Consider the following 115,343-nt stretch of genomic DNA (forward strand, 5'->3'; position numbering starts at 1 on the left):
TGCGATCGCCGTCGTGTTCACCCGGAATGTCAGGACGCGACGACCGCCGACGGTGGCCGCGGAGCGCACGTAGCTGCCGGAGATGCGCCCGTTGTGCCCCCATACGACGGTGCCGCACGGCAACTTCACGGGAAAGAGACCCAAGCCGTACGAGCCATGTGCGGCACGGGTGTCGAGCATCTCGCGCAGCCAGTGCGGGGGCAGCAGCCGGCCGCCGAGCAGCGCCGAGTAGAAGCGGTCGAGGTCGGCGAGCGTGGACACCAGCTCACCCGCGGCGCCGGCCACCCGCGGGTCGAGTTCGGTGACGTCGGTCCCGTCGGTGGCGTAGGCGCGGCCGTGCGGGAAGGGGAGAGAGGTGCGGGATCCAGGGAAGGAGGTGCCGGTCAGACCCAGCGGAGCGATGATGCGGCGCTCGGCCTCGGCGGCGTAGGAGCGGCCGGTGACGTGCTCGATGACCAGGCCGAGCAGGACGTAGTTGGTGTTCGAGTAGGAGTAGCTGCCGCGTTCGGCAGGGGGGTGGGTGAGTGCGATGCGTACGGCCTGAAGCGGTGTGACGGGGACGGTGCCCCCGGTCTCGGCGGTGAAGTCGTACAGGCCGCTGGTGTGGGTCAGCAGGGAACGAAGGGGCAGCGCGCGCCCGTCGTTGCCCGACCCGCGCACCAGACCCGGCAGATACCGCTCAACCGTGTCGGAGAGGGCCAACTGTCCTTCGGCGGCGAGTTGCAGGACGACGGTCGCGATGAAGCTCTTCGTGATGCTGCCGGCACGGAAGCGGTCGGTGGGTCCGATGCCCGGGCCGGCCTGGGCGTAGCGGGCGCCGGCCGCGTCGTGGGCCAGCAGGGCCGCGGCGGGGGCCTCGCCACGGGTGACGAGCTGCGGGAGGAGGGCGCCCGTCGGCCGTGTCGAGGGCGCCGACGAGGCGTTCGGGGCCAGGCCGAGGAGCGCCGCGGACACGAGGCCGAGGAGGGACACGGACACACAAGCGCCCAGAAGTGTCCGAAACAGGGGTGTCGCCGGTCGTGCCATGCGGATTCCTTCCCTTGCCGCGGCCCATCATGCCGGTAGGCGGAATGTGCGATTCAGTGGGTCCCGGGTGTGTCGGGGCCGGGAGGTTCGGGCCGCGCGGCGGCGTTGTGGTACGAGGGGCACCCTCGTCGTAGGGCACTTGTCGGGTGAGAGACAATGGAGGCTCTGTCAGGGCGGGTTGTATGAGGGGACGCATGTCGGAGGCGGAGCGGGCGGGGACATCTCGTCAGGACACTCGTCAGGACGATCACGAGCGTCTCCTCGCGGGGCGATACAGGCTGGGAGGAGTGCTCGGCCGGGGCGGCATGGGCACGGTGTGGCGTGCCGAGGACGAGACTCTGGGGCGGACGGTCGCCGTCAAGGAACTGCGGTTCCCGTCGAACATCGACGAGGAGGAGAAGCGGCGGCTGATCACGCGCACGTTGCGTGAGGCCAAGGCGATCGCGCGGATCCGCAACAACAGTGCGGTGACGGTGTTCGACGTCGTCGAGGAGGACGACCGGCCGTGGATCGTGATGGAGCTCGTCGAGGGCAAGTCGCTCGCCGAGGTCATCCGTGAGGACGGCCTGCTGGAGCCCAAGCGTGCGGCCGAGGTCGGCCTGGCCATCCTCGACGTGCTGCGTTCCGCGCACCGCGAGGGCATCCTGCACCGTGACGTGAAGCCGTCGAACGTCCTGCTGGAGTCCGACACCGACCGGGTCGTGCTCACCGACTTCGGCATCGCCCAGGTCGAGGGCGACCCGTCCATCACCTCGACCGGCATGCTCGTCGGCGCGCCCTCCTACATCTCCCCGGAGCGGGCCCGCGGCCACAAGCCGGGCCCGGCGGCCGACCTCTGGTCGCTGGGCGGGCTGTTGTACGCGTCGGTCGAGGGTGTGCCGCCGTACGACAAGGGCTCCGCCATCGCCACGCTCACGGCCGTGATGACCGAGCCGATGGAAGAGCCGAAGAACGCGGGTCCGCTGAGGGACGTCATCTACGGCCTGCTCACCAAGGACCCCGTCAAGCGGCTCGACGACGCCGGTGCGCGGGCGATGCTCAACGCCGTCATCCATGCGCCCGAGCCGAAGGACGAGCCGGAGCCGCTGGACGCGACGAAGGTCGTGCCGCTGCCGCCGCAGCCCGGTGCGCCTGCGGAGAAGGGGCGTTCGGGTGCCGGCTCCGGGTCCGGTGGCAAGCGGGGCGAGGAGGCCGGGGAGCGGTTGCGCGGGGCGCTGCGGTCCGTGCGGAAGGCCGCCGTGAGTGCTGGGGCGGCCGGGGCGGCTGCGGCTCGTGCCAAGTCCGGGAGTGACACGGCTGTTTCGGGAGCCGACGCGCAGGGTCGCGAGAGTGCGGCCGCTGGGGCCTCCGCCGGAGTGGGCGGGGCGAAGGCGCCGTCGGGGGCGGGGACTTCGGGTCGGTCGTCCGGTTCCGGGTCCGATTCGGCTGCTGGTGCCGGTGCCGGTGCCAGCGGCAGTGCCAGTGCCGGTGCCGGTGCTGGTGTCGGTGTCGGTGCGCAGGACAGTAAGGCGGCGAACGGGGCCGGTGAGGGGCGCAGTTCGGGGTGGCCCGTGATGACGCCGCCGGATCTGCCGCCGCGGCCCGTGCCGAGGGCGCCGCTGACCGATGTGGTGCCGAAGCGGACGCTGGTGATCATCGCGTTGGTCGTGGTGCTCGCGGTGATCGGAGTGGTGCTGGCCGTTGTCCTCAACGGCGATGACGGCTCGAAGGGGTCGGCGAGCGGGGGCGGGGCCGCCAAGGCCTCGGCGAGTGAAAGTGCCGACACCAAGCAGGACAAGAGCGGCAGTACGCACACGGACGGTGCTGCGTCCGCGTCCGCGAGCACGGGGAAGGGATCCGGTTCCGGGGCGGAGGCCGGGAGTACGCCGAGTGCCGGGGCGAGCGCGACCGGCGGGAGCGGGGCCGAGGCGGGATCCGGGAGCGACAGCGGGGTCGCGTCGACCCACGAGGGGAACCAGGGGTACTCGATCGGGCTGCCCAAGGGATGGAAGTTCCAGAGCACGGGTTCGGCGGGGGACCGGTTCACCGGGCCCGACGGGCAGAAGCTGCTCGTCGCCTGGACCACCACGCCGCAGGACGACCCGGTGGCGGACTGGAAGAACCAGGAGCAGTACATGACGCGCTCCCAGTACAAGAAGATCCGCATAGAGAAGGTGGACTACCGCAGCTGGAACACGGCCGACTGGGAGTTCACCTATGTCGAGAACGGGACGAAGTACCGGACGATCGACCGGGGGTTCGTCGTGAACGACCAACTCGGATATGCGCTGATGTACACCGCGAAGAGCGCGAAGTGGGACAGCGAGCTGCGCAAGGACACATGGGGGACGCTGACGGATTCGTTCCGGCCGAAGTCGTGAAGTGAGCGGGTCCCGGTCCGGGGAGGCCGCGACCGGGTTTGAGCCGTGAGATACAGCAACCCCTCTTTGTGGGTTGCCTGCGGCACGTATCGTGAATGATTGCGGACCGTACGCATCCAGTCATGCGCCCGGAATACGGCGCAACGCGAACGGGAATGACCAACCGGGCGGCCGGGGGAGGCAACGTGGACGACTATGCGGGTCGGGTGCTCGCCGACCGCTACCGCCTGCCGCTGCCGCCTTCCGACGAGTACGAACTCACCGAGTCCCGGGCCTTCGACACCTACAGCGGGCAGGAAGTGCTCGTCCGGCAGGTGCCGTTGCCGGAGGTCGTCGAGGCGGAGGTGCTCGACGCCGAGGGGCTGCCCGACGGGTTCACCGCACGGGAATCGCGGGACCGCGGGGCCGGGCGACGGTCCACGGGGCGCTCGAGCGCGCGCCGGCCGAGCGATCCCGCCGTGCGGCGGGCCGTGGAGGCGGCGCAGGCCGCGGCCCGTATCCCCGACCATCCCCGGCTGGACCAGGTCTTCGACGTGTTCGCCGACGGCGGGTCGCTGTGGATAGTGAGCGAGTTGGTGGCCGCGCGTCCGCTGGCCGCTTTGCTCGCCGAGAAGCCGTTGACCCCCTACCGGGCGGCCGAGGTCGCCTCCGACGTCCTCATGGCACTCCGGGTGCTGCACGCCCATGGCTGGGTCCACCGGAACATCACCGCGCGCACGGTGCTCGTCTGCGACGACGGCCGGGTGATGCTGACCGGGCTGGCGGTCGGGGCCGCCGAGGAGGCGCTGTGCGGGTATGACCCGGTGCCGGTCGAGGACGGTGACGGCGGGGGCGGAGCCGGGGCGGGGGCCGGAGCCGGGGGTGCAGGGACGTTCGGTGGCGGGCCGGTTCCGAGTAGCGGGCCTGGTGCCGGTGGCACGGATACGGACCCCGAGGCTGCCCGGAGGGCCGCGATCGAGGCGCGGGCTGCCGGAGGGTTGCCGGTGCCGGGGGCCGACGCGGGCAACGGGACCGGGGGGTCCGGTGCGGCACCGCGCGGCGCCCTGGAGACCGGTGGGGACATCAGGGCCGCGCGGGCCGGGGCGATCGCCGCGTATCGGGCGGGAGCCCGGGCGGCGGCCCGGGTGCAGGACTCGCAGCAGGGCGGCCGGCCGGCGTTGCCCGGGGCCCGTTCGGCGCCCGAAGGCGGCCCCGCCCCCCTGGCCAACGGATCGGCGCAGCAGCCGTACCCCTCCGGCAACGGCGTCGCCACGCCCCCGGGCCGGATCGCCGACCCGTACGGAGTGCAGGCCACGTCCTGGCATGGCGCCGCGCCTCGCAGCGGGGCGGTCGGCGGTGCGGCGACGGAGGAGGGCCGTGACCGTACGGCACTTCCGCCGGCGGGCCCGGGTGCCCGGTCCGGCCTCGGTGGCTTCCCCACGCAGGGTGCCGCACCCGGCGTTACCGGCTCCTCCACGAGGGGCGTGCCGGCCCCAGGTGACGGCGGCTTTCCTCGCTCGGGCACCCCCGGTTCCGCCACCTCAGGGAACCCCGCCCCCACCACCCCCTCCACTCCCGGCGCACCCACCCCACCCGCCCTCGACTCCCCCCACCCCCCGACCCGCTGGGACGACCTCGTCTCCCGCACCCCCGCCCACCGCGGCCCCACCACCGCGCTCGCCGCGGAGCGGGCCCGGCAGGCGCGGATGGCCGTCGTCGGGCCCGTGACGGAGCGGTGGGCGCCGGAGCAGGCCGGACCCGTGCACGAGAACTGGCAGTTGGCCGCGCCCATCGGGCCCGCGACCGATCTGTGGGCGCTGGGGGCGCTGCTGTTCCGGGCCGTGCAGGGACACGCGCCGTATCCGGAGGAGTCGACGGCCGAGCTGGTGCAGCTGGTGTGCGCGGAGCCGCCCGCCTTCGCCGAGGAGTGCGGGCCGCTCAGGCCGGTCGTGGAGTCGCTGCTGCGTCAGGACTCCACCGAGCGTCTCGACTTCGAGGAGCTGCGGGGCTGGCTGCGGTCCCTCGTGCGGTCCGCGCCCGAACCGGAAGCCGGTGCGCATGTCGTCGCCGTCCCGCCGGCCGACCCGAACCGGCTGCCGATCGTGCGCCGGCGCGGCGAGCTGGTGCGCCGGCGGCGGGCCGGGCTGCCCGCGCATCACGGACGGCACAAGCGGGCCAGACAGGAGGCACGTTCGCCGAGGCGGCTGGGCCGTACGCTGCTGCTGCTCGTCCTGCTGGGCATGGCCGCGGCGATCGCGTACGCCGTGCTGTTCATGCCGAAGGCCGACCAGGGCAACGGCGCCACCGCCGACGCCGATCGCACCGGCGCCGCGGGCCAGGCCGATCCGGCGGCGACCGAGCAGGCCGCCGAGGCGAGCAGTGAGCCACGGCCCGACCAGACCTCCCCCGAGTCCGGCAACAGCACTTCGGAGTCGGCCGGTTCCACCGAGCCGCAGACCAACGGCCCCGAGGTCCCGGACGGTTTCGCCCTGCGCAAGGACGCGGCCGGGTTCCAGATCGCCGTGGCCAACGGGTGGAACCGCACGCCGGAGAACGGGCGCGGACAGGTCGTTTACGCGCACGGCGACTTCGACCTCATCGTCGTACCGGGACGGGACACCGCGGACGAGTACGGCAGCGATCCGATGGTCTACCAGCGGGAGCACGAGCGGGAGTTGCAGCCGTACCGCGAGTCCAGCTGGGCCGCCTCCAGTGGGCTGAAGTCGATCCAGGTCGGTGAGCGGACCATGGCCGAGGGGCAGTTCACCTGGACCGACGACCAGGGCCGCGAGCTCTTCGTGCGTAATCTCGCGATCCTGATCGACGGGCGGTACCACGTGGTGCAGCTGCGCGGACCGGAGGCCGAGCGGGACGAGGTGACGCGGCTGTTCGAGCAGGCCTCGGCGACGTACCAGGTGACCGGCTGACTCCGTTCACCAACCCTGTGTGACGGTTGCTCGAATCCATCGAAAGCGACAACCATCACAGTGCGGTCTCCTTGGCACCCCCGTGGTTCCGGTCACGTCGGCCGGTCCTTAGTCTGACCCTGTCAAGAGCATTGCGGGGCAACGTGAATCAGATGCAGGGCCAGCTCGTTTCGGGGCGCTACCGGCTCGCCGACGCGATCGGCAGCGGCGGTATGGGCCGGGTCTGGCGTGCGCACGACGAGGTGCTGCATCGGGCCGTCGCGATCAAGGAGCTGACCGCCGCGCTCTACGTCTCCGAGAGCGAGCTGGAGCGGCTGCTCGCCCGCACCCGCGCCGAGGCGCGCGCCGCCGCGCGCATCAACCACTCCGCCGTGGTCACCGTGCACGACGTGCTGGAGCACGACGGGCGGCCGTGGATCGTGATGGAGCTGGTCGAGGGGTACTCGCTGGCCGACGCGGTCAAGGAGCGCGGGCGGGTCGAGCCGACCGAGGCCGCGCGCATCGGCCTGTGGGTGCTGCGGGCGCTGCGCGCCGCCCACACCGCCGGTGTCCTGCACCGTGACGTCAAGCCCGGCAACGTCCTGATCTCCGCCGAGGACGGCCGTGTTCTGCTGACCGACTTCGGTATCGCCCAGATCGAGGGCGACACCACCATCACCCGCACCGGAGAGGTCGTCGGCTCGGTCGACTACCTCGCCCCGGAGCGGGTCCGCGGCCACGACCCGGGCCCCTCCTCCGACCTGTGGGCGCTCGCCGCCACGCTGTACACGGCCGTGGAGGGCCGTTCGCCGTTCCGCCGCACCTCGCCGCTGAGCACCATGCAGGCGGTGGTCGAGGAGGACGCCACCGAGCCGCAGCACGCCGGCCCGCTCACGCCCGTGATCACCGCCCTGCTGCGCAAGGATCCGGCCACCCGGCCCAGCCCGGCCGAGGCCGAGCAGATGCTCGCCGAGGCGGCGGAGGGGCGCAGGCCGAGCGAGGCGCAGGCGTTCGTGCCGACGCAGCACACCCGGTACGAGCCGGAGACCCGCACCGGGCCGGAGTACATCGGGGGGACGGCGCACACCGGTGCGACGGCGCACACCGGGCAGCCGACGCCGACGGGTACGCCGTATCCCCCGGTCAGCGGTCTGGCGACGATCGGGCCGCCGTACGACACGACAGGCACCGGCACCGGCGCAGGTGCTGCCCCTGCCCGGACGTCCAGGCGCCGTCGGCTGCGCACGCTCGCCCTCGTCGTCGCGCTCGCCGCGATCGTCGGCGGGGGCACCGCGGTGCTGCTGCAGAAGTGGGGGCCGGGCAGCCTCGGCGCGTCCGCTTCGACGACCACGACCACGCCCCCGCCGAGCCCCTCGGCCACGGACGACCAGGGCCCGGAGGGCGGCGTGCCCGCCTCCTGGGTCCGCGTCGAAGACCCGCTCGGCTTCAGCCTCTACCTGCCCAAGGGCTGGAAGCGGGAGGTGTTCGGCAAGGAGGTCGACGGCCTCCAGCAGATCGACTACACGCCCGACGGCGGCGAGCACTTCGTCCGTATCGCCGTCGACACCTCGCCCGACTTCGCGAACGCCTACGACCACCAGGTCGACCTGGAACAGCAGGTGGGGCGGCGGCTGGTCGACTACGAGACGGTGTACCTGAAGAAGAACCTCTACCGCGACCGCGAGGGCTCCCTGTGGGAGTACACGTGGAACGCGCAGGCCAAGGACACGGCCTTCCCCGGGCCGCGCCGCGCCGTCGACCAGGCGTACATCGACCGGGACGGCACGGAGTACGCGATCTACATGTCCGCGCCGGAGTCGGACTGGACGGCCACGAGCGAGCAGTTCACCGCGGTGCTGAAGGGCTGGCAGCCGAAGGGTTCCTGACGTCCTTTGCCACGTTGAGGGCCCTTTGCGGCTTTGCATAGTTGGCCGATCGGCGCCCCGGAGTCGATCAGTCCGGTGCGGCATGATGGGGCGCATGGGGACCGAGGGCGCCAACTTCCGTGTGATCGCGGGGCGTTACCGCCTCGAGGTGAGGCTCGGTCGCGGCGGCATGGGCGTCGTATGGCGGGCGACCGACCAACTGCTGGGGCGGGGGGTGGCCGTCAAGGAGCTCCCCCTCGACGAGACGCTCTCCGCCGCCGAGGCCCGGCGCCAGCGCGAGCGCACCCTGCGCGAGGCCCAGGCGGTCGCGCAGCTCAGTCACCCGAACGTCATGGTCGTCCATGACGTGGTCGAGGACGACGAACGCCCGTACATCGTCATGGAGCTGATCGACGGCGACTCCCTCGCCGACCGGATCGCGACGCGCGGGCCCGTCGACGCGCCGGAGGCCGCCCGGATCGGCGTCGACCTGCTGAGCGCGCTGCGCACGGCCCACGCGGCCGGGGTCCTGCACCGGGACATCAAACCGGACAACGTGCTCATCGAGAACGGCACTGACCGCGTCGTCCTCACCGACTTCGGGATAGCCCAGGTGGCGGGATCGAGCACGCTCACCGAGTCCGGGTCCTTCGTGGGCTCGCCCGAGTACACCGCGCCCGAGCGGATGTCCGGGGCCAGGACCGGGCCCGCCTCCGACCTGTGGTCGTTGGGCGCGTTGCTGTGTGAGGCCCTGAGCGGTGAATCGCCGTTCCGGCGGGACTCGTTGAGCGGCATCGTGCATGCCGTCGTGTCCGACGAGATACGTCCGCCCGCGCAGGCGGCGCCGATCCTGCCCGTCGTACAGGGGCTGTTGGAGCGCGATCCTGGGCGGCGGCTGGATGCGGCGAGGGCCGAGCGGATGCTGCGGGAGTTTCTGGAGACGGGGGGTGTGGCCGCTCCGGGGCCTGGTCCCGCGCCTGTGCTGAAACGGTTCGGCAAGGGGGAGCGGCAGTACTCGACGCGCAGCATGCTGGCCACCGCGATGCTGGTCGCGGCGATGGCGGTGGCGGGGGTGTCGGCGGCGGCGCTGCTGGTGAACGGGGGTGGGGACGGGGGCGTCGTGCCGACCAGTTCACCGAGTTCGGTCGGCCCCTCCAGTAGACCGAGTTCGGTCGGCCCTTCCGGCAACCCCAGTACGGCCCGCCCTTCCGGCAACCCCAGTACGGCCCGCCCTTCCAGCTCCAGCAAACCCAGCACGTCCAGCGCGTCCCCCTCACCCAGCCGTACCCCGACGCTCCCCCCGACCCCCACGCCCACCAACCCCGGATAAAGCGGAGATAAGTTGCGACCTCGGTCACGGCTCTGTGACCGGAAAGCGTTCCCGCTGGATGCCGAAGCGCTTGCCGCGATATGGATGGACGCATGAGCAGCAACGGGGGAGCCCCTTACCGGCCCGACGAGCCGACGAGTTTCGGCCTGCAACCACCGCAGCCGAACCCGCCGGCGTCCGTGCCGCACCCGGACAATCCGTACGCGGCACCCACGCAGGTCGTACCGCAGCAGGGCGTGCCGGCCCAGCCCGCCGCGCCGTCGCAGCCCCCGGTTCCGTCCCAGGCTGCCGCGCCCTCCCAGCCCCCTGCGTCCTCTCAGCCCCCTGTGCCCTCTCAGCCTGCCGCGCACGCTCAGCCTCCGGTGCCGGACCCCGGCACCGGACGTCTGATCGCGGACCGCTACCGGCTGCTCGCCAAGCTCGGGCACGGCGGCATGGGTACGGTCTGGCGGGCCAAGGACGAGACGGTGGACCGCGAGGTCGCCGTCAAGGAGCCCCGCGTACCTGATCATCTTCCCGAACGCGAACGTGCCAAAGCCTACGAGCGGATGCGCCGCGAGGCACGCGCCGCGGCCAGACTCGACCACCCGGCGGTCGTGAACGTGCATGACGTCGCCGTCGTGGACGGCCGGCCGTGGATCGTGATGGAGCTGGTCCAGGGCCGTTCGCTGGGCAGCGCGCTGCAGGAGGGCACGCTCGACGCCCGGGACGCGGCGAGAATCGGCCTCCAGGTGCTCGGCGCGCTGGAGGCCGCGCACGCGGCGGGCATCCTGCACCGGGACGTGAAGCCGGACAACGTCCTGCTCGGCCGCCATGACCGCGTCGTCCTCACCGACTTCGGCATCGCCCAGATCGAGGGCGAGACCAACCTCACCGACACCGGCGGCTTCGTCGGCTCGCCCGAGTACATCGCGCCCGAGCGGGTGCTGGGCCAGCGGCCCGGCCCGTCGAGCGACCTGTGGTCGCTGGGCGTCGTCCTGTACGCGACGACGGAGGGCGTCTCGCCGTTCCGCCGCAGCAACACCCCCGCGACCCTCCAGTCGGTCCTCAACGCCACGCCCGCGCCGCCCGCTTCGGCCCATGGGCCGCTCGCCGAGGTCATCAACGGCCTGCTCCAGAAGGACCCGGCACGCCGCCCGAACGCCGCGCAGACGCGTGCGCTGCTGGAACAGGCGGCCAACCCGCCGACGCCGGCCACCACGCAGGTGGTGCGGGTCGCCGAGGGCGGCAAGGGCGGGGTCCGGCTGGGGCGCAAGGCGTTGCTCGGCATCGGCGCGGCGGTCGTCGCGGGCGCGGTGGCGGCGTATCTGGTGATCGCGGATCCGTTCGCGGGGCCGTTGCCGGACGGCTGGACGGAACGGGCGCACCCGCGGCTGGGTGTGACACTGCAAGTGCCCGCGACTTACCAGGTCGGCAAGCCGGACGCCGACGACACGGACAAGAACTGGGTCACCTACTCCGACTGGAGCGGCGGCATCTGGATCGGCGTGAACCTGGCCAGGAAGTCCGAGGACACCACGAACGAGATCAAGAACTCCGCTGCGGCCGAAATGTACGCCGACAACGAGGAGTTCAAGGAACAGGGCAGCTACGACCTCGCCATGCCGGAAGGCGCCGAGACCGCCCCGAAGCAGACCACGTACCAGGGCAAACAGTCGGCCGAGAACACGGTCGAGTACACCACCACCGACACCCAGAACCCGCGCCCCCGCGAGCTGAAGATCTTCTACTACAAGACCTCGGGCGGCGACATGTACAAGGTGACGATCAGCTATCCGGGCAAGGGCGACTTCACAGAACGAGGACGTGAGGTGGCGAAGACGGTGATCGACAACGTGGACATCAACAAGCTCTGAACTGGCCAACGCCCCGCCCCGCAAGGTAGTCATGGGACATGACCAACGACGGGGGCGCCACCGGCCACAAGGAGCGTCTGATCGGCGGGCGTTACCGCCTGGTCGAGCGCATCGGCTCCGGCGGCATGGGTACCGTCTGGCGGGCGCTCGACGAGTTGGTGGAGCGCGAAGTCGCCGTCAAGCAGCCGAGGTTGCCGGGCGATCCGGAGGACGCGGCCCATCAGCGGGCCGCCCACCGGCTCTACCGTGAGGCCCGTGCCGCCGCCCGCGTCGACCACCCGGCCGCCGTCGCCATCCACGACGTCGTCGTCGAGGACGGACTGCCCTGGATCGTCATGGAGCTGGTCCGCGGCGAGTCCCTGCACGAGGTCCTCCAGCGCGGCCCGCTCCCGCCCGCCGAGACCGCCCGCATCGGCCTCGCCGTCCTCGGCGCCCTGCGCGCCGCGCACGACGTCGGCATCGTGCACCGCGACGTCAAGCCCGCCAACGTCCTGCTCGGCGCGCACCGCCGCGTCGTCCTCACCGACTTCGGCATCGCGCACATCCAGGGCGAGGAATCCCTCACCGTCAGCGGCGAGTTCATCGGCTCCCTGGAGTTCATCGCTCCCGAGCGCATGTCCGGCCGGGGCGCCGGGCCGGCCTCCGACCTGTGGTCGCTGGGCGTGCTGCTGTACGCCGCCGTGGAGGGCTGGTCGCCCTTCCGCCGTACGACCCTGGAGTCCACGCTCGCCGCGATCCTCGCCGCCGATCCGCCCGAGCCGAAACAGGCGGGGCCGCTGGGGTCGCTGATCGTGCGGCTGCTGGAGAAGGACCCCGACCGGCGGCCCGACGCGGAGGAGGTCGGCGCGGTTCTGGAGGCCGTGGCGGAGGGATGGCCGGTGCCGGAGCCCTCCCCGGGTTCGGCGGGGGCGGGGCCGCAGGACGCCTCGGAGCTGCGGGAGTTCGCCGAGGACTCGGGGACGGTACGGCTGCGAGGTGCGGCGGCGGGTGGACCGGCGGGTGACTCGGCAGGTGAACCGGACCGTGAACCGACCACCGGGTCGACGTCCGGATCGTCATCGGACCCCACGTCCCCGAACCCCACCTCCACCCCCACCCCCGCCCCGACCCCGAAACGCCGAGGCGGCCTCCTCCTCCGCCCGATCCCCGTAGCGGCCCTCGGCGTCCTCCTCGTCGCCGGCACCTGGTTCACCGCCTCCGCCCTCCTCGTCGACAAGGGCGACGACGTCAAGGAGATGAACCCCACCTACACCTCGGCCCCCCTGACCCCGGCCAAGACCCGTACCCCCACCCCCAGCCCCACCATCACCCCCACTCCCACCGGCGGCACCTGGATCGTGCACGAGGAGAAGGACATGGACGCCGTCCTCTCCCTCCCCGCCGAGTACAAGGAGATGGCGCGGGAGGGCAGCGCCACCGACCAGCCCCGGCTCGTCGTCTACGACATCGGCCTCGTCCAGGTCCGCCTCACCAAGTGGGACAAGTCCCCCGGCCCGTTGCTGGACCAGGCCGAGGAGGCGCAGAAGACCTGGGACAGCTACAACCATGACGCGAGCAGCCAGTCCACCCGCACGAGCTTCAAGGGCGACGACGCCGTCCTCGTCGACACCACCTACGACATGGAGGAGTCCCCGAGCCGCGTCATGCAGCTGTTGATCGTCACCGCGGACGACCGGATGTACGAGCTGCGCGTCGACATGCCCAAGGGCACGCCCTCGGAGAAGAAGGGCACCGCGGTCTTCAAGGGCGCCCGTGACCGACTCGAGATCGAGTGACGCGGCACCGAGTCGGCAACGCCCTGATCAGCGTGTTTGTTGCCAGTGGACACTGGCGGCATGTGAGCACTCGGTGAATCCGCGTTACCGACGGGTACACAAAGGCTCCGCTCCGGCATACCCTGCGCCTCATGACGGACGCGCAGGCCCCGGCCAAGACCGGCACGAACCCCCTCGCCCCCGCCCCGGAGGGCGCCCGCACCGCCGCCGACGTGGTCACCCCCGAGCTGGTCGCCCAGCTCACCAAGGGCGTGGTCGGCTCCGGTCGTACGGCCAACCACACGCCGTTCACCGGCGAGAAGCTGGCCGACCTGCCCGAATCCACGCCCGAGGACGTGCAGAAGGCCTACGAGGCGGCCCGCGCCGCCCAGGCCGTCTGGGCCCAGGTCCCCGTGCGGCAGCGTGCCGCCGTCCTGCTCCGCTTCCACGACCTGGTGCTCGAACGCCAGGCCGAGGTCCTCGACCTCATCCAGCTGGAGACCGGCAAGGCCCGTCTGCACGCCCACGAGGAGGTGCAGGCCGTAGCCGTCGCCGCCCGCCACTACGGCCGTAAGGCCCCCGCCTACCTCAGGCCGAAGCGGCACGCGGGCGCCATGCCCACGCTCACGAAGGTCACCGAACTGCGCCACCCGCGCGGCGTCATCGGTCAGATAGCCCCCTGGAACTACCCCCTGGAGCTGTCCGTCGGCGACGCGCTCCCGGCGTTCGTCGCGGGCAACGCGGTCGTCATGAAGCCCGACACGGAGACCTGCCTCACCGCCCTGTGGGCCCGTGACCTGCTCGTCGAGGCGGGGCTCCCCGCCGACGTCTTCCAGGTCGTCCTCGGCGAGGGCCCGGTCGTCGGCCCCGAGGTCGTCAAGCACGCCGACTACGTCTCCTTCACCGGCTCCACCCGCACCGGCCGCGAGGTCGCCCAGGGCGCCGCCGCCCGTCTGGTCGGCGTCTCCCTCGAACTCGGCGGCAAGAACGCCATGCTGGTCCTGGAGGACGCCGACATCGAGAAGGCCGCCGCGGGCGCCGTCCGCGCCTGCTTCTCCTCCGCAGGCCAACTGTGCATCTCCATCGAGCGGTTGTACGTCCATGAGTCGATCGCCGACGCCTTCGTGGAGCGCTTCGCCGCCCGCACCAGGGCGATGCGGCTCGGCAAGTCCCTCGCGTACGGCGCCGACATGGGCTCCCTGGTCGGCGAGCGCCAGCTGGAGACGGTCACCCGGCATGTGGAGGAGGCCGTCGCCAAGGGCGCGAAGGTAGTCGCCGGCGGCACGGCCCGACCCGACATCGGCCCGTACTTCTTCGAGCCGACCATCCTCGACGGCGTCGAGGCGCCGATGGCCGTCTGCGCCGAGGAGACCTTCGGCCCGGTCGTCTCGATCTACCGCTTCACGTCCGAGGACGATGCGATCGAGCAGGCCAACTCCACGGCGTACGGCCTGAACTCCTCGGTCTGGACGAAGGACGGCAGCCGTGGCCGCGCGGTCGCCGCCCGCCTGCGCACCGGCACGGTCAACGTCAACGAGGGCTACGCCCCCGCGTACGGCAGCGTCCAGTCGCCCATGGGCGGCATGAAGGACTCCGGCCTCGGCCGCCGCCACGGCTCCGAGGGCATCCTCAAGTACACGGAGGCCCAGACGGTCGCCCAGCAGCGGCTGCTGCCGATGGCGCCGTCGCTGGGCATGGACGACGAGAAGTACGCGCAGTTCATGAGCCGGAGCCTGCGGTTGATGAAGGCGTTCCGTTTCCGCTAGTCCGGCTGGATCGGCTGGACCGCACTGCCTCGGTCGGAGGCCGCACCGCCGCTTTGCCGCTTTCAATGAGGAGAGCACGTGTCACAGGAGAACTCTGCCCAGAAGCAGGACGACGGTTCCGGATACGACTATGACGTCATCGTCGTCGGGTCGGGGTTCGGCGGGTCCGTCACGGCGCTGCGCCTGACCGAGAAGGGCTACCGCGTAGGCGTTCTGGAGGCCGGCCGCCGCTGGACCCGCGAGACCCTCCCCAAGAACTCCTGGGACCTGAAGAACTACCTCTGGGCCCCCAAGCTCGGCATGTACGGCATCCAGCGCATCCACCTGCTCGGAAACGTCATGGTGCTGGCGGGCGCGGGTGTCGGCGGCGGCTCCCTCAACTACGCCAACACCCTCTACGTACCGCCGAAGGCCTTCTTCGACGACCCCCAGTGGCGTGACATCACCGACTGGCAGGAGGAGCTGAAGCCGTACTACGACCAGGCCCAGCGCATGCTCGGCGTACGGCTCAACCCGACGATGACCCCCTCCGACGTCCACCTGAAGGCGGCGGCCCAGCGGATGGGCGTCGGCGACACCTTCCACATGGCGCCGGTCGGCGTCTTCTACGGCGACGGCAAGGACGCCGAGGGGGAGTCCCGGGCCAAGCCGGGCCAGGAGGTCGCCGACCCGTACTTCGGCGGGGCGGGCCCGGCGCGCAAGGCGTGCACGGAGTGCGGTGAGTGCATGACGGGCTGCCGGCACGGGGCGAAGAACACCCTGAACGAGAACTACCTCTACCTGGCCGAGAAGGCGGGCGCGGTCGTCCACCCCATGACGACGGTCGTGTCGATCACGGACGACTCGCAGGGCGGCTACGCGGTCGCGACGCTGCCGACCGACCGCAAGGGGAAGGCCCAGGCCAAGGGCGAGGGCCGCCTGTTCAAGGCCCGCCGGGTCGTGGTGGCGGCGGGGACGTACGGCACCCAGACCCTCCTGCACCGTATGAAGGCCGGCGGTCAACTGCCGTACCTCTCACCGAAGCTGGGCGAGCTGACCCGTACCAACTCGGAGGCCCTGGTCGGCGCGCAGACCGTCAACCGGCGCTACCGCAAGGCGACGGGCGAGGCGAAGGTCGACTTCACCCGCGGAGTCGCCATCACGTCCTCGATCCACCCGGACGAGAACACCCACATCGAACCGGTCCGCTACGGCAAGGGCTCCAACTCGATGGGCGGCCTGTCGATCCTGCAGGTCCCGTACGCGGAGGGCTCGTCGCGGGTGGCGGCCTGGCTGGCGAACGCGGCCAAGCACCCCCTCCTGGTCCTGCGCTCCCTCTCCAACCGCCGCTGGTCGGAACGGACCATCATCGGCCTGGTGATGCAGTCGCTGGACAACTCGCTGACGACGTACCTGAAGCCGGACGGCGTCGGCAAGGGCCTGCTGACCGCCCGCCAGGGCCACGGCGCCCCCAACCCCAAGCAGATCAAGGCCGCTTCGGAGGCCGCGTCGGCCATCGCGGCCGACATCAACGGCTTCGCCGGCTCCAACATCGGCGAGCTGATGGGCACCCCGCTCACCGCCCACTTCCTCGGCGGCTGCCCGATCGGCGACTCGCCCGAGACCGGTGTGATCGACCCGTACCACCGTCTGTACGGCCACCCCGGCATCTCGGTCGTCGACGGGGCGGCGGTCTCGGCCAACCTGGGCGTGAACCCGTCCCTGACGATCACCGCGCAGGCCGAGCGGGCGATGTCGTACTGGCCCAACAAGGGCGAGGCCGACCCGCGTCCGGCGCAGGGCGCCGCGTACGAACGCCTGAAGGCGGTCGAGCCGCAGTCCCCGGCGGTTCCGGCGGAGGCGTTCGGCGCGCTCAGGCTGCCGTTCCTGGGGATGCCGGCGGTGCCGCCGAAGAAGTAGGCCATTGGGCCATACGGCCTCATGACCAACAGAGAAGGACCTGCACCCCCCTCCGAGCGCAGGTCCTTCTCTGTCTTGCGTAGAGCTATTGGTGAGGCTCAGGCCTCGGTGAGGCTCAGGCCTCCGCACCGACCTTGCGGCGCTTCATGGCGAACACGACGCCCGCACCGGCGAGGATCGCGACGCCACCGACGGTCGCGATGACCGGCAGCTGGGAGCTGGAGCCGGTCTCGGCGAGGTTGCCGGTGATCTCCGGCGTGCCGCTGCCCGGCTTCTCGTCCGTGACGGGGGCCTTGCCGCCTTCCTGCGGCTTGGTGCCGTCCGTGTTCGTTCCGGCGGCCACGATCTGGAACTTGTACGAGATCTCGCCGTAGCCGAAGCACTCGTCGTCGGCGTCACCGTAAATGGTCGCGCCGAGCGTGAAGCCGGCGCCGGCCGGGGCGCTGGACTTCACGTTGATCCGCATCGGGATGTTGACCTCGTAATCGGGCTTGAGCTCGTCGGTGTAGCCGACGTAGCCGACCGCCCAGCCCTCCTCGTCGAGGGTCACCCAGACCTTGCCGTCAGGGTCCCAGGCCTGCAGCTCGACCTGCTTGCTCTGGAACAGTTCCATGCCCTCGGCGTCGGGGGAGGCCCCGGCGAAGAAGTCGAGGTCCTCGAGGGTCGAGTCGGAGTTGTTGAGCACGTTCAGCGAGAACTTGTGCCAGCCACTGCCCGCGGCGATCTTGCCGGGCAGGCCGGTGAAGGTGACGTCGACCTTGGAGTCCTCGCACGCCGACGGGTCGGGGTCCGGGGTCTCCGACTCCTCGGGAGCGGAGGTGCTGGGGGCCGGGGCCGTCTCGGTGGCGGTCTCGGTCGGGGAGGTGCTGGGGGCCGGGGCCGTCTCGGTGGCGGTCTCGGTCGCGGACGTGCTCGGGGCCGGGGCCGTCTCCGTGGCGGTCTCGGTCGGCGCGTCGCTCGTCGGCGTGTCGGACGGCGTCTCGGTCACGGTCTCGGTGGGCGGCGGCGTCGGGGTCTCGTCCGTGGCGAACGCGACCGGCGCGGACAGCAGCGCGATCGGCGCGATGACAGCCGTCGTGGCTGCGGCGGCCAGGGCGCGGCGAAGCTTCATGAAGACCTCGAAAGTCCGGAGTGCTGCGACCTCGCAACACGCGAATGGCAGGGAGGCCTCCGCGTGTGGGGCGCGGGTGTGGCCGTTGGTTCGCAGGGTTTGATCCGTGACAGCTGTGAATGGTTGTGCCTGCACTAACGGATTTCTTATGTGGCCTACCTCACACCTGCGTTACTTCCGGAGAGGTCCCGCCGCGGGTCCGGAGCTGACGTACGCTCAGCCGGCCGACAGCCCAGCCCAGTGAGAGGAAGCGCACACCGCCGTGACCGACAAGCCGTCCGAGGGCTCGTCCATATCGGACGAGGAATGGGAGAAGTTCGTCCGGGACGCCGAGCGCGACGGGGCCTCCGCCGCCCCGAAGGAACCCTCCGCCCGCGCCCGCATGGTCACCGAACGCCTGCGCCGGCAGGAGGCCCGCGGGGAACTGCCCGCCGGATGGCGTACCGGCCCCGCCTGGCAGGAGACGAACGGCCGGTCCGCGCGCCGCCGGAAGGTGTGGAGCGTGCTCGGTGTGCTGCTCGCCGTCGCGGTGGCCGTGATCGCCCTCAAGCCGTCCGCCGCGCTGTCCTGGCTGCCCGGCGGCTCGGGCGCCGACCCGGACACGCCGTCGGCGTCACCGCTGGAGGGGGAGACGACCCGGCCCAGCGGTGCGCCTGCCGACGTGGCAGGTCAGCCCACACGCAAGCAGCCGTTCGCCGGATCCCCGGCCGAGCGCTGGGCCACCGGCGCGGACGCCATCGAGCTGCCGAAGGCCAAGGCCGTCAGCGGGGTCTCCGCCGCGCGCATCGAGAACGCGCTGCGGCTCACGAAGAAGTTCCTCGTCGCCGCCAACCTCGACCGCGACGTGCTGTACGGCGCCGAGCCTAAGGAGGCGCTGGCGCTCCTCGACCCGCTGTCGAAGAAGTACGTCGACCGTCTGCGCGCGGGCCTGCGCCGACCCACCGTCGAGAACGACCCCAAGTGGAACTTCACCCGCTTCGACCCGGACGAGATCGAGCTCGTCGGCACCGAGGTGAGGGTGCGCGGCCGAATGACGGTCGAACCCGGCGAGGGCAAGGGCGGAAGGGCGCTGATCCGGGCCGACTACACCTTCGTGTACCCGGTGGCGAAGGCAGGAGGCGGCGAGGAGGTCACGCGCACGATCGTCCGCCGCGCCGTTCAGGTGGACGTCGTCGACCCCGTCAAGTACCAGGCGACCGAGGGGCGCATCTGGCTGCTCGACCTCAGCAGCGAAATCGGCAACGACGCCTGCCGACAGGGTGACGGCTTCATCCATCCGAGGTTCCAGGCCGACCTGTACGCCAGCCCCGAGCCGTCCGGTGAGGTGGTGGATCCGTACGACCGCAGCAGGGGGCTGGACGGCGCCGGGACGGACTCGGAGTGCGGCACGCTCTCGCGTACATGAGTGGGCGGACGGCATGAGAAGGGCCCCGCAGGCAGTGGCCGCGGGGCCCTTCTTTCGTCAGCACCGACGTCAGGGCAGCGTCGGTGCCTGGGGAGCGGCGCCGGGGGGTTGCGCCGCTGGTCCTGTTGCGCAGAGCGGTCTCGGCCTCTGGCAATGAAGTTGTCTGTGCCGGGACTTACGGTCCGGATCAGGCGGTTTCTACGCATCGTGCTGGACGCGCGCGGCCACCGCAACCGCTCGACCCAGCCCTGTACGCCGTCCGTGTTTCGTACGGTCTTCCCGCACTTCCGCCGGTCGGCCCCGGGCGTCCCCGGAGCCGACCCTCTTGGGTGACCGGGCTGCTGTCCCCTGCCGTCCGGTCACTTACCTGGAGCGAGGTCCCACGGCGTACGGAGTGATCCGTACGCCTCATCGCTCCAGTGAGCCACGCGTGGTTCTTTCGGGCCCGCCCCTGGCTGGCACGGACACCGGTACCAACGAAGGGGTGCGGGAGGCGTCACGCGCCGTACGAGTGAGGAGGGCCCCGAACTCAGATGCGACCGCGACACAGTTCGAGCAGCGTCATGGCGAGGGACGTGCCCGGCTTGCCCAGTGCCTCGCTGTAGTGGCTGAGGACCTCCATCTCGCGGGAGAGGTTCACCCGCCGGCCGCCGGAGGTGATCCGCGCCTCCTGGATCACGGCCGAGACGGCCATGCGTTCCTGGATCAGCCCGATGATCCGGTCGTCCAGGGCGTCGATGCGTTCACGGGCACCGGTGATCACGTCCGCGGCCTCGGTGGTGCGGGCGCCGGTCACGTCGATGGCGGTCATTTCGGGGCTCCTCGTAGACGGGGGGGTGGTGCCCCGGAGCGACAGGACCCGGAAACGCCAGACGCCCCGGACCTTGTCGGCCCGGGGCGCCTGGGAAGTCGCTTGTCAGTTGCTCAAGCAGCACGACCATGGCAGCCGGCGGGCCGGGTGCCATAGGTAAAGAGGAAGGTCGGGTGCGTGAGCATGGGGTCAGTATGCCGGGCCGGTCGGGGACGTCCAACCCGGTTCGCATCCTGAGACGGCACGTGACCGCTCGGCCGGTCCGGCTCATCTCGGTGCCGGCCGGCCTCTTTCAGCCCGTCCGGCGCTTGAGGGCGAGGCCCTTTCGGGGCCGAGGCGGGGGCCTGGGGCGGCAGCCCCCAGCGGGCGGGACCGTCCCCACGGCCACCCCGGTAGAATCGGCAGCACAGACCCCCGCCCAGCCGCCGGAAGGCAACCCGTGTCACCAGCGACCCCCGCTGCCACCGCCGCCCCCGACACCGTCCTGGTCGTCGACTTCGGTGCGCAGTACGCCCAGCTCATCGCCCGTCGCGTCCGCGAGGCCCGGGTCTACAGCGAGATCGTGCCGAGCACCATGCCCGTCGAGGAGATGCTCGCCAAGAACCCGGCGGCGATCATCCTCTCCGGCGGCCCGTCGTCCGTGTACGAGGAGGGCGCCCCCCGCCTCGACCGCGCGATCTTCGAGGCCGGCGTCCCCGTCTTCGGTATGTGCTACGGCTTCCAGCTCATGGCGCAGAGCCTGGGCGGGACGGTCGACAACACCGGTTCGCGCGAGTACGGCCGTACCGATCTCCATGTGTCGAAGTCGTCCTCCACCCTCTTCGAGGGCACCCCGGCCGAGCAGCACGTGTGGATGTCGCACGGCGACGCCTGCTCCGCCGCCCCCGAGGGCTTCACGGTCACGGCCTCCACGGACGTCGTCCCGGTCGCCGCCTTCGAGGACGACGAGAAGAAGCTGTACGGCGTCCAGTACCACCCCGAGGTCATGCACTCCACGCACGGCCAGCAGGTGCTGGAGCACTTCCTGTACCGGGGCGCCGGCCTGAAGCCGGACTGGACCACCGGCAACGTCATCGAGGAGCAGGTCGCGGCCATCCGCGAGCAGGTCGGCGACAAGCGCGCCATCTGCGGGCTGTCCGGCGGCGTGGACTCCGCCGTCGCCGCCGCCCTCGTCCAGAAGGCCATCGGCGCCCAGCTGACCTGCGTGTACGTCGACCACGGCCTGATGCGCAAGGGCGAGACCGAGCAGGTCGAGAAGGACTTCGTGGCCGCGACCGGCGTACAGCTGAAGGTCGTGGACGCCGAGGAGCGGTTCCTCAAGGCGCTCGCCGGGGTCTCCGACCCCGAGGAGAAGCGGAAGATCATCGGCCGCGAATTCATCCGGGTCTTCGAGCAGGCGCAGGCCGAGATCATCGCGGACGAGGGTCCGGCGGTGGAGTTCCTCGTCCAGGGCACCCTGTACCCCGACGTGGTCGAGTCCGGTGGCGGCACCGGCACCGCCAACATCAAGTCCCACCACAACGTCGGCGGCCTGCCGGAGGACCTCGAGTTCAAGCTGATCGAGCCGCTCCGCAAGCTGTTCAAGGACGAGGTGCGGATGGTCGGCCAGGAGCTCGGGCTCCCGGACGAGATCGTCCAGCGCCAGCCCTTCCCGGGGCCCGGCCTGGGCATCCGGATCGTCGGCGAGGTGACGAAGGAGCGGCTCGACCTGCTCCGCGAGGCCGACGCCATCGCCCGCGAGGAGCTCACTGCGGCCGGTCTCGACCGTGAGATCTGGCAGTGCCCGGTGGTGCTGCTCGCGGACGTCCGCAGTGTGGGCGTGCAGGGTGACGGGCGGACGTACGGCCACCCGATCGTCCTGCGGCCGGTGTCGAGCGAGGACGCGATGACCGCCGACTGGTCGAGGCTGCCGTACGACGTCCTGGCGCGGATCTCGACCCGGATCACCAACGAGGTGCGGGACGTCAACCGCGTCGTCGTCGACGTGACGTCGAAGCCGCCGGGGACGATCGAGTGGGAGTGAGCCCGATGGGCTGCACGGGCCCTATGTGCGCTTGATCGTGCGCAGGGGCTCGCCGGGCTGCCAGATCTGGACGACGAGGTACTTCTCGTCCTCGACGTAGGTCCTCACGACCTCCGTCAGCTCGGTACGGAAGAGGTGGAACGGCTCCGGCGGTTCCACCTCTTCGGTGTACACGGCCTTCAGCGCCGGGTCCTCCACCTCGATCGCCCGCCCGGCGATCCGTACGTCACCGCCGCCCATGGACTGCCCCTCCCCGGGGTTCGCCTGGAGTGCGAAACGCGGGTCGCGGCGCAGGTCGAGTGCCTTGACCGAGTCCGGCATCATGCCGAGCCACAGTTCGCCGTTCAGGAAACGGACCTCCAGACCGGTGGTGCGCGGGGAGCCGTCCTTGCGGAGCGTGGCGAGGACGTGGTGGGTGAAGGCGCCGAAGCGATCCTCCGCGAGGCGGGCGAGTTCCGGTTCCGCCTCGGTGAAAGCTGCCCAGTTCGCTGTCATACGGCGAGTGTGGCGCCGATATCCGACATCCGCTGTCTGGTTTTCCGGGGGCCGGGCGACGCGATAAGGGCGGGATCTTTACAGAACATCTCTGTTCTCCTGCGCTGACCGACGGTAACTTCCGCCCCGTAAGCAACCCAGTGCTGGAGGACACATGCACGGGACGCCCCTCGGGCCCCTTCCGCCCTCGCCGCTGCCGACCGACCAGTTGCAGTTCGCGATGCCGCCGATGCACGAGTCCGTCGCGGACGAGCGCCGGCACCGCAAGGAACGGCTCGCGGGCGCGTTGCGGATCTTCGGACGGCTCGGGTTCGAGGACGGGGTCTCGGGGCACATCACCGCGCGCGATCCCGAGTACACCGACTGCTTCTGGGTGAACCCGTTCGGGATACCGTTCAAGCACGTCACCGTCAGCGACCTGGTCCTCGCCAACTCCGAGGGGCAGGTGATCGACGGCCGCTACCACGTGAACCAGGCCGCCTTCACCGTGCACTCCCAGGTCCACGCCGCCCGCCCCGACGTCGTCGCGGTCGCCCACTGCCACTCGGTGCACGGGCGCGCGCTCGCGGCGCTCGGGGAACTGCTGGACCCGATCACCCAGGAGAGCTGTGCCTTCTACGAGGACCACGCGCTCTACGACACGTACTCGGGGGTGGCCGTCGACGCCGTGGAGGGCCGCCGCATCGCCGCCGCGCTCGGCTCCCGCAAGGCGCTCGTCCTGCGCAACCACGGGCTGCTGACCGTCGGCGACTCGGTGGACGCGGCTGCCTGGTGGTTCCTGTCGATGGAACGGTCCTGTCAGGTCCAGCTGACGGCGAAGGCGGCGGGGCGTCCGGTGCTGATCGAGCATCGGCTGGCGGTGGCCACGTGGGAGCAGTTGGGTGGGGATCTGGTGGCGTGGATCAACTATCAGCCGTTGTGGCAGGACGTGAGCCGGAGCGAGCCGGATTTGCTGAGCTGAGTGGGCCCGGATTTGTTGAGCTGAGTGGGCCGGATTTGCTGAGCTGCGCGAGCCCGCTTGGGGGGTGTTTGTGGTCAAAAGCCTCGGAGGACGACCGCCTTCGTCATCGCGAACTCCTCGTCCGTGAGCACGCCGTCCCGGTGCAGTTCCCCCAGCTCCCGCAGCCTGCGCAGCAGTACGTCGTGGTGGTCGGCCGGGGGCTGACCCTGGGGCGGGACGGACGCCGTCGGCTGAGGCGGGTCGGCGTATTCGACGCCGGTGCGGGTGGACGGGTGCGGCAGGCGGGCGGTGACCGCGGTGGCGACCAGGGCGGTGAGCAGGTCGCGGCGGGTGTTGCCCCACATGTCCAGGGCGTACGGGTCCTTCTCCGGCGGCAGTTTGGAGAACGCCGTCTCGCGGGTCACGAAGCGCAGGAAGCCGTCCTCGTAGCCGGAGTTGGGCAGCCACTCGACCTGGACGAGGTCGCCGACGTCGATGATCCGCGGGCCGGTCGCCCGTTTCACCCGGTCTGAGGTGTCGGACCAGTCGATCCGCACCTGGGTGCCGTCGAAGGAGACCGTGCCGTCGGAGGAGCGGACGGAGACCGGGACCGGTGGGCCGGGGAGGAGGTAGGTCTTGGTCGGCTCCTTGGGGATCTGGTCCAGGAGCAGTGCGTGGCGGATCTCCTCGGCGACGTACTCGGCGACCCCGGCGCGGTCGACGTCCACCGCCAGCCGGTACGGATCCGCCGTGTCGGGCAGTCTGCCGCCGGTCGCGTGGAGCAGCGGGTCGGCGCCCTCGCGCAGCCGTATCCGCAGCCGTCCGCGTTTGCGTTCGGGCTCGAAGACGATGCTCGCCACGGCCTCGAGGGGTACGGAGATCTCTCCGTACGTCTGCCGGAACAGCGGCACGGAGCGGTGGAGTCCCGGCGTGATCCGGACCGTTGTGCCGTCGAAGGCCCAGGTCCCGTCGCGCTGGATGATCTCGGCCATACGGGAATTCTCGCAGCCGGGTCAACTCGGGGGGTCGGTCGTCACCCGCGCCGAGTGGGCCTGGCGGGGGTGGGGAGGGCATGGAGAGGGCGTGGGGCGGGGGTGGGGCGCGGGTGTAGGGCACAATTCGCTGTCGTTGCACGGGAGTTGTCGGTGGTGCGGGTGTCCGGCCGAAGGGTGGCCGAAATTCGTGGTGGCCGGTATCTGAGACGGGCTGCCGATTGGGGGGCCGTGAGGCTATAAGGCCATGAGGTGATTTGGTCATTCGGGTCACCGGTTCTTGGGGGCTGCTGGTCCGGCGGGCTACTGGTCATTTGGGCTGCCGGTCACTTGAGCTCTGGTTATTCGGGTCACTGGTCGTGAGGCCACTGGGTCGTGAGGTCGTGAGGTCGTGGGGAAGGCGGGCGTCGGGCGTGGCGGTGCAGGAGGCGGGGCAGGGAGGCGGCTCGGCAGCGGGCGGGCACGGGGGTGGCTGCAGCTGTGGGGACTGTCCGCACGGGGCGCGTGCGGGGCATCGACGGGCGGTCGCCGAGTTTCTGCTGAAGCGGGACGGGTTCGCGGCCGGGCAGGGGCTTCCGGCTGCCGTGGCCCATTCGGCCTCGGCCTCCCGGCAGTGGGTCTCAGAGGAGTTGACGCAGTCCGCGGAACTGGTCGCGGTACGGGGGAGGGCCGAGGGCGAGGCGTGGCTGGCGCGGCTGTGGCTTCGAACGGCGACGGGCGTCTGGGCTCTGGTCGTGGTGCTGCTGCTCGTACAGGCGTTCACGGCGATCGGCGCGGGGTGGACGTCGGCGCGTACGGCTGGGCTGCTGGCCGCGCTGGTGACGGCCGGGGCGCTCACCGCGGCGTCGTGGTTCCACCGGGCTCGGGGTGGGGCGCTGGCGCCCGTCATCGGTGAGGACAACCGGCTGTCCACGTCGCGTGCGGTCGCCGGGGCGTGGGTGCTGTTCGTTGCCTACGCCGTGCTCGTGCTGGTGGGGCGGCTTGCGGCGGCGTCCGGGCACGGGGAGCGCGATGCGTTGATCGCCGGGCTTGAGCTCGGGCGGGCTGCGGGTGTGGTGACCGTGCTCGCCGTGGTGTGTGCGATCGCGGTGCTGGTGCGGCGGGTGGTCGGGGTGCGGGTGCTCGGGCAGCGGCTGCAGAAGGTGCGGGCGGATCGGCCCCGGGCGGCGGATCTGCTGACGGATGACTCGGGGCGGGGGTCGTTCGCGGACATCCAGTACGTCGTGATCGGCGGGGTCGCGCTGCTGTTCGCGGCGGTGCGGTTGGCTCGGCGGCCGGATCAGTTGCCGGATCTGCCGTGGGGGTTGGCGGTGGTGGTGCTGATCTCGGCGGCGACGTATCTCGCCGGGAAGTACGCGGAGGGGGGTCGGCCGGTGATCCTCTCGGTGGTGCGGGCGCGGGAGGCCGGGGATCTGGACGCGCCGATCCGTACGGGGGACGACGTCGAGATCCGGGGCGCCGGGTTTGTGCCGCCCGGGGCGCACGGGGCGGACCGGTTGTCGCGGATGGTGGTACGGGTCGGGGCGGTGCATGTGCGGGTGCCGTTGGTGCCGGTGGCTGGGGGGTTCAGCAACCCGACGGATGCGGTGCTTACGGTGCCGGTGCCTGCGGATGTGGAGCCCGGGCGGGTGGAGGTGCAGGTGGTTACTGCGGCGGGGGTGGAGACCAATCGGTACGTGATTGATGTGACTGAGTGACGGTTCCCTTAGGTGGGTTGGGTGCAGGTGGGATGTGGGGTGCCTGCGGTGGCCTCCGGCGGTTGAGGGTGGGGGTGCCTGCGGCGGCCTGTGCGGGTGGGGTGGGGGTTCGCGTAGCGCCTTGCGTTTCGTTGTGGGTCGGGGCCGTGCCGGGGGGTGTCCGTCCTCGGACCGGCGGTTGGACTTAGGCCGGGAGGTGCTGCGTGTTGACGCCGGCCACTGCGGGCGGACACCCCCCGGCACGTCCCCTTCCCGCCGTGGGCGACCGCGGGCCCGTGGGGGTACGCGCCCTCGTCGCACGCCGCACGCCGTAGTGCCGGATGGGCCGCCCAGCAGCTGGCACCGGCAGGCCGCCGGCCTCCGAACCACAGCCACCCCCTAGCGTCCGCGTTCAGCCTTCGCCCAGCCTGCGGGGCGCAGTCCCCTGGCCTCCGACGAGGTCGCGGACTTTGGGGCGGCGCTGCGGGCCTCGCACATCACGCCCACCGGCGTCGCGCTGCGCGCGATGGCCGCCGATGTCGTGGCGAGCGAGATCGCCCGCCACACGCGGGGCGCCTGCCTCTGTGTCATGGCTCCTCGTTCAGCCTCCGGAGCCAGCCTGCGGGACACGGCAACCCAGTCCACCAGCCTGCGGGCAGTCGTGCCGCTGGGGCGGCACGGGTGGGCGCAGGCGGCACCCCGCAAGCGAGGGTGAGCGACTCACCCCCGCCCAGCCCTCACGCCGGGCGGCACTCTTCGACTGTGTCTGGTGTTGACGCGGGGTTTCCTCCGGACGGGGGGCGTCGGAAAATACGGGGCGGTATTGGATTGAGCGGCGCAGCCACTGCGTACGTATCGTTTTTCGAGGGGTCACGGCACGGCGGGCGAGAGGCGGCTACGGGCGATGACTCACGGTATGCACACGGACACGCACTCCCCCTACCTCGACGGCGGCCGGGACTGGCGGGACACCGCCACCCGTTACGCACTCCTCCCGCTCCGCGTCTTCCTCGGCGTCACCTTCATCTACGCCGGCCTGGACAAACTCACGGACAGCGCCTTCCTGAAGGACTCCGGTTCGGGGTCGATCGGCGACATGATGCGTGCCGTTCGTGACTCCGCGGCCATCCCCGACATGGTCGACCTGGCTCTGGAGAGCCCCGTCGGTTTCGGCTATGCCATCGCCTGCGGTGAGCTGGCCGTCGGTATCGGCACGCTCATCGGGCTGCTCGCCCGTCTGGCGGCACTCGGCGGTGCGCTCATCTCGCTGAGTCTGTGGTTGACGGTGAGCTGGGCCTCCGATCCGTACTACTACGGCAATGACCTGGCCTATCTGATGGCCTGGCTGCCCCTCGTGCTCGCGGGTGCCCCCATGTTCTCCGTGGACGCCGCACTCCGTGCGCGGCGACGGCAGCGGGCGGGGGGCTACCGGTAGCTCCGGTCGGCGGGGCTGCCGGTATTCCGGTCGGCGGGGCTGTCGGTGGTGGGTGTCGGGTGTCCGTAGATCAGTGGGGGGCCTCCGGGTGTGGGTCGGGGGGTGTTGTGGTGGTGCCGTGGGGTGAGCGGCGGCGTTTGCGTATGCCTCGGGTCAACGCCGCCACCACGCCCGCCAGGAACAGGCCGCCCACGACCAGGGGGATCACCACGAACCACGGCGTCTCCCAGGCGTCGCCCGCGTCGCCGGCGTAGATGATGCCCGTAAGGGTCAGGAAAGTGCCGGCCACCAGCCTGCCGGGCTGGAACTCATGACGTAGCACGGCTCACCTCCGCCTGTCCCACGCCGACACTGAGGTCGAGGTCCAGCGTGCCCGCCGCCTTGGTGCCGGTGGGTGGTTTCAGGGTCAGCTCCTTGTGCTTGCCCGGTGCCACGTCCACGTCCCGTTCGTCGTCGCCCGGCAACTGGATGTCTCCCACCCCTACGTCGATGCTCGCCTTCACGGTCACGTCCTTGGGGACGATCACCTTCAGCTGGCCCACGCCCACATCGGCCCTGGTGGTCACTGTCTGGCCCTCGGTGAACTCCACCTGGGTCAGGTCCAGGGTGCCGACGCCGGTGCCCAAGTCGTACTGCGGTCGGACGTCGGCCGCTGCGGCCGGTCGCCAGTCTCTTTCGATCCAGTGGGTGCTGATGTCCTTGGGCAGCGCTGCCGAGGCGGCCAGCAGGCCCGCCGTGATGATCGCCAGGAATATGGAGCCCGCTCCCGTGCGGCCCAGGAACGCGCTCACCGCTATGCCCAGGCCTATGACGAGCAGCGCGCAGGACAGGCCGGTCTGCAGGCTGGTGCCGAGGGCATGGTCCTCCCAGGTCGCGCTCGTGCCCAGGGCGCCGGCGAGCAGGGCCAGCAGGAACACCCAGCCGCCGATCCAACGGGGACCGCGCTGCTTCGGTGGACGAGGGCTTCGGACCCGTATGTCCTCGCGGCTGTTCCACCTGGTGCCGAGGCCGATGTTGACGGCCGCCGCGATGTCGCGGTCGCCGGAGTCACGGGGGCCCCACAGATACCCGGTGCCGCCCTCGTGGGTGCCGTCCTTGACGATGGGGTCGCGCCACCAGGAGGGGTAGGCGGCGGGGGCCGGCGGTGCCTGGGCCTCCGGTGGGGCGTCGGCGACGGCCTGGGCGGCGAGCGGGTCGGGGTCGGTGGCGCCGCGGTGTCGGGACCAGTAGCCGGCGCCCGCGAGGAGGAGGGAGAGGACGACGGCGAAGGTCAGCACGCCGCCGTTGGTCAGCAGTGTCAGGAACACGCCGCAGCCGACCAGCGCGAACAGCACGGCGGTCAGCGCCTGGCCGTCCACGCGGCCGGTCAGCAGCTTGCGCACCTCGTTCTGTTCCTCGTCGTCGTACGGGACGAAGAGCCAGGCGAAGCCGTAGAAGATGAGGCCGATGCCGCCGGTCGCGGAGAGCACGGCGAGGGTGATCCGGAAGATCACCGGGTCCATGTCGCACTGCCGCCCGAGCCCGGCGCAGACACCGGCCAGCATCTTGTCGCGCCGGTGGCGCCGGAACTTGTGCGGCGGGGCGAGTACGCCCGCTTCCGCGGACGCCCCTGCTTCCGCGCCCGTGTGTGCGCGCGGTTCCTCACCCGCGGCGCTCGCGGGTGACGGGCCGGACGGGGTGCCCGCGGTGGGCACGGCGTCCGGCCCGGGCACGGAGTCCGCGGCGTGCTGGTGATCTGTCATGTGTCCATGGTGACGGGCGGGTCGGCGTGGCGGGAGTCGGAATGACCCTGGTCGGACCCTGATATCCGCCCCGGGGTGGGGGCCGGGGAAGCGTTCGACGCGGCGGGCCTCGAAGATCAGGGGAGTCTCGGGGGTCGACCCTGATGCCTCGGTGGGCCGGGCGTGTGAACATCGATGGCATGCCGGAAGCCGCAGCAGCGCCACTCGTCGAACCGCGGCCGCCGCGCAAGCTCTACCGCAGCAGCGACGGACGCTGGCTCGGGGGCGTGGCGCGGGGGCTCGCCGGGCATCTCGGGCTGCCCGTCGTCTGGGTGCGGCTCGTCTTCGTCGGCCTGTTCATGGCGGACGGCCTGGGCGCACTGCTGTATGCCGCCTTCTGGTTCTTCGTGCCGCTCGGCGTCGGCGGTGTCGGCGCGCAGCGGCCGTCGCCCTTCGCCACCGAGACCGCCGCCGACGGCCGCCGCAGACTCGTCGCTCGCAAGCCGGACAAGGGGCAGATCGTCGCGCTGCTCCTCATGGTCGTCGTGGCGATGGTCTTCGTCGGCAGCGTCGACCTGGGCAATGGCGCCAAGGCCTATCTCCTGCCCGCCGTGCTCGTCGGCGCGGGCGTCGCCCTGGTCTGGCGCCAGGCGGACAATGCCCGCCGGGCCCGCTGGATGGAGGTCGGCCGGCGTCGGCGGACCCTTACTCTGCTGCGCGCCGCGGCCGGCGTCGTGCTGGTCACGGCCGGCGTCTCCGGCATCTTCGTCCTGCAGGGCTCCGCCGCCCACCTCGGCTCCGTCCTGCAGGCGGCCCTGGCGGTCCTCGTCGGCATAACGCTCCTCGCGGGCCCCTACCTGGTGCGGATGACCCAGGACCTCTCCGAGGAGCGACTGATGCGCATCCGCGCCCAGGAGCGCGCCGAGGTCGCCGCCCATGTCCACGACTCGGTGCTGCACACCCTGACCCTGATACAGCGCAACGCGGAGAACGCGAACGAGGTCCGCCGCCTCGCCCGCGCCCAGGAGCGCGACCTGCGCACCTGGCTCTACAAACCCGAGGGCACCGGCAAGGACGAGGCCGACGAACCCACCGACCTCGCCGACGCGGTCCGGCGCAACGCCGCCGAGATCGAGGACAAGCACGGCGTCCCCATAGAAGTCGTGGTCGTGGGCGACTGCCCGCTCGACGAGAAGATCGGCGCCCAGATGCAGGCCGCGCGCGAGGCGATGGTGAACGCCGCGAAGTACGGTGGCGAGGGCGGCGCCGTGCAGGTCTACGCCGAGGTGGAGGGGAAGACCGTCTTCGTGTCCGTCAGGGACCGCGGTCCGGGCTTCGACCTCGATTCGATACCCGCCGACCGCATGGGCGTTAGAGAATCGATCATCGGCCGTATGGAGCGCAACGGCGGTACGGCCCGGCTCCGGGCGGTACCGGGCGGCGGCACGGAGGTCGAGCTGGAGATGGAGAGGGCGGAGAAGACGTCATGAGCGAGCCGACCGAGGCGAACGAGCCCGTGGAGTCGACCGGCGGGAGCGCCCCCGAGCGGCACGTGCGCGTGGTCCTCGTCGACGACCACCGCATGTTCCGTACGGGAGTCCAGGCCGAGATCGGCCGGACCGAGCAGACCGGCGTCGAGGTCGTCGGCGAGGCCGCGGACGTCGACCAGGCGGTCACGGTCATCACCGCGACCCGGCCCGAGGTCGTCCTCCTCGACGTGCACCTGCCGGGTGGCGGCGGGGTCGAAGTCCTGCGTCGCTGCGCCGCGTTGATGGCGGACACCGAGCAGCCCGTCCGCTTCCTCGCGCTGTCCGTGTCGGACGCGGCGGAGGACGTCATCGGGGTGATCCGGGGCGGTGCGCGCGGGTACGTGACGAAGACGATCACCGGTTCGGATCTCGTTGACTCCGTCTTCCGGGTCCAGGACGGTGACGCGGTGTTCTCGCCGCGCCTCGCCGGGTTCGTGCTGGACGCGTTCGCGTCGACGGACGCGCCGCCGGTCGACGAGGACCTCGACCGGCTCACCCAGCGTGAGCGGGAGGTGCTGCGGCTGATCGCCCGTGGCTATGCGTACAAGGAGATCGCCAAGCAGCTCTTCATCTCCGTCAAGACGGTCGAGTCCCATGTCTCGGCGGTGCTGAGGAAGCTCCAGCTGTCCAACCGGCACGAGCTGACGCGGTGGGCGACGGCCCGACGGCTGGTCTGAGCCTCGGGCTCTGAGTCCTGAGTCCTGAGTCCTGACTCCTGAGCCCTGGCTCCTGGGCGCCGGTCCCGGCTCGCTCGTTCACGCCACCCGCGTCGCCCCCGCGAACGGCATCTCGTCGAGCGGGGCCACCCGGACCGGTGCGGACGGGTTCGGGGCGTGGATCATCTGGCCGTTGCCGATGTAGAGGCCCACGTGGCTGATGCTGGAGTAGAAGAACACCAGGTCGCCCGGGAGCAGTTCGGAGCGGGAGACGCGGCGGCCCGCGTCGATCTGGGCGTAGGTGGTGCGGGGCAGGGACAGGCCGGCCGAGCGGTAGGCGGCCTGGGTGAGGCCGGAGCAGTCGAAGGCGTCCGGGCCGGTCGCGCCCCAGACGTAGGGGCTGCCGAGCTTGGAGTGGGCGTACGAAATGGCGGCCGCCGCCCGGGAGTTGGGGGCCTGTGCGGTGGCGGAGCCGGGAGACAGGGCGTCGCGGGTGCCCGTCGAGGAGCGGGCGGCGCGGTCTGCGCTCTGCTGGAGCTGGGCGCTCTCCTGGGCGGTCAGCTGGGCGAGCAGGTCGCGGGCCGTGTCCAGCCTGCCGGTGATCGTGTTCTTGTGCCGTTGCAGTTCGGCCCGGCGGGACTTCAGTGTGGTCAGTTCGACGCGTGCGGCCCCGCGCAGCTGCTCGATCTCCCGTAGTTGCCGGCGTACTCCGGCGACGGACGTGGCCTGCCGGTTGCCGGCGCGTTCGGCGAACTCCGCTCCGTCGAGGTAGCGGTCGGGGTCGTTCGAGAGCGCGAGCTGAAGGGCCGGGTCGAGGCCGCCGTCGCGGTACTGTGCCGCGGCCATCGAACCGAGCTCCTCCCGAGCCGAGTTGAGCTTCTCCGTCCGGCGCGCGGCCTCGTCCTGCAGTGTCCTGATCCGCCGCTCGGCCGCGTCCGCCTTCTCCTTCGCGCCGTTGTACTTCTCGGTGGCGACCTCCGCCTCCTGGTACAGCTTGTCCACCTTCGCCTTGACCTGCGCCGGGGTCAGCTGCGGTTCGGCGTGCCCGGTCCCGTCGAAGCCGGTCGCGCTCGCCGCGCCCGCCAGGGCGATCGTCCATGCCGTGCGGGCCGTATTGCCGCCGACCGAGCGCTGACGGGGCTTTCGGTGCGCTGCCACGTGGACTTCACGTCCTTTCGTACGACCGCCTCGTCCTGTGACGTCCGCCAGAGTGGCGGGCGTGTGGCCGCCCCGGGAGAGCGGCGGACGTATGAGCGCCTGGGGGGAGCGGACGTACGACCGCACCGGGGCGGGTTACGCGTCCGGCGGCGGCCCACACAGGGGGAGCGGGCCGCCGCCGGACTTTCTCGGCGGTGGTGTCCGACTGCCGCCCCTGGCCCGGGCGGCGGTGGGGAGCCGGTCACCTGGTGGAGGACGCTAAACCTCGGTGTGTCGGGTCGGTAACGCGTTGTGCGGAAGTGCCGGGAGCGGACCGGGGGATGACCGTAAGTGACCGTGATCCCGGGATGGGGGCGTCTGGTTGACGCGGGGTGATGACCGATGTGGCGGTTTCGGGGTTCGCGGGGGTGGCGGAGTGCTATGGGTCGCATATATGCAAGATCGGGAGTGGGGTGGGGGAGGGGTGAGCGGGGTGAGGGGGGGCGGCGTGAGTCAGTGGGGTGGGTGGGGTGAGTGGAGTAGGGCCGCTGGGTGGGGTGCGTGGCGTGGGGCGGTGTGGGGTGGGTTTTTGGCGCTGATTAGGCTCCGGCTCCATGGACGTACTCATCCATCTCTTCGTCGGCCTGCACATCATCGGTATCGCCGCGCTGCTCGGTGGTTTCCTCACCCAGATGAAGGCGATGGGCCAGGGCACCGCCCGCTTCGTCCCCGCGATGCTGCACGGCGCGCTGACCATGCTGGTCACCGGGGTGATCCTCGTCGGGCTCAATCAGGCGGACGATCAGCCCGTCAACAACATCAAGATCGGCGTGAAGCTGGCGCTGCTGGTCGTGATTCTCGGGCTCGTGTACGTGAAGCGGGACGAGGAGACGGTGGACAAGCCTCTGTTCGGCGTGGTGGGGCTGCTGACCACGGCGAACGTGTTCATCGCCGTGTTGTGGACGTGATCTCTGCGGACCAGGCGCCGGCGTAGGTCAATACCGCGCCCGCGGTGACCGCCAGCCATGCCGCCACCGCGATCCACAGCAGGGCCTCGCCGGGGGTCCTGAGCCACGGGATGTCGACCGCGGTGGCGACGGAGAGGGTCGCCGCCGCCGTCATGCCCATCGGGAACACGGTTGCCCAGCGGCGTACGTCGTAGTGCGGCCGTGGCCAGGCGATCTCCGCGACGAGCAGGACGGCGTACCAGGCCAGGTCGAGTACCAGGAGGGCGACGGTCACGGTGCGGAGGACTCCGCTGTCGTCGTCGTTCCAGAGGTAGAGCTCGGCGCTGTCGGCGGCGATGAGCCTGGATCCGGCGAGTGCGGAGATGGCGAGGGCGCCGCCCGCCACCCAGTGGTCGCCGGCGCCGTGGGCCACTTGGCGTAGGTCGAAGCAGGTCAGGGCGATGGCGTAGAGCAGCAGGCCCAGCCAGAAGAGCGCGAGTGCCGCGTGGGCGAGCCATGCCGTGGTCTCGGTGGCGGCGAGTGTTGCGGCCAGGACGGCGAGGCCCTGCGTGGCCACGCAGCCGAGGAACACCGCGCCGGACATGCGGCGGCGCCAGTGGCGTACGACGGCGATGAGGAGGCCCGGCCAGAGCACGGCTGCCAGGGCGAGGAGCGCCTTGGCGAGGGTCTGCCAGCCCAGGGTGGTGAACCGGGTGCCCAGGACCGTCGTTGCGGCGACGGCGGTCAGTGCGGCCGGGGTGGCCGCCTCCTTCGCCCATCTCGTGCGGTCCCATACGAGGCGTGCGACGAAGTCGGCGGCGAGCGCGAGCCAGGCTGCGCAGGCCAGGGCGAGGGCGATGCGGGACAGGGTCTCGTAGTCCGTCTGGTGCAGGGCCACCGAGAGGATGCCGGTGGCCATGACTGCGGCGCCGGCTGCGGGGGGACGTTGCGACCACCAGGTGTGGAGGGGGGATGTGGGGGTGGCGGCGGGCATGGGGCCGATGCTAGGGAGCGGGGTGTTGGTTGCTGGTGGGGCACGCGCGTGGGTGGGGTGAAATACGCCCGTTGATCGCCGGTGGGGTGAGCGTCCATGCCTGCGGCGGCCAGTGCGGCCTCGGTGGGGGTGCGCGTAGCGCCTGCGGGTCGGTTGTGGGTCGGGGACGTGCCGGGGGGGTGTCCGTCCTCGGACCGGCGGCTGGACTTAGGCCGGGAGGTGCTGCGTGTTGACGCCGGCCACTGCGGGCGGACACCCCCCGGCACGTCCCCTTGCCGCCGTACGCGGGTGCTACGCCGTGGGGGTGCTCCCTAGCGGAGGCCTTGTGTACGTGGCGGAACGACGCCGCGCGCGTGCGCAGTCCATGCTCCACGCGCGCGTGTGTGTGTCTGCGTCAGGCCGGGCGGACCACGCTGTGGATCGACGACTCCCCGTCGTAGTAGATCGACTCCTCGCGGACGTACGCGCCGGGCTTCGGGGCGTGGATCATCATGCCGTTGCCGATGTAGATGCCCACGTGGGTGACGTCGTCGTAGAAGAAGATCAGGTCGCCGGGCCGGGCGTTGGCGAGGGAGACCGTGGTGCCGGCGTTGACCTGGTCGTAGGTGACGCGGGGGATGTCCACGCCGGCGGCCTTCCAGGCGGCCTGGGTGAGGCCGGAGCAGTCGTAGGAGTCGGGGCCGGTGGCGCCCCAGACGTACGGCTTGCCTATCTGGGAGCGGGCGAAGGCCAGGGCCTTCTCGGCCTTCGTGGCGTACGAGGAGTCCGACGCGGAGGAGTCCGAGGATTCCGAGGAGCCCGAGTCGGACGCCGACTCGCTGCTCTCCTGCTGCTGGGCGGCCTCCTGGCGCTGGCGCTCGGCCTCGGCCTCCGCCTGCTGGCGGGCCAGCTCCGCGGCCTTGCGGGCGGCCTCCTCCTGCTTGCGCTTCTCGATCGCGGCCAGGCGGGCCTTCTCCTCCGCCGTCAGCTTGGAGAGGAGTTCGCGTGCGTCGGAGAGCTTCGTCTGGACCGTGGACTTGGCGGTCTGCAGGTCGTTCTGCGACTCGGTGAGCGTCTCGAGGCTCTGGGTGGCCTCCTGACGCTTCTTCATCGTCGCGGACTGCTGCGTGAAGTAGTCGTCGACCGCCTCCTTCTGGCGGCCCGTCATGCGATCCATCAGCTGGGTCTGGTCGAAGTAGTCCTGCGGGGTGTCCGCCAGGAGGAAGGTCGCCGTGTCGGGGGCGGCGGCTCCGGTGCGGTACTGGGCGGCCGCGAAGGTGCCCAGTTCCTCGCGCGCCTCGTTGAGTTCCTGGGTTCGCTTGGCGACGTCGTCGAGGAGGGTGTCGACGCGCTTGCGCTGCTTCGCGGTCTTCTCCTTGGCCGCGTTGTAGTTCTCGGTCGCCGACTCCGCCTGGCGGTAGAGGTCGTCGACCTTCTTCTCGACCTCTTCGAGGCTCGGCCTGTCGTCCGAAGAGGGGCTCGCGTTGGCCGTCTGGGACAGCAGGGCCACGGAGGTGAGGGCCGCCGTGGCGAGGGCGGGGGTCCGTATGCCTGCTACGCGCGTACCAGCGGGACGCGACTTGCGGTGCGACGCCAAGGGAGGCGACTCCTTCCGTGCTCCGCCTACCGAGTTAGCTGTCGGGTTCGGGCGGGTGGTCCGGAAGGGTTGCCCTACGGCCGTTCCCGGGAGGGAAGTCGGGCCGATTCACCCCAAGTTCGGTGGGTCCCCGGCTCCGGCTGCGCGGCGGCGCAACGGACTCGGCGGAGGCCGCGCGGCCCGGCGACGTTCGCCGGTGGGGGTCGTACGGCCTGCCCGGCACGGTAGCCAACTCGTGTGGCCCCTGTGAAGGTTGATGTTCGATATGCCCGATACATTTTCGTGACCTTGGCGCGGTTCGCCGCGGGCGGCGGTTGGTTGGGGATCGTCTGGGGCGGGATGGCCGTATTTGCGTTGTGAGGCGTGTCTCTTTGTTCTTCGGTCGCGGATCGTGACGGGGTGGTCGTGGAGGGTGAGAGCGGGCCCTGGGTGGGCCCCGGTCGAAGATCATCGGGTTTTGGAACGGGAGATGTTCTCGGGGTGGCGGCGGGCTGTCAGTGGGGCGCCCTAGACTCGGAGAGCGATGAGCAGCCTCTTTGACGACAGCTTCCTGGCGGACCTCCAGGCCCCACGGGCCCACGAGGAAGAACCCCCGCCGCCGCCCGAGGACGATCACGCTCCGGAATCGGTTCCGGACGATCTGTTCGGCGGGAAGTTCGACGTGCCTCCGGACCGGGACGCGTACTACCGCGACGGCGCCCCGCGCCCGGCCATCGACGCGGCCGCGCTGCTGGAGGGGCTGAACGAGAACCAGCGGGCGGCCGTCGTCCACTCGGACACTCCGCTGCTCATCGTGGCCGGTGCCGGCTCCGGCAAGACGCGGGTGCTCACCCACCGCATCGCCCACCTGCTGGCCGAGCGGAACGTGCATCCGGGGCAGATCCTCGCGATCACCTTCACCAACAAGGCCGCGGGCGAGATGAAGGAGCGGGTCGAACAGCTCGTCGGCCCGCGCGCGAACGCGATGTGGGTGATGACCTTCCACAGCGCGTGCGTGCGCATCCTGCGGAGGGAGAGCAAGAGGCTCGGGTTCACCTCGTCCTTCTCGATCTACGACGCCGCCGACAGCAAGCGGCTGATGGCGCTCGTCTGCCGGGATCTCGATCTCGACCCCAAGCGGTTCCCGCCCAAGTCCTTCAGCGCCAAGATCAGCAACCTGAAGAACGAGCTGATCGACGAGGAGGACTTCGCCGCCCAGGCCTCGGACGGCTTCGAGAAGACCCTCGCCCAGGCGTACGTCCTGTACCAGTCGCGGTTGCGGGAGGCCAACGCCCTCGACTTCGACGACCTGATCATGACGACGGTCAATCTGCTGCGCGCCTTCCCGGACGTCGCCGAGCACTACCGCCGCCGCTTCCGGCACGTCCTCGTCGACGAGTACCAGGACACCAACCACGCCCAGTACGCGCTCGTGCGCGAACTCGTCGGCACCCGCGAGCACCCCGTCGACGTGCCGCCCAGCGAGGACGACATCCCGCCCGCCGAGCTGTGTGTCGTGGGTGACGCCGACCAGTCGATCTACGCCTTCCGGGGCGCCACCATCCGCAACATCCTCCAGTTCGAGGAGGACTACCCGGACGCGACGACGATCCTGCTGGAGCAGAACTACCGCTCCACCCAGACGATCCTCACCGCCGCCAACGCCGTCATCGAGCGCAACGAGTCCCGCCGGCCCAAGAACCTGTGGACCAACGCGGGCGCGGGCGCGCGCATCACCGGCTACGTCGCGGACACCGAGCACGACGAGGCGCAGTTCGTCGCCGACGAGATAGACCGACTGACGGACGCGGGGGACGCGAAGGCCGGCGACGTCGCCGTCTTCTACCGGACGAACGCCCAGTCCCGTGTCTTCGAAGAGGTCTTCATCCGCGTCGGCCTGCCCTACAAGGTCGTCGGCGGGGTTCGGTTCTACGAGCGCAAGGAGGTCCGGGACGTCCTGGCCTACCTGCGGGTGCTCGCCAACCCGGAGGACACGGTGCCGCTGCGCCGGATCCTCAACGTCCCCAAGCGGGGCATCGGCGACCGTGCCGAGGCGATGATCGACGCCCTGTCCCAGCGCGAGAAGATCAGCTTCCCGCAGGCGCTCAAGCGCGTCGACGAGGCGTACGGCATGGCCGCGCGGTCGACCAACGCCGTCAAGCGGTTCAACACGCTGATGGAGGAGCTCCGTACGATCGTCGAGTCCGGCGCGGGACCGGCGACCGTCCTGGAGGCCGTGCTCGAACGCACCGGCTACCTCGCCGAGCTGCAGGCCTCCACCGACCCGCAGGACGAGACCCGCATCGAGAACCTCCAGGAACTCGCGGCCGTGGCCCTGGAGTTCGAGCAGGAGTCCGGCGAGGGCGAGGCCTCCGGCGGGCTCGCCGACTTCCTGGAGCGGGTCGCCCTGGTCGCCGACTCCGACCAGATCCCCGACGAGGACGAGGACGGCTCCGGCGTCATCACCCTGATGACCCTGCACACCGCCAAGGGCCTGGAGTTCCCGGTCGTCTTCCTCACCGGCATGGAGGACGGCGTCTTCCCGCACATGCGCTCCCTCGGCCAGACCAAGGAACTGGAGGAGGAGCGGCGCCTGGCGTACGTCGGTATCACGCGCGCGCGTGAACGGCTGTATCTGACGCGCTCGTCGATGCGCAGCGCATGGGGGCAGCCGTCGTACAACCCGCCCTCCCGATTCCTGGAGGAGATCCCGGCGGCGCACGTGGACTGGAAGCGGACGGGGGCGACCGCGCCGGTGTCCTCCGGGCCCGCGGCCGGTGTGGCGGCCTCGCTGTCGTCGTCCCGCTCGCGTTCGTCGGCGTCGGGCGCGTCCGGGTTCGCGACGCGGCGGACTGCGGAGAAGCCGGTCGTCGCGCTGGCCGTCGGGGACCGGGTCACGCACGACCAGTTCGGGCTCGGCACCGTGATGGCGGTCAAGGGCACGGGCGCGAACGCCGAGGCGACGATCGACTTCGGGGAGGCCAAGCCGAAGCGGCTGCTGCTGCGGTATGCGCCGGTGGAGAAGCTGTAGCACCCGCATGTGCGCGCCCCCGCTGAAGGGCGGGGGCCCACAGGGAAGTTACTTGCGTCGAACTACGACGGGTCCAGGCCGTGGCTGCGCAGCCAGGCCAGAGGGTCGATCGCCGAGCCGCCGCCCGGCCGGACCTCGAAGTGCAGGTGCGGGCCGGTCGAGTTGCCGGAGTTGCCCGAGTACGCGATCGGGTCGCCGGCCTTGACCTCGGTGCCGGAGGCGACGCGGTAGCTGGAGAGGTGGCAGTACCACGTCTCCGTGCCGTCCTTCGCGGTCACGATCATCATGTTGCCGTAGGCGCTGTTCCACTGCGTGCGGACGGTGCCGTCCGTCGCGGCCATCACCGTCGTGCCGTACGAGACGGGGAAGTCGATGCCGGTGTGCACGGACATCCAGTTGATGCCGGACTGGCCGAAGTAGGCGCTGAGGCCGTGCTGCGCGACCGGAATCGCGAACTTCGGGCGCAGCCGCTCCTTGCGCGCCGCTTCTTCGGCAGCCTTCTTCTTCTCGGCCGCCTGCTGGGCCTTGAGGTCGATGCGCTCCTGCGTACGGCTGGCCCGGTCGGCGAAGTCGTCGGCGCCGGCGGAGAGGCTCTCGAGCTGGGTGTCCAGCTTGTTGTTCGCGGTGGACGGCTTGACGGGGGTCGCGTCGGACGCGGTCGTCGACGTGTCCTTGTCGCCGGTCAGGCTGCCGACGGAGGCGGCGGCGATCCCCGCGACACCCATCACGCACGCCGAGGGCACGGCGACGGTCAGCAGCGCGGAGCGCTTGGGGGGCGTACGGCGGCGGGAGCGGGAGCCGCTGCGGGAGGCGGCGCGCGGGGAGGGGACCGGGGCGGCCTCCTCCTGGTCGTCCAGGAGCGGGGCGCCGTCGGGGAGTTCACCGGAGGCGGCCGGCTCGGCGTCGTGCTGGGCGGGACTGTCGTAGCCGGTCGGGTCGTCGTACGCCGCCGGGTCGTCGTACGCCGTGGGGACGCCGTGCTCGATCTGCTCGAAGTGGGCGGTCGCCTGCTGATCGAAGGATTCTGCTGACTGCTCGTACTCGTCGGCCGCCTGCGTGACGCCGCCGTCGGAGTTCCACTGGGTGGCGTCGTACGTGCCGGTCTCGAAGGTCTGCGTGCCCCATTCCCACTGCTGGGTCTGGTTGGCCGGGGCGCCGGACTGGTCGGGCTGGAGCCAGGCGCTCGAGTCCCACTGGCCGGAGGCGTCGTGGCCGGTGGCCTGGTGCGGGACGAAGGGGAGCTGCTGGTGGCCGGTCGTCCAGGCGGTGGTGTCGTACGCGCCGGAGTCGTAGGCGGCGTGGTGCTGGGCCGCGTAGGCGTCGTAGTTCAGAGTGTGCTGGCTGCCCGTGGACCACTGTGTGGCGTCGTACGCGCCCGTGCTCTCGCCGGGGAGGCTGCCGAACAGGGGGTCCGCGTCGAAGGTCGCGGTGGTGTGGCCGGTGGCGTCGAATCCGGTGGCGTCGTACGCACCGTACGTGGTGGAGTCACCGTAGTGGGCTTCCTGGGAGCCGTACGACGCGTAGTGCGCCGAGGCGGCATCGGAAGCCGAAGCCGGGGAGGTCATGGTCCCCGACGGGTGACGATCGTTCACCAACTTCTCTCTCGCCTCGACAACAGGGGCTGCCAGAGCAGTGCGGTGACTGTACCCGGCGGTATGCGGGCACGACAATCTTCGTCAGGTTTCGCGCGCGCAGGAAACGGGCATTCGGCCGTGTTTTGGCGGACTGTGGGCGCGAGTTTGGCTTTGTGTTCGAAGTTTGTTCGATGCCTCTCTGCTGTCCCGAGGCTGTGCGGCGCGTTTGAAGAGGGCCCGTTACGCCACCGTCAGGCCGCCGGACCGGGTGGCGGCCTCGGCTCCTGTCCCTGCCGAGTCGAGCGCCTGCCGTATTCCGGTCGCCACGGCCGGGTGCACCGGCAGCGCGAGGTGTCCGATGCCGCTCACGCGGACGTTCTGCGCCATCAGGTCCGGGTGGTCGATGCAGGCCGTCTCCAGCGGGTCCATCAGGTGGTCGAGGTCGCTCCAGAAGCTCACGAAGTGCGTACGGCAGCCGGGCGCGGGGCGGGCCAGCTCCTCGAGGACCGGTGAGCCGGGGCGCATCTGACGCACGATGGGGTGCGCGTTGGCCAGCGGGACGACGCTGGTGCCGGAGTGCGGTGTGCCCAGCGTGACGAGCGTACGGACCCTGAGATCACCGCCCAGGCACTGCACGTAGTAACGCGCTATGAGCCCGCCGAGGCTGTGCCCGACGACGTCGACCTGCCGGCTGCCGGTGCGCTCGCAGATCTCCTCTATGTGCCGGCCGAGCAACTCTGCGGCGGTGCGGATGTCGCAGGTCAGCGGGGAGTAGTTGAGCGACTCGACCTGGTGCCTGCCGTGCTGGGCGAGGTTGCGGCGCAGCAGGACGAAGACCGAGCGGTTGTCTATGAAGCCGTGCAGCAGGACGACCGGGGGGTTGGTCTCCGTCGGCAACTGGGCGGTGCCCCGGGAGTCCGGGGAGCCGGGTGCGGGGAGCGCGGGGGTGGTCCGGCGCTCCTGGGTGATGCCGGATGGATACAGGAGCAGGTGTCCGGCGAGGATCGCGATCTCCAGGGCGGTCGCCTTCAGCAGGGCCAGGGAGAGGCCGGCCAGCCTGCTCGGGAGTAGGCGCCGACAGAGCGGAAGGAAGGGGAGTGCTGCTCCGGTGACCTTCATGGCCGACCTCCTTGCGGCACGCAGGAGGACGGCTCCGGCCCCCGTGTGCCCTCGTGGGAGGTCGCGGCGGAGGTCACCGGCGAGGCGTGCGGAGGACGCATGGGGTAAGCGAGGCGCGTGACGTGAGTCGGCCTGGTCGGCCATGGTGCGCCGGTGACCTGACGAGGATCCCTGCCGGTGTGGCGACGAGGCTCCCCGCTGTCGTGCCTTACCTGCCCTACGTGCCCTTCGTGCCACCGTCGACGCGCCGCACCATCACGTCGCGCGGCCCTGCGGCGCGGTGGTGCGGCGACCTCGTTGCGGCTCCCGTTGCGCGTGGTCCCGCTGCGACGCCTGGGCCGCGTTCTGCTGCGGCCCGTGTGCCGCAGTGATGTGGAACGGTGCGCGGCGAACGTGTCCCTCCGTGTGATTTCCCCCTCGGTCTGTGCCGCGAAACTGCCGGTTGCGGGATGCTGGCGATAACGTTCGTTCACTTCTCCGGGCGGTGTGGCCCGGGCGTCCGTGCCGAGGTGGCGCGTCCGGCGCGGTGAGCGGCGGAAAAGTGCGATACCCGCACCATGTATGACATGTGCGCCCTGTGCGGCATAACTCATATGTGAGCGGTAGTCGTCGGTACGGATGGATGTAGTCGCTTCATGGAGGCAGTGATGGGTGTGGCAGCCGGTCCGATCCGCGTGGTGGTGGCCAAGCCGGGGCTCGACGGCCACGATCGGGGAGCCAAGGTGATCGCGCGGGCGCTGCGCGACGCCGGCATGGAGGTCATCTACACCGGGCTCCACCAGACACCCGAGCAGATCGTCGACACCGCGATCCAGGAGGACGCCGACGCGATCGGCCTCTCCATCCTCTCCGGCGCCCACAACACCCTCTTCGCCGCGGTGATCGAGCTCCTCAAGGAGCGGGACGCGGAGGACATCCTCGTCTTCGGTGGCGGGATCATCCCCGAGGCGGACATTGCCCCGCTGAAGGAGAAGGGTGTCGCGGAGATCTTCACGCCCGGGGCGACGACGCAGGCGATCGTGGACTGGGTGCGGGCGAACGTGCGTCAGCCGGCGGGGGCGTAGGTCGTTGTGCGGTGCGGGTGAGTGGGGGTGACCGTCCCTGGGGGCCGGCGCCATCAGACCCCCGATCGGCCTGAACGGCCTCGTCCTCAAACGCCGGACGGGCTGATCACCTCCAGCTCCTCGATCATGGCTGCACGCAAGCGCAACGTCGTCACCAGGCGCTGGAACGCCTCCGCCCAGTACCCTCCGGCCCCCGGCGACGCGTCCTCCGGCTCGTCGGGTACCGCCACCAGGCCGTCGAGGCGGCTCGCCTCGGCCGGGTCGAGGCAGCGCTCGGCCAGGCCCATCACGCCACTGAAACTCCATGGATAACTCCCCGCGTCCCGCGCGATGTTGAGCGCGTCGACCACCGCCCGCCCGAGCGGCGGCGCCCACGGCACCGCACACACCCCGAGCAGCTGAAACGCCTCGGACAGACCGTGCGTCGCGATGAATCCGGCGACCCATTCGCCCCGTTCGGCGGCGCCCAGCGTGCCGAGGAGCTTCGCCCGCTCGGCCAGGGACACCGCTCCCGGCCCGCCGGCTTCGGGGGCCGAGGGCGACCCGAGGAGCGCCCGCGCCCAGTCGGCGTCCCGCTGCCGTACCGCCGCCCGGCACCATGCCGCGTGCAGCTCGCCCTGCCAGTCGTCCGTCACCGGCAGTGCCACGAGCTCTCCGGGCGTACGACCGCCGAGCCGTCCCGGCCATGTGCCGAGCGGCGTCGCCTCCACCAACTGGCCGAACCACCACGACCGTTCACCCCGCCCCGCCGGAGCGTTGGACACAATGCCGTCGCGCTCCATGTCCGCATCGCACTGGTGCGGCGCCTCGACGCTGATCGTCGGCGTCGTCCGGGTGTGGTCCAGGGCCACGCACGCCCCGGCGCGTGCCGCCATCCGTGCGGCGAGCGCCGAACCCGGCAGCGCGGAGAGCAACTCCGCCGCCGTCGCCCGGACATTGCGGCTCCGGTCGGCCAGTGCCTGCTCCAGGAACGGCTCGTCCTGCGGTTCCAGCCCGGTCCGCAGCGAGTCCAGGAACATCAGCCGGTCCTCGGCGCGCTCCGTCGCCCACGTCGTGGTCAGCAGCTCGCGCGCGGCGCCGGGCTTTCGCGCCCGTATCGCGGAGAGCAGGGCGACCCGCTCGGCGAACAACCCCTCCTGCCACAGCTGTTGGACCTCGGCAGCGTCATCGAGGTGCGGCAGCGCCGCGCCGCCGCCGGGTGTCGCGCGTAGGGCGAAGCGCCAGTCCGGGTTCAGCCGGGCGAGCCACACCGCCCGTGGACCGGCGAAGGTCAGCGCCGCGGGCCGTAGATCGGTACGCCCCCGCGCCGCGTCCAGCAGCGTGGGCAGGGACTGCGGAGGCGGTGCGTAACCGCGGTCGTTCGCCGTCGCGAGCCACTGGGGCAGCAGTTCCATGAGGTCGGGCGCCGTGCCTCTGCGGCCGCCGCCTGCCACGCCGGGACGGTCGGCCAGCAGCATCGCCAGCCTGCGGGCCGCCGCCGCGGGCAGAGCGGGGCGCGGATCATCGGGGGCCGGCCGCGGCCGCTGCGCGGCTCGCGTCGGGCGCAGCCCGGCCCGCCGTCTTACGGTCTCCACGGCCGCCGCGTCCAGCAGCGCCACCGGCGCCTCCCGGCCCGGTTCGCAGCCCGGTGGCGTACGTCGGTCCGTCCCGAGCAGAGCCGCCGTGACGAGCTCCTCCCAGGCGCCCGGCGCGGGCGGGTTCACGGGAGGCGAATCCACAGGAACGGAGGGGCTGTTCATGAGGGTCCTTCCTTTCTGCCTTCGTGCTGGATGCCGTGGGTTGGGGGCGTCCGTGGCAAGGTCGTGCCGAGGCGCACCGCTCAGCACAGCTGCACCGCCTCGCCCGTGCCCTCCGGCCAGGCCGTCAACGGGGTGAAGCCGCGGTGGCCGCACTCACCGAACACCTTGACCGGGGCTCCGCCCGACAGTGCGACCAGGCGCCACAGGCCCGGGCGGGCACGCGCGGCCGGGGTGAGCGGCAGGGCCGTCTCCGCGTCGGCGTCCGCCAGCTGCCACGAGTCGCCGTCCGGGGTCGGCACGACCCGGCCCAGGGTCACCGGGACCGAGTCCAGCCACGGGTCGTCGCGCAGCGCCTCGCCGTAACGGGCGGTCGCCTCGGCGGTCGTCACACCCGGTGGCCGTATCGCCGCCGGCGCGGGCGGCGCGAACTGCTCGCCCAGAGCCGCCCGCAGCTGCCCGGCGCCCGGGTACGCCGACACCTCCGCCTCCAGGGCCAGCCCCACCGGGAGCGCCAGCTCCGGGGCGCGGCCGGCGGCGCCGTAGGAGAGGAGCAGCGCCGTACGGCCCGAGTCGGCGCCGTACAGCCATATCCGGCGCGTCGTCAGTTTCACGTCCGCCGCGTCGTACTGGGCGAGGACCAGCCAGCGGTCCCGGACCGGTGGGCCGTCCGCCGACGCGGGCAGGCCGATGCGGGAGCGGACCGTGTCCGCCAGGCTGTCGGGCAGCCGCTCGCGGCCCAGCCAGCCTTTGTCGAGGAGATGGAGCAGGGCGCACTCCTCCAGCAGGCGCACCGGCCAGCCGGGGCCGGACGCCGGGATCGCCCCCAGCTCCCGCACCCGCGCGGCCAGTCCGGGGGCCTGCGCGTCGACCATGCGGGCCGCCGTCTCCTCCCACAGGCCGTACCCCGACTGTTCCGCGCCGGCCAGGCCGCCGCGCAGCAGGTCCGCCAGGCGCTGCTCCAGCTCCGTGGCCCCCGCGGTGACCCGCGCGGCCCGGCGCTCCGCCCTGCGCCGCGCCGCCTCCGGGTCACCCGACCCGGAGGCGGTACCGGACGCGCCCGCTGTCCGCTTCTCTTCCGCGCGCTGCCTTCTCCCCTTTATCCACTCCTCCGCCCAGTCCGGCGGCGACCCGGGCGGCACGGCTCCGTCGCCCTCCGCCCAGAGCAGCAGCAGCCCGAGCGCGTGCTTGCACGGGAACTTCCGGCTCGGGCAACTGCACTTGTACGCGGGCCCGGAGGCGTCCGCGATGTCGATGACCGTCTGATACGGCTTGCTGCCACTTCCCTTGCACAGTCCCCACACCGTCCCCTCGTCGGCACTCCCCGCCTCGGACCACGGCCCCGCCGCGCCGAGTTTGCTTCCCGCTTTGCGTGATGCGGCGTCAGGCGCCAAGGCCAGCACCTGGTCCGCGGTCCAGCGCACCCCCTGCTGAGTCATGTCATCGAAGGTAGGTCCCACCACTGACAATCGGCCGGGGCGAAGGCCTCGCCGACGGTCTCGTGAGCGCGTTTTCGCAGGTCGGAACGCGTTGTCAGTGGCGTGGTGCACGGTGGGTGCCAGATCCGAGACCGGCTGAACCGGCCGAGCTGGAGGGGGACTTCGCCATGCCTGTGTCCGTAGAACCGACGTCCGTCGAAGCGGGGGAGTCGGACCCGACCGAAGAGTTGCGTCCGCACGCCGAGGACGCCTTCGCCCATGAACTCGCCGCGCTGGCCGCACAGGACGACCGTCCCCGCCCGGCCCGCTGGAAGCTGTCGCCGTGGGCCGTGGCGACCTATCTGCTCGGCGGCACGCTGCCGGACGGCACGGTGATCACACCGAAGTACGTCGGCCCGCGCCGCATCGTCGAGGTCGCCGTCACCACGCTCGCCACCGACCGCGCCCTGCTCCTGCTCGGCGTGCCCGGCACCGCGAAGACCTGGGTCTCCGAGCACCTGGCCGCTGCGGTCAGCGGCGACTCGACGCTGCTCGTGCAGGGCACGGCGGGCACGCCGGAGGAGGCGATCCGGTACGGCTGGAACTACGCGCAGCTGCTCGCGCACGGGCCGAGCCGGGACGCCCTCGTGCCCAGCCCGGTCATGCGGGCCATGGCGGAGGGGATGACGGCCCGGGTCGAGGAGCTGACCCGTATTCCGGCCGACGTGCAGGACACGCTGATCACGATCCTGTCGGAGAAGACCCTGCCGATACCGGAGCTGGGGCAGGAGGTGCAGGCGGTCCGCGGCTTCAACCTCATCGCCACGGCAAACGACCGGGACCGTGGCGTCAACGACCTCTCCAGCGCCCTGCGCCGCCGTTTCAACACGGTCGTGCTGCCGCTGCCGGAGAGCGTCGAGGCGGAGGTGGACATCGTCTCCCGCCGTGTCGACCAGATCGGCCGCTCCCTCGAACTGCCGGCCGCGCCCGACGGCATCGACGAGATCCGTCGCGTCGTGACCGTTTTCCGTGAGCTGCGGGACGGGGTGACGTCCGACGGCCGCACGAAGCTGAAGTCGCCGAGCGGCACGCTGTCGACGGCCGAGGCGATCTCCGTGGTCACCAACGGCCTTGCTCTCGCCGCGCACTTCGGCGACGGGGTGCTGCGGCCCGGTGACATCGCCGCCGGCATCCTCGGCGCGGTCGTCCGTGACCCGGCGGCCGACCGGGTCATCTGGCAGGAGTACCTGGAGGCGGTCGTGCGTGAGAGGGACGGCTGGACGGACTTCTACCGGGCGTGCCGGGAGGTGAGCGCGTGAACGGCGAGAGCGACGACCTGGGGTGGGGCCGGCCGAGTGGTGGGTCGAAGTCGGGTGGGTCTGTGGTGGGAGTGGTCAGGGAGATGGGGCGTCGGGTGGACGGGGGCTGACGGGCGGGGCGTCTGACGCCGGGCTCTGGCGGGCGGGTCTGGTGGGCGGGTCTGGCGGTCGGGGCCTGACGGCGGGCTCTGGTGGGCGGGACCTGGTGGACGGGTCTGGTGGGCGGGTCTGGCGGACGGGGCGCGGTCTGACGGTCGGAGCCGACGGACGGGGTCTGGTGGGCGGGGCCTGACGGGCGGGACCTGGCGGACGGCGAGGCCTGACGGATGGGACCTGATGGGTGAGACCTGGCGGGGCGGTGTGATCGGTGGCGGTGTCGGACAGTTGGGGAGCGAGGGGGACGGTGTGACTGGCGTTGAGAAGTCCGGGAGCGAGGGCCGGGGTGTCGGCCCGCTGCTGCTGGGCGTACGGCACCACGGGCCCGGGTCGGCGCGGGCCGTGCGGGGGGCGTTGGAGGCGGCCCGGCCGCGGGTCGTGCTGATCGAGGGGCCGCCCGAGGCGGATGCCCTGATCGCGCTCGCCGCCGACGAGGCCATGCGGCCGCCGGTCGCCCTCCTCGCCCACGCCGTGGACGAGCCCGGCCGCTCGGCCTTCTGGCCGTTGGCCGAGTTCTCCCCGGAGTGGGTCGCGATCCGCTGGGCCCTGGAGCACCGGGTCCCGGCCCGTTTCATCGACCTGCCGGCCACGCACACGCTGGCGTGGGGCAAGGACGCGGAGCGGGTGTCTGCCGACGAGCGGGGCGGCGGGCCTGGCGGAGAGAGTGCGGGAGAGGGGGGCGGCGCGCCTGCCGGCGAGGGGGCCGGCGAGCCTGGCGACCGGCGGACTGGTGATCCTGGTGGAGAGAGGGCCGGTGCGCGTGGCGGGGAGCCCACTCGGCAACGGGGCGAAGAGGCTGGCGATGAGCGGGGCGGCGCGTCTGGGGACGAGCGGGGCGGGGAGCCTGGCGGAGAGCGGGCCGAGGGGAGCGGAGAGTCGGCCGAGGGGAGTGGATCCGGTGCGGATGTCCGGGTCGATCCTCTGGCCGTGCTTGCCGACGCCGCGGGTTACGACGATCCCGAGCGGTGGTGGGAGGACGTCGTCGAGCACCGGGGTGTGGGGGACGGGGACGCGTTCGCGCCGTTTCTCGGGCTGGAGGAGGCCATGGGGGCGCTGCGGGAGGCGTACGGGAGTGGTGGGCATGAGCGGGATCTCGTGCGGGAGGCGTATATGCGGCTCCAGGTTCGGGCCGCTCAGCGGGAGTTCGGGGACGACATTGCCGTGGTGTGCGGGGCGTGGCATGTGCCCGCGCTGCGGCAGAAGAGCACCGTGGCCGCCGACAAGGCCCTGCTGAAGGGGCTGCCCAAGGTCAAGGCGGACATGACCTGGGTGCCGTGGACGTATCGCCGGTTGGCTCGGGTCAGCGGGTACGGGGCGGGGATCGACTCGCCGGGGTGGTACGGGCATCTCTTCGGCGCGCCGGACCGGCCGGTCGAGCGGTGGATGACCAAGGTGGCCGGGCTGCTGCGGGACGAGGACCGGATCGTGTCCTCGGCGCACGTCATCGAGGCGGTGCGGCTGGCCGAGACGCTCGCGGCGATGCGGGGGCGCCCGTTGCCGGGGCTGAGCGAGACGACCGACGCGGTGCGGGCGGTGATGTGCGACGGCTCGGACGTGCCGTTGGCGCTGGTGCGGGACCGGCTGGTCGTGGGGGACGTGCTGGGGGAGGTGCCGTCGTCGGCGCCGGCGGTGCCGTTGCAGCGGGACCTCGACCGGATCCAGCGTCGGCTGCGGCTCAAACCGGAGGCGCCGGAGCGGGAGTTGGAGCTCGACCTGCGCAAGGAGAACGACGCCGAGCGCAGCAGGCTGCTGCACCGGCTGCGGCTGCTCGGCGTGGAGTGGGGTGAGCCGGTCGCGTCGCGAGGCAGTACGGGGACGTTCCGGGAGACGTGGCGGCTGCGGTGGGAGCCCGAGCTGTCCGTGCGGGTCGCGGAGGCCGGGGTCTGGGGGACCACCGTGTTCGCGGCGGCGACCGCCAAGGCGGAGGCGGACGCCGTCGCCGCGCAGGGCCTCGCCGACGTCACCGCGCTCGCCGAGCGCTGCCTGCTGGCCGAACTGCCGGACGCGCTGCCCGTGGTGATGCGGATCCTCGCCGACCGGGCCGCCCTGGACACCGACGTCGGCCATCTCGCCCAGGCCATGCCCGCGCTGGTCCGCTCCCTGCGGTACGGGGACGTCCGGGGCACCGACACCGGCGCGCTGGCAGAGGTCGCCGCGGGTCTCGCCGAGCGCATCTTCGTCGGCCTGCCCCCGGCCTGTGCCGCCCTGGACGCGGACGCGTCCGAGGAGATGCGGCGGCATGTGGACGCGGTGCACGGAGCGGTGGGGCTGCTGGGTGACGCGGTGGGTTCGGCGGAGGACGCACTGGGCTCGGAGGCATCCGGAGCGGGGTGGGATGTCGGGGAGCCGGAATCCGGGTCGGGGCGAGGCGCCGAGGTCTCGGTGTCCGGGTCGGCCCGGGATACCGAGGACTCGGTTTCCGCATCGGGGCGGGACGGCGCCCGCTCCGCCCCGGGCAACCCGCCGGGCGCCCTCGGCCACGGGGATCTGCGCAAGCGGTGGCACAGGGTGCTCCGGGTGCTGTCCCTACGGGACACCGTGCCCGGTGTCATTCGGGGGCGGAGCGTGCGGTTGCTGCTGGACGACGGGGAGTTGGTGCAGGACGAGGCGGCGCGGCTGATGGGGCTCGCGTTGTCGCCGGGGACGCCGCCGGCCGACGCGGCCGCGTGGATCGAGGGGTTCGTCGGTGGGGGATCCGGTGGCGGGATGCTCCTCGTACACGACGAGCGGCTGCTCGGGTTGGTCGACGCGTGGCTGACGGGGGTGTCGGCGGACGCGTTCACGGATGTGCTGCCGCTGCTGAGGCGCACCTTCTCGGCGTATGAGCCGGGGGTGCGGCGGACGCTGGGGGAGCTGGTCCGGCGTGGGCCGGGGCAGCGGGGGAGCGCGGGGGTCGGCGGTCCGGGCATACCCGGCTTCGCCGCCGAACTCGACGCCGAGCGGGCGGACGCCGTGGTGCCGGTGGTGCGGTTGCTGCTGGGGCTTGAGCGACTGGGACAGGACATCGAGAGCGGCCTCGGCGACAACAGGCGGGCGGGCCGCGAGAACGACCTTGTGAAGGCGACGGGATGACTGGGGCGACGGGATGACTGCTGATGGTGTGAGGGAGCCGAGGGCGCGGGGCGGAGCGGTGGGCGCCGTCGGGCAACCGCATCGGGTGTCGGCGCCGGGCCGGCCCACGACGACCGTGCCGGTGATCCCGTTGTGGGAGCGGCCTAGCAAAGGAGCGTGCCGATGACGAACACGGCGAACACGGCGAACACGGCGAACACGGCGAACACGGCGAACATGATGGACGGGGCGAACGCGACGAACACGACGGGCGAGGCGATGGACCCGGCGCCGGAGCGGCTTCGGCGGTGGCGGATGGTGCTGGGCGGAGACGACGCGGACGGCACCGGGTACGCGCTCTCCGGAAAAGACGCCGCGATGGACGGGGCGCTGGCAGCTCTCTACGGCAAGGGGGACAAGGGGCAGTCGGGAAGGGACCGTTCGGCGGGGCTCGGGGCGTCGGCGCCGTCCGTGGCGCGGTGGCTCGGGGACATCCGGACGTACTTCCCGTCATCCGTCGTCCAGGTCATGCAGCGGGACGCCATCGACCGACTCGGACTGTCCACACTGCTGCTGGAGCCGGAGATGCTGGAGGCGGTGGAGGCCGACGTGCATCTCGTCGGCACGCTGCTCTCGCTCAACCGGGCGATGCCGGAGACGACCAAGGAGACGGCACGCGCCGTCGTGCGCAAGGTCGTCGAGGACCTGGAGAAGCGGCTCGCCACCCGCACCCGGGCCACCCTCACCGGCGCCCTGGACCGCAGCGCCCGGATCAACCGGCCGCGCCATCACGACATCGACTGGAACCGCACGATCGCGGCCAACCTCAAGCACTACCTCCCGGAGTACGGGACGGTCGTGCCGGAGCGGCTCATCGGGTACGGGCGGGCGTCGCAGTCGGTGAAGAAGGAGGTCATCCTCTGCATCGACCAGTCGGGGTCGATGGCGGCCTCGGTGGTGTACGCGTCGGTGTTCGGGGCCGTGTTGGCGTCGATGCGGTCCATCAGCACGCGGCTGGTCGTCTTCGACACGTCCGTCGTCGACCTCACCGACCAGCTCGACGATCCGGTCGACGTCCTCTTCGGCACCCAGCTCGGCGGTGGCACGGACATCAACCGGGCGCTCGCGTACTGCCAGTCGCAGATCACCCGGCCCGCGGAGACGGTGGTCGTGCTGATCAGCGACCTGTACGAGGGAGGCATTCGGAACGAGATGCTCAAGCGGGTCGCCGCGATGAAGGCGTCGGGCGTGCAGTTCGTGGCGCTGCTGGCGCTGTCGGACGAGGGGGCACCCGCGTACGACCGGGAACACGCGGCCGCACTCGCGGCGCTGGGCGCACCGGCCTTCGCCTGTACGCCCGACCTGTTCCCGGAGGTGATGGCTGCGGCCATCGAGAAGCGACCTATTCCGGTGCCGGACGCCGCATGACGAGAGGGATGAGGAGGGCAATGGCGAGGATTTGCCGGTGATTTGTCGACCTGGTGACGACCGACTTGGGCCAGCAAAACGGACATGAGTGCCCATCGGTAGCGGGGGGCTTGCGTGACCTCGGGAGGGGCGTGCGAGGATCGACGCGCCTCTTCAGCGGTGCATCGCGCCCCGCTTGCCCGCACTACACCACACCGCACACACCGCGTCGCGCCGACTCGACGCCCACCACGTGTACTTCGTTCCGCCGCACGGGAGGACCCACCCCGTCTTGACCTGGTCAGCAGCTTTGCCCGTAGCCGCTCTGCGCGTCCTGCGCACGGCGGCCGGGCGGCGTGCGCTGCAGGTGGCGTTGGTGGTGGGCGGTCTGTTCGCGCTCGGGTTCCTCTGCGGGGAGCGGGCGTATGCGGCGGACGGGGTGTCGGTGGGCTCCGGCACAGCGTCCACACCGTCCATTTCGGTGTCATCGGTGCCATCGGTGTCTTCGGCGTCTTCGGTCTCGGCTCCCGACGCCTCCGTCGGCGCCTCGCCCTCGGCGCCGAAGGACGAGGGGACCGCCCCGGCCCCGGCCCCGCCGGCAACTCCGCACCCCTGGGCCCTCCACGCCCCGGCCCCGGCAGCCCCGCACCCCGCCGACACCGACACCGATACCGACAACGCCGACCACGCCACCGCCCCCGACGCCACGGACGACCAGGTTCTCCGCCCGGTGACCCACGGCGTCCTCCCCGGCGTGGGCGATCGCGTCGTCAAGCCGGTCGTCGAGGTGGTCGAGTCGGCGACCGAGGGCCTGGCGGAGGCGCCGCCGCTGTCGGCGTTGCCCACTCTGCCTGCGCTGCCCTCCCTGCCGACCGTGCCGGAGTCGCCGACCTGGCCGAGTTGGCCGGGGTTCGAAGTCCCCGGCGTGCCCAGCTTCCCCACCCTCCCGAACCTCCCCGGCATCCCCGCCCAGACCCTGCCCGCGACCTTCACCCCGACGCCGCAGCCGGGACCGGCGGCGCCCGCGCCCGGTGACGGGAGCGACGGCGAGGGCCGTACCGGCACCGCCGCACCCGTCGCCTACGGTCCGCGATACGTAGCCGACTCCGCCGCGCCCGGCGTCCCGGCGCCCACCGGCGCGCACCGTGGTGCGCCCTCCGTCGGCGCTCCCGCGCAGCAGGCGCCGGTCGATCACCCGGGCGGTGTGGGCGGCAGCCGTTCGGCGGGCGACAACAGCACGCCTCGGCACGGGGACGCGCACGCCGTCTCGCTGAGCCAGCGGGCGCCGCTGCGGCTGGTGCCCGGCGCCGCCGCCCGTGCCGACGTGGACGAGATCCAGGACAGGCACGGGGACATACCGGTTTCCCCCGCGTAGGACAGCAGGCCGACCCTCCCCGCCACAGACCTGCCGCGCGGGGGCGGAAACAGGTCTGCCCGACCGTCCGGACCCCCAGTTCCCGGATGTCCCTCTGACATCCCACTGACATCCCCCGGACGGAAGCCGCCGGAGCCGTACCCGGTCCCGCTGGTCCCAACTCCCCGGACCGCGACCGCGTCAGGCACCGGAATGTCCCCAAACCGTCCGAAGTCCCGAAGCCTCGGAGTCCCTTCCCGACTCCGTTCCTCCGGGGGCCTTCGGAGCCCAAGATCTAGGGATCCGACGCACGCATGAACAAGAACATTCGCCGTTCGATCGTCATAGCCGCCGGAGTCACCGGCGCCTGGGCGCTCGGCTCGACCGTCGCCAGCGCGGACGAGCTGCCCGCCTCCACTCTCTCCGTACCGGACACCACCACTGACGCGACGGACGCGGCCGACAGCGCCGACGCCACCGACCTGCTCGGCGGGGTCACCGACACCCTCAACGGCGTCGTCTCCGACGTGACGGACACCGTCTCCGGCGTCACCGACGGCGCCACGAGCACGGCCACCGACACGGCCGGCACGGCTGCCGACACGGCCAGGACGACGCCCGCGAGCGCCGCCGATCAGGCCCGCCGTTATGTCGACGCCAAGGTCGCGGTCCCGTCCGCCGGCAAGGCCGCCACCTCCACCACGGCCGCCAAGGCGAAGGGCGCGGCCCACGCCATCCAGGGCGCCAAGGCAGCCCGCGCGAACCAGGCCGTGCAGGCCGCGGCCCAGGTAGAGGCCGGTGCCTCCGCAGGCGTCACCGGCATCGGCAACGCACCCCACGACACCCCGCAGCTCCCCGACACCTCGGGCACCCCCGGCACCATCGACTACCTCTTCGGCCCCCTCGCCGCCTTCGCCCCCGAGCTGGAGCAGGCGCTCGCCGCCACGCAGACGAGGCTGCACGGCACCCAGGCGGCGGCCCGTGCGCAGGTGCAGGGTGTCGAGGGCGTCGTACGGACGAAGGCGCAGTACGCCGTCGCGGGCGCGGGCCGCACCGGAGCGGGTGCGCAGGACGTCGCCCAGGCCGCTGTGAGCCACGTCAAGGGCGAGGCGACGGCCACGGCGGCCGACGCGACGGCCACGGCCACCGGCAGGGCAACCGCGGTCAAGACGGCCGCCGAGGCCTCCGTCGCCGCCGTCCCGAGCCATGTCACCGGCACGGTCGGCGGCGTCGAGCAGCGGGTCGTCGGCACGGTCAGCACCGTCCCCGGCACGGTCACCCCGGTCGTCGAGCAGACCGGCGACGCGGTCGTCCCGCCGCTCGCCACCGAGGCCGTGCACGGCGTGCTGCCCGTCGCAGGGCGCGCCGTCGGCGGAGTCGTCCCGGCGGCCCAGCACGCCGTCGCCGGTGTCGCACCCGCCGCCACCCACACCGTGGCCGGGGTGACCCCGGTCGCCGCCACCGCGGTGGACAGTGTCCAGTCGGTGGCCGGCGGCGCGGTGAGCGGCGTGCGGCCGGTCGTCGGCCAGGCGGTGGACGGCGTCGTGCCGGTCGCCCAGGGCGCGGTGGCCGGGGTCGCCCGGACCGCCGGGCACACGGTCGACGCCGCGACCGCGCTGGCGTACGGCGTCGTCGCCGACGTCCAGCCCGTGGCCGGTCAGGCCGTCGCGGGCGTGCAGCCGGTCGTCGCCGGTGCCGTCCAGGGGGTCCAGCCGGTCGTCGGCGGGGTCGTCCAGGACGTGCCGCCGGTGGCCCACGGCGCGGTCGGCGACGTACAGCACGTCGCGTACGGCACCGTCGCCGACGTCCGGCCCATCGCCTACGGTGCCGTCTCCGACGTACAGCCGGTCGTGCAGGGCGTCGCCGCGGACGTACCCCCGTACGCCACCGGTCTGGTCGGCCAGGTCACCGCGGACGGGACGGGCACGGTCCTGCCGCCCGTCGCCGACACCGCCGTGCACGGCGTCGTGCCGGTCGCCGGGCAGGCCGTCGGGGACGCGGGCGCGCTGGCGTACGGCGTGACCGGGGATGTGCAGCCCTTCGCGGGCGGCGTCGTCGGCCAGGTCGACCCCTTCGCCCACGGTGTCGCGGGCCAGGCCGTTCCCTTCGCCGAGGGCGTCACCGGGCAGGTGCAGCCGTTCGCGTACGGCGTCACCGGCGCCGTGCGGCCCGTCGTGGACCAGGTCGTGGACACCGTCAGCCCGGTCGTGCAGGGCGTCGGCGGCAGCGCCACGACCCTGGCGTACGGCGTGGCCGGCGAGGTGCAGCCGTTCGCGGGCGGTGTCGTCGGCCAGGTGGACCCCTTCGCCCACGGTGTCGCGGGCCAGGTCGCGCCCTTCGCCGGAGACCTGACCGGCACGGTCCAGGACTCGGCCGGTCCGCTGGCGGGCAACGCCGTCGGCGGCGTGTACGGGGTCGGCCAGTCGATCACGCCGGGTTACGCGCAGGACCTCCACGACGGCGGCGCGTACCGCATCTGACGCACCACCCCAGTCGTCGTACGGCGGCCCCCGGCGGAGCCCCGTACGACGCACCACCCGCCGCCACGGCGGACGCGACCACCGCGGTCGCACGCACCGCAGCGCAGCGAGGCAGCGCATGCACCGCACCCACAGCGGAGCACCGCGCACGCTTCACGCACCGGGTGCGACCGCGGCCGCGCCCTGTTGCGACCGACCGACTCCGCGGAGCGGACGGACCCGGACAGCCGAAAGCCGTCGGACCGTTCGACCGGAGTTCCGCGGAAGGGCCGGCGATCCCCATTGGGGTGGGGATCACCGGCCCGTGAGCCCACAGGGGCGGCCCATTCGTGCCCCTTCGGGCTGTTCAAGGGACCTCACCGGGTCAACCCCAACCCGGTGAGGTCCTTCCCTTGTCCGTTCCCGATTCCTCACAGTCGGCACGCCGTGCCAGAGATCTTTGCTGATCGCGGCATCATGTGACAGGTATCACCGCTCAGGTGTGACCCGCGATTTAGAGGCCCCCCGCAAGCAGCGATAACCTGCGAGACGGACATGCCGCGCGCTCGGACACCGTGTGCGCCTCCCTTGTGACACATGCGGACGTCACGTTGCCCTTCGCGGCACGCCCACGCATCCAACGAACCGCGAGATCACTGATAGGGACGGAAGCGCGTGGACCTGTTCGAGTACCAGGCGAGGGACCTCTTCGCCAAGCACGATGTACCGGTGCTGGCCGGTGAAGTCATCGACACGCCTGAGGCGGCCCGCGCAGCCACCGAGCGCCTCGGTGGCAAGTCTGTCGTCAAGGCCCAGGTGAAGGTCGGCGGCCGTGGCAAGGCCGGTGGCGTGAAGCTCGCCGCCACCCCGGACGAGGCCGTCGCCCGTGCGACGGACATCCTCGGCATGGACATCAAGGGCCACACGGTCCACAAGGTGATGATCGCCGAGACGGCCCCGGAGATCCTGGAGGAGTACTACGTCTCCTTCCTCCTCGACCGTGCCAACCGCACCTTCCTCTCCATCGCCTCCGTCGAGGGCGGCATGGAGATCGAGGAGGTGGCGGCCACCCGTCCGGAGGCCGTCGCCAAGACGCCGATCGACGCCAACGAGGGTGTGACCCCGGAGAAGGCGCGCGAGATCGTCGAGGCCGCCAACTTCCCGGCCGAGGTCGCCGACAAGGTCGCGAACGTCCTGGTCACCCTGTGGAAGACCTTCATCGCCGAGGACGCGCTCCTCGTCGAGGTCAACCCGCTGGCCAAGGTCGCCTCCGGCGACGTCATCGCCCTGGACGGCAAGGTCTCCCTGGACGAGAACGCCGAGTTCCGTCAGCCGGAGCACGAGGCCCTCCAGGACAAGGACGCGGCCAACCCGCTCGAGGCCGCCGCCAAGGAGAAGAACCTCAACTACGTCAAGCTCGACGGTGAGGTCGGCATCATCGGCAACGGCGCGGGTCTCGTCATGAGCACCCTGGACGTCGTCGCGTACGCCGGTGAGAACCACGGTGGCGTCAAGCCCGCCAACTTCCTCGACATCGGCGGTGGCGCCTCCGCCGCCGTCATGGCGAACGGCCTGGAGATCATCCTCGGCGACCCGGACGTCAAGTCCGTGTTCGTCAACGTCTTCGGCGGCATCACCGCCTGCGACGAGGTCGCCAACGGCATCGTCCAGGCGCTCAAGCTCCTGGAGGACCGCGGCGAGGACGTCACCAAGCCGCTGGTCGTGCGTCTGGACGGCAACAACGCCGAGCTGGGTCGTCAGATCCTCTCCGACGCCAACCACCCGCTCGTGCAGCGCGTGGACACCATGGACGGCGCGGCCGACAAGGCCGCCGAGCTCGCGGCTGCGAAGTAAGGGAAGAGGGACTCAGACAGCCATGGCTATCTTCCTCAACAAGGACTCCAAGGTCATCGTCCAGGGCATGACCGGTGCCACGGGCATGAAGCACACCAAGCTCATGCTGGCCGACGGCACGAACATCGTCGGTGGCGTGAACCCCCGCAAGGCGGGCACGTCGGTCGACATCGACGGCAACGAGATCCCGGTCTTCGGCACCGTGGCCGAGGCCATGAAGAAGACGGGCGCGAACGTATCCGTCCTCTTCGTGCCGCCGGCCTTCGCCAAGGCGGCCGTCGTCGAGGCCATCGACGCCGAGATCCCGCTCGCGGTCGTCATCACCGAGGGCATCGCGGTCCACGACTCGGCCGCGTTCTACGCGTACGCCGTGTCGCAGGGCAACAAGACCCGGATCATCGGCCCGAACTGCCCCGGTCTCATCACCCCGGGCCAGTCGAACGCCGGCATCATCCCGGGCGACATCACCAAGCCGGGCCGCATCGGCCTGGTCTCGAAGTCCGGCACGCTGACGTACCAGATGATGTACGAGCTGCGTGACATCGGCTTCTCGTCGGCCGTCGGTATCGGTGGCGACCCGATCATCGGCACCACGCACATCGACGCGCTGGCCGCCTTCGAGGCCGACCCCGACACCGACCTGATCGTCATGATCGGTGAGATCGGCGGCGACGCCGAGGAGCGGGCCGCGGCCTACATCCAGGAGAACGTGACCAAGCCGGTCGTCGGCTACGTCGCGGGCTTCACCGCGCCCGAGGGCAAGACCATGGGCCACGCCGGCGCCATCGTCTCCGGTTCGTCCGGCACCGCCCAGGCGAAGAAGGAGGCCCTGGAGGCCGCGGGCGTGAAGGTGGGCAAGACGCCGACCGAGACCGCCAAGCTGGCTCGCGAGATCCTGGGTGGCTGAACGCCGTAGTCACGGCACCTAGCCGAACGTCGGTGGGCCCGTTCCCTGTGTGGGGGCGGGCCTGTCGGCATTTTCCGGCGGTACCCGTGTCACTGCTGCTGCGGCGCCAGGCGCTCCGGCCCGCTCTGCATCTGTGACCGCAGCTTCGCCCGCAGCTCCAGCTCCGCCCCCGACAACGGCCCCGGCGCCACCCGAGGGGGCACCCCGCGCACCGTCGCGCCCGGCGGTACGGGTGGCTCGTAGTGGGTCGGGGCTGTTCGTAGCGTCAGGGCTGTCGTGCCGATGAGGGCCACCGTGAACGCGATCGCCGCGCGTGTCCAGAAGCGGGCCCGGCCTTCGCTGCCGTCGCGTACCGTCACCGGCTTGGCCGCGCGCAACCGCTCCGCGGAGGCCAGTTCGGCCAGGCGGCGGTGGAGTTCGGCGGGGTCGGACAGGGTCGGGAGGCGGTCGGCGACCGCGGCGCGCGCGTGGAGCAGGCGCCGCGCGGTGGCCGGAGTGCTCGCCTCCGACTCGGCCGCCGTTTCGGGCAGGTCGAGGCCGACACCGTCGTACAGGAGAAGGGTGCGGCGCTGTGGCGGCGGAAGTTTGAGGAGTACGTCGAGCAGGGCGCGGTCGGACGCGTCGGCCGGCGGGGGTTCGGGGTGCCGGTAGCGGGGGCGGAACCGGTGCCAGGGGGAGAGGGCGAAGTCGTACGCCGTCGCCCGCACCCAGCCCGCCGGGTCCCGGTCGCGTGCCACCTCCGGCCAGCGCTGCCAGGCGAGTTGGAAGGCCTGCTCGACCGATTCGCGGGCGAGTTCGCGACGCCCGGTGAGCAGGTACGTCTGCCGTACCAGGGCGGGGGCGCAGAAGGCGTAGAGCGCGTCGAAGGCCTGGGCGGGGGTGAGTGGGCGTTCGGGCGACGGCTGCTGACGTTCCCTCACCTCGGGCTCTCCCGCCCATTTCTGAGCCGCCGTCTCTTCCATGAGGGAGCTGAGCAGTTGTGCGTACGCCTCTTTTCTGTGGCCCCGCGGTGTCGTACGGCCGTTCTCCCACGCGCGTACCGTCTCGAGGGTGACGCCCACCCGATCGGCGACCTGAGCCTGCGTCAATGAACCGGCCTCGCGCAGGCGTCGGCGTTCGTCTGGCGGGGGAAGCGAGGCTGCGGGTCGCTGTGTCACCGGGCACCCTTTCGTACGAAAAAGTACATAAACATATATTGAGCGACACTTCGGGGGTTCGCCTGTTACGCGGGAAAAGCGCGTGTCGTTGGGAGCATGGCGGGCGTGATCGAGATGACCGCTCGCCGAATGACGCCGTCGTCCCCGCGCCCGCACACGCGCGGCCGAACTCCCGGCCTGGCCGCCAGTCTGCTGAGCGGTGCGGTGGCGGCGGGGCTGGGGCTGGGTGGGCTCGCGGTGCTGGTGATGGTGCTGTGGGTCAGTTCGCCGTATCCGGACAGCGGGCCGGGGGGTGCGCTGCGGATCGCCGCCGTGCTGTGGCTGCTGGCGCACGGCGCCGAACTGGTCCGCGCCGACACGCTCACCGGCGTCCCCGCGCCGGTCGGTGTCACGCCCCTGCTGCTGTTCCTGCTGCCGGTGTGGCTGGTGTACCGGGCGGCGCGCGACGCGGCGGCGGACGAGGGTGACGGGACGCCGCTGGTGCCGGGGCGTACGGCGTGGGCGGGTGTCGTGCTCGGGTACCTCGGGGTCGGCGCGGCCGCCGCGGCGTACGCGGCGCGAGGCGAGCTGCGGCCGGAGTGGGTCTGGACCGTGATGTGGGTTCCGGTGGTCGTGACGGTCACGGCGGGGGTGGGGGTGTGGACGGCGCTCGGGCGGCCGCCCGAGCTGGTGGAGCGCGTGCTGGTCGCGTTGCCGAGGCGGGTACGGCGGCTGGTGCCCGGGGTGGCGGCACGCGCCCGGCTCGGTGTCGCCGCGCGGGCCGCGGGGGCCGGGGCGGCGGTGCTCGTCGGAGGTGGGGCCGTGCTGGTGGGCGGCTCGCTGGTGTGGCACGGCGGTGCGGCGCGGGAGTCTTTTCTGCAGCTGACGGAGGGGTGGTCGGGGCGGTTCGCGGTGCTGCTGCTGTGCGCGGCGCTCGTGCCGAACGCGGCGGTGTGGGCGGCGTCGTACGCCCTCGGGCCGGGGTTCGTGCTCGGCGTGGGGCATGTGGTGGGGCCGGTGTCGTCGTCGCCCGCGCCGCTGCTGCCGGCGTTTCCGCTGCTGGAGGCGGTGCCGGGGGCGGGGGCCGGCGGGTCGGAGCAGTGGGGGGTGGTGGCGGTGCCGGTTGTCGCGGGGGTGGTGGTGGGGTGGTTCGTGGGGAGGGTGGCGGTGTGGACGGGGGGCCGGCACGAGGGCGGGGAGGCTGCTACGGGGACGGGGGTTCGGACTCGGGGTGGGCGAGCGGCCGAAGGGGTGCGGACCAGGGGCGGAGGCATGGCTGAAGGAGGCGGGCGAACATTCGAGGACCGTCGCTCCACGGGCGGGCCGGCGCCTTCGACGGTCGGGTCTTCGGCCGGACAACTGTCTGCCGTGGTCTGGTCGACCGCGCGGACCGCGATGGTCGCCGCGCAGGCCGCCGTGGTCTGCGGGATCGTGTTCGCAGCGCTGGCCGCGCTGTCGGGCGGCCCGCTGGGGGTCGGGGCGCTCGCGCGGTTCGGGCCCGTGTGGTGGCAGGTGGGGGCGGCGACGCTGGGGTGGGTCCTGGTGGTGGCGGTTCCCGTGGCTGTGCTGGTGCGGGCGTGGCGGTGCCTGGCGGGGCGGAGCTTGGCGGCCGGGCACATGAGCGGGACGCAGGCGGGGCGGATCGGGAGGCCTCGGGTGGAGGCGTCGGGGGAGAGCGGCTCGGGTGCGGCGGGCTCGGGTGCGGGTGGTTCCGGTGCGGGCGGCTCGGGTGGGGCGGGACCCGGTGCCGGCGAGCGCCGGTGGCGGGAGCGGCTGCCTCTGGTCGGCGGGTGGTTCTCGCGGGGCGCGGAGTCGGGTGCGGGCTCCGCCACGGAATCGGGGGCGGGGCGCTCGGTCTACGACCAGGAGGTGCTGTTCACGGCGTTCACGGAGGACCAAGCCGTTCCGCAGCAGGGCAACGACCAGGGAGCTCGGTCCGCGGCGGACCGCCGGGACTCCTCACGCGGGGTTCACGACCGGGGCGTCCCGCACATGGAGTACGACCACGACACCACCTTCGAGCCGGACGGCTTCCCGTCCGACGCCCCACCACCGGAGTCGTCGCCCTCGCCGGGGCCTTGGCACGACGACGCCGCGCGTGCCGCACGCTGGGCGGCGATGAAGGAGGCGTCGGATCCGGCGGAGGCCCGCACGGACCCGGCCGCACCGGACACCCCTGAGAGCCCGGAATCGCCTGAAGCCCCGCAGAACCCGGACTCACCCGACGCCCCTGAGGGCACGACATCGCAGTGACCGTCGCGACACCCGCCCGGGCTGCCGCATCGCCCCGTGTTGCCCGGACTCAGTCCGTGTTCCCCAGAACCCCTCGCAGCTCCTCGGGCAGCAGCTCATTGCACGACTGCTTCGCCTCGTTGGTCAGCGCGTCATTCGTGCAGGTGTAGTAGTCGCTGTAGACCACCTGCGCCGTGAACCCGGCGGCCACCACCGCGATCGCGAGGGACGCCGTGACCAGCCCGCTCACCGCGGCCGTCGTCTGGGGGCGGCCGGTGGGCTGAGGGGCCGGGTTGTCCGGGTCGGGGGTGCGGGGCTTGGCGCGGAGGCTGCTGACGCCCCAGTACAGGGCCAGCGCGCCCAGCAGCAGGGCCACGTACGGCCAGCTGAACAGGGCGAAGAAGAAGGCCCACATGCCGGAGAGCAGCGCGTACCGCGCGCGGCGCTGGGTGGGGTCGGTGGGGTCCCAGCGCATGCTCGTGCCGGGGCCACCGCCTCCGGGGCCGTCCTGGCCGCCGCGGGGCCGGTCGCCGAAGCCGTCGTGGGAGCGGCCCGGCTGGCGGTCGCTCCACTGGTTGCCCCAGGGCGAGTTCTCCTCGCCCGACCCCCGCGAGCCGTCCTCGCCCGAGGAGCGCCGCGGCCGCCACGGGCGGTCCGGTGTGCCCTCCGGCGGCGGCGCGAAGGGGTTGTCGTCCTGGGCGCCGTTGCTCTGTTCGTCGCCGGACTTCTTGTCCGATGGCGCGTCGGGAGGCGAGGCGGGCCGCTCTCGCAGCAGGACGGCGCCACGCTTCCCTCCCTGCGCGGACTGCCGAGGGAGTGTGAGGAGTCGCAGGCTGCGGTCCGACATCAAGTGAGCGTCTTCCCCTTGGTGAACGACTGATCCGACATGAGCTGTCGCTTCGTGAACGCACCGCACCACAACCGCGTTCCCGGTCCAGCTCCCCCAGACGCTACCTTCCGGCCACGCACCCGTCCCGTGGGGGCTGCCCGGTGTGCCGGTATCGTTGCTGACGGTCGGCTGCTTCGTAGACTTCCCCGTATCCCGGGGCGCGATGCACTCGTACGAATATACAAAGCATCGGCCGCACGAAGAACGCACCCCCGAGAAAGGGCCCCACCGTGGCCGCCAAGCCCGTGGCCGAGCGTGCCAAGCGCCTCGTCGTGCTGGTCTCCGGATCCGGCACCAATCTGCAGGCGCTCCTCGACGAGATCGCCGCCGTCGGCCGCGAGGCGTACGGGGCCGAGATCGTGGCCGTCGGCGCCGACCGCGAGAACATCGAGGGGCTGGCGCGGGCCGAGCGCGCCGGGCTGCCGACCTTCGTGTGCAGGGTCAAGGACTACGGCAGCCGGGAGGAGTGGGACGCGGCGCTCGCGGAGGCCGTCACCGCCCACGATCCGGACCTCGTCGTCTCCGCCGGGTTCATGAAGATCGTCGGCAAGGAGTTCCTCGCACGCTACGGCGGACGGTTCGTGAACACCCACCCGGCCCTGCTCCCCAGTTTTCCCGGCGCCCACGGCGTCCGCGACGCCCTCGCGTACGGCGCCAGGGTCACCGGCTGCACCGTCCACTTCGTCGACGACGGCGTCGACACCGGACCGATCATCGCTCAGGGCGTGGTGGAGGTCCGGGACGAGGACGACGAGAGCGCTCTGCACGAGCGCATCAAGGAAGTCGAGCGAAAGCTGCTCGTCGAGGTCGTGGGGCGGCTCGCCCGCAACGGCTATCGGATTGAGGGACGAAAGGTAGTTATCCAGTGACCGCCGAGAGCAACAAGCGGGCCATTCGACGGGCGCTCGTCAGCGTCTACGACAAGACGGGCCTCGAGGACCTCGCGCGCGGGCTGCACGAGGCCGGCGTCGAGCTGGTGTCGACCGGCTCCACGGCCGGCCGTATCGCCGCGGCCGGCGTCCCCGTCACCAAGGTCGAGGAGCTCACCGGCTTCCCCGAGTGCCTGGACGGCCGCGTCAAGACGCTGCACCCGCGCGTGCACGCGGGCATCCTCGCCGACCTGCGGCTCGAGGACCACCAGCGGCAGCTCGCCGAGCTCGGCGTCGAGCCGTTCGACCTCGTCGTGGTCAACCTCTACCCGTTCCGCGAGACCGTCGCGTCCGGGGCGTCCCCCGACGAGTGCGTCGAGCAGATCGACATCGGCGGCCCGTCGATGGTGCGCGCGGCCGCCAAGAACCACCCGTCCGTGGCGGTCGTCACCAGCCCCGCCCGTTACGCCGATGTCCTCGCGGCCGTCCGCGACGGCGGCTTCGACCTCACCACCCGCAAGCGGCTCGCGGCCGAGGCCTTCCAGCACACGGCGGCGTACGACGTGGCGGTGGCTTCGTGGTTCGCCTCCTCCTACGCCCCCGTCGACGACTCTCAGTTCCCCGACTTCCTCGGTGCCACCTGGGAGCGCGAGAACACGCTCCGGTACGGCGAGAACCCGCACCAGCCGGCCGCCCTCTACGTCGACGGCAGCGGCGCGGGCCTCGCGCAGGCCGAGCAGCTGCACGGCAAGGAGATGTCGTACAACAACTACACGGACACGGACGCCGCCCGCCGTGCCGCGTACGACCACGCCGAGCCGGCCGTCGCGATCATCAAGCACGCCAACCCGTGCGGCATCGCGGTCGGCGCGGACGTCGCCGAGGCGCACCGCAAGGCGCACGCCTGTGACTCGCTGTCGGCGTTCGGCGGGGTGATCGCCGTCAACCGTCCGGTGTCGAAGGAGATGGCCGAGCAGGTCGCGGAGATCTTCACCGAGGTCATCGTCGCGCCCGACTACGAGGACGGCGCGCTGGAGGCCCTCGCCAAGAAGAAGAACATCCGCGTGCTGCGCTGCCCCGAGGGCCCCGGCAACCCGGTCGAGGTCAAGCCCATCGACGGCGGCGCCCTCCTCCAGGTCACCGACCGCCTCCAGGCCGACGGCGACGACCCGGCCAACTGGACCCTGGCGACGGGTGAGGCGCTCACCGCCGACGAACTGGCCGAGCTGGCCTTCGCCTGGAAGGCCTGCCGGGCCGTCAAGTCCAACGCCATCCTCCTCGCCAAGGACGGCGCCTCGGTCGGCGTCGGCATGGGGCAGGTCAACCGCGTCGACTCCGCGAAGCTGGCGGTGGAGCGGGCCGGCGCCGAGCGCGCCCAGGGCTCGTACGCCGCCTCCGACGCGTTCTTCCCCTTCCCCGACGGCCTGGAGATCCTCACCGAGGCCGGCGTCAAGGCGGTCGTCCAGCCGGGCGGTTCGGTCCGTGACGAGCAGGTGGTGGAGGCCGCGAAGAAGGCGGGCGTGACGATGTACTTCACGGGGACGCGGCACTTCTTCCACTGAGCACAGTGCACTGAGCGCTGAGCACCGAGCACTGAGCACCGGTCCGTGAGCCGACATGCCTGAGGGGCGCGCCGTACGAAACGGCGCGCCCCTCGTTTGTCGGTCCCCCGGTGTCGACGGTCGGCCGGATCCGGTGCCCCGGAAGAAGGCAGACAGCGTCGACGCGCGCAGGCACTGCCGCGCTACGTCGATCTGCGCAGCGCCGCCCACGTGTTGGGGCCGACGTCGCCGTCGACATCCAGCCCCTTGTCGCTCTGGAACAGCCTGACCGCGGACTCCGTGTCCGCGCCGAACTCGCCGTCCACGCCCGCGCCGCCGACGCTGTAGCCGCGCTTGGTGAGCATGCACTGCACCTGGAGGACGCGCTGGCCCGTGTCGCCGCGCTGGGTGAGTTCGGTGCCGGAGTAGTGGGTGCAGTCGGAGAGCCAGGGCGGGGTGGCCGGGGTTGTGGCGGTCGTGGTGGGGGTGGGGGTCGGGGCACCGCCACCACCGCCCGCGCCGCCGTCGTTGCCGCCGGACGTGTCGGAGGCCTCGTCGGTGGGAGTGTCCTGAGTCCCGCCCGCACCGCCTCCGGAGGAGTCCGGGCTCTCCGAGGCCTCGGCCTCCGGCGTCGCGGAGGCAGTCTCCTTCTCCTTCCCCTTCTCACTGTCCTTGTCGCCGGAGGGGGAGGCGGAGGAGCTGGGGAGCGGGGAGGCCTGTACTTCGCCGGCGTCGGCGGTGTCGGTTGCCGCCGGTGCGGTGGAGGCCGTTTCGTCGAGGGACGGGCGGGTGAGGAAGTAGGCGCTCGCGGCCACGGCGCACACGGCGAGGCTTGCGGCGACGGCGAGGTAGGCCTTGCGCCTACGCCGCCTGCCGCCGTTCTCCGGGGCCGCTGTCTGCGTGGAGGTGGCGTACGCCCCGGGCGGCGTGGCCGGTCCGACAGTGGGGGCGAAGGCCGGGCCGGGGGCGGGGAACGCCGGGGTCTGCGTCGGCGTACGCAACTGGTCCGGCGCGGGCACCTGGTCCGGCGTACGCGCCTGGTCGGGCGCAGGTACCTGATCCGGCATACGCACCTGGTCCGGCGCACGCAACTGCACGGTCTCCTGGACGGCAACCTGCTCCAGCAGTTCGCAGGCATCCCGTCGGGCGCGCAGCCGGGCGTCCAGCGGCTCGTGCCAGGAGACGGTGCGGCCGCGACCGGCGGCCGTGCCGGCGTCGAGGAGTTGCCGCGGGGTGGGGCGCCCGGCGGGGTCCTTGGAGAGGCAGGCGGCGAGGAGGGCGGCCAACGCGGGGTCGATGGCGGAGAGCTCGGTCATGATGTCCGGCTTGGGTTCCTCGAACGCCACCCGGTGCATCACGTCGACGCCCGTTCCGTCCCCGAAGGGGGCGTGCCCGGTGGCGGCGTAGATCAGGCTCCCGGCGAGCGAGAAGACGTCGGAGGCGGTGTCGCAGCGCGCCTCGCGCAGATACTCGGGCGCCATGAAGGCGGGCGTGCCGACCCGGTTGCCCGTCGTGGTGATCGCGCTGCTGTCGGCGGCCTGCGCGATGCCGAAGTCGATGACGTGCGCGCCCTGCAGGGACAGGATCACGTTGGACGGCTTGAGATCCCGGTGCACGACGTCGGCGGCGGCCAGCGCCGACAGGGCCTGCCCGAGCTCCGCCACCAGCCGCCACACCCCGGCCGCCTCCAGCCTGCCGCACTCGCGGACGGCGTCGGCGAGGTTGAGGCCGGGCAGGTACTGCGTCGCCATCCACAGCAGCGAGTCGTCGAACCCGGTGCCGAGCAGATCCGGCGTGCGCGGCGTGTGCACCTGGCCGTGCACGGCGGCCTCCCGCTCGAAGCGCCGCCGGAACCGGGCGTCCTCGGCGTACTCGGGGCGGATCACCTTGACGGCGGCGAGGCCGGGGGAGTTGTCGGTGGGGCGGGCCAGGTAGACGTGGCCCATGCCGCCGCTGCCGAGGAGGCCGAGGGGTGCGTACGGGCCGATCTGCCTCGGGTCGGCGGCACGCAGCGGCGTCGCGCCGGCCTGCTTCAGGGCGGCGTCATCGGGCGCCGGAGTGTTGGACGGACTGGGCGGCCGCTGGTCTGTCATGGATCCCCCGAATGCGGTTCTTCCCCAACGTGCCAGTGCGCCACGCTGGTTGACGCGAGGCTATCGCGCCGGGAAGGGAGCGTGGCCCTCGGCCGCCGGAAACGGGGCGGGACCGCTGGGGGCTGTTTACGGGGGATGTTCACACGGCTTGCTTCGTCTTGCGCGCGGAGCTTGGGCGGGAGCGGGTACTGCGACTCTCCGGGTTCGGCGGACTCAGGAGGAGAGCGGTCACCACCCCCGCCCCGGCGGCTGTCAGCTGCAGGAGCGGTACTTGTGGCCGACGTACGGATAGGCGCCGTCGGCGCTGCCGTCCTCGCTGGACAGGGCGCCCTCGTCGTCCCAGCCGCCGTAGGTGTAGCCGGAGCCGCTGACCTAGCCGCCGGAGGCGGCGGCCAGACGGGCCTGGGTGCTACGGAAATTCATGGTTTTCCTTCCCCGTTGTTTGTGGTGCGGATGAATCAGTTGAACTTGTGCAGGCACGCCCAGGTCTTCGGCCCCACGATGCCGTCGACGGTGATTTCACACTTCTTCTGAGCGAGCTTTACGCCCTTCTCGGTGTTGGTGCCGAAGATCCCGTCGACCTCCACGGCCGAAAGGCCCAAGCCGTTGCGCAGAATGCACTGCGCGTGCTTCACCGCCGTGCCGGTGTCGCCCATGCTGATCTCCGGGTGGCCGGAGGTGGGCTCGGGGCACTTCGCCGGCGCCGCGACCGTGGCGGTGTGCTCCGGCGTCGCCGTGGCGGCCGGGGCCGCGGCCCCCAGGCCGCCGAGCAGGACGGCGGCGGCTCCCAGCAGCGCGAGCTTGTGCTTCATATGGATTCCTCCCAGGTCGTCGGGGTACGGGCGCACGGTGACGGCCGGGCCCACGAAGGGTCCGTGCCGCGCCACGCCCGGCTGCGACAAGCTTTGCCCGGCGGTGACGGGCCCGGCCATGCTGTTGCGCTGCAGAGCAAAAGCTCAGGTCAACGGGGGACAGCGGAATGCTCTACATTCATTTCAGCGATGCCGATCTGGCCAGGACCAGGATTTCCGCCACACCTGATCCACTCTGGGAGGTCGCCGCGAGTCTGCACCGGCTCCAGTCACGTACAGGGCGGTGGGCGTACGCCGGTTGGTACCGCACGGCACGGCAGCGGTTACGGGAAAAGGGGCTGGAACGTGCCGTGCGCACTGTTCTTCTGCCCCTGTATCCAAGAGCCGCGTACTTTCCCGACTTTCTGACGCCGGGCCATGCCGCCGACGGACTGGACGCGGGCGTCGAATCGATTCTGGCCACATCTCCGCAGCGGGTCCTGAGGGAAATGGCCATCCTCGACCGGACCGTCGGAGCCCCGCCGTGGGCCGGACAACTGGCGCGGCAGGACGCGCGCAAGGAACTCGTCCGCATACTGCGCGCGTACCACGAGGCCGTCGTCGACCCCTACAAGGAACAGGTACAGGCGCGGATCGAGGCCGAGCGCGCCGTGTGTGCCCGCGGGGTCCTGGACGGCGGAGTCGAGGGCATGCTCGCGGGACTCGGCCCCATGATGCGCTGGCGCCCTCCGGTCCTGGAGGTCACCTACCCCAAACAGACCCCTGACCGGGACCTGTTCCTGAACAGCCGTGGGCTCACGCTCGTCCCCTCCTACTTCAACTGGGCCGAGCCGGTCGCCTTCGCGGACCCTGCACTGCCGCCCGTGCTCTGGTACTCGCTGCTCCACGAGCCGGACACCCGGGATGCGGTGCGCGCTTTCTCGGGTGGCGCGGGCGATCCGGGCAAGCCCCTGACGGCCCTGCTCGGGCGGGCCCGAGCCGTGGCCCTGTGCGCCGCGTCCGCCGGTGCCACGACCGGCGAGATCGCCCGCGCCGCGGGGGTGTCGGCGTCCGCCGCCAGCAGACACGCCACGGCGCTGCGTGACGCGGGACTCCTCACCAGCATCCGCAACGGCCAGACCGTGCTGCACACCCTCACACCCGTGGGGGCGTCCATGCTGCGAGCCGCCACGCGCACAGCCAGGGAATGAGCCGACGGCCGCAGCTCACGGAGGCAGTTCGCACCACACCGTCTTGCCGGCCGTGGTCAGCCACACGCCCCGGCGCAGAGTGATCGCGTCGGGGCCACGGAACAGACGGACGGTCACCGGGGTGCCCTCGCCGACGTGAGTGATGACGTGGGTCAGCAACTCGGTGACGCAGAGCTGGAGGCGTCCCTGGCCGTGATCGAGGCAGCAGTGGAGGATTACCCCGGGACTCGCCGATCACGTCCAGGCTCTCCGCGTGGAGTGGGTCCTCGGGGTCGTAGACCACGGTGAACTCCTCGCCGACCTGGGGGATGCGGTCGTGCGTGCTCAGCCGGCGTTCGCGCCGCGCCCGGGGGAGCGCGGCCGGCATCGAGACGGCAGCGCCGATCGCGCAGAACAGCTCCCAGTAGCGCACGGCATCCCCGTCCCCCCGTCCGGCCCCGCTTCCTTTCAGCCTTAGCAGGGATGCCCGGTTCCGGGAAGCCCGCGGCTCTCACTCACCGGCTCAGCCGTCCACCTCGTACCGCCCGATCTCCAGGAAGTACCGCAACTCCTCCGGCGTGCCGTCGATGGCGTCCTCCGCCGCGGCCCGCAGCGCGTCGCTGATCGTGGGGTCGGCGAGGATGCGGGCGACGCGGACGCGGTCGTCCTCGGCCCGGGCGAGGCGGTACCCGGTTTCCAGGTACGCCCGCAGGGCCTTGGGGGTGTTGGCGTCGAGAGCCTTGTTGGCCTCTCTGATGACCGCCCTGTCGGTCTTCGGGTCGGCGGAGGCGAGGATGCGGGCGATCGCCACGCGGTCGTCCTCGGCCTGGGCGATCCAGCGGCCCGTCTCCAGGAAGTACCGCTGGTCCTCGATCGTGCCGTCCAAGGCCTTCTGCGCGGCGGCGTGGACGGCCTTGCCGGTGGTGGGGTCGGCGATGATGCGCGCGATCGCGACCCGGACGTCGTCGTCGGACAGCTCGTCGACGCCGGAGCCGGTGGCGGCGGAGGCCGTCGCCACGGTCGTGGCGGGCGATGCGGCGAAGGCCGGCCCGGCCAGCAGGAGTGCCGGGGTCAGGGCGGTGGCCACGAGGGCCAGGGCAGTGCGGGTCGGTCTCACGTGTGAGCCCCTCTTCATAGGTTTAACGGCGAACGTAACCGCCCTTACGTTGCACCGGAGTTCACTCCCGGAACAAGGCGGTTTTCAACCGCCGGTCACTGGCCGGGCGTTGTCGGCCCGGCTTGCCCTCGCGCGGGAGGGGTCCCGTGCTCCGGCCGTAGATTCGCCGGCTGACGGGTGACAGCGACCGGAAGGAGGAGGGGTATGTCCTAGCTGATCGTCGGGGGCGTGCTGGCGGGCGCGGCGGTCGTGGCGTTCGTGGTGGTCGTCGTGCGCGAGATCCTGAGGCACGGGACGGAGGAGCCGGCCCTGGTCGCGGTGTGGCTCGTCGGCACCACGGCGGTGCTCGGCCTGGCGTCGTGGGGTCTGATGCTGCTGCCGCCCGTCAATGACGCCGTCCTTGGCGATCTGCCGCGCGACCTGAGGGACTTCGCGCGCATCTGTGAGGACGACCACAAGGGCGAGCCATTCCCGCGCGCGGCCTCTTACCAGCCGTCGGATGGGCCGCATCCGTGGGTGGTGATAGAGGACGGGTGGGACTCGTACTCCTTCGCGGGCGAGCAGGCGGCAGAGCCGAAGGGGGAAGAGGAGCTTGAACCGGACCCGGGCACAGTGGAGCTGGTGGCGTGCAGGGAGCAGGGCGGGTCGGTGCCGGGAACAGAGATCACCTGTGCGTACAGCCCGAGCGGTGTGGGCCCGGTCGCTCAGTCCGTCAAGTTCTCCCAGGGCGTCTACCCCGTCGTCGTTGTCGAGGCACGCACCGGCGACCTGGTCAGGAGGGGCACGGTGAAGGGCGACACCGACGTGGAGTGCGCTCGGTTCATCGCGGAGGGAGAGACGGGGCCCGTCCACACCGATCCTCGGCGGGACGCATACGTGGACCTGCTTGCCGACTTTCAGGCCGGCCCGTCCGGCTCCTAGCGGTTCGGCCTTCGCGCAGCCCGGCGCGCCGCGGCCTCCGACCCTCCCCCGAGGGAGCCGGAGGCCGCGACGCGGGCGGTCAGCAGGTGGGCAGGCCCGGGACGGGCTCGTAGTTGTCGCCGCCCGAGACCTTGGTCGCCGGGAACCAGCCCCAGGCCTTGTGCTCGCTGCCGGTGTCGCCCTGGGTGTAGAGCCACCAGTCGTTACGGGCGTTGCCGACGGGCGGGTTGGGGTAGCCCGGGTCCTTCGACTGGCAGACGAACCAGTTGTCGCCCGCGTTCAGGTAGCCGATCTTGTTGCGGAGCCAGATGATGTCGCCACCCTGGTAGTTGTGGCAGTAACGGGCCGTGTAGGTGCGCCCGTCGGGGTCGGTCTTCGTGCCGGCGTTCCCCCAGCAGCCGTTCGGTGCCGCGGACGCACCCGCCGGCGTCAGAGCGACGACGCCGGTCGCCAGTACCGCCGCCGCGCCCAGCGAGGCGAGCATGCGCTTCATGGTCGGTGTCCTTCCGGTTCTGCCACCCCCGTTGGTGGACAGGACCACGGTGCCGCCGGCCGGTCGCGCGCGGTACCTGAGAACTCTCAGGGTCACTGCTTGCCCGGCGGCGTGTACTCCTTGAGGTGGTGAGCGACGCGGGCGGCGTAGTCGCGGTACTTCGGGGGAACCCCGCCCGCGTTGTTCACCACCTTGGTCGACGTCCGGTACGCGGCCGCCAGCAGCACTTGGCGGTCGCCGGACAGGCCGGTCTGCCGGAGGAGCGGTTCCATGTAGCAGAGGTAGCGGCCCACGGCCGGGATGGACTCGGCGGGGGAGAGGGGCGGCTCGGGGGTCTCCTTCGCGGGGACGCCGTCCGCGCGGATCCACCAGCGCAGCAGGCTCGGCGTCCAGCGCGCGATGCCGTACTCGCCCTCCTCGCCCACGGACGGGTCGGACAGGTTCGGGTCGAAGTCGCTCTCCGCCTTCAGCAGGGCGGCGATCAGCGCGGGCGTGACCTCCGGCTGGACGCAGTCGTGGGCGGAGTCGACGATCAGCCGGCGGTAGGCCACCGGGACGCCCTTGTCCGTACGGAGTTCGGAGGCGCCGTAGGTGGCGGCCGTGACCTTCGCGGTCCCGGCGCCCGAGGCCCCGCCCCCGCGCCCTTGCGTGTCGGTGTCCGTCCAGTTGCTGACGCCGTAGCCGAGCGCGGTCACCGCCACCACGGCGGTCGCCGCCGCCAGCACCGTCGTACCGCGGGAGCGGCGCCCGCGCAGGGCCCGCGGCAGCCGCGGCGAGCGGCCGGTGCCCGCCGCGGCCTCCACCCGCCGCAGCAGGTCCCGCGTGCCGACCCGGTCGGCGTGTGTGCGGGTCAGGCAGTCGCGCACGATCTCCCGCCAGTCGTCCGGGAGTTCGGGCGACAGCCGCAGGTCGTCGGTGCCGCGGGCGTACGCGGCGGCCGCGTCGCGGCGGGCCGTCGGCGTGGCGCCCGGCAGCGGGAAGGAGTCGGTCAGGAGCAGATGCGCCAGGACACCGAAGGCCCAGACGTCCGCCGAGGGGCGGATCCGGCGGCCCCGCTCGCCGATCTCGGACCAGAGCAGCTCCGGCGGCGTGTAGTCGGGCGTGGAGAAGGCGGGCGTGTACGCGTGCGTGCCCTCCATCTCCGCGGCCATGTTGAAGTCGGCGAGCCGGGCCGAACCGTCCGCCATCAGCAGCACGTTGGCCGGTTTCAGGTCGCCGTGCACCCAGCCGGCGTGGTGCAGCTGCGCCAGCCCCTCGCAGATCTGCGCGAGCAGGGCGGACCCGGCGGCGGGGCGGGGATCGGCCGCGAGGAGCGCGGACAGGGAGCCCTCCGCCTTCTCCAGTACGAGGACGGTGGCGCCGTCGAGGGCGGGGGCGGCCGGGTCGTCGACGACGAGGGTGTCGTACATCCGGATCAGCCGCGGCTGCTTCAGCCGACGGTGCAACTCGACCTCGCGGTCGACGAGTTCGCGCAGGTGGGTGAGTTGGCGGGGGGTTCCGGTGCCGGTCGGCAGGAACTTCAGGGCGGCGGTCCTAGGAAGGGTCTCGGCGTCTCCGGCACGGCTCGCGAGGGCCTCGTCGTCGCCGACGCGCCTGGCCTCGTACACGCTCCCGAACGCCCCCGTGGCGATCGGCTCCCGCACCTCCCACACGCCCACCCGGTACCCCTTGGGCACCGGCACGGCGTACGGCTCGGTCACCGGGCCACCCGGCGCGGCGCCGGCTCCGTCAGGACGACGAGGTCGTCCTCCCGTACGAGATCGAAGCGCAGCGCCAGCGAGACCAGCGACTCCTTCTTGCCGTTGAGGCGCGGGCCGGTGTCCGCCTCCTCCGGGCCCGGCTTGAGCCGTAGCTTCACCGCGAGGTAGTCGATGTTCCACTGCACGGAAGTGCGGGACGCGGCCGGCCAGTTGGGGCGCAGCCGGTCGACGACCTGGTCGACGGTGGGCAGCGCGGCGTGCGGTTCGCCGCGCAGGCGGGGCTCGCACAGGGCGGCCAGCACCGCGAAGTACCGCTTGGTGCGGTCGACGGAGAATGCGGGCGCGGTGGTGGCGCCGTCCAGGCCGTCCGCGCTGCGGTAGTCGTGCCGCGGCGCCCACACCTGGATCGCCAGCAGATCGCCGGCCGCTGGCAGCACGATCCGCGAGAACTCGAAGGGGACCGGTGCGTCCAGCCGCCCCGGCCCGACCTTGATGTGCTCGCCCGCGCCCTCCGGGTTCTCGACGACGTACGTCTGCTCCCGGCTGAGGTTGCTGAGTATCCAGAAGGCGCCCTGGGCGGTGATCTCACCGGCTCTGCGGGACACTCCCTCGTGCGCGATCGCGAGGTCGTTGTCGGAATCGGAACGCCCGAAGCTCAGCCGCTCGCCGGGCGCCATACGGATCTGGGTGCGGTGGCTCTCGTCCTCCGTGGTCGGCGGAGGTACCACGATGATGCTGTACAAGGTGCGTCTCCCCGTGCCTGACGGCTACCCACGTCAGAGTAGGGCGACGCAGCCGGGCCGTGCCCCCCTCATACGGGTGAGACACGGCCCTCGGCTGCTATTGGCGTGAACTGAGCCCTGATGGTGCTCAGTAACGCGGGCGGCTGAACCAGGCGGTGGCGGCGCTGTTGACCATCGACGCGAGGATGACGCCGGCGATGGCGAGCGAGATGAGCCCGCCGAAGGTGGCGGAACCGTTCGCACCGTTCACGATGTTCAGGATGCCGCCGAGGATCATCAGCGACGCGTAGACGATCGTCGTGATGCGGATGCCGTTGCCACCGTTCTTGAACTTGACGCCCAGGAAGATGGAGAGGGCGCCCAGACCCACCAGGAGCGCCGCGGCCAGGAAGCCGAGGCCCGCCAGCGCGTCGGTGTCGTCACCGGAGCCGACGCCGTTGGACAGGTCCTGGGCGGCGCCGACGGCGATGCCGGCGATGAGGCCGAAGAGGATCTGGAAGCCGGAGAGGATGAAGAGCAGCACGCGGGCCGTCTTCATCAGGCCGGGCATCTCCACCGGCATCATGTTGCCGCCCGGGTAGCCGGGGTAGGCGGGCTGCTGCGGAGCGCCCTGCGGGTAGCCGTAGCCGGGCGGCTGCTGCTGGGGAGCGCCCTGCGGGTAGCCGTAGCCGGGCTGTCCCTGGGGAGCCTGCGGCGGGTAGCCGGGCTGCTGGCCCTGGGGCGGCGGGCCGTAGGGGTTGTTCGGGTCGCCGAAACTCATGGCGGTCTTTCCTCCGTTGTCCGAGTGCGGGGACGCGCGGCACGGTTCGGAGGAAGGGCTTCGGATGCGGTTGTCCCCCCGGTACTGCCCGCGGCACTGCCGTCACATCGTTCTTTAGTGTGCTCTTACTTGTCCAGCCGCATTCCGTATGTGTTGTGCAAGTGCAACATCACTGATCATGAGTGGATACGGGTGGAGATACGGCCGCGGAGGCCACGGAGGACCCGGATTGGAACCGGGAGGGCGTCATCCGGGAGGATGGGGGCCATGACCGCCCAGATTCTCGATGGCAAGGCCACCGCAGCCGCGATCAAGTCCGATCTGACCGCCCGCGTGGCGGCGCTGAAGGAGAAGGGCGTCACGCCCGGCCTCGGCACGATCCTGGTGGGGGACGACCCCGGCAGCCAGAAGTACGTCGCCGGCAAGCACCGCGACTGCGCCCAGGTCGGCATCGCCTCCATCCAGCGCGAGCTGCCGGCCACGGCGACCCAGGAGGAGATCGAGGCGGTCGTCCGCGAGCTGAACGAGGACCCGGCCTGCACCGGCTACATCGTCCAGCTGCCGCTGCCCAAGGGCATCGACGAGAACCGCATCCTCGAGCTGATGGACCCGGACAAGGACGCCGACGGTCTGCACCCGATGAACCTCGGCCGCCTGGTCCTGAACGAGCCGGCCCCGCTGCCCTGCACCCCCAACGGCGTCCTCACCCTGCTCCGCCGGTACGGCGTCGAGATCAAGGGCGCCGAGGTCGTGGTCGTCGGCCGCGGTGTCACCATCGGCCGCCCGATGCCGCTGCTGCTGACCCGGCGCAGCGAGAACGCGACCGTGACCCAGTGCCACACCGGCACGCGGGACCTGTCGGCGCACCTGCGGAACGCGGACATCATCGTCGCGGCCGCGGGCTCCGCCCACCTGATCCGCCCGGAGGACGTGAAGCCGGGCGCGGCCGTCCTCGACGTCGGTGTCTCGCGCAACGCCGAGGGCAAGATCGTGGGCGACGTCCACCCCGGCGTCGCCGAGGTGGCCGGCTGGATCTCCCCGAACCCCGGCGGCGTGGGCCCGATGACCCGGGCGCAGCTGCTGGTCAACGTGGTCGAGGCGGCGGAGCGCAGTGTCGGTTGAGGGCGCCGCCGGGAGGGCGGAGGACACCGCGAGGGCGGACAGCGCCGCCGAGGCGGAGGACACCGCCAGGGCGGAGGACGCCGCCGGTACGGCCGACGAGATCGAGGTCCGGGACCCGGTGAGCGCCCCGGACGTGGACGGCGTGCCCCGGCGCACCACCCGCCGCTTCCCGCTGTTCACCAGGGACACGGCCCGCCCCGAGGGCGGCGGCCGGGCCGCCGGCGGTGACGCGCCGGCGCCCGCCCGGCAGTGGCCCGTCCTCCTGGTCCTCGGCCTGGTCGGGGTCGGCCTGCTGATCACCGCGCTCGACGTGTTCCGCGTCGGCACGCTGGTGATCGGCGGCGCCCTGCTGGCCGGAGCGGTGCTGCGGTGGCTCCTGCCGAGCGTCGGCATGCTCGCCGTACGGTCCCGCTTCACGGACATCGCGACGTACGGCGTGCTGGGCCTGGTGATCGTGCTGCTGGCGCTGATGGCCCAGCCGGATCCGTTGCTGAAGGTGCCGTTCCTGAAGGACGCGCTGCACTTCACGGTGGACAGCTGACGCTCTGCGCATGACGGCGGCCCGTCCTCTCTCCCGAGCAACGACGGACCGCCGTCTGCGTCCACAGTCGGGCACGGTGGAGGGGCTGTTCAACGCCTGTCAGTGCGCTGTGGCACGGAGGTGACCGTTCCGCCACGTCGCGTCCGTCGGGGAACCAAGGCGCCGTCCCGTGTCGTCACCCGATCGGGTCTGGTTCGGAGGTGAGCGATGAGTTCCTGGCAGCCGCTGCCCGACGAGCTGCCGCCGGAGGTGCGGCACTTCGTGGAGCAGTTGCGGCAGCTCAAGGACCGCACGGGCCTGAGCCTGGTGTCGCTGGGCGCGCGCACCGCGTACAGCAAGTCCTCCTGGCAGCGGTACCTGAACGCCACCCAGCCCCCGCCCCGGCAGGCGGTCGTGGCGCTGTGCCGGGTGGCGGCGATCGACAAGGAGGAGGCCGAACGCTTCGGGGTGCGCTGGGAACTGGCGGTGCAGGCGTGGCCGAAGCCGGTGACGGCGCAGCAGGAGTCCGAGCCGGCGGAGCGGTCCGACGAGTACGAGGACGATCCCACCCTGCCCTGGTGGGACGCACCGCCGAAGTCGGTGGAGCCGCCCTCGCGCCGGTTGCTGGTGGTCGCGGTGGTGCTTGTCGTGGCGCTGGTGTTGACGGCGTTGATCGGGGCCGTTGCGCTGGGATGAGCCGGGCGGGACGACGGTGCCGGACTTGTCAGAATGAATCGCATGTGACGCAGGTGATCATTTATGTGCGTTCTGTGTGGCGATGTGTTGACAAGTTCGCGGATTTGCAAGGAAGTCGTTCAGTAACCGGGCTAGCGTGGTCGATCGGGACAGTCCGGGGCGTCCCCTATCTAGCAAGGGCTTACTACCAGGGTTGTGTCGGCCGGAGAGGGAAGCCGGTGGAACACTGGACGCCATTCGGCGGGCGTGCAACGGTGCATGCCCACCGTCACAATGCTCCCGTGCGCCCCCACCCCGGGAACTGAGATCCTTACTGGGCGCATCCCTGTGGGTAGCCAGAACGGGGACTCGGCAGAGGGCACCACGCGCGGGGGAAACGCGAGAAACACCAGCACGAACCGGGGGGAAGAGGGGGGAAGCAATGCCTCGTTGGAGGGCCTTGCCGGATGAACTGGATCCGCAGGTCAGGGAGTTCGCGAGCCAGCTGCGGCGGCTCGTGGACCGCAGCGGTCTGAGCATCGCGGCGCTGGCCGACCGTACGGGATACAGCAAGACGTCCTGGGAACGGTATCTGAACGGGCGGCTGCTCGCGCCCAAGGGCGCGATCGTGGCGCTCGCCGAGGTCACCGGCACCAATCCGATCCATCTGACGACGATGTGGGAGCTCGCCGAACGCGCGTGGAGCCGTTCGGAGATGCGCCACGACATGACCATGGAAGCGATCAGGATCTCCCAGGCGCGTGCCGCGCTGAGCGAGTTCGGGGCACCGCCGGCGAACGCCAAGGGGAGCGCGAAGGCCGCGAAGAGCGCGCGCCGGGGCGGGAGCGCCACGGCCGCGCCCACGCCCGGTGTGGCGGGGCCGGCCGGGGTGGCCCCGACCGTTCCGCCCACGGTGCCGGCGCAGCCCACGGCTCCGGAGGTGCGGGACTCGGTGGTGCGGGACTCTCCGGTCCGGGACTCGCCCGTACGGGGCTCCACCGGGAGTGATGTCCGGGAGAGCGGCTCCTCCGAGGGCAACTCGTGGGGGGTGGCCGGGTATAGAGGGCCGGCGCCGACGGGTGCCCGCACGTCGGGTGCGGCGCCGTCAGGAGCGTCCTCGGCGTCTGCCGCGTCCGAGGTCTCCGGCACGTCCGGCGCGGCGTCGGGGTGGTCGCCGGGGACGCCCGGTCCGTACGGCGAGCCTCCGCAGGGGCCTCGTCCGGGACGCCGGTCCACCGGTGGGGGCGGTGGCAAGCGGCGGCTGACGATGTTCCTCGCGGGGGTCGTCGGCGTACTGGTCGTGATCGCCGCGGTGTTCTTCCTCACCGACGGCGCCAACAAGAACAAGAACGAGGACGCCGGCAAGTCGCCCTCGCCGTCCGTGACGACCGATCCCGATCTGCCGGCCGGGGTGAAGTGCAGCGGTGACTCCTGCACCGGCAAGGACGCGGAGAGCATGGGCTGCAGCGGTGACCTCGTGACCACCGCCAAGACCGCGACCGTCGGCACGGCCGTGGTCGAGGTGCGCTACAGCGAGACGTGCGGCGCGGCGTGGGGACGCATCACGCAGGCCGCGCAGGGCGACGAGGTGGTGGTGACGGTCGGCAAGACGAAGCAGACCGGCACGATCACCGCCGCCGGGGACACGATCGCGTACACCCCGATGGTGGCCGTGAAGGACGCGGGCGAGGCGAACGCGTGCGCGACGCTGGCGGTGGGGCAGGAGGGTTGCACGCAGTAGGGACATGTCCTACCCGGGGGGCCTCTGCCATTGGCGGGGGCCTCTGCCATGGAACGCCGGTCCAGGCATCTCAGCCCGTCCGGCGTTTGAGGACGAGGCCCTTCGGGCCGAAGCGGGGGTCTGGGGGCGGCAGCCCCCGGGGACGGGACGGGTAGGGGCGGCGGGGGCGAAAAAAGAATCCGGTCGGCAGGAATGCCCGCCCGCAAAGTGGGCACGCGCACCGTACCCCCACGGGAGTCCGGCAACCGGTACCCCCACCCAGCGGCCGCCCACGTCCCCCTCTCCCGGACCGGGCGGCCGCTCCCTTTCCCCCGTTTCCTCCATTGATCGACATTCTGTGGGACGGGTAACACGCACCCGGCCGTGCGAGATCCCGGATGCGCGATAGCCTGACCGGTGGATCTCTCGACGCCAAGAGATCGATCAAATCGACGTCCCGCACCCCGGGGCAGGGACACCCCACCGCCAGCTGTCATACGGAGAACGCCATGACTCGCACTCCCGTGAACGTCACCGTCACCGGCGCGGCCGGCCAGATCGGCTACGCCCTGCTGTTCCGCATCGCCTCCGGCCAGCTGCTGGGCGCGGATGTTCCGGTCAAGCTGCGTCTGCTCGAGATCACCCCGGCGCTCAAGGCCGCCGAGGGCACCGCCATGGAGCTCGACGACTGCGCGTTCCCGCTCCTGGCGGGCATCGACATCAGCGACGACCCGAACGTCGCTTTCGACGGCGCCAACGTCGCCCTCCTCGTCGGCGCCCGCCCCCGCACCAAGGGCATGGAGCGCGGTGACCTCCTGGAGGCCAACGGCGGCATCTTCAAGCCGCAGGGCCAGGCCATCAACGCCCACGCCGCGGACGACATCAAGGTCCTGGTCGTCGGCAACCCGGCCAACACCAACGCGCTCATCGCGCAGGCCGCCGCCCCGGACGTACCGGCCGAGCGCTTCACCGCGATGACCCGCCTCGACCACAACCGCGCGCTGACCCAGCTCGCGAAGAAGACCGGCTCGACGGTCGCGGACATCAAGCGGCTCACCATCTGGGGCAACCACTCCGCCACCCAGTACCCGGACATCTTCCACGCCAGCATCGCCGGCAAGAACGCCGCCGAGGTCGTCAACGACGAGAAGTGGCTCGCCGAGGACTTCATCCCGACCGTCGCCAAGCGCGGTGCGGCGATCATCGAGGCCCGCGGTGCCTCCTCGGCCGCCTCCGCCGCCAACGCCGCCATCGACCACGTGCACACGTGGGTCAACGGCACCGCCGACGGCGACTGGGTCTCCATGGGTATCCCGTCCGACGGTTCGTACGGCGTGCCGGAGGGGCTCATCTCCTCCTTCCCGGTCACCACCAAGGACGGCAAGTACGAGATCGTCCAGGGCCTGGAGATCAACGAGTTCTCCCGCGCCCGGATCGACGCCTCCGTCAAGGAGCTCGAGGAGGAGCGCGAGGCGGTCCGCTCCCTCGGCCTCATCTGAGCCGACGCCCGGCAGCAGCTCAGCCGCAGGCCCTGTATCGGATTCGTCCGGTGCGGGGCCTGGTTCTTGGGTAGGTTTGCGGGGCGAACGCTGATGGAGGGCTGGGATGGCATCGGTCGGGGGACCTGGGCGACTGGGAGTGGTGTTCGTCCATGGCTTCAACTCGTCGGCGACGATGTGGGAACCCTTCACGTCGCTGATCGACCGGGACGCGGAACTGAATTTCGTCAGACCACTTCCGTTCTCCTACGACACCCGGCTGTGGCAGGCTGGTCCGTTGCGCAGGGTCCCCGACTTCGACACCGTGGCCGACAGTTTGAAGGAATTCCTCGACACCGAAACCGAGGGTTTCGACCGGCTGATGCTGGTCTGCCACAGCCAGGGCGGGCTGATCGGCCAGCGCTGTCTCGCCCGGATGCTCGCCGAAGGGCGCGGCAAGGATCTGACCCGGATGCGGCGGGTCGTGCTGTTCGCCTGCCCCAACAACGGCTCGCAGTTCGCTCTGGGGCTGCGTCGCGGACTGTTACGGCGCAACCCCCAGGAACGCCAGTTGCGGCCGCTGGATCAACAGATCACCGACACTCAACGGACTATCCTGCGCGATATCGTGAACGCACGGGAGGTCACCTCGCGGGCCTGTCCGATCCCGTTCTCGGTCTACGCCGGCGAGACCGACAACATCGTCACGCCAGCCTCGGCACGCAGCGTCTTCCCCAACGCGGCCGTTCTCCCCGGAGACCACTCCGGCATTGTGCGGCCCACCTCACGTGAGCACCGCTCCTTCTCCACCCTCAGGCGTCTGATGCTCACTACCGCCGGGGCCGACCTGATCACCGCCGAACCGATCACCACCGACTCGAGCACTTCCGAACCACCCACTCTCGAACCGTCCACCACCGGTGTGCCGGAATTCTCGGGTCCCTTTCCAGACACCGTCGCTGTGGTGCGGGTCGCCGAACGCATCCCCGACATGGACGACGCGGACTTCCGGCGGCAGGTGATCGGTCTGATGCGGCAGGCATTGGCGCCGCAGGCAGCGGGTTTCACCCCCGCTTTCAGGGCGCATCCGCGTGACCATTTGCTGGAGATCGTCGAGCGCTGCCAGTCGCATCGGATGCGCGCTGCCGCCCTGGCCGCCTTTCGGGACGCCGTCAGTGTCCTGCGCCCCGACGATTCGGCCACCGTCGAGTTGCGCGCGATGATCCGGGACCCTGAATGACGTCATTCAAGGATCCCGCACCTCCGGGCGGCCGCCGCACTTTACTGTGGTCCTGGCTCGGCCAACGGCGTAGACCCAAGCCAGCCATGATGGAGTCGGCCCCGGCGGAAGCGTCGGTGGACACGCCGGTGGTGGGAGGCGACCGACCGGACGGCGGCGGCTGGTCCGCCGATCAGGTCGATGAACTCTGCCGCGTACTACTGGGTTTCTCCGACCTCCACGATCCCCAGTTCTTCGGACAGGTCCTGCTCTCCGTCGGGAAGCGACTCGGAGGGGGCAACGCCCCCTTCGCGGTGCCGTACCACGCCGATGCCCGCAGTCATGTGGCGGCCCTGGTGCACGCCATGGACCGTCACCAGGATCCCGGCGCTGCCTTACGGGCACTCGCCGACGCATTGCACCTCCTGCGGGGAGACGAAGCCGCCACGGTGCGCCTGGACGGGATCGTGGATGAACTGGACCCCGCGGGGAGGCTTTCCGGGCCCAGGCTCAGAGCGGTGGTCGCCCAGTTCGACGCTATGAAGGCCCCCGTGCCGGTGACCCTTGCCGGCGAGGCTCTGAGAAGGGCCCTCCTCCCTGGAGAACCATCCGGTCTACGGGGAAGCGAGACCGTTGCCGAAATGGTCAGACGGCTCAACGACGCCCGTGATTTCACCCCTGGCGGCACGGAGGCGGCGACCCGTGTGCCTCTCGTACTGCGATTCCTGTCGGAGCTCGCCGACGATCTGTCCGAGACTGAGCAGGCGCTGTTGCGCAATCACGTCAGCCTGGCGGTGGGCGAGCTTGGGCTTCCGGCCGAGGTGGCGGACGAACTCTCCGGCCGCGGCCGACGGTTGGTGACGCAAGGCGAACGCCGGGTCCTGCAGATCCGTCTGCGCGAGGCCATACCCGGCAGACAGAAGTACACCGTCGACGCCGCGCTGTTCGACTGGACGGCGACCGGTCTGAGCCGGCCTCGCAAGCGGGAGATGCAGCGGCCCTTCAGCCTCAGTGAGCTCAGGGATTTCGGTCGGACGTGCCTCGACGACTGGTCCGACCTGGTCACACGGTTCGACGAGGCCAACTGGGTCCGGGTGGAGTTCCTGCTCCCCTGGTCGTTGCTGGGCCATCCCGTGGAGCACTGGCTGACGGACGGGCACGAGTATCGGCTGGGGCACAAGTACCCGGTGGTCGTGCGGTCGTTGGATCGGTTGGAGAGGCCGTCGTGGCGCCGGGACTGGACGCGTCGGTGGAGAACCCTCCATCATGCGGCCACGTGGCGACTGTGCGACGGAATCGCCTGGCTGGCCGTCGACACCACGGCGCAGAGCGAATTGGACGGCGAAGTACTCCACGTCCGAGGACGTGATGGAGAAGTGCGGACCTGGCTCGACGAGCGCCCCCAGACCACCGCGCTGGGACTCGGGCTCGCCTTCGCCTACGACCCGCAGAGCATGAAGCGCGCGCTCTGCCTTCAGGAAGCCGTGTGTGAGGGAGTCCCGCTCATCGTGTGGCGTCGGGACGGCGGCGACCCGGGGGAGCTCGCCCGGCGCGTGAACGAAGCCGTCGCCTTGCAGTTCTCCGAACTTCCCGACCATCTGAGGCGTTGGCGCCGGTCCGCCGCCAGGGACGACACCAAGGACATGCACAACCACCTGACCCTGCTCTGGGACGATCCCGAATGCGTTCGCCAGGAGACGGCTTTGATCGCACCGACCCCTCACCCACAGACGTCATGACGCCACCGAGCTCAGGAGGGCCGGTATGAACGAGGCCGACACGGGCGGCAGTTACCCCGATCCGGTGCCTCCGACGGGCGTCGCGGGCGGCGCTCCGGCGACCGCCCCGGAACCGGACTGGTGGATGTACCGCTGCGCTTCCGAGCCGCATGACGGCATCAAACGGCTGCCCGCCGCGCCGCCCTGGCGTTCCTTCGCTCATCTCGTCGAGCCCGAGGAGATCCTCGACCCACCGCACCCGACGGGGGCGGCCGAGTGGCGCCGACTGGGCCGTCATCTGCGAGCGGCCACGTATCAGGCGGACCGCGAGGAGATCCACCTGGTGAACATGGCCCTGCTGCTGCGCCGCCCGCTGCTGGTCACCGGACGGCCCGGGGTCGGAAAGTCCACTCTGGCCTACAGCATCGCCCACGAGTTGGGGCTTGGACCCGTGTTGCGCTGGCCCATCACCAGCCGCTCGACACTGCAGGACGGCCAGTACCACTACGACGCGATCGGCCGACTCCAGGACGTCGGTCTGCGGGAAAGGATGGCCGAACAGTCGGCGCGGACCGACGAGGGCACCCCAAGGGGCGTTCAGCCACCGGACATCGGTTGGTACCTGCGGCTCGGGCCACTGGGCACGGCGCTGCTTCCCTGGCGTACTCCGCGGGTCCTGCTCGTCGACGAGATCGACAAGAGTGACGTCGACTTTCCCAACGATCTGCTGCACGTCTTCGAGGAAGGTGAGTTCACCATCCCCGAACTTGCCCGTCTCAGTCAGCCGACGGCTCGGGTCATGACCGCTGACGACGGCGGCTGGGCACAGCTGCAGCAAGGGCGCGTCCGCTGCCACGAGTTCCCCGTCGTGGTAATGACGAGCAACGAGGAACGGGAATTCCCCTCGGCCTTCCTACGGCGCTGTATCCGTCTCGAAATCCGCCCGCCGGACCGGGCGAAACTGGCGCGGCTGCTGGCCGCTCACCTGCCGGTGTCCGAAGGGCCGCCGTTGTCCGTGCGCGAGGAACTCATCTCCGAGTTCTTGCGCAAGCAGGACGACGACGGGGCTGAGCTCGCCAATGACCAACTGCTCAACGCGGTGCGCGTGGCGCAGCGGATCTGGAACGACCCCGAAGAGCGCGATCTTGTCAGGGACCACCTGATGAGGCCGCTGAACGAAGGGTGAGCTCCGTGGACGACAGCCTGGCACGTGGGATGGCCCGGCTGCTGGCCGGGACGGACGCCGCGTCGGCGGAGGATATCGCGGACGCACTGTGGGTCGCCCGAGTCATCGGCAGGAGCGGCTCGCGCGAGGAAGGTCCGCAGGAGGAACCCGCACACGCCGACGACTTCGGGGCCGACGCTGGTGGGGAGACCTGGGCTGACGTCGGGTCCGGGAAGCGAGGCCGCCTGGGATCGAGGACCTCGGGGAGCTGGCTGTCCCGGCTGCTCGCACCGAGGAACGTGCGTCAGGACCGTACGAGGGACGCCCGCCGGCCCGTCGCTGCCCCGCCGCCCGCCGTTCCGCTGCATCCGGTGTCCGCAGGCATGGGTGGGGCGATGGCTCCCCGGGCCCCCGGCACCGAGAACAGCGGCGAGGCATCCGATGGGCTGGGCGCCGTCGTGCGGGTGCAGAGCGAACCGGCGCTGAGCGAATCCTTGTCGATCTCGCAGGCCCTTCGCCCTTTGAAGCGCCAGGTGCGGGCCCCCGGCGTCCAGAGGCTGGACGAAGCGGCGACGGCGAGGGCGACCTGCGAGTCGTCGGTGCTGATGCCTGCGTGGCTTCCGCACACCGAGCGCTGGCTCTCCATCGACCTCATCGTGGACATGGGGCCCTCGATGGTGATCTGGCGCCGGCTGGCCGCAGAGCTGCGCACCTTGCTCGAAGGACACGGTGCCTTTCGCATGGTACGCACCTGGTCCCTCGACAGCGGCGGACCCGAGCCGCGGCTCTCCCCGTTCCGCCGCAGGCAGGGCTCGGGGCCGAAACGGACCGTCCCCCTGGAACAACTGGCGGATCCCACCGGTCGGCGCGTCCTCCTGCTGCTCACCGACGGGGTCGGGCCCCTGTGGCACGGCGGCGGTCTGAGTGAGGCGCTGTGCCAGTGGTCCCGCAACCGCCCGGTGGCCGTGCTCCAGGTCCTTCCCCGCAGCATGTGGCACCGCACGGCGCTGCCTCCCGTGCCGGTGCTGGCCCGGCCGGGCCGGCCCGGTCACGCCACTCCACAGTTCCGAACCGAAACCGCGGTGCCGGGCACGCCGTCGCAGGTCCAGTGCCAACGCTTCGTGCCCGTGCTGGAGCTGGACGCGGACTGGATCGCCCCGTGGGCCCAGGTGGTCGCGGGACGCGCTGCCGGCTGGACACCCATGCTGGCCGTCCCCGTCGGCGGCTCCGAGGCGGACATCGCCGCGGCGCCCGACGAGCAGGTCGAAGCACCGACCGGCCTTGACCCGGCGACCCTGGTCGAACGCTTCCGGAGCGAAGCCTCACCGAGCGCCTTCGAGCTGGCCGGCTACCTCGCCGCCACCCCGCTGGTCCTGCCCGTCATGCGGCTGGTCCAGCGCACGATGATGCCGCGCTCCAAACCGGCGCATCTCGCGGAGGTCTTCCTGTCCGGGCTGCTGACGCCGGCCGACGGCGCCGCCACCGCCCCCGACCCCGGCGAGGATCCGGATCTACGCCTTTACGACTTCCAGCCCGGTGTCCGGGACGTGCTGCTCGACACGCTGACCCGGCAGGAGTCCCTGCGCACCCTGGACGTGGTGGGCCAGATATCGGGCAGGGTCGCCCAACGCCTCGGCGGCAGCCTCGACTTCCGGGCACTGGTCCCCGCGACCGACGCGGAAGGCACCTGGCACCTACCGGAGGGAAGCCTTCCGTTCGCCCGGGTGGCCGCCTCGGTCCTCGCCGGCCTCGGCGGTGAACACCGCGCGACGGCGACAGCCCTCGCCGAAAGGATCACCGCGGGTTCCGACGACCCCCCTCGCCCCGACCACAGGCCGCGCCGGGCCCCGCGGGCCACCCCCGCCCCGTCCCGCTCCTCGCTCGTCGTGCACCGGCCGATGCTGTTCGTCGGCCTGGGCGGCACCGGCTGTCTGATCGGTGCCGAACTGGAGCGTCGGCTCCGCACCGGGCTCTGCGGACCCGACGGAACCGCGCTCACCGACGTCGGCCTGGCCCCCCACCAGCTGCCCGACCACGTGCAATTCGTGTACGCGGACTACAGCGAGAATGAGCTGCAGCGGCTGCCGCAGTTGGTCGTGGACCCGTCCCTGCGGGCCGCGTACGCCCGTACCTCCCGGGTCACCCACAACCTGCTGTCGCACTTCGACAGCTCGCCCGAAGTGACCAGGATGCTGCGGGCGGTGATGCGCGACGAGGTCGCCGACTGGCTGCCGCCGCGCATCGACGAGCCGAAAGTCACCCCACTGCACGCCGGTGCCGGGCAACTGCCCACCATCGGCCGGGCAGCCCTGTTCGCCACGCTCCGGAACGGACTCGCCCCGGTCCTGGAACCGCTGCTTCAGGCGATCGACGGGATCGCCCGGTCGGCGAGCGGTCTCCGCAGCCGCAGGGTCGACGGCTGTGACGTGTTCGTCGCCTTCTCGGTGGCCGGTGGCACCGGCGCGGGGATCTTCCTGGACTATCTGCACCTGATCAACTACGCCTTCCAACTGCGCCGTTTCGACGGCCTGAGGATCCACCCGCTGGTCGTCATGCCGTCGGCGTTCCCGGCCGCCGCCGGTGGCGGGAGGGAGGCGGAGCTCAACGCGGCCTCGGCACTGGTCGATCTGTCCCGGCTGGTGGACGCGCAGAACGCGCCGGAGGGGAGCCAGCTCGGCGATCTCGACCGACAACTCGGGTTCGGTATCCGCTACCCCGGGAACGCACCCATCCGGCTGCGTCCCGGCATCCTGCCCACGGCGTTCCTGTTCAGCCCGACCGCCGGCATCCGCCCGGCCGACCTGCGCGACTCCATCGTCTCCCTGGTGACGTCACTGGTCGGCAGCCAGCCGGACGACGGCCCCTCCCGGGAACGCAGGACAGCCGCCGACGGCGACCCCACGACCTTCGCGGAGCGTTGGATCAACCGGGGCGTGCAACGCAGCGCCCCCTCCCCGACCGGCATCGGCCGCATGGGCCTCTCCACCAGCCTGGCCGCCACCCTGACCGCACCCACGGAACAGCTGGCCGACCTGGTGGCCGGGCGGCTGCTGCGGACCGGGGTCACGGACCTCGTGGTGCGATCCGAGGCGAGGTTGAGGGACCAGGCGTTGCCCATGATCCGGCAGCTGTTCGCCGACTCCCGCCTCGAAGAGCTATGGGAACGCAGACAGTTGCCGGTGCCCGAGCCCGATCCGGTGCCGCGTGGTGGCCGCGCCATCGAGCAGACGCTCGGCGAGCGCATCGAGTACATGCAGATGCTGCTGACCGACCTGCGGTCCCAGGCGGACCGCGCGGTCATCGCGATGGCCGAACGGTTCGCGCCGCGACCTGCCATCGAACAGCTGCTGCGGACAGTGGACCCCTTCCTCGCCGAACGCATCGTCGTCGGCGTCCCGGACAGCGAGGACCCCGTCGTCCGGCTCGGCTTCCTCGGCATGCTGGACCAACGGGCCAGCCTCCCGCAGCGTCCGCCCGGGGTGACAGCGCAGCCGCCCAAGGTCCCGCGGATCAGAGGCCAGTTGGGCGGCCTGGCGCCGGTCCGCTGGGCCGACGACGATGTGCAGGCGGCCGTCCAGGAGCAGGACGCCTGGTACCTGTGGTGCTGCCGGATGCTGTGGCATGAGGCATGGAGGACACAGCAGACGCACTGGAGGCCGCTGGCCGACGCGGTCCACACCGACGTCCGGCGGCTGGTGGACGTCTTCCACCAGCACGGCGAACAGGAGCCCAGGGTCTCCCAGCAAAAGGCCCTCGAACTGTACGAGGACCGCACCGGCATCGCGTATATGCTGCCGCCGCATGGCACCCTCAACCACGTGTACGAGGACGTCGTCACCCGGCTCATCCGCCGTGAGGGGCTGCGTGAGATGGACGACGAGGGGGCGCTGCTGCTCAGGTTGGTCGACGGCGACACCTGGCGCACCGTCCACGCGGAGAGCCGGGGCGACCCCGAGGACGCGGTGGCCCGGGTCATGGGTCGGCTGCAGGCCCGGATCACCCGGGTGTTCGCCGAGAGCGGCCTGCATCTGGAGGAGCGGCCGCTGCTGCCGTCCATTGCCACGCTGCTGGCCGCGGCGGCAGGCGACGCGGACGCCCGGGACCAGGTCGGCAAGGGGGCCCTCGACCTGTTCGGCCGGAAGCTGACCGGGCTGCTGCCGGTCGGGTTCACACCGGAGGGCACCGGCCTGCTGCGGGTCCTGGTCAGCCATCCTCGGGTGCAGCCCATGGAGCAGGTGCGTGAGTACCTCGGCAAGGCGCTGCGGCTGCCCTCGGACGCGAAGAACTCCGTGGAGTACCGGGGGGTGGAGAGCGACTCGATCACCGTGCTCCTCGTGCGCAGCGAGATGAGCCTCACCCAGGTGCCCGAGGCTCGCAATGCGCTGCGTCGGTGGGCCCGCGCGAAGGACTCCGAGCAGGCCGTGGACGTGCTGCGCTGGCGGCAGCGGCTCGGCTACCGGGACGGCTGGATCGTCAGCGATGTGGAGGACCGGCGCGTCATCCTGCACCGCCTGCTGTGCTGCATGTGGAACGGCCAGGTGGATGTCGTGGACGGCGACTCTGCCTCCCCGGACCGGATCCGGCTGCGGCTGTCCCCCGAGAGGGGCCCAGGCGTCCCCGGCGTACGGCTGCGGCTCGGGGACTTCCCCGGCGGTGTGTCCAGCTGGGCCGAGCTGCTGCGGTCGTACGAGCGCTGGACGATCCTGGACGAGCAGCCGACCGTCGAGGACTACTGCCGCGAGCTGATGGGGGCTCAGCCGCTTGGCCTCGTGCGGACCGGCAGCGACCCGCATCCGCTCTTCGTCACCCTGGTCGAGAAGGTCGCCCCGCGCCAGTTGGAACTGCTGAGGGAGCGCCGGGAGCGAGGCGGGGAACGGGTCGAGGGCTGGGTGCGCCCGCTGTGGGAGTTCTGGGCGGAGACGCTCCCCGCCGCCCTGGACACCGAGTTCGGCGACCCGCGCGCCCTCCAGCCGACCCTGCGCACCCTGCTGGAACACCTCCGCAGCGACACCCCGACCGCCCGCGTCACCCACGAGGACTTCTCCGCACCCCGGCGCACGGCTCTCGACGAGGACGACTGGGGGACGGCGCCGTGGGACGACGACAGTCCAGGTGATCGGCGGGGGGCGCCGTGGGACGACGACAGTCCAGGTGATCGGCGGGGGGCGCCGTGGGACGACGGCAGTTCAGGTGATCGGCGGGGGGCGCCGTGGGACGACGACGCGTAGTGAGCATCCCTCGCCTCCGCGGCCACCGGCGGAGTGGCTTCGCTCAGCCCGCCAGGTGCTTCTCGAACCAGTGGCTGGCGTAGACGTTGTCGTCGTAGGCCGGGATGTCCGTGTATCCGCAGGCCCGGTACATCGCCTGCGCTTCGGTGAGTGCGGCGTGGGTGTCGAGGCGTACGACGGTGAAGTGCCGTGCGGAGGCCTCCTGTTCGAGCGCGTCGAGCAGACGGCGGGCGAGGCCGAGGCGGCGGGCGTCGGGGTGCACCCAGACGTGGCGGATCTCGCCGACGCCGGGTTCCAGGCGCCGTAGCGCCCCGCAGCCCACGGGACGGTCTTCCTCGTAGGCGACGAAGAACGCCCCGGCGTCGCCGGACACCTCCTGCGGCCGTACGAGGTCGTCCTTGTCGAACCCCTCGGGGAACCGCTCGTCGATGTCGGCGGCGTAGGCGTCCAGGCAGGCCCGGGAGTCAGGTGCCGCGCCGTCGACGAGGGCGACGGTGATGCCGGCGAGGCGCAGCAGCCGCTGGGCGGTGGCCATCGCCCGGGTCAGTTCGGCGCGCTGTGCCTCACCGAGGCCTTCGAGGAGCCCGGCCGCGGCGGCGCCCGCCCGCCGGTCCTGCTCCGTCACCTCCACCCGACCGGCCGGGGTCAGCTCGATCACGCGCAGCCGGTTGTCCCTCGGGTGCGCGCTCAGCCGGATCATGCCCTGGGCCTGAAGCGCCTTGGCCATCCGGCTCAGATACCCGGCGTCCAGACCGAGCCGGCTCCTGAGTTCCCGCAGGGACGCGCCGTCGCCGATCTCGAAGAGCAGCCGGGCCTGCCCCAGCGGGCGGTCCTGGCCCAGGTAGTGGTCGTCCAGTACGCCGATGCGGCGCGTGAAGTAACGGTTGAAGCGGCGGAAGGCCGTCACATGATCCGTCGACACTGGCTCCATAGTTCTTTGACTTTAGTCAAATGCCGGGGCCCGGTCGACCCTCTTGATGTCCTTTTCATTCCTGTTTGTCAGGATGTTCAGTGATGCACCGCACTTTCGGCCATCGATCGCGCATGCAACACGGGGGCTGGGGCAGGTGGTCACGGTCCCCGTGGGTGACACCCGTGTGACTCAGGGGCACTGAACAGGAACGGAAGGCAACACCGATCATGACCGGACAGCAGGCGCAGCAGACGATTCACGCCAGCGGCGAGTGGCGCGACGCCGTCTCCGGCGCGACGCGCGAGATCCTCGACCCCGCGGACGCGACGCCGTTCGCCGTGGTCGCCGAGGGTGACGAGAAGGACACCGACCTCGCGGTCGCGGCCGCCCACCGAGCCTTCGACGGCGGCCAGGGGGAGTGGCCGCGCACGCCCGTCGCCGAGCGCGCCGCCCTGCTGCGCCGCGTCGCCGACCTCCTCGTGCGCGACCGCGAGAAGCTCGGCCTGCTGGAGAGCCGCGACGCCGGCAAGACCGTCGAGGAGGGCCGGGTCGACATCGACTGCGTCGCCGACGCCTTCCGTTACTTCGCCGACCTCGTCGCCGCCGAGGGCCCGGGCCGGGTCGTCGACGCGGGTTCGGCCGACATCCACAGCGTCGTCGTCCACGAGCCGGTCGGCGTGTGCGCGCTGATCACGCCCTGGAACTACCCGCTGCTCCAGGCCAGTTGGAAGATCGCCCCGGCCCTCGCCGCCGGCAACACCTTCGTCGTCAAGCCCAGCGAGATCACCCCGCTGACGACCGTCGCCCTCATCGAGCTGCTGGTCGAGGCGGGGCTCCCGGCCGGCGTTGCCAACATCGTGACCGGCCCCGGCCATTCCGTCGGCGCCCGGCTCGCCGAGCACCCGGACGTCGACCTCGTCTCCTTCACCGGCGGCCTGGTCAGCGGCACCAAGGTGGCCCAGGCCGCCGCGCCCGGCGTCAAGAAGGTCGCCCTCGAACTCGGCGGCAAGAACCCCAACGTCGTCTTCGCCGACGCCTGCGCCACCGACGAGGCCTTCGACACGGCCGTCGACCAGGCCCTCAACGCCGCCTTCATCCACAGCGGCCAGGTCTGCTCGGCGGGCGCCCGCCTCATCATCGAGGAGTCGGTCCGGGACCGTTTCGTGGCCGAACTCGCCCTGCGCGCGCAGAAGATCCGCCTCGGCCGCGGCGACGTCGACGGCGTCGAGTGCGGCCCGCTCGTCTCCGAGCAGCAGCGCGCCAAGGTCGAGGAGTACGTCGCCTCCGCGCTCGAGGAGGGCGCGGTGCTGCGCTCCGGCGGCAAGCGCCCCGAGCCGTCCCCGGAGCGGCCGGAGAACGGCTACTTCTACGAGCCGACCCTCCTCGACCACTGCCACCGCGAGATGAGGGTCGTACGCGAGGAGGTCTTCGGACCCGTCCTCACCGTCGAGACCTTCCGCACCGAGGACGAGGCCGTCGCCCTCGCCAACGACACCGAGTACGGCCTCGCGGGCGCCGTCTGGACCGCCGACGCGGGCCGGGCCCGCCGGGTCGCGGGTCGTCTGCGGCACGGCACCGTCTGGATCAACGACTTCCACCCCTACCTCCCGCAGGCTGAGTGGGGTGGCTTCGGCAAGAGCGGGGTGGGCCGTGAACTCGGCCCCGCCGGACTCGCCGAGTACCGCGAGACCAAGCACGTCTACCAGAACCTCGCACCGAAGCCGGTGCGCTGGTTCGCGGGCTGATCCCCCTCCCTCTTTTCTGAGTCAGCCCTGATCACCCCCCCTTGGAGTACCACCCCATGTCCGAAAAGACCCACGAATACGACTACGTCGTCATCGGCGGCGGCACCGCGGGTTCCGTCATCGCCTCGCGCCTCACCGAGAACCCCGACGTCACCGTCGCCGTCATCGAGGGCGGCCCGAGCGACGTCGGCCGGGACGACGTCCTCACCCTGCGCCGCTGGATGGGCCTGCTCGGCGGTGAGCTGGACTACGACTACCCGACGACCGAGCAGCCGCGCGGCAACTCGCACATCCGGCACAGCCGCGCCCGCGTCCTGGGCGGCTGCTCCTCCCACAACACCCTGATCGCCTTCAAGCCGCTGCCGTCCGACTGGGACGAGTGGGAGGAGGCCGGCGCCAAGGGCTGGGGCGCGGTGCCGATGGAGGCGTACTACGCCCGGCTGAAGAACAACATCGTCCCCGTCGACGAGCAGGACCGGAACGCCATCGCCCGCGACTTCGTCGACGCGGCGCAGGGCGCGCTCGACGTCCCGCGCGTCGAGGGCTTCAACAAGCAGCCCTTCACCGAGGGCGTCGGCTTCTTCGACCTCGCCTACCACCCGGAGAACAACAAGCGTTCCTCGGCGTCGGTGGCGTATCTGCACCCGGTGATGGACGAGCGTGAGAACCTCACGATCCTGCTGGAGACGTGGGCGTACAAGCTGGAGCTGAACGGCACGCACGCCGAGGGCGTGCACGTGCGCACCAAGGACGGCGAGGAAATCCTGGTCCGCGCCCGGCGCGAGGTCGTCCTGTGCGCGGGCGCCGTCGACTCGCCCCGACTGCTGCTGCACTCCGGCATCGGACCCAAGGCCGACCTGGAGGCGCTCGGCATCCCCGTGGTGCGCGACCTGCCCGGCGTCGGCGAGAACCTCCTGGACCACCCGGAGTCGGTGATCGTCTGGGAGACCCACGGCCCGATCCCCGAGAACTCCGCGATGGACTCCGACGCGGGCCTGTTCGTGCGCCGCGACCCCGAACACCAGGGCCCCGACCTGATGTTCCACTTCTACCAGATCCCCTTCACGGACAACCCGGAGCGACTGGGCTACCGGCGGCCGCAGTTCGGCGTCTCGATGACCCCGAACATCCCCAAGCCGAAGAGCCGCGGCCGGCTGTACCTGACCAGCGCCGACCCGTCCGTGAAGCCCGCGCTGGACTTCCGCTACTTCACCGACGAGGACGACTACGACGGCCGCACCCTCGTCGACGGCATCCGCATCGCCCGCGAGATCGCCGCGACCGAGCCGCTGGCGAGCTGGCTCAAGCGCGAGGTGTGCCCCGGCCCGGAGGTCACGGGCGACGAGGAACTGAGCGAGTACGCGCGCAAGGTCGCGCACACCGTGTACCACCCGGCGGGCACCTGCCGTATGGGCGCCGCCGACGATGAACTGGCCGTGGTGGACCCGCAGTTGCGGATCCGCGGCCTGGACGGCATTCGTATCGCCGACGCCTCCGTCTTCCCGACGATGACCGCCGTGAACCCGATGATCGGGGTGCTCATGGTCGGGGAGAGGGCCGTCGACCTGATCGGAGGTGAGGCGTGATGAGTACGACACCCAAGACAGTCGAGAACACGACGAACGAGGCCATGACGACCGAGAGCACGACGCCCGAGACCCGCAAGCCCCCGACCGCGCCGGTCTTCGCCGTCGAGGGCCTGTGGAAGGTCTTCGGCCCCAAGTCGGACCGCATACCCGCCGACCCCGAGCTGACCGCCCTCGCACCCGCCGAACTGCGCACCCGCACCGGCTGCACGGCCGCCGTCCGTGACGTGTCCTTCGACGTCCGCAAGGGCGAGGTCTTCGTCGTCATGGGCCTGTCCGGCTCCGGCAAGTCCACGCTGGTGCGCTGTCTGACCCGGCTGATCGAGCCGACGGCGGGCACCATCGCCATCGACGGCGAGGACGTCCGCGCCATGGACAAGACCCGGCTGCGCGAACTGCGCCGCCACCGCGCCGCGATGGTCTTCCAGCACTTCGGCCTGCTCCCGCACCGCACGGTCCTCGACAACGTGGCGTACGGCCTGGAGATCCAGGGCGTCGGCAAGGCCGAGCGCCGTGAGCGGGCCGCCGCGGTGGTCGCCAAGGTCGGCCTGGAGGGCATGGAGCACCGCAGGCCCGGCCAGCTGTCCGGCGGCCAGCGCCAGCGCGTCGGCCTCGCCCGGGCGCTGGCGGTGGACCCCGAGGTGCTGCTCTTCGACGAGCCGTTCAGCGCGCTCGACCCGCTGATCCGGCGGGACATGCAGGAGGAGGTCGTCCGCCTGCACCGCGAGGAGGGCCGCACGATGGTCTTCATCACCCACGACCTCAGCGAGGCCCTCAAGCTCGGCGACCGCATCGCCCTCATGCGCGACGGCGCCGTGGTCCAGCTGGGCACCCCCGAGGAGATCGTGGGCTCCCCGGCCGACGACTACGTCCGCGAGTTCGTCCGCGACGTCCCGCGCGAGCAGGTCCTGACGGTCCGTACGGCCATGCGCGCCGCGTCGGCGGACGAGGCCGGCAACGGCCCGGCGCTCGCGCCGGACGCGACGGTGTCCGAGGCGATCGAGGCCGTGGCGCGCAGCGGTGCCCCGGCCCGGGTCATGGAAGGGGGACGGTGTCTGGGGGTGGTCGACCACGAACGGCTCCTCGGCGTCGTAGCGGGGACGCAGCAGCGTAAGGAGGTGGCTTGATGGCCACCGTCACCGCTTCCGCCCCGCAGGCCACCCTGCCCGGCTTCCTCAAACGCCCGGTCGTCCGCAAGCTCCTGCTGCTGGCGCTGGTCGCCGCGATCCTCGTCCCGCTGGCCAACGCCCGCTGGGCGAGCGGCACCTGGCCGGACGCGCTGACCGTCGACGTCTCCCAGCCGCTCACCGACACCAGCACCTGGATCATCGACAACCGCGACAGCCACCCGCTGTTCCTCTACTTCTTCGGGCACATCAGCAACGCGGTCGTGCTCTCCGTACGCGCCGTGTACCTGGTGCTGCTCGCGGCCGGATGGGCCGGCGTCACCGCCGCCGCGTCCCTGATCGCCTGGCGTGTGGCCGGCTGGAGGCTCGCCGCCGGCACCGGCGTCGCGTTCCTGGCCTGCGGGTTCCTCGGCATGTGGATCCCGACCATGCAGACCCTCGCGCTGATGGCCGTGGCGGTGCTCGCCTCGGTCGTCGTGGGCATGCTGCTCGGCCTCGCCGCCGGACTGTCCGACCGTATGGACCGGATGCTGCGCCCCGTCCTGGACACCATGCAGGTGCTCCCGGCGTACGCATACCTCCTCCCCGTCGTGCTGGTCTTCGGCATGGGCGTCCCCGCCGCCGTCCTGGCCACCGTCGTCTACGCCGCCCCGCCGATGGCCCGCCTGACCGCCCTCGGCCTGCGCGGCGCCGACAAGGAGGTGCTGGAGGCGGTCGAGTCGCTCGGCACCACCGCGCGCCAGCGCCTGCTGACCGCCCGTATCCCGCTGGCCCGCAAGGAACTCCTCCTCGGCCTCAACCAGACGATCATGATGGCGCTGTCCATGGCGGTCATCGCGTCGGTCATCGGCGCGGGAGGCCTCGGTGACCGCGTCTACCAGGCGCTGGCCACGGTCGACGTCGGCGCGGCCCTCGCGGCCGGCATCCCGATCGTGCTGCTCGCCGTCGTCCTGGACCGGGTGACCGGCGCGGCGGGGGAGCGGCTCGGTGACGAGCCGCAGCCGAACGGCCGGGCGCGCTGGCTGTACGCCCTGATCGCCACCGTTGCCACCGCCGTCGCCGCGCGTCTCTCGGGCCGCCTCGACTGGCCCGACGCCTGGACCCTGAACATCGCCGAGCCGGTCAACCGGGCCGTCGGCTGGATGACCGACCACCTCTACTCGGGCGTCCCCGTCATCGGCGGCACCGCCGACTGGGCCGCCCACTTCACCACCTGGATCCTCAACCCCCTGCGCGACGGTCTGCAGTGGCTGCCCTGGTGGTCGCTCCTGCTGATCGTCGCCACCCTCGCCTGGCTGATCGGCACCTGGCGCACGGCGCTGACCGCCGTGCTCGCCATGGCCGCGATCGGCGTCCTGGGTGTGTGGAACCCGTCGCTCGACACGCTCTCCCAGGTCCTGGCGGCCGTGGCCGTCACCCTGGTCCTGGGCTTCGCGATCGGCATCGCCGCCGCCCGCAGCGACCGCGTCGAACGCCTGCTGCGTCCCGTCCTGGACGTCTTCCAGACGATGCCGCAGTTCGTGTATTTGATCCCGGTGGTGGCCCTGTTCGGCGTGGGCCGCGCACCCGCGGTCGCCGCGGCCGTGGTCTACGCGCTGCCCGCCGTCGTCCGCATCACCACCCAGGGCCTGCGCCAGGTCGACCCGGCCGCCCTGGAGTCGTCCCGCTCGCTCGGCGCGACCCCCGCCCAGCAGTTGCGGCAGGTCCAGCTCCCGCTCGCCCGCCCGGCGTTGCTGCTAGCCGTCAACCAGGGCGTGGTCCTGGTCCTCGCCGTCGTCATCATCGGCGGCCTGGTCGGCGGAGGCGCGCTCGGCTACGACGTCGTCTTCGGCCTCGCGCAGGGCGACCTGGCGACCGGTCTGGTGGCCGGCGCGGCCATCGTCTGCCTCGGCCTGATGCTGGACCGGGTGACGCAGCCGACGGAACGCCGCGCGAAGAAGGGAGTGTGACATGCGACTTCGCATCCGACGTATGCGTACGACTGCCGTAGTGGCCGGCGTGTCCTCGCTGGCCCTGCTCACCGGCTGTGGTGCCGCCGACATGACCAAGCAGTCCTCGCCGTTCGCGAACGCCCAGGGCGCCAAGACCGTGACCCTGTCCGTGCAGTCCTGGGTCGGCGCGCAGGCCAACGTGGCCGTCGCCCAGTACCTGCTGGAGAAGGAGCTCGGCTACCGCGTCGACACCGTCCAGATCGACGAGGTGCCCGCCTGGGACGCGCTCAGCCAGGGCCGGGTCGACGCGCTCCTGGAGGACTGGGGTCACCCGGAGGAGGAGCAGCGGTACGTCAAGGACAAGAAGACGATCGTGCCCGGCGGCGACCTCGGGGTCACCGGGCACATCGGCTGGTACGTCCCGACGTACTTCGCCGAGCAGCACCCGGACGTCACCGACTGGAAGAACCTGAACAAGTACGCCGACCGGATGCGCACCGCGGAGAGCGGCGCCAAGGGCCAGCTGATGGACGGCTCGCCCTCCTACGTCACCAATGACAAGGCGCTGGTGGCGAACCTGGACCTGGACTACCAGGTGGTGTTCGCCGGTTCGGAGGCCGCGCAGATCACCCAGATCGAACAGTTCGCCAAGGAGAAGAAGCCCTTCCTGACGTACTGGTACGAGCCGCAGTGGCTGTTCAAGAAGGTCCCGATGACCGAGGTGAAGCTGCCGGCGTACAAGGAGGGCTGCGACGCGGACCCGGAGAAGGTCGCCTGCGCCTATCCGCACACCCCGCTCCAGAAGTACCTCAACGCCGACTTCGCGAAGGACGGCGGCGAGGCGGCGGCCCTGCTGAAGAACTTCAAGTGGACGACCGAGGACCAGAACGAGGTCTCCCTGATGATCGCCGAGCAGAAGCTGTCCCCGGAGGAGGCGGCGAAGAAGTGGGTGGACAGCCACGAGTCCACGTGGAAGGCGTGGCTGTCCTGACCTCATGGAGGCGTGGCCGGCCCGACGGTCACTTCGTGAGGCCGGCCGCGATGTCCCGGAGCGCCTGAGCGGCGCCGCGCTGGAGCTGCGGCCCGAACGTGATCCGGGTGGCCCCGAGTTCACCGAGTTCGGTGGGCGAGGGGCCGCCCGCGACCGTGCCGTGCACATTGATCGGCCCCTGGATCCCGGACCGCAGCAGCGGCAGTACGTCGGTGGGGGCGCCGATCGGATACACGCAGTCGGCGCCGGCGGCGACGTACAACGCGGCCCGCTCGATGGCCGCCTCGGCAGCCCGCTTCGGGTCGCAGTCGCCCCGGACGAAGGTGTCGATACGGGCGTTGACGAAGAGCCGGTCGGCGGCGGCGTGCCGTACCGCGGCGAGCCAGTCGGCGTGCGCGCGCGGGTCCTTGAGGACCCCGCCCTCGGAGTCCTCCAGGTTGCACCCCACGGCGCCGGTCTCCAGCAGCCGCTCCACGAGCTCCTCGGGCGCGATCCCGTACCCGCCCTCGATGTCCGCCGACACCGGCACGTCGACGGCACCGACGATCCGGGCGACCGCCGCGAACATCTCGTCGGCCGGGGTCTGCCCGTCCTCGTACCCGAGGCAGGCGGCGACCCCCGCGCTGGGCGTGGCGAGCGCCGGGAACCCGGCCTCGACGAAGACGCGGGCGCTCGCGGCGTCCCACGGGCCGGGCAGGACGAGCGGGTCGTCGGGGGAGCGGCGCCGGTGGAGTGCGCGTAAGGCGTCGACCTTGCTGCCGGTCCGGGTCACGATGTCGGTCACGGTGTGTGTCCCCCTGGTGGAATGCGTCGGCTGACCATCATCCGGTTCCAGCTGTTGATGGCGACGATCAGCCCGATGAGATGGGCGAGTCGGGGCGCGTCGAAGTGCGCGGCGGCACGGTCGTAGACCTCGTCGGGCACGAAGCCGTCCGTGAGCAGGGTGACCGCCTCGGTCAGCGCGAGCGCGGCCCGTTCCCGCTCGTCGAAGACGTCCTCGGCCTCCTCCCAGGCGGTCAGCAGATCGAGCTGCTCCTCGCTCACGCCGTGCTTGCGGGCGATGGCGAGGTGCATGTCCAGGCAGAACGCGCAGTGGTTGAGCTGCGAGGCCCGGATCACCACGAGTTCGGCGAGGGCCGGGTCGCCGAGGCCCCTCTTGGCGGTCGCGCTGAGCGTGGACATGGCCTGTCCGACCGCCGGGTCGAGCAGCCGGGTGCGGACCGTCACCCGTGCTGCCCCGGCTGGTAGTGCCCCGGCGCCATACGGCAGGTCACGCCGAACCGGTTCCACGCGTTGATCACCGTGATCGCGGCGATGAGCTGCGCCAGCTCGGCCTCCTCGAAGTGCTTGGCGGCCTTCGCGTACACCTCGTCGGGCACGAAGCCGTCCGTCAGTACGGTCACGGCCTCCGTCAGCTCGATCGCCGCGAGCTCCTTCGGGGTGTAGAAGTGCGCGGACTCCTCCCACGCGCTGAGCTGCACGATCCGTTCGACGCTCTCGCCCGCCGCGAGCGCGTCCTTGGTGTGCATGTCGAGGCAGAACGCGCAGTGGTTGAGCTGCGAGGCGCGGATCTTCACCAGCTCCCCCAGCCTCGGGTCGATCCCCTTCCGGGCGGCCGCGTCGAGCCGGATCATCGCCTTGTAGACCTCGGGGACGTGCTGGGCCCAGTTGAGGCGGGCGGGGTGTTCGGGGGCGTACTCCACTGCGGTGGTGGTCTCTGTCGTCGTCATGATCTCGACCCTAGAAGCGAAGCAGCCCAGGAGTATGGTCCACTTTCATGCCAAAACCTTGGGCCACTCTGGGCATCGACCTGCACCTGGAACCTGCGGGTCCGGGCCTGCGCCGAGGCCTGACCGACGCGCTGCGCGACGCGGTCCGCACCGGACGCCTCGCACCGGGCACCCGGTTGCCGTCCTCCCGCTCCCTCGCCGCCGACCTCGGCATCGCCCGCAACACGGTCGCCGAGGCCTACGCCGACCTGGTCGCCGAGGGCTGGCTCACGGCCCGCCAGGGTTCGGGCACCCGGGTGGCCGACCGGGCGATGACTTCGCCGACCGGCGACGGCACGGGGTTCCCGTCGGCCGAGGAGGACACGGCGTTCGCGCCGGCCGGTGGCCGCATGATGCTCCCACCGGCAGGCGCCCCCGCCCCACCCCCACCCCGCCGCCTGGCCTCGCCCCGCGTCACCGCCGCACCCCGCACGCAACGCCCCCGCCCCGCCTACGACCTGCTCCCGGGCTCCCCGGACCTCGCCTCCTTCCCCCGCACGGAGTGGCTCAAGGCGGCCCGCCGCGCCCTCCTCGCCGCCCCGCACGAGGCCCTCGGCTACGGCGACCCGCGCGGCCGCGCCGAACTGCGTGCCGCCCTCGCCGTCTACCTCTCCCGCGCGCGGGGCGTACGCGCCGACCCCGAGTGCATCGTGGTGTGCGCGGGATTCGGGCACGGACTGCAGCTGCTCGGCAGGGTGCTGCGGGCGCGCGGGGCGCAGACGGCGGCGGTGGAGTCGTACGGCCTGCCGCCGCACTGGAGACAGCTGACGGCGGCGGGCCTGGCCACGGTCCCCCTCCCGTTCGACGAACTCGGCACGAACCCGGGGGAGTTGACGGACCAGTCGGCACTCCTCCTCACCCCCGCCCACCAGTTCCCCATGGGCGTGCCCCTGCACCGCGACCGCCGGCCGACGGTGGTGGACTGGGCGCGCCGCACCGGCGGCCTGGTCCTGGAGGACGACTACGACGGCGAGTTCCGCTACGACCGCCAGCCCGTGGGCGCGCTCCAGGGCCTGGACCCCGACCACGTCGTCTACCTGGGCACCGCCAGCAAGTCCCTCGCCCCCGGCCTGCGGCTCGCCTGGATGGTGCTGCCGCCGGCGCTGGTGGAGGAGGTGACGGCGGCGAAGGGCCACGTGGACACGTGTGGCGCGCTGGACCAGCTGACCCTGGCGCAGTTCCTCACGTCCGGCGCCTACGACCGCCACGTCCGCGCCGCCCGCCTGCGCTACCGCCGCCGACGGGACGCCCTGGTCCGGGCCCTGGCCACCCACGCCCCGCACCTCCACGTCACCGGCATCGCGGCCGGCCTGCACGTCCTGCTGCGCCTGCCGCCCGGCACGGAACAGTCGGTGGTCCAGGCGGCCACCTGGCAGGGCCTCGCCCTCCACGGCCTGGCCTCCTTCCGCCACGCGTCCGCCCCGGTGGAGCCGACGGACGCGCTGGTGGTGGGGTACGGGACGCCGCCGGATCACGCGTGGGCGGGGGCGCTGGAGGCGTTGTGCCGGGTGCTGCCGTAGCTCAAAGCCTGTGAACAAAGGGCGCCCGCGATGCCGACGACCGCGCTCACCCGCTGGAGCACCTCCCAGACCCGCTTGCTCCAGTCGGTCTGGGCGGCCCCGGCCGGGAGGCCGCCGCGAGGTGGGCGGCGGGCTGCTGGGTCAGCTCGCCGTTCGGGTCGAGCCCGGCCAGTCGGCCCAGATCACGGCTGGCCCGGTCGGTGTGGCCGCTCATGGTGGATGCGGTGCCGGGGACCCACAGGGACAGCGCGCCGGGACTCGTCCCACCGGTCGAGACGGTAGTGGCACACGGCCTGGACGTAGCGAGTGTCGGCGTGGACGGAGGGGCGGCAGTTCAGCGGGCCGTCGGGCAGTTCGGTGAGGGCCGCGCGTGGATCGGGCCCGGCCTCGGCGGCGGCCCGCGCCCCGGCGACCCGGGGATGTCCGGGAGCGGTCCGCTCCGCGCGGCCGAGCACCCGGCGCGCCTTGTCGCGCTCCTCGCGCATGACATGGACCAGTCCCTTCACCAGCAGCGCCGTCACGCACTTCGGGGCCAGCCGCACGGCCAGGGCGGAGCTGCCGAGGGCCTCGCCGGTCCGGCCGGCGTGGGTGAGCAGCGCTGCCCGGCCGGACAGGGCCGGGATGTGCGTGGGGCACCGGGTGAGGACGACGTCCACGTCCCGCAGGGCCCCTTCCGCGCGGTCCAGCTGCGCCGGCTGGACGGCCCGGGCCAGCCGCAGGTCGGCGTCGAACGGGCGGCGGCGCACGGCTTCCGAGGGCAGTGCGGCCGCTTCCTCGAACTGCCCGTGCTCTCCTTTGGCCGGGGTCCAGCGTCACATCCGCGATCTGCGAGCCCGGCTCGCGGCTGAACACCCTGACGATCTGAGCGTCGTTCGGTCCCATGACCACCCCCTGTTTCCCCTGCTCCGGCCGGCCCCTCCGGCCGTACGGAACGCCAGGGAACAGGTCAGGCCCCGGACCTCCGGGAAGGCCTCGGGGAAATCTCGGGGGCGGCCGACGGCGCGGGCTCCTGCGGCAGCTCCCCGAACCGGGCCAGCGCCAACGCGCCCGCCACCGCCACCGCGAACCCCAGCACGGCCAGCCACCCCAACCCCTCCCGCGTACGGTCCCCCAGCCACACCACCCCCACCAGCGCCGGCCCGACCGTCTCCCCGATCACCATGGCCGCCGTGGCCGTCGTCACCGACCCCCGCTGCAACGCCGACGTCAGCGCCAGAAACGCCGCCCCACCACCCAGCAGCAGCGCATACGTCGCCGGATTCGCCAGCAGCTCCGGCACCGCGAGCGAGTCGATCAGCCGTACCGCCACCTCCACCACCCCGAACCCGAACCCGGCCGCCAGCCCGAGCACCAGCCCCCGCCCCCGCTCCGGCAGCCGCCCACCCGCCAGCCCCACGCCCAGCACCGCCAGCGCCACCCCGAGCATCGCGAACCTCAGCGCGTCCGACCCGCCCAGATCCCCCTCCGCCCCCGAGGCGAGCCCGAGCATCGCCAGCCCGGCGCACACCACCCCCACCGCGGCCCACTCGCCGCGCCGCAATCGCACATGCAGCAACCGTGCCGAGACCACGGCCGTCACCGCGAGACTGGAGGCCAACGCCGCCCCGACGGCGTAGATGGGAAGCGACCGCAGGGCAACGACCTGGAGCAGAAACCCGAGCCCGTCCAGGGCCAGTCCGGCCAGATACCGCCACTGCCGCAGCGCCCGCAGCAATACCCCCGCCTCGCCGCCCCGGCCCCCCTGCGCGCTCGCCGCCCGTGCGGCCATCGCCTGCAGAACGGTGGCCGTACCGAAACAGACCGCCGCACCAAGCGCACACACCATCCCAATGAGCACAAAGCGACTGTAGGTGAGCGGGAGAAGGCCAGCCCCGCCGACAGTCGCACTCGCAATGATCTCTAGGCTGTCCGCCGGACAGGAACACCGGATCACCGGACCGGACCCGGATCGCCGGGCAGGAACCGGATCACGGGCAACAACCGGATCATCGGGGGAGACACAGATGGCAGACACGCGACGGCGGCTGCGCTCCAGCACGGTCGTACTCGGCGGCATGGGAGTCATAGCCGCGGCCCTGACGTCCTGCGGCTCGGAACCGGACCGCCGCTGCGTCGACCGCGACAGCTACACCTACGAGGGCTACAAGGTCATCGCCGACAAGAACTGCAGTTCCGGCTCCACCACCTCCAGCTCCTCCTACGGCAAGAGCCGCAAGAAGACCGGCTCCGGCAGCAGCTCCGACGCCTCCTGGTACTACGACGCCGACATCGACGACGGCCGCGCCGACTACGGCACCTTCAGCCGCAGCGAGGCCGTCGACCGCGGCGGCTTCGGCTGCTCGGGCTCGGGCAGCAGCGGCGGCTGAGCAGGACCCGTACAGATGGAGCGCCGCACGATCGAGCCCCGCCCCGGCTGGCAGCAGACAGTCGAGGAACAGGGGCTCATCTACCCCCTCACCCGCCACCCCGACAACTCCCTGCGCCCCTACTGGGACGAGAGCGCCCACTACGTGTTCTCCCTGGCCGAGGTCGAGGCGCTGGAGGAGGTCGTCGAGGAACTCCACGGCATGTGCCTGACGGCGGCCGAGCACATCGTCGCCGAGAACCGTTTCGCCGACCTCGGCATCACCGACCCGCGCGTCGCGGACGCGGTCGCCGAGGCCTGGCGCCGCCGCGCCGAACTCCCCTCCCTCTACGGCCGCTTCGACCTCCGCTACGACGGCACCGGCCCGGCCAAGCTCCTGGAGTACAACGCCGACACCCCGACCTCACTGGTCGAGGCCGCCTCCCCCCAGTGGTTCTGGATGGAGGAACGCTTTCCCGGCGCCGACCAGTGGAACTCCCTCCACGAACGCCTCATCGCGGCCTGGCAGAAGCAGTCCGCCCTGCTTCCGCCCGGCGCCCCGCTCTACTTCGCGTACTCCTCGGCCGACGAGCTCGGCGAGGACATGATGACGGTCGCCTATCTGAAGGAGACCGCGGAACAGGCGGGCCTGGACACCGGCTGGATCTCCATGGAGGAGATCGGCTGGGACCGCCTCTCCGGCCGCTTCGTCGACACCCGGCTCCGGTTCATCCGCAGCTGCTTCAAGCTCTACCCCTGGGAGTGGCTCACCACCGACCGCTTCGCCGACCACGTCCTCGACACCCTGGACAACGGCGGCGGCACGGGCTCGACCCTCTGGATCGAACCGGCCTGGAAGATGCTCCTCAGCAACAAGGCCCTCCTCGCCATCCTCTGGGAGCTCCACCCGGACCACCCGAACCTCCTCCCCGCCTATCTCGACGGGCCACGGGAGCTGGCGAGCACCACGGGCTACGTCGCCAAGCCCCTGCTGGGCCGGGAGGGCGCGGGCGTGACGATCCACGAACCCGGCGCCGAGGCGGTCGTCCGCGAAGAACCCTGCTGCTACCAGCAGTTGGCCCCCCTGCCCGCCTTCGACGGCAACCGCGTCGTCCTCGGCGCGTGGGTCGTCGAGGACGAGGCGGCGGGCCTCGGCATCCGCGAGTCGTCCGGCCTGATCACGGACGAGTACGCGCGCTTCCTGCCGCACGTGATCCTGTAACGGCCGTACGTGACCCTGTAACGGTCGCACATGACCCATAGCGGCCGTATGTGATCCTGTAACGGCGTTACGCCGAGAGGGCGTTGGCTCGACCGGGGTCGATGCTGCCGCCCGGCTCGGCTCCCCCGAACCACCGTCCACGACCCGGGCGGCAGGCCTCCAGCATCGCCCCGGCGCCGACCGGCCCGCTATCCGCTTACGGCGGAGACCGCACCCTTTTGTGGATAGCCCGAGCCCCGCCGCAACGTCTGTGACGGCGTCTCCCCGTACACCTGCCGATAGTGCCCGGTGAACCGCCCCAGATGCGCGAACCCCCACCGCAACGCCACATCGGTGACCGTCCCCAGCCCATGCCCGTCCGCGATCGCCAGCAGGTCGCGCCGCGCCCGATCCAGCCGGACCCGCCGCAGATACGCCAGCGGGGTCATCGCCAGATGAACCCGGAACCCCTCCCTCAGACTCCGCACACTCACCCGCGCCGCCACCGCCATGTCGGCGACGGATATGGGCTCATGCGCATGCTCGGCACAGAAGTCCGCGGCCCGCCGCACCGCACTGGGCAGCACCGCCGGCCCCCGCCCCGCCACGGCATCGCTGAGCAGGTGCGGCTGGGCGTCCAGCAGCCCGTTCACCAGCAACTGCTCGAAGTGCCCCACCCCCAGCGGCGACCGCGCCGCCAACTCCGAGTCCGCGAACTCCGCGAACGCCCGCACCACCCGCAACCACGCCCTCACCATCCCCACCCGCGGATCCAGCACCGGCGCGAACCGCACGGGCGCGGACGGCAGTTCACCCAGCCGCACCGCGAGCGCCCGGTCGAGGGTGGCCCGGGGAACGATCAGCACCCGGTTCAGCGTCTCCCCACTCCACCGCATCGACAGCCGCTGCCCCGGATTGACGACGCTCAGCGCGGACGCCAACGCCACCCCGTCCGCCGTCACGACCCCGTCCCCGGCCAGCGGCACATGGATGTTGTAGAACTCCGGCAGCTCACCGGGCGTGACATCGACCTCCGCCCCGTACCCCAGCTCATACAGCGCCACGCCGCCCTCGTGCACACACCGGAACCGCCCGTCGACCGGGTGCTCGTCCAGCACCGTCAGCCGATGCGGCGCGAACCGCGCACTGACCAGTGCGTGCAACTCCTCGACATCACTGCCCCGAAACAGCAGCCCCCGCCCCGCACCGCCGGCTCCACCCATGACGACCATGCCTCTCCGTCACGCGTCCTGTGCGGAACGTACCGCCCCCGGCCCGCCGGCGCCTCGAAATCCGCGTGGCACATCCCTCGGCTATGCGATACGATACGTCTCGTCTCGCATGACGGAAGGTGGCCCGGCAGCCGGCCACCGCGCACCAGAGGGAGACCCCCGTGGAACACTCCATCGACGCGGCACCCGGCATCCGCCTCTGGGCGGAAGACCACGGCGCCCCCGACGCACCCCCACTCCTCCTGATCATGGGCGCCCAGGCCTCCGGGCTCGGCTGGCCGGACGAACTCGTCGGCCTCCTCGCCGCCCACCACCGCGTCATCCGCTACGACCACCGCGACACCGGCCGCTCCACCTGGGCCTACGACGACCAGCCCTACCCCCTCACCACCCTCGCCGACGACGCCCTCGCCGTCCTGGACGGACTCGGCGTCGCACGCGCCCATGTCGTCGGCATGTCGCTGGGCGGCATGCTCACCCAGCTCCTGATCGCCGACCACCCCGACCGCCTGCTGAGCGCGACCCTCATCGGCACGGCCGCCCTCAGCGACACCCCGTACCGCCACCCGGACGGCACCCGCACCCCACCCGAGGACCTCCCCGGCATCGACCCCCGCATCCTGGACCTGTGGTCCCAGCCGTGGACCGACGAGGGGCAGGAGGCGGAACTGAACCGGCGGGTCACCCACTGGCGGCTCCTGTCCGGCGACCAACTCCCCTTCGACGCCGACTACTTCCACTCCCTCGACCGCAAGGTCGTCGCACACACCGGCCACCACAGGCCCGGCGACGCCCACGGCCGCGCCGACCACTCCGGCATGCTCCGCACCGAACAACTCGCCCGGACCACGGTCCCCACCCTCGTCATCTCCGCCCCCGCCGAACCGGTCTTCCCCCTCCCGCACGCCCACCATCTGGCCCAGACCATCCACGGCGCCCATGTCGTCGAGATCCCCGGCATGGGCCACGCACTCCCGCCCGAGATCCACAAGCCCCTCGCCACGGCGATCCTCGACCACACCGCGCCCCGCTGAAGCCGGCACACCGCGCACCACTGAAGCGGTCGGCGGGCGAACGGCCGACTCACCCCCCGAGCACACCCCGCAACTGGGCGAGCCCCCAGTCCAGATCCTCCTTCCCGATCACCAGGGGCGGCGAGATACGGATCGTCGCCCCCTGGGTGTCCTTCACCAGCACGCCCCGCTCCATCAGCTTCTCGGACACCTCCCGCCCGGTGCCGTACGTCCGGGCGATGTCGATCCCCGCCCACAACCCGCGCCCGCGCACCGCCGTGACCCGCCCGGTCCCCGTCAACGCCCCCAGCTCCCGGTGCAGATGCTCGCCCAGCTCCGCCGCCCGCGCCTGGAACTCACCCGTCCGCAGCATCGCGATCACCTCCAGCGCCACCGCACAGGCCAGCGGATTCCCGCCGAAGGTCGACCCATGCTCCCCGGGCCGGAACACCCCGAGCACCGCCGCGCTGGACACCACCGCCGACACCGGCACGATCCCGCCCCCGAGCGCCTTCCCGAGCACATACATGTCCGGCACCACACCCTCGTGCTCGCACGCGAACGTACGACCCGTGCGCCCGAGCCCCGACTGGATCTCGTCCGCCACGAAGAGCACATTCCGCTCCTGCGTCAGCTCCCGCACCGCTGGCAGATAGCCCTCCGGGGGAACCAGGACCCCCGCCTCGCCCTGGATGGGCTCCAGCAACACGGCCACGGTGTTCTCCGTCAACGCCGCCCGCATCGCCGTCAGATCCCCGTACGGCACGATCTCGAAGCCCGGCGTGTACGGGCCGAAGTCCGCCCGTGCCTCCGGGTCGGTGGAGAAGCTGATGATCGTCGTCGTACGGCCGTGGAAGTTGTTCCCCGCGACCACGACCTTCGCCATCTCCGCCGGCACGCCCTTGACCCGGTACCCCCACTTCCGGGCGGTCTTCACCGCCGTCTCCACCGCCTCCGACCCCGTGTTCATCGGCAGCACCGTCTCCATCCCGCACAGCTCGGCGAGCTGCTCGCAGAACGCAGCGAACCGGTCGTGATGAAACGCCCGCGACGTCAGCGTCACCCGCTCCAACTGCGCCTTCGCCGCCTCCACGATCCGCCGGTTGCCGTGCCCGAAGTTGAGCGCCGAATACCCGGCCAGCAGATCCAGATACCGCCGCCCCTCCACATCCGTCATCCAGGCCCCGTCCGCCGTCGCCACCACGACCGGCAACGGGTGATAGGTGTGCGCGCTGTGCGCGTCGGCCGCGGCGATCAGGGATTCGGTCGTGCTCGACGTACTCACGGGGCTCTCCGTTCCGCCACCACGAGGGGCTCGCGCTCCGCCGGACACGAGGCTCGCGGTCACTGTCCATTTCTGGCCGTTCGAGTGTTTTGCGGCCCCTTCCTATCGTTGCTCGCATGGTGGACGCGGGACCATGCTCCGTCGGCGCGCCCGGTAGGCTGATCGACGGGCCGTGACTGGCGCGCTGGGATGGGACCGACCATCGGGGAGCGGCCCACTGGACCCCGTTGTCCAGCACCGAGTGCCGTGCGCCTGGGCCGTACCGTGAACGCTGCACACGACGTCCGGAGGTCCCCATGTCAGCCGAGCCCCTCTCCACCGAGTCCACCGCCTTCCGTGCCGCTCTCGACGTGATCCGCGCCGTCGAGCCGCGCGTGGCCGACGCCATCGGCCAGGAGGTCGCCGACCAGCGCGAGATGCTCAAACTGATCGCCTCCGAGAACTACGCCTCCCCGGCCACCCTCCTCGCGATGGGCAACTGGTTCAGCGACAAGTACGCCGAGGGCACCGTCGGCCGCCGCTTCTACGCCGGCTGTCGCAACGTCGACACCGTCGAGTCCCTCGCCGCCGAGCACGCCAAGGAGCTCTTCGGCGCCCGCCACGCCTACGTCCAGCCGCACTCCGGCATCGACGCCAACCTCGTCGCCTTCTGGGCCGTCCTCGCCGCCCGCGTCGAGGCCCCCGCCCTGGAGAAGGCCGGCGTCCGCCAGGTCAACGACCTCTCCGAGGCCGACTGGGCGGAACTGCGCCGCGCCTTCGGCAACCAGCGCATGCTCGGCATGTCCCTGGACGCCGGCGGCCACCTCACCCACGGCTTCCGCCCGAACATCTCCGGCAAGATGTTCGACCAGCGCTCCTACGGCACCGACCCCGCCACGGGCCTCATCGACTACGAGGCGCTGCGCGCCTCCGCCCGCGAGTTCAAGCCGCTGATCATCGTCGCCGGCTACTCCGCCTACCCCCGTCTCGTGAACTTCCGGATCATGCGTGAGATCGCCGACGAGGTCGGCGCCACGCTCATGGTCGACATGGCCCACTTCGCGGGTCTAGTCGCTGGCAAGGTCCTCACCGGCGACTTCGACCCGGTCCCGCACGCCCAGATCGTCACGACCACCACCCACAAGTCGCTGCGCGGCCCGCGCGGCGGCATGGTCCTGTGCGACGACTCCCTCAAGGACCAGGTCGACCGCGGCTGCCCGATGGTCCTCGGCGGCCCGCTCCCGCACGTCATGGCCGCCAAGGCCGTCGCCCTCGCCGAAGCACGTCAGCCCTCCTTCCGGGACTACGCCCAGCGCATCGTGGACAACTCCCGCGCGCTCGCCGAGGGCCTGATGCGCCGGGGCGCGACCCTCGTGACCGGCGGCACCGACAACCACCTGAACCTCATCGACGTCGCCTCCTCCTACGGCCTCACCGGCCGTCAGGCAGAGGCCGCGCTCCTCGAGTCCGGCATCGTCACCAACCGCAACGCCATCCCCGCCGACCCGAACGGCGCCTGGTACACCTCCGGTATCCGCATCGGCACCCCCGCCCTGACCACCCGTGGCCTGGGCACCGCCGAGATGGACGAGGTCGCCGCCCTCATCGACCGCGTCCTCACCACCACCGAGGCCGGCACCACCAGCAAGGGCGCGCCCTCCAAGGCCCAGCACGTGCTCGACCCGAAGATCGCCGACGAGATCTCCCACCGCGCCACCGACCTCGTGGCCGGCTTCCCGCTGTACCCGGAGATCGACCTGGGCTGAGGCCCGCGACGATTCACTGAGGGCCTCACAGGTCCAGGTCGATCAACTCCTGACGTGGTTCCTCCCGCGGCGGTCCGGCTCCCGGCCGGGCCGCCGCGCGGCGTATCAGCAACGTGCCGCCGATCCCTGTCGCGAACCCTGCGGCCAGCCCGGCCACCGCCCACCCGGCGTCATCCAGCGTGGAGCCGGGCCGGGCCCCTGCGGTCGCGTTCGCGACGAGCCCGTCCTCCGGCTCGCCGAGCAGCCTCGCCAGGTCCAGCCGCTCGAAGACGGTGCGCGGCGCCCGGTGCCAGCGGATGTCGTCGTCCTCCACCTCCGGCGCGAGATCCGACCGCACCCATGGGGTGCCGTCCTGGGCCACGAAGAGCTGGTCCTGCCGCTGGATGGCCACATCCCCTCCCGGAGGCCGGTCCGTCTGCGGCCAGCCACCGACTCCCGTCAGCCCCCAGACCACCGTGATCCGCATAGGCGGATGACGGCCCTCGGCCCAGTCCTCCGACACCCGCTCCGTTCCGACGTACGTCGGCTGCAACAGCTGCCACAGGCGGGCGAAGGCCGGCTCGCCGGAGCGCAACGCCGCCGTCCGTCCCGTCCCGCCCGCGACGACCACCGCCACGTCTGGGACGTCCCGGCCCTGCGTCGGCGCGGCCGCCGCGGTCGTCAGGGTCCCGGACAGCCCGGAGAGGACCAGCGCAGCCGACATCGGCACGAGCCGGGTGAGCCGTGTCCTTCCCTCTCTGATCCACCTTCGGCCTAGTGCCCTCATCCGTCCCCCTCCACGTCCCATCAGCCCCATCACGTCCCATACCGGCCACGCCGGACCACCCCGGACCACCTCAGCTCACATGGGCCCACATCAGCCGTCCGCCGGCGACGAGCTGCATCGGCTTCCCGAGCCAGCCCTCACACGTCCCGCAATTCCTGCCTCGGCCCTGGCTCACCCCGCCGCAGACGGTCCAGTGGCAGGCGGGCGACGTATGGGCGCAGGAACAGCGCCAGCACCGCCCCAGCCGCCGCGCCCGGCAGTGCCCACCACCAGTCCGTGGCGCCGCCCGACCGCGTCGCCCGGGCCGGGGAGGCCTCGGTCACCTCGGTCGCCTCGGCTGCGTTGGCCGCCGTGTCGGCCGAGGCCTTGCCCATCAGGCCCAGCCCCTTGAGCAGGGCGCGCAGCTGGGTCGGATGATCGGCGCGGTGCCAGGTCCCGTTCCTTGTCCTGTCCAGGTTGGCCGCGGTGTGTATCCAGACGTCTCGCCCGTCGTCGAGGGGGAAGACCTGGTCGAGGCGCCAAGGCGTCACGTCGTGGATCATCCAGGTGACGTTGACTTGGCGGGCTGCCGTCAGGTCGGCCTCGGGCGGCTTGTCACGCGTGCCCGTGCCCGGTGCGTCCAGTAGCTGCCCCAGTTCGACGTAGTCCTTGTCGGAGTAGTACAGCGAGGCCGTCTCCGTGCTCTCCGGGGAGACCAGGAGCACGCTCGTCGGTCCTCCGGCCGAGGCGGGTGCCGCGCCCCAGACCAGGAGGGCGAGTGTTGCCGTCAACGTCCCTGTCAGCGCCGCCAGTTCACGACACCACCGGCGCCGCCCGCTCGCCCCGTGCTCGCACGAAGTGTCAGGCCCACGCGACCGATCTCCCGAGCAGCCAGCGCCCTGTCCCCGCCGACGCCACCGATCTCCCCAGCAGCCGACCCCATGTCCGCCCATCCGAACCCCCAAGCCGAGCGATCCCCGTGCGGCCCGTCCCCGAGCCGCGTGTCACTTCTGGTACACCGCCCGACCCGACGGGGTTCCCATCCCCGACCCACTATTTCCGGATCTGCTGTTCCGAGGGTTCTGTCAACCTTCCGAAGACCTTCCGACACCTCGGACTACTTCGACGGCACCTCGGACGGCCTCTCGAGCGACCGCGCGATCTCCACCGCCCGCTCCTTCGACGCCACCCCTTCCAGCCGCAGCGTCACGGTCCCGTCCCCGGTCCTGCGGGTCCACAGCAAGGTGGGCCCGGCAGTGCGCTCCTCACGGGTGTAGCGCTCCCCGCTCGCGTCCACCAGCCAGAACGTCAGCAGGTGCGGCCGGGCGAACCACAGGGCCGGGTCGGGTGAGCCGCCCTCCGAGTCATCCGTGCCCAGCGAGAGCCATTTCGGCTGTTCGCGCACGGTCTTGGCGAAGCCGATGTCCAGACTCGCCCGGCGCTCGTCCAGCCGTATCGTGCGCCCGTCCTCCCGCCAGCACAGGCTGACCGCGAACCGCCCCCGTGGCTCACCCGTCACCGCAGCCGTGTCCGGCATGCCGAGCTTCCCGGGCACCAGCGGCTCGAAGCCGGCCCGGCGTTCGGCGTGCGCCAGCGACACCGAGTGGCCGCAGGCGGGGACCTCGGCGCCCGGTGAGGGGACCGCCGACGGGTCGTACCGCACCTCGACTCCCGCGAAGCCGAACCAGTCGAAGACCGCCGCCCGCACGGGGGGCGTGAGCACGAGCACCGTCAGCAGGCCGCACAGCGCCGCGGTCAGGGAACGCCACCGCATTCGCGTCCAGCGCCGCACCTCCCGCAGCCGCCCGGCGGCACCCGGCGGCTCGGCCACCGGAACAGGCACCTGCTCGGCGAGTATCTGTCCGAGCACCCGCTCGACCATCGTCTCGGCGCCGTCTGCCGCACCGGGCGCGTCCAGCGAGCGGCCGAGCGCCCGCAGCTCCTCGGGCAGCCGCGCGGCGTCCGAACGCCGACCGCGATCACCGGTCCCCTGTCCGCCGCCATACCGACCGCGGCCTCCGGCACCCGCGCCGCCGTCACGCCGACCGTTCCGATCGGCGCCTCGACGGTTCCCGGTGCCGTCACGCTCGTAAGTACGCGGTCCGTCACCGTCGTACGTCCCAGGCCCGCGACCGTCGTATGCCCCAGGCCCGCGACCGTCGGACGCCCCCGGCCCCTGACCGTCGGACGAAGCCCGTCCGTGGCCGTCGGACGGAGGCCGTCCGTCGCCGTCGTACGAAGCCCGCCCGTCGCCGTCATACGGCATCCCTTCGTCACTCATGCTCATCACCTCCCTCCCGAGGCTGAAAATCCGGCAGTAGCCGCCCCAGCTTTCGCAGTGCGCGATTCAGCCGGGATTTCACCGTGCCCCGGGGCCAGCCCAGGGCCTGGGCCGTCTCGGACTCGTCCATCTCCAGGAGATAGCGGTAGGTGACGACCAGGCGGTGCTCCTCGCTCAGCTTCTCCAGGGCGGCCTGGAGTGCGGCCCGGCGCTCTATCTCCAGCGCTGCCACCGCCGGGTCCGCCGATTCCGGTATCAGCGGCTCCGCCTCCACGAACGCCGCCTCTCGCCCGGCGAGCGTGCGCTGGCGGGCTGCCGTACGCACTGTGTTCCTGGTCTCATTGGCGACGATCGCCAGCAGCCACGGCTTGAAGGCCGCGCCGTCCTTGAACCGGCCCAGCGAGCAGTACGCCTTGACGAAGGCCTGCTGCACCACGTCCTCCGCGTCCGCACCCGCCCCGAGTGCCGCGGCCGCCCTGAGCGCGATGCCCGTATGGGCCCGCACCAGCTGCGCGTACGCCTCCGGCTCCCCGGCGCGTACGCGTGCGATCACCGCGGCCTCATCGACGATGCGGCCCCCCTCCCGCGTCCTCACACCTTTGTTACACCGTCGGAGACGGATCGGTTCCCATCTGTTTCCGACCAGTTCCGGACCGGCCCCCGAGACCTGAGAGAATGGTGAGCATGGCCTCTGATCGACCCCGCGTGCTCTCCGGAATCCAGCCCACCGCAGGCTCGTTCCACCTCGGCAACTACCTCGGCGCCGTCCGCCAGTGGGTGGCTCTGCAGGAGACCCACGACGCGTTCTACATGGTCGTCGACCTGCACGCGATCACGGTCCCGCAGGACCCGGCCGAGCTGCGCGCCAACACCCGCCTCGCCGCCGCCCAGCTCCTCGCGGCCGGGCTCGACCCCGAGCGCTGCACGCTCTTCGTCCAGAGCCATGTCCCCGAGCACGCCCAGCTCGCCTGGATCATGAACTGCCTCACCGGCTTCGGCGAGGCGTCCCGTATGACCCAGTTCAAGGACAAGTCCGCCAAGCAGGGCGCGGACCGGGCCTCGGTCGGCCTGTTCACGTACCCGATCCTGCAGGTCGCGGACATCCTGCTGTACCAGGCCAACGAGGTCCCGGTCGGCGAGGACCAGCGCCAGCACATCGAGCTCACCCGCGACCTCGCCGAGCGCTTCAACGGCCGGTTCGGCGCGACCTTCACCGTCCCGAAGCCGTACATCCTCAAGGAGACGGCGAAGATCTACGACCTGCAGGACCCGTCGATCAAGATGAGCAAGTCGGCGTCCACGCCGAAGGGGCTCATCAACCTCCTCGACGAGCCCAAGGCCACCGCCAAGAAGGTCAAGAGCGCGGTCACCGACACCGACACCGTCATCCGCTACGACGCCGAGAACAAGCCCGGTGTCAGCAACCTGCTCAGCATCTACTCGACCCTCACGGGGACGGGAATCGCGGAACTGGAGCAGAAGTACGAGGGCAAGGGCTACGGTGCGCTCAAGACGGACCTCGCCGAGGTCATGGTCGAGTTCGTGACGCCCTTCAGGGAGCGCACCCAGCAGTATCTGGACGACCCCGAGACCCTGGACTCGATCCTGGCCAAGGGCGCGGAGAAGGCGCGTGCCGTCGCCGCGGAGACGCTCTCCCAGGCGTACGACAAGGTGGGCTTCCTGCCCGCCAAGCACTGAGCCCGTCCCACGGCACACGGCCGGAACACGGCCGTACCACCGCACAGCGCTGCACATCACTACGGTTGCGCCTGCCCGCAGCACAGCCGTGGCCGTACAGTCGATAGCCGAGTGGCCGTATCAGCGGTCACTCACGCTCACCAACCGGGCATGAGCTCATCACAGAACGGGCTCACAACAGGACGAGCTCCTCGCGACGGACGGGCTCACCGACATGACGACAGGAGACGACGTGGGGACCGTAACGATCGGTGTGTCGATCGCGGTCCCGGAGCCTCAC

General features: G+C 71.6%; 88 protein-coding genes and 2 riboswitches (2 of these 90 running past the window's edge). Of the genes, 51 read left to right on the forward strand and 37 right to left on the reverse strand.

Features of this window, described 5'->3' with window-relative positions:
* On the reverse strand, positions 1 to 1,026 hold the 5' portion of the coding sequence (locus ABD932_RS24540) for a serine hydrolase domain-containing protein (protein ID WP_345015668.1). It extends 57 nt beyond the left edge of the window; the window shows 1,026 of its 1,083 coding nt (coding positions 1-1,026); it begins with the start codon at positions 1,024 to 1,026; its stop codon lies beyond the left edge, outside the window.
* Between the two features lie 194 nt (positions 1,027 to 1,220).
* On the opposite strand from ABD932_RS24540, the gene ABD932_RS24545 reads away from it, so the two are divergent.
* The 8 genes from ABD932_RS24545 (at position 1,221) to ABD932_RS24580 (ending at position 16,741) form a co-directional block, all read left to right on the forward strand.
* A complete protein-coding gene (locus ABD932_RS24545; protein WP_345015669.1) occupies positions 1,221 to 3,386 on the forward strand; it encodes a serine/threonine-protein kinase in 2,166 nt (721 codons plus the stop codon).
* A gap of 155 nt (positions 3,387 to 3,541) precedes the next feature.
* Positions 3,542 to 6,292, forward strand: a complete 2,751-nt coding sequence (locus tag ABD932_RS24550; protein ID WP_425587508.1) for a protein kinase — start codon at positions 3,542 to 3,544, stop codon at positions 6,290 to 6,292.
* Between the two features lie 152 nt (positions 6,293 to 6,444).
* Positions 6,445 to 8,157, forward strand: coding sequence for a serine/threonine-protein kinase (locus tag ABD932_RS24555; protein WP_345015671.1), 1,713 nt, complete (start codon positions 6,445 to 6,447; stop codon positions 8,155 to 8,157).
* A gap of 94 nt (positions 8,158 to 8,251) precedes the next feature.
* On the forward strand, positions 8,252 to 9,466 hold the full coding sequence (locus tag ABD932_RS24560; protein ID WP_345015672.1) for a serine/threonine-protein kinase: 1,215 nt from the start codon (positions 8,252 to 8,254) through the stop codon (positions 9,464 to 9,466).
* 92 nt (positions 9,467 to 9,558) lie between these two features.
* Positions 9,559 to 11,322 (forward strand): serine/threonine-protein kinase, encoded by a 1,764-nt coding sequence (locus tag ABD932_RS24565; protein ID WP_345015673.1) that lies wholly within the window; start codon positions 9,559 to 9,561, stop codon positions 11,320 to 11,322.
* A 38-nt stretch (positions 11,323 to 11,360) separates the two neighbouring features.
* Positions 11,361 to 13,097: a serine/threonine-protein kinase gene (locus ABD932_RS24570; RefSeq protein WP_345015674.1), complete on the forward strand. Its 1,737-nt coding sequence runs from the start codon at positions 11,361 to 11,363 to the stop codon at positions 13,095 to 13,097.
* Between the two features lie 131 nt (positions 13,098 to 13,228).
* The gene (locus ABD932_RS24575) at positions 13,229 to 14,842 is read left to right on the forward strand and encodes a succinic semialdehyde dehydrogenase (protein WP_345015675.1); all 1,614 of its coding nucleotides are present in this window, start codon (positions 13,229 to 13,231) and stop codon (positions 14,840 to 14,842) included.
* Positions 14,843 to 14,920: 78 nt separating this feature from the next.
* Positions 14,921 to 16,741: a GMC oxidoreductase gene (locus tag ABD932_RS24580; RefSeq protein WP_345015676.1), complete on the forward strand. Its 1,821-nt coding sequence runs from the start codon at positions 14,921 to 14,923 to the stop codon at positions 16,739 to 16,741.
* A gap of 115 nt (positions 16,742 to 16,856) precedes the next feature.
* On the opposite strand, the gene ABD932_RS24585 is transcribed toward ABD932_RS24580, so the two are convergent.
* Positions 16,857 to 17,852: an LAETG motif-containing sortase-dependent surface protein gene (locus ABD932_RS24585; protein ID WP_345015677.1), complete on the reverse strand. Its 996-nt coding sequence runs from the start codon at positions 17,850 to 17,852 to the stop codon at positions 16,857 to 16,859.
* A gap of 262 nt (positions 17,853 to 18,114) precedes the next feature.
* Here ABD932_RS24585 and ABD932_RS24590 point away from each other — a divergent pair, with 262 nt between their 5' ends.
* A complete protein-coding gene (locus ABD932_RS24590; RefSeq protein WP_345015678.1) occupies positions 18,115 to 19,257 on the forward strand; it encodes a hypothetical protein in 1,143 nt (380 codons plus the stop codon).
* A 529-nt stretch (positions 19,258 to 19,786) separates the two neighbouring features.
* On the opposite strand, the gene ABD932_RS24595 is transcribed toward ABD932_RS24590, so the two are convergent.
* The gene (locus ABD932_RS24595) at positions 19,787 to 20,113 is read right to left on the reverse strand and encodes a chorismate mutase (RefSeq protein WP_345016377.1); all 327 of its coding nucleotides are present in this window, start codon (positions 20,111 to 20,113) and stop codon (positions 19,787 to 19,789) included.
* A gap of 394 nt (positions 20,114 to 20,507) precedes the next feature.
* Here ABD932_RS24595 and guaA point away from each other — a divergent pair, with 394 nt between their 5' ends.
* Positions 20,508 to 22,091: a glutamine-hydrolyzing GMP synthase gene (guaA, locus tag ABD932_RS24600; protein WP_345015679.1), complete on the forward strand. Its 1,584-nt coding sequence runs from the start codon at positions 20,508 to 20,510 to the stop codon at positions 22,089 to 22,091.
* 21 nt (positions 22,092 to 22,112) lie between these two features.
* Here the strand turns inward: guaA and ABD932_RS24605 are convergent, their stop codons facing one another.
* Positions 22,113 to 22,586: a pyridoxamine 5'-phosphate oxidase family protein gene (locus tag ABD932_RS24605; protein WP_345015680.1), complete on the reverse strand. Its 474-nt coding sequence runs from the start codon at positions 22,584 to 22,586 to the stop codon at positions 22,113 to 22,115.
* 154 nt (positions 22,587 to 22,740) lie between these two features.
* Here ABD932_RS24605 and ABD932_RS24610 point away from each other — a divergent pair, with 154 nt between their 5' ends.
* Positions 22,741 to 23,547 carry a class II aldolase/adducin family protein gene (locus ABD932_RS24610; RefSeq protein ID WP_345015681.1) on the forward strand — a complete coding sequence of 269 codons (807 nt, stop codon included), beginning with the start codon at positions 22,741 to 22,743 and terminating at the stop codon, positions 23,545 to 23,547.
* A gap of 74 nt (positions 23,548 to 23,621) precedes the next feature.
* Here the strand turns inward: ABD932_RS24610 and ABD932_RS24615 are convergent, their stop codons facing one another.
* Positions 23,622 to 24,518 (reverse strand): DUF4429 domain-containing protein, encoded by an 897-nt coding sequence (locus tag ABD932_RS24615; protein ID WP_345015682.1) that lies wholly within the window; start codon positions 24,516 to 24,518, stop codon positions 23,622 to 23,624.
* Positions 24,519 to 24,931: 413 nt separating this feature from the next.
* Here ABD932_RS24615 and ABD932_RS24620 point away from each other — a divergent pair, with 413 nt between their 5' ends.
* Entirely contained in the window at positions 24,932 to 26,215 is a 1,284-nt protein-coding gene (locus ABD932_RS24620) for a hypothetical protein (RefSeq protein WP_345015683.1), read from the forward strand.
* A gap of 378 nt (positions 26,216 to 26,593) precedes the next feature.
* Here the strand turns inward: ABD932_RS24620 and ABD932_RS24625 are convergent, their stop codons facing one another.
* Positions 26,594 to 26,785 carry a hypothetical protein gene (locus ABD932_RS24625; RefSeq protein WP_345015684.1) on the reverse strand — a complete coding sequence of 64 codons (192 nt, stop codon included), beginning with the start codon at positions 26,783 to 26,785 and terminating at the stop codon, positions 26,594 to 26,596.
* Between the two features lie 313 nt (positions 26,786 to 27,098).
* Here ABD932_RS24625 and ABD932_RS24630 point away from each other — a divergent pair, with 313 nt between their 5' ends.
* Positions 27,099 to 27,629 carry a DoxX family protein gene (locus ABD932_RS24630; RefSeq protein ID WP_345015685.1) on the forward strand — a complete coding sequence of 177 codons (531 nt, stop codon included), beginning with the start codon at positions 27,099 to 27,101 and terminating at the stop codon, positions 27,627 to 27,629.
* Between the two features lie 70 nt (positions 27,630 to 27,699).
* Here ABD932_RS24630 and ABD932_RS24635 read toward each other — a convergent pair whose 3' ends face one another.
* Both ABD932_RS24635 and ABD932_RS24640 read right to left on the reverse strand, forming a co-directional pair.
* On the reverse strand, positions 27,700 to 27,951 hold the full coding sequence (locus ABD932_RS24635; RefSeq protein ID WP_345015686.1) for a hypothetical protein: 252 nt from the start codon (positions 27,949 to 27,951) through the stop codon (positions 27,700 to 27,702).
* Complete coding sequence (locus ABD932_RS24640; RefSeq protein WP_345015687.1) at positions 27,938 to 29,371, reverse strand: PspC domain-containing protein; 1,434 nt, start codon at positions 29,369 to 29,371, stop codon at positions 27,938 to 27,940. Before ABD932_RS24640 ends, ABD932_RS24635 begins: the two co-directional genes overlap by 14 nt.
* A 143-nt stretch (positions 29,372 to 29,514) precedes the next feature.
* Here ABD932_RS24640 and ABD932_RS24645 point away from each other — a divergent pair, with 143 nt between their 5' ends.
* Both ABD932_RS24645 and ABD932_RS24650 read left to right on the forward strand, forming a co-directional pair.
* Positions 29,515 to 30,840, forward strand: coding sequence for an ATP-binding protein (locus ABD932_RS24645; RefSeq protein ID WP_250084712.1), 1,326 nt, complete (start codon positions 29,515 to 29,517; stop codon positions 30,838 to 30,840).
* Positions 30,837 to 31,556, forward strand: a complete 720-nt coding sequence (locus ABD932_RS24650; RefSeq protein ID WP_345015688.1) for a LuxR C-terminal-related transcriptional regulator — start codon at positions 30,837 to 30,839, stop codon at positions 31,554 to 31,556. Before ABD932_RS24645 ends, ABD932_RS24650 begins: the two co-directional genes overlap by 4 nt.
* A gap of 78 nt (positions 31,557 to 31,634) precedes the next feature.
* On the opposite strand, the gene ABD932_RS24655 is transcribed toward ABD932_RS24650, so the two are convergent.
* Positions 31,635 to 32,693: a C40 family peptidase gene (locus ABD932_RS24655; RefSeq protein WP_345015689.1), complete on the reverse strand. Its 1,059-nt coding sequence runs from the start codon at positions 32,691 to 32,693 to the stop codon at positions 31,635 to 31,637.
* A 593-nt stretch (positions 32,694 to 33,286) separates the two neighbouring features.
* Here ABD932_RS24655 and ABD932_RS24660 point away from each other — a divergent pair.
* Positions 33,287 to 33,640, forward strand: coding sequence for a hypothetical protein (locus tag ABD932_RS24660; protein WP_345015691.1), 354 nt, complete (start codon positions 33,287 to 33,289; stop codon positions 33,638 to 33,640).
* Here the strand turns inward: ABD932_RS24660 and ABD932_RS24665 are convergent.
* Both ABD932_RS24665 and ABD932_RS24670 read right to left on the reverse strand, forming a co-directional pair.
* Positions 33,618 to 34,613 (reverse strand): tellurite resistance/C4-dicarboxylate transporter family protein, encoded by a 996-nt coding sequence (locus ABD932_RS24665; RefSeq protein WP_345015692.1) that lies wholly within the window; start codon positions 34,611 to 34,613, stop codon positions 33,618 to 33,620. The two genes, ABD932_RS24660 and ABD932_RS24665, sit on opposite strands and share 23 nt — an antisense overlap.
* Positions 34,614 to 35,007: 394 nt before the next feature.
* On the reverse strand, positions 35,008 to 36,189 hold the full coding sequence (locus tag ABD932_RS24670) for a C40 family peptidase (RefSeq protein WP_345015693.1): 1,182 nt from the start codon (positions 36,187 to 36,189) through the stop codon (positions 35,008 to 35,010).
* Positions 36,190 to 36,197: 8 nt separating this feature from the next.
* Positions 36,198 to 36,352, reverse strand: a riboswitch (cyclic di-AMP (ydaO/yuaA leader).
* Positions 36,353 to 36,712: 360 nt separating this feature from the next.
* On the opposite strand from ABD932_RS24670, the gene pcrA reads away from it, so the two are divergent.
* Complete coding sequence (gene pcrA / locus ABD932_RS24675; protein WP_345015694.1) at positions 36,713 to 39,199, forward strand: DNA helicase PcrA; 2,487 nt, start codon at positions 36,713 to 36,715, stop codon at positions 39,197 to 39,199.
* Positions 39,200 to 39,261: 62 nt separating this feature from the next.
* Here pcrA and ABD932_RS24680 read toward each other — a convergent pair whose 3' ends face one another.
* Positions 39,262 to 40,764, reverse strand: a complete 1,503-nt coding sequence (locus ABD932_RS24680) for a M23 family metallopeptidase (RefSeq protein WP_345016379.1) — start codon at positions 40,762 to 40,764, stop codon at positions 39,262 to 39,264.
* 249 nt (positions 40,765 to 41,013) lie between these two features.
* A complete protein-coding gene (locus tag ABD932_RS24685) occupies positions 41,014 to 41,892 on the reverse strand; it encodes an esterase/lipase family protein (protein WP_345015695.1) in 879 nt (292 codons plus the stop codon).
* A gap of 647 nt (positions 41,893 to 42,539) precedes the next feature.
* On the opposite strand from ABD932_RS24685, the gene icmB reads away from it, so the two are divergent.
* A complete protein-coding gene (gene icmB, locus ABD932_RS24690; RefSeq protein WP_345015696.1) occupies positions 42,540 to 42,956 on the forward strand; it encodes a coenzyme B12-dependent isobutyryl CoA mutase small subunit in 417 nt (138 codons plus the stop codon).
* A gap of 86 nt (positions 42,957 to 43,042) precedes the next feature.
* Here the strand turns inward: icmB and ABD932_RS24695 are convergent, their stop codons facing one another.
* Together ABD932_RS24695 and ABD932_RS24700 are read right to left on the reverse strand one after the other, a co-directional pair.
* Entirely contained in the window at positions 43,043 to 44,695 is a 1,653-nt protein-coding gene (locus ABD932_RS24695; RefSeq protein WP_345015697.1) for a DUF5691 domain-containing protein, read from the reverse strand.
* A gap of 80 nt (positions 44,696 to 44,775) precedes the next feature.
* Positions 44,776 to 46,131: an SWIM zinc finger family protein gene (locus ABD932_RS24700; protein WP_345015698.1), complete on the reverse strand. Its 1,356-nt coding sequence runs from the start codon at positions 46,129 to 46,131 to the stop codon at positions 44,776 to 44,778.
* 167 nt (positions 46,132 to 46,298) lie between these two features.
* On the opposite strand from ABD932_RS24700, the gene ABD932_RS24705 reads away from it, so the two are divergent.
* The 7 genes from ABD932_RS24705 to sucD all read left to right on the forward strand — a co-directional run bounded on the left by ABD932_RS24705 (position 46,299) and on the right by sucD (position 58,617).
* Positions 46,299 to 47,429, forward strand: coding sequence for an ATP-binding protein (locus ABD932_RS24705; protein WP_345015699.1), 1,131 nt, complete (start codon positions 46,299 to 46,301; stop codon positions 47,427 to 47,429).
* Positions 47,430 to 47,765: 336 nt separating this feature from the next.
* Entirely contained in the window at positions 47,766 to 50,657 is a 2,892-nt protein-coding gene (locus ABD932_RS24710) for a DUF5682 family protein (protein WP_425587509.1), read from the forward strand.
* A 216-nt stretch (positions 50,658 to 50,873) separates the two neighbouring features.
* Entirely contained in the window at positions 50,874 to 52,064 is a 1,191-nt protein-coding gene (locus ABD932_RS24715; RefSeq protein ID WP_345016380.1) for a VWA domain-containing protein, read from the forward strand.
* Positions 52,065 to 52,335: 271 nt separating this feature from the next.
* Positions 52,336 to 53,418 carry a hypothetical protein gene (locus ABD932_RS24720; RefSeq protein ID WP_345015701.1) on the forward strand — a complete coding sequence of 361 codons (1,083 nt, stop codon included), beginning with the start codon at positions 52,336 to 52,338 and terminating at the stop codon, positions 53,416 to 53,418.
* A gap of 293 nt (positions 53,419 to 53,711) precedes the next feature.
* Positions 53,712 to 55,877: a hypothetical protein gene (locus ABD932_RS24725; RefSeq protein ID WP_345015702.1), complete on the forward strand. Its 2,166-nt coding sequence runs from the start codon at positions 53,712 to 53,714 to the stop codon at positions 55,875 to 55,877.
* A 654-nt stretch (positions 55,878 to 56,531) separates the two neighbouring features.
* Complete coding sequence (gene sucC, locus ABD932_RS24730; RefSeq protein ID WP_345015704.1) at positions 56,532 to 57,710, forward strand: ADP-forming succinate--CoA ligase subunit beta; 1,179 nt, start codon at positions 56,532 to 56,534, stop codon at positions 57,708 to 57,710.
* Between the two features lie 22 nt (positions 57,711 to 57,732).
* Positions 57,733 to 58,617, forward strand: coding sequence for a succinate--CoA ligase subunit alpha (gene sucD, locus ABD932_RS24735; protein WP_345015705.1), 885 nt, complete (start codon positions 57,733 to 57,735; stop codon positions 58,615 to 58,617).
* Positions 58,618 to 58,706: 89 nt separating this feature from the next.
* Here the strand turns inward: sucD and ABD932_RS24740 are convergent, their stop codons facing one another.
* Positions 58,707 to 59,774, reverse strand: coding sequence for a helix-turn-helix domain-containing protein (locus ABD932_RS24740; RefSeq protein ID WP_345015706.1), 1,068 nt, complete (start codon positions 59,772 to 59,774; stop codon positions 58,707 to 58,709).
* Positions 59,775 to 59,870: 96 nt separating this feature from the next.
* On the opposite strand from ABD932_RS24740, the gene ABD932_RS24745 reads away from it, so the two are divergent.
* Positions 59,871 to 62,006 (forward strand): cell division protein PerM, encoded by a 2,136-nt coding sequence (locus ABD932_RS24745; RefSeq protein ID WP_345015707.1) that lies wholly within the window; start codon positions 59,871 to 59,873, stop codon positions 62,004 to 62,006.
* A 49-nt stretch (positions 62,007 to 62,055) separates the two neighbouring features.
* Here ABD932_RS24745 and ABD932_RS24750 read toward each other — a convergent pair whose 3' ends face one another.
* The gene (locus tag ABD932_RS24750) at positions 62,056 to 62,832 is read right to left on the reverse strand and encodes a hypothetical protein (protein ID WP_345015708.1); all 777 of its coding nucleotides are present in this window, start codon (positions 62,830 to 62,832) and stop codon (positions 62,056 to 62,058) included.
* A 272-nt stretch (positions 62,833 to 63,104) separates the two neighbouring features.
* On the opposite strand from ABD932_RS24750, the gene purN reads away from it, so the two are divergent.
* Both purN and purH read left to right on the forward strand, forming a co-directional pair.
* Positions 63,105 to 63,743, forward strand: coding sequence for a phosphoribosylglycinamide formyltransferase (gene purN, locus ABD932_RS24755; protein WP_345015709.1), 639 nt, complete (start codon positions 63,105 to 63,107; stop codon positions 63,741 to 63,743).
* Positions 63,740 to 65,305, forward strand: a complete 1,566-nt coding sequence (gene purH, locus ABD932_RS24760) for a bifunctional phosphoribosylaminoimidazolecarboxamide formyltransferase/IMP cyclohydrolase (protein WP_345015710.1) — start codon at positions 63,740 to 63,742, stop codon at positions 65,303 to 65,305. Before purN ends, purH begins: the two co-directional genes overlap by 4 nt.
* 182 nt (positions 65,306 to 65,487) lie before the next feature.
* Here the strand turns inward: purH and ABD932_RS24765 are convergent, their stop codons facing one another.
* Positions 65,488 to 67,377 carry a protein kinase domain-containing protein gene (locus tag ABD932_RS24765; protein WP_345015711.1) on the reverse strand — a complete coding sequence of 630 codons (1,890 nt, stop codon included), beginning with the start codon at positions 67,375 to 67,377 and terminating at the stop codon, positions 65,488 to 65,490.
* A 458-nt stretch (positions 67,378 to 67,835) separates the two neighbouring features.
* Entirely contained in the window at positions 67,836 to 68,189 is a 354-nt protein-coding gene (locus ABD932_RS24770; protein ID WP_345015712.1) for a peptidoglycan-binding domain-containing protein, read from the reverse strand.
* Between the two features lie 167 nt (positions 68,190 to 68,356).
* Between ABD932_RS24770 and ABD932_RS24775 the strand changes: the two genes are divergently transcribed.
* A complete protein-coding gene (locus ABD932_RS24775) occupies positions 68,357 to 69,379 on the forward strand; it encodes an ArsR family transcriptional regulator (protein ID WP_345015713.1) in 1,023 nt (340 codons plus the stop codon).
* Positions 69,380 to 69,394: 15 nt separating this feature from the next.
* Here the strand turns inward: ABD932_RS24775 and ABD932_RS24780 are convergent, their stop codons facing one another.
* On the reverse strand, positions 69,395 to 69,538 hold the full coding sequence (locus tag ABD932_RS24780; RefSeq protein WP_345015714.1) for a hypothetical protein: 144 nt from the start codon (positions 69,536 to 69,538) through the stop codon (positions 69,395 to 69,397).
* Between the two features lie 343 nt (positions 69,539 to 69,881).
* Complete coding sequence (locus ABD932_RS24785; RefSeq protein ID WP_345015715.1) at positions 69,882 to 70,475, reverse strand: ALF repeat-containing protein; 594 nt, start codon at positions 70,473 to 70,475, stop codon at positions 69,882 to 69,884.
* A 228-nt stretch (positions 70,476 to 70,703) separates the two neighbouring features.
* Between ABD932_RS24785 and ABD932_RS24790 the strand changes: the two genes are divergently transcribed.
* Positions 70,704 to 71,396 (forward strand): hypothetical protein, encoded by a 693-nt coding sequence (locus tag ABD932_RS24790; RefSeq protein WP_345015716.1) that lies wholly within the window; start codon positions 70,704 to 70,706, stop codon positions 71,394 to 71,396.
* Positions 71,397 to 71,475: 79 nt separating this feature from the next.
* Here ABD932_RS24790 and ABD932_RS24795 read toward each other — a convergent pair whose 3' ends face one another.
* From ABD932_RS24795 to ABD932_RS24810, 4 genes are all read right to left on the reverse strand, one after another.
* Positions 71,476 to 71,889: a hypothetical protein gene (locus tag ABD932_RS24795; protein ID WP_345015717.1), complete on the reverse strand. Its 414-nt coding sequence runs from the start codon at positions 71,887 to 71,889 to the stop codon at positions 71,476 to 71,478.
* Between the two features lie 92 nt (positions 71,890 to 71,981).
* Positions 71,982 to 73,589, reverse strand: coding sequence for a protein kinase domain-containing protein (locus ABD932_RS24800; RefSeq protein ID WP_345015718.1), 1,608 nt, complete (start codon positions 73,587 to 73,589; stop codon positions 71,982 to 71,984).
* Positions 73,586 to 74,332, reverse strand: coding sequence for an FHA domain-containing protein (locus tag ABD932_RS24805; RefSeq protein WP_345015719.1), 747 nt, complete (start codon positions 74,330 to 74,332; stop codon positions 73,586 to 73,588). The genes ABD932_RS24800 and ABD932_RS24805 overlap by 4 nt, the downstream gene beginning before the upstream one ends.
* Before the next feature lie 127 nt (positions 74,333 to 74,459).
* Positions 74,460 to 75,092 (reverse strand): hypothetical protein, encoded by a 633-nt coding sequence (locus ABD932_RS24810; protein WP_345015720.1) that lies wholly within the window; start codon positions 75,090 to 75,092, stop codon positions 74,460 to 74,462.
* 267 nt (positions 75,093 to 75,359) lie between these two features.
* Between ABD932_RS24810 and ABD932_RS24815 the strand changes: the two genes are divergently transcribed.
* The 9 genes from ABD932_RS24815 (at position 75,360) to ABD932_RS24855 (ending at position 89,937) form a co-directional block, all read left to right on the forward strand.
* Complete coding sequence (locus ABD932_RS24815; protein WP_345015721.1) at positions 75,360 to 76,214, forward strand: bifunctional methylenetetrahydrofolate dehydrogenase/methenyltetrahydrofolate cyclohydrolase; 855 nt, start codon at positions 75,360 to 75,362, stop codon at positions 76,212 to 76,214.
* Positions 76,204 to 76,755, forward strand: coding sequence for a DUF3017 domain-containing protein (locus ABD932_RS24820; protein ID WP_425587510.1), 552 nt, complete (start codon positions 76,204 to 76,206; stop codon positions 76,753 to 76,755). Before ABD932_RS24815 ends, ABD932_RS24820 begins: the two co-directional genes overlap by 11 nt.
* 207 nt (positions 76,756 to 76,962) lie before the next feature.
* Positions 76,963 to 77,430 carry a helix-turn-helix domain-containing protein gene (locus ABD932_RS24825; RefSeq protein WP_345015722.1) on the forward strand — a complete coding sequence of 156 codons (468 nt, stop codon included), beginning with the start codon at positions 76,963 to 76,965 and terminating at the stop codon, positions 77,428 to 77,430.
* A 421-nt stretch (positions 77,431 to 77,851) separates the two neighbouring features.
* Positions 77,852 to 79,150, forward strand: coding sequence for a helix-turn-helix domain-containing protein (locus ABD932_RS24830; protein WP_345015723.1), 1,299 nt, complete (start codon positions 77,852 to 77,854; stop codon positions 79,148 to 79,150).
* Between the two features lie 488 nt (positions 79,151 to 79,638).
* Positions 79,639 to 80,628, forward strand: a complete 990-nt coding sequence (locus ABD932_RS24835) for a malate dehydrogenase (RefSeq protein WP_345015724.1) — start codon at positions 79,639 to 79,641, stop codon at positions 80,626 to 80,628.
* A 106-nt stretch (positions 80,629 to 80,734) separates the two neighbouring features.
* The gene (locus tag ABD932_RS24840) at positions 80,735 to 81,847 is read left to right on the forward strand and encodes an alpha/beta fold hydrolase (protein WP_345015725.1); all 1,113 of its coding nucleotides are present in this window, start codon (positions 80,735 to 80,737) and stop codon (positions 81,845 to 81,847) included.
* 89 nt (positions 81,848 to 81,936) lie between these two features.
* Positions 81,937 to 83,565 (forward strand): VMAP-C domain-containing protein, encoded by a 1,629-nt coding sequence (locus ABD932_RS24845; protein ID WP_345016384.1) that lies wholly within the window; start codon positions 81,937 to 81,939, stop codon positions 83,563 to 83,565.
* A gap of 124 nt (positions 83,566 to 83,689) precedes the next feature.
* Positions 83,690 to 84,730: an AAA family ATPase gene (locus ABD932_RS24850; RefSeq protein WP_425587521.1), complete on the forward strand. Its 1,041-nt coding sequence runs from the start codon at positions 83,690 to 83,692 to the stop codon at positions 84,728 to 84,730.
* A gap of 5 nt (positions 84,731 to 84,735) precedes the next feature.
* On the forward strand, positions 84,736 to 89,937 hold the full coding sequence (locus ABD932_RS24855) for an SAV_2336 N-terminal domain-related protein (protein ID WP_345015728.1): 5,202 nt from the start codon (positions 84,736 to 84,738) through the stop codon (positions 89,935 to 89,937).
* Positions 89,938 to 89,980: 43 nt separating this feature from the next.
* On the opposite strand, the gene ABD932_RS24860 is transcribed toward ABD932_RS24855, so the two are convergent.
* Entirely contained in the window at positions 89,981 to 90,868 is an 888-nt protein-coding gene (locus ABD932_RS24860; RefSeq protein ID WP_345015729.1) for a GNAT family N-acetyltransferase, read from the reverse strand.
* A gap of 209 nt (positions 90,869 to 91,077) precedes the next feature.
* On the opposite strand from ABD932_RS24860, the gene ABD932_RS24865 reads away from it, so the two are divergent.
* From ABD932_RS24865 to ABD932_RS24885, 5 genes are read left to right on the forward strand one after another with little or no spacing between them, the layout of a single operon-like run.
* Positions 91,078 to 92,595, forward strand: a complete 1,518-nt coding sequence (locus ABD932_RS24865; protein ID WP_345015730.1) for an aldehyde dehydrogenase family protein — start codon at positions 91,078 to 91,080, stop codon at positions 92,593 to 92,595.
* Positions 92,596 to 92,651: 56 nt separating this feature from the next.
* On the forward strand, positions 92,652 to 94,181 hold the full coding sequence (locus ABD932_RS24870) for a GMC family oxidoreductase (protein WP_345015731.1): 1,530 nt from the start codon (positions 92,652 to 92,654) through the stop codon (positions 94,179 to 94,181).
* A 44-nt stretch (positions 94,182 to 94,225) separates the two neighbouring features.
* Positions 94,226 to 95,308 (forward strand): quaternary amine ABC transporter ATP-binding protein, encoded by a 1,083-nt coding sequence (locus tag ABD932_RS24875; protein WP_345016386.1) that lies wholly within the window; start codon positions 94,226 to 94,228, stop codon positions 95,306 to 95,308.
* A complete protein-coding gene (locus ABD932_RS24880; protein WP_345015732.1) occupies positions 95,308 to 97,257 on the forward strand; it encodes an ABC transporter permease in 1,950 nt (649 codons plus the stop codon). The genes ABD932_RS24875 and ABD932_RS24880 overlap by 1 nt, the downstream gene beginning before the upstream one ends.
* A 1-nt stretch (position 97,258) precedes the next feature.
* Complete coding sequence (locus ABD932_RS24885) at positions 97,259 to 98,230, forward strand: ABC transporter substrate-binding protein (protein ID WP_345015733.1); 972 nt, start codon at positions 97,259 to 97,261, stop codon at positions 98,228 to 98,230.
* Positions 98,231 to 98,258: 28 nt separating this feature from the next.
* Here the strand turns inward: ABD932_RS24885 and ABD932_RS24890 are convergent, their stop codons facing one another.
* Genes ABD932_RS24890 through ABD932_RS24900 form a run of 3 tightly spaced genes read right to left on the reverse strand, consistent with a single transcriptional unit; the run spans position 98,259 to position 99,960 of the window.
* Entirely contained in the window at positions 98,259 to 99,014 is a 756-nt protein-coding gene (locus ABD932_RS24890; RefSeq protein ID WP_345015734.1) for an isocitrate lyase/PEP mutase family protein, read from the reverse strand.
* Positions 99,011 to 99,457: a carboxymuconolactone decarboxylase family protein gene (locus ABD932_RS24895; RefSeq protein WP_345015735.1), complete on the reverse strand. Its 447-nt coding sequence runs from the start codon at positions 99,455 to 99,457 to the stop codon at positions 99,011 to 99,013. Before ABD932_RS24895 ends, ABD932_RS24890 begins: the two co-directional genes overlap by 4 nt.
* Positions 99,454 to 99,960 (reverse strand): carboxymuconolactone decarboxylase family protein, encoded by a 507-nt coding sequence (locus ABD932_RS24900; protein ID WP_345015736.1) that lies wholly within the window; start codon positions 99,958 to 99,960, stop codon positions 99,454 to 99,456. Before ABD932_RS24900 ends, ABD932_RS24895 begins: the two co-directional genes overlap by 4 nt.
* Positions 99,961 to 100,007: 47 nt before the next feature.
* On the opposite strand from ABD932_RS24900, the gene pdxR reads away from it, so the two are divergent.
* Complete coding sequence (gene pdxR / locus ABD932_RS24905) at positions 100,008 to 101,519, forward strand: MocR-like pyridoxine biosynthesis transcription factor PdxR (RefSeq protein WP_345015737.1); 1,512 nt, start codon at positions 100,008 to 100,010, stop codon at positions 101,517 to 101,519.
* A gap of 182 nt (positions 101,520 to 101,701) precedes the next feature.
* Here the strand turns inward: pdxR and ABD932_RS24910 are convergent, their stop codons facing one another.
* Positions 101,702 to 102,265, reverse strand: coding sequence for a tetratricopeptide repeat protein (locus ABD932_RS24910; RefSeq protein WP_345015738.1), 564 nt, complete (start codon positions 102,263 to 102,265; stop codon positions 101,702 to 101,704).
* A 200-nt stretch (positions 102,266 to 102,465) separates the two neighbouring features.
* Positions 102,466 to 103,344 carry a DMT family protein gene (locus ABD932_RS24915; protein WP_345015739.1) on the reverse strand — a complete coding sequence of 293 codons (879 nt, stop codon included), beginning with the start codon at positions 103,342 to 103,344 and terminating at the stop codon, positions 102,466 to 102,468.
* 178 nt (positions 103,345 to 103,522) lie between these two features.
* On the opposite strand from ABD932_RS24915, the gene ABD932_RS24920 reads away from it, so the two are divergent.
* Positions 103,523 to 103,885, forward strand: a complete 363-nt coding sequence (locus ABD932_RS24920) for a hypothetical protein (RefSeq protein ID WP_345015740.1) — start codon at positions 103,523 to 103,525, stop codon at positions 103,883 to 103,885.
* A gap of 15 nt (positions 103,886 to 103,900) precedes the next feature.
* Positions 103,901 to 105,085, forward strand: coding sequence for a glutathionylspermidine synthase family protein (locus ABD932_RS24925; protein ID WP_345015741.1), 1,185 nt, complete (start codon positions 103,901 to 103,903; stop codon positions 105,083 to 105,085).
* A gap of 188 nt (positions 105,086 to 105,273) precedes the next feature.
* Here ABD932_RS24925 and ABD932_RS24930 read toward each other — a convergent pair whose 3' ends face one another.
* Positions 105,274 to 106,296: an AraC family transcriptional regulator gene (locus ABD932_RS24930; protein WP_345015742.1), complete on the reverse strand. Its 1,023-nt coding sequence runs from the start codon at positions 106,294 to 106,296 to the stop codon at positions 105,274 to 105,276.
* A 161-nt stretch (positions 106,297 to 106,457) separates the two neighbouring features.
* Here ABD932_RS24930 and ABD932_RS24935 point away from each other — a divergent pair, with 161 nt between their 5' ends.
* Positions 106,458 to 107,330 (forward strand): alpha/beta fold hydrolase, encoded by an 873-nt coding sequence (locus ABD932_RS24935; protein ID WP_345015743.1) that lies wholly within the window; start codon positions 106,458 to 106,460, stop codon positions 107,328 to 107,330.
* A gap of 49 nt (positions 107,331 to 107,379) precedes the next feature.
* Here the strand turns inward: ABD932_RS24935 and rocD are convergent, their stop codons facing one another.
* Positions 107,380 to 108,594, reverse strand: coding sequence for an ornithine--oxo-acid transaminase (gene rocD, locus ABD932_RS24940; RefSeq protein ID WP_345015744.1), 1,215 nt, complete (start codon positions 108,592 to 108,594; stop codon positions 107,380 to 107,382).
* Positions 108,595 to 108,756: 162 nt separating this feature from the next.
* A riboswitch (ZMP/ZTP riboswitch) is annotated at positions 108,757 to 108,859 on the forward strand.
* A gap of 31 nt (positions 108,860 to 108,890) precedes the next feature.
* On the opposite strand from rocD, the gene ABD932_RS24945 reads away from it, so the two are divergent.
* A complete protein-coding gene (locus tag ABD932_RS24945) occupies positions 108,891 to 110,339 on the forward strand; it encodes a glycine hydroxymethyltransferase (protein ID WP_345015745.1) in 1,449 nt (482 codons plus the stop codon).
* Between the two features lie 25 nt (positions 110,340 to 110,364).
* Here the strand turns inward: ABD932_RS24945 and ABD932_RS24950 are convergent, their stop codons facing one another.
* The 4 genes from ABD932_RS24950 to ABD932_RS24965 form a co-directional block, all read right to left on the reverse strand.
* Positions 110,365 to 111,042, reverse strand: a complete 678-nt coding sequence (locus tag ABD932_RS24950) for a hypothetical protein (RefSeq protein ID WP_345015746.1) — start codon at positions 111,040 to 111,042, stop codon at positions 110,365 to 110,367.
* A gap of 200 nt (positions 111,043 to 111,242) precedes the next feature.
* The gene (locus tag ABD932_RS24955; protein WP_345015747.1) at positions 111,243 to 111,875 is read right to left on the reverse strand and encodes a hypothetical protein; all 633 of its coding nucleotides are present in this window, start codon (positions 111,873 to 111,875) and stop codon (positions 111,243 to 111,245) included.
* Between the two features lie 326 nt (positions 111,876 to 112,201).
* The gene (locus tag ABD932_RS24960) at positions 112,202 to 113,035 is read right to left on the reverse strand and encodes a hypothetical protein (protein WP_345016388.1); all 834 of its coding nucleotides are present in this window, start codon (positions 113,033 to 113,035) and stop codon (positions 112,202 to 112,204) included.
* A 322-nt stretch (positions 113,036 to 113,357) separates the two neighbouring features.
* Positions 113,358 to 113,960: an RNA polymerase sigma factor gene (locus ABD932_RS24965; RefSeq protein WP_425587511.1), complete on the reverse strand. Its 603-nt coding sequence runs from the start codon at positions 113,958 to 113,960 to the stop codon at positions 113,358 to 113,360.
* Positions 113,961 to 114,049: 89 nt separating this feature from the next.
* On the opposite strand from ABD932_RS24965, the gene trpS reads away from it, so the two are divergent.
* Both trpS and ABD932_RS24975 read left to right on the forward strand, forming a co-directional pair.
* Positions 114,050 to 115,063 carry a tryptophan--tRNA ligase gene (trpS, locus tag ABD932_RS24970; RefSeq protein ID WP_345015749.1) on the forward strand — a complete coding sequence of 338 codons (1,014 nt, stop codon included), beginning with the start codon at positions 114,050 to 114,052 and terminating at the stop codon, positions 115,061 to 115,063.
* A gap of 232 nt (positions 115,064 to 115,295) precedes the next feature.
* Positions 115,296 to 115,343: the start of a 2'-5' RNA ligase family protein gene (locus ABD932_RS24975; protein WP_345015750.1), read on the forward strand. 531 nt of this gene lie beyond the right edge of the window; 48 of the gene's 579 nt are visible here — the first part of the coding sequence; it begins with the start codon at positions 115,296 to 115,298; the stop codon falls past the right edge of the window.

The sequence above is a fragment of the Streptomyces shaanxiensis genome (genome assembly GCF_039537145.1).
Classification (GTDB): Bacteria; Actinomycetota; Actinomycetes; order Streptomycetales; family Streptomycetaceae; genus Streptomyces; species Streptomyces shaanxiensis.

Coding starts and splice junctions, on each gene's coding strand:
- ABD932_RS24545 (WP_345015669.1), top strand. CDS start 1,221: ATGTCGGAGGCGGAGCGGGCGGGGACATCTCGTCAGGACACTCGTCAG.
- ABD932_RS24550 (WP_425587508.1), top strand. CDS start 3,542: ATGACCAACCGGGCGGCCGGGGGAGGCAACGTGGACGACTATGCGGGT.
- ABD932_RS24555 (WP_345015671.1), top strand. CDS start 6,445: ATGCAGGGCCAGCTCGTTTCGGGGCGCTACCGGCTCGCCGACGCGATC.
- ABD932_RS24560 (WP_345015672.1), top strand. CDS start 8,252: ATGGGGACCGAGGGCGCCAACTTCCGTGTGATCGCGGGGCGTTACCGC.
- ABD932_RS24565 (WP_345015673.1), top strand. CDS start 9,559: ATGAGCAGCAACGGGGGAGCCCCTTACCGGCCCGACGAGCCGACGAGT.
- ABD932_RS24570 (WP_345015674.1), top strand. CDS start 11,361: ATGACCAACGACGGGGGCGCCACCGGCCACAAGGAGCGTCTGATCGGC.
- ABD932_RS24575 (WP_345015675.1), top strand. CDS start 13,229: ATGACGGACGCGCAGGCCCCGGCCAAGACCGGCACGAACCCCCTCGCC.
- ABD932_RS24585 (WP_345015677.1), bottom strand. CDS start 17,852: ATGAAGCTTCGCCGCGCCCTGGCCGCCGCAGCCACGACGGCTGTCATC.
- ABD932_RS24605 (WP_345015680.1), bottom strand. CDS start 22,586: ATGACAGCGAACTGGGCAGCTTTCACCGAGGCGGAACCGGAACTCGCC.
- ABD932_RS24610 (WP_345015681.1), top strand. CDS start 22,741: ATGCACGGGACGCCCCTCGGGCCCCTTCCGCCCTCGCCGCTGCCGACC.
- ABD932_RS24615 (WP_345015682.1), bottom strand. CDS start 24,518: ATGGCCGAGATCATCCAGCGCGACGGGACCTGGGCCTTCGACGGCACA.
- ABD932_RS24625 (WP_345015684.1), bottom strand. CDS start 26,785: ATGACACAGAGGCAGGCGCCCCGCGTGTGGCGGGCGATCTCGCTCGCC.
- ABD932_RS24630 (WP_345015685.1), top strand. CDS start 27,099: ATGACTCACGGTATGCACACGGACACGCACTCCCCCTACCTCGACGGC.
- ABD932_RS24640 (WP_345015687.1), bottom strand. CDS start 29,371: ATGACAGATCACCAGCACGCCGCGGACTCCGTGCCCGGGCCGGACGCC.
- ABD932_RS24645 (WP_250084712.1), top strand. CDS start 29,515: ATGCCTCGGTGGGCCGGGCGTGTGAACATCGATGGCATGCCGGAAGCC.
- ABD932_RS24650 (WP_345015688.1), top strand. CDS start 30,837: ATGAGCGAGCCGACCGAGGCGAACGAGCCCGTGGAGTCGACCGGCGGG.
- ABD932_RS24660 (WP_345015691.1), top strand. CDS start 33,287: ATGGACGTACTCATCCATCTCTTCGTCGGCCTGCACATCATCGGTATC.
- ABD932_RS24665 (WP_345015692.1), bottom strand. CDS start 34,613: ATGCCCGCCGCCACCCCCACATCCCCCCTCCACACCTGGTGGTCGCAA.
- pcrA (WP_345015694.1), top strand. CDS start 36,713: ATGAGCAGCCTCTTTGACGACAGCTTCCTGGCGGACCTCCAGGCCCCA.
- ABD932_RS24680 (WP_345016379.1), bottom strand. CDS start 40,764: ATGACCTCCCCGGCTTCGGCTTCCGATGCCGCCTCGGCGCACTACGCG.
- ABD932_RS24685 (WP_345015695.1), bottom strand. CDS start 41,892: ATGAAGGTCACCGGAGCAGCACTCCCCTTCCTTCCGCTCTGTCGGCGC.
- icmB (WP_345015696.1), top strand. CDS start 42,540: ATGGGTGTGGCAGCCGGTCCGATCCGCGTGGTGGTGGCCAAGCCGGGG.
- ABD932_RS24695 (WP_345015697.1), bottom strand. CDS start 44,695: ATGAACAGCCCCTCCGTTCCTGTGGATTCGCCTCCCGTGAACCCGCCC.
- ABD932_RS24700 (WP_345015698.1), bottom strand. CDS start 46,131: ATGACTCAGCAGGGGGTGCGCTGGACCGCGGACCAGGTGCTGGCCTTG.
- ABD932_RS24705 (WP_345015699.1), top strand. CDS start 46,299: ATGCCTGTGTCCGTAGAACCGACGTCCGTCGAAGCGGGGGAGTCGGAC.
- ABD932_RS24710 (WP_425587509.1), top strand. CDS start 47,766: ATGGGTGAGACCTGGCGGGGCGGTGTGATCGGTGGCGGTGTCGGACAG.
- ABD932_RS24715 (WP_345016380.1), top strand. CDS start 50,874: ATGATGGACGGGGCGAACGCGACGAACACGACGGGCGAGGCGATGGAC.
- ABD932_RS24725 (WP_345015702.1), top strand. CDS start 53,712: ATGAACAAGAACATTCGCCGTTCGATCGTCATAGCCGCCGGAGTCACC.
- sucD (WP_345015705.1), top strand. CDS start 57,733: ATGGCTATCTTCCTCAACAAGGACTCCAAGGTCATCGTCCAGGGCATG.
- ABD932_RS24745 (WP_345015707.1), top strand. CDS start 59,871: ATGGCGGGCGTGATCGAGATGACCGCTCGCCGAATGACGCCGTCGTCC.
- ABD932_RS24750 (WP_345015708.1), bottom strand. CDS start 62,832: ATGTCGGACCGCAGCCTGCGACTCCTCACACTCCCTCGGCAGTCCGCG.
- ABD932_RS24765 (WP_345015711.1), bottom strand. CDS start 67,377: ATGACAGACCAGCGGCCGCCCAGTCCGTCCAACACTCCGGCGCCCGAT.
- ABD932_RS24770 (WP_345015712.1), bottom strand. CDS start 68,189: ATGAAGCACAAGCTCGCGCTGCTGGGAGCCGCCGCCGTCCTGCTCGGC.
- ABD932_RS24775 (WP_345015713.1), top strand. CDS start 68,357: ATGCTCTACATTCATTTCAGCGATGCCGATCTGGCCAGGACCAGGATT.
- ABD932_RS24795 (WP_345015717.1), bottom strand. CDS start 71,889: ATGAAGCGCATGCTCGCCTCGCTGGGCGCGGCGGCGGTACTGGCGACC.
- ABD932_RS24810 (WP_345015720.1), bottom strand. CDS start 75,092: ATGAGTTTCGGCGACCCGAACAACCCCTACGGCCCGCCGCCCCAGGGC.
- ABD932_RS24815 (WP_345015721.1), top strand. CDS start 75,360: ATGACCGCCCAGATTCTCGATGGCAAGGCCACCGCAGCCGCGATCAAG.
- ABD932_RS24825 (WP_345015722.1), top strand. CDS start 76,963: ATGAGTTCCTGGCAGCCGCTGCCCGACGAGCTGCCGCCGGAGGTGCGG.
- ABD932_RS24830 (WP_345015723.1), top strand. CDS start 77,852: ATGCCTCGTTGGAGGGCCTTGCCGGATGAACTGGATCCGCAGGTCAGG.
- ABD932_RS24835 (WP_345015724.1), top strand. CDS start 79,639: ATGACTCGCACTCCCGTGAACGTCACCGTCACCGGCGCGGCCGGCCAG.
- ABD932_RS24840 (WP_345015725.1), top strand. CDS start 80,735: ATGGCATCGGTCGGGGGACCTGGGCGACTGGGAGTGGTGTTCGTCCAT.
- ABD932_RS24845 (WP_345016384.1), top strand. CDS start 81,937: ATGGAGTCGGCCCCGGCGGAAGCGTCGGTGGACACGCCGGTGGTGGGA.
- ABD932_RS24850 (WP_425587521.1), top strand. CDS start 83,690: ATGTACCGCTGCGCTTCCGAGCCGCATGACGGCATCAAACGGCTGCCC.
- ABD932_RS24860 (WP_345015729.1), bottom strand. CDS start 90,868: ATGGAGCCAGTGTCGACGGATCATGTGACGGCCTTCCGCCGCTTCAAC.
- ABD932_RS24865 (WP_345015730.1), top strand. CDS start 91,078: ATGACCGGACAGCAGGCGCAGCAGACGATTCACGCCAGCGGCGAGTGG.
- ABD932_RS24870 (WP_345015731.1), top strand. CDS start 92,652: ATGTCCGAAAAGACCCACGAATACGACTACGTCGTCATCGGCGGCGGC.
- ABD932_RS24875 (WP_345016386.1), top strand. CDS start 94,226: ATGACGACCGAGAGCACGACGCCCGAGACCCGCAAGCCCCCGACCGCG.
- ABD932_RS24880 (WP_345015732.1), top strand. CDS start 95,308: ATGGCCACCGTCACCGCTTCCGCCCCGCAGGCCACCCTGCCCGGCTTC.
- ABD932_RS24885 (WP_345015733.1), top strand. CDS start 97,259: ATGCGACTTCGCATCCGACGTATGCGTACGACTGCCGTAGTGGCCGGC.
- ABD932_RS24900 (WP_345015736.1), bottom strand. CDS start 99,960: ATGACGACGACAGAGACCACCACCGCAGTGGAGTACGCCCCCGAACAC.
- pdxR (WP_345015737.1), top strand. CDS start 100,008: ATGCCAAAACCTTGGGCCACTCTGGGCATCGACCTGCACCTGGAACCT.
- ABD932_RS24915 (WP_345015739.1), bottom strand. CDS start 103,344: ATGGTGTGTGCGCTTGGTGCGGCGGTCTGTTTCGGTACGGCCACCGTT.
- ABD932_RS24920 (WP_345015740.1), top strand. CDS start 103,523: ATGGCAGACACGCGACGGCGGCTGCGCTCCAGCACGGTCGTACTCGGC.
- ABD932_RS24925 (WP_345015741.1), top strand. CDS start 103,901: ATGGAGCGCCGCACGATCGAGCCCCGCCCCGGCTGGCAGCAGACAGTC.
- ABD932_RS24930 (WP_345015742.1), bottom strand. CDS start 106,296: ATGGTCGTCATGGGTGGAGCCGGCGGTGCGGGGCGGGGGCTGCTGTTT.
- ABD932_RS24945 (WP_345015745.1), top strand. CDS start 108,891: ATGTCAGCCGAGCCCCTCTCCACCGAGTCCACCGCCTTCCGTGCCGCT.
- ABD932_RS24950 (WP_345015746.1), bottom strand. CDS start 111,042: ATGTCGGCTGCGCTGGTCCTCTCCGGGCTGTCCGGGACCCTGACGACC.
- trpS (WP_345015749.1), top strand. CDS start 114,050: ATGGCCTCTGATCGACCCCGCGTGCTCTCCGGAATCCAGCCCACCGCA.